General features: G+C 54.8%; 71 protein-coding genes and 5 pseudogenes. 43 read left to right on the top strand and 33 right to left on the bottom strand.

Annotated features, from left to right (window positions below):
* The first annotated feature begins 43 nt into the window (after positions 1-43).
* Together IPH10_08925 and IPH10_08920 are read left to right on the top strand one after the other, a co-directional pair.
* Entirely contained in the window at positions 44-1,300 is a 1,257-nt protein-coding gene (locus IPH10_08925) for a carboxypeptidase regulatory-like domain-containing protein (protein MBK6911031.1), read from the top strand.
* Positions 1,301-1,992: 692 nt separating this feature from the next.
* Positions 1,993-2,145, top strand: a complete 153-nt coding sequence (locus IPH10_08920) for a hypothetical protein (protein ID MBK6911030.1) — start codon at positions 1,993-1,995, stop codon at positions 2,143-2,145.
* 292 nt (positions 2,146-2,437) lie between these two features.
* Here IPH10_08920 and IPH10_08915 read toward each other — a convergent pair whose 3' ends face one another.
* From IPH10_08915 to IPH10_08880, 8 genes are read right to left on the bottom strand one after another with little or no spacing between them, the layout of a single operon-like run.
* Entirely contained in the window at positions 2,438-2,923 is a 486-nt protein-coding gene (locus tag IPH10_08915) for a response regulator (GenBank protein MBK6911029.1), read from the bottom strand.
* Positions 2,924-2,968: 45 nt separating this feature from the next.
* Positions 2,969-3,382 (bottom strand): cyclic nucleotide-binding domain-containing protein, encoded by a 414-nt coding sequence (locus IPH10_08910; GenBank protein MBK6911028.1) that lies wholly within the window; start codon positions 3,380-3,382, stop codon positions 2,969-2,971.
* Positions 3,376-6,213: a hypothetical protein gene (locus IPH10_08905; GenBank protein ID MBK6911027.1), complete on the bottom strand. Its 2,838-nt coding sequence runs from the start codon at positions 6,211-6,213 to the stop codon at positions 3,376-3,378. The genes IPH10_08910 and IPH10_08905 overlap by 7 nt, the downstream gene beginning before the upstream one ends.
* Positions 6,214-6,223: 10 nt before the next feature.
* Positions 6,224-7,534, bottom strand: a complete 1,311-nt coding sequence (locus IPH10_08900) for a hypothetical protein (protein MBK6911026.1) — start codon at positions 7,532-7,534, stop codon at positions 6,224-6,226.
* A gap of 12 nt (positions 7,535-7,546) precedes the next feature.
* Positions 7,547-9,217: a hypothetical protein gene (locus IPH10_08895; GenBank protein MBK6911025.1), complete on the bottom strand. Its 1,671-nt coding sequence runs from the start codon at positions 9,215-9,217 to the stop codon at positions 7,547-7,549.
* Positions 9,214-10,491, bottom strand: coding sequence for a BamA/TamA family outer membrane protein (locus IPH10_08890; GenBank protein MBK6911024.1), 1,278 nt, complete (start codon positions 10,489-10,491; stop codon positions 9,214-9,216). Before IPH10_08890 ends, IPH10_08895 begins: the two co-directional genes overlap by 4 nt.
* Before the next feature lies 1 nt (position 10,492).
* Positions 10,493-11,167 carry a hypothetical protein gene (locus IPH10_08885; GenBank protein MBK6911023.1) on the bottom strand — a complete coding sequence of 225 codons (675 nt, stop codon included), beginning with the start codon at positions 11,165-11,167 and terminating at the stop codon, positions 10,493-10,495.
* Complete coding sequence (locus IPH10_08880) at positions 11,119-11,355, bottom strand: hypothetical protein (protein MBK6911022.1); 237 nt, start codon at positions 11,353-11,355, stop codon at positions 11,119-11,121. Before IPH10_08880 ends, IPH10_08885 begins: the two co-directional genes overlap by 49 nt.
* A 373-nt stretch (positions 11,356-11,728) precedes the next feature.
* Between IPH10_08880 and IPH10_08875 the strand changes: the two genes are divergently transcribed.
* The 5 genes from IPH10_08875 (at position 11,729) to IPH10_08855 (ending at position 16,503) form a co-directional block, all read left to right on the top strand.
* The gene (locus IPH10_08875; GenBank protein ID MBK6911021.1) at positions 11,729-12,667 is read left to right on the top strand and encodes a phosphatase PAP2 family protein; all 939 of its coding nucleotides are present in this window, start codon (positions 11,729-11,731) and stop codon (positions 12,665-12,667) included.
* 24 nt (positions 12,668-12,691) lie between these two features.
* Positions 12,692-14,044 (top strand): hypothetical protein, encoded by a 1,353-nt coding sequence (locus IPH10_08870; GenBank protein ID MBK6911020.1) that lies wholly within the window; start codon positions 12,692-12,694, stop codon positions 14,042-14,044.
* 219 nt (positions 14,045-14,263) lie between these two features.
* Positions 14,264-14,464, top strand: coding sequence for a hypothetical protein (locus IPH10_08865; GenBank protein MBK6911019.1), 201 nt, complete (start codon positions 14,264-14,266; stop codon positions 14,462-14,464).
* A 34-nt stretch (positions 14,465-14,498) separates the two neighbouring features.
* Positions 14,499-15,212 (top strand): hypothetical protein, encoded by a 714-nt coding sequence (locus tag IPH10_08860; GenBank protein MBK6911018.1) that lies wholly within the window; start codon positions 14,499-14,501, stop codon positions 15,210-15,212.
* A 13-nt stretch (positions 15,213-15,225) separates the two neighbouring features.
* Positions 15,226-16,503, top strand: coding sequence for a PAS domain S-box protein (locus IPH10_08855; GenBank protein ID MBK6911017.1), 1,278 nt, complete (start codon positions 15,226-15,228; stop codon positions 16,501-16,503).
* Between the two features lie 112 nt (positions 16,504-16,615).
* Here the strand turns inward: IPH10_08855 and IPH10_08850 are convergent, their stop codons facing one another.
* The 8 genes from IPH10_08850 to IPH10_08815 form a co-directional block, all read right to left on the bottom strand.
* Positions 16,616-17,965: a hypothetical protein gene (locus IPH10_08850; protein ID MBK6911016.1), complete on the bottom strand. Its 1,350-nt coding sequence runs from the start codon at positions 17,963-17,965 to the stop codon at positions 16,616-16,618.
* Positions 17,966-18,137: 172 nt separating this feature from the next.
* Positions 18,138-18,359, bottom strand: coding sequence for a hypothetical protein (locus IPH10_08845; GenBank protein ID MBK6911015.1), 222 nt, complete (start codon positions 18,357-18,359; stop codon positions 18,138-18,140).
* 130 nt (positions 18,360-18,489) lie between these two features.
* Positions 18,490-18,972, bottom strand: coding sequence for a hypothetical protein (locus tag IPH10_08840; GenBank protein ID MBK6911014.1), 483 nt, complete (start codon positions 18,970-18,972; stop codon positions 18,490-18,492).
* Positions 18,935-19,465 (bottom strand): PepSY-like domain-containing protein, encoded by a 531-nt coding sequence (locus IPH10_08835; protein MBK6911013.1) that lies wholly within the window; start codon positions 19,463-19,465, stop codon positions 18,935-18,937. Before IPH10_08835 ends, IPH10_08840 begins: the two co-directional genes overlap by 38 nt.
* Before the next feature lie 151 nt (positions 19,466-19,616).
* Positions 19,617-20,771 carry a HAMP domain-containing histidine kinase gene (locus IPH10_08830; protein MBK6911012.1) on the bottom strand — a complete coding sequence of 385 codons (1,155 nt, stop codon included), beginning with the start codon at positions 20,769-20,771 and terminating at the stop codon, positions 19,617-19,619.
* Positions 20,758-21,018, bottom strand: coding sequence for a hypothetical protein (locus tag IPH10_08825; GenBank protein MBK6911011.1), 261 nt, complete (start codon positions 21,016-21,018; stop codon positions 20,758-20,760). The genes IPH10_08830 and IPH10_08825 overlap by 14 nt, the downstream gene beginning before the upstream one ends.
* A 16-nt stretch (positions 21,019-21,034) precedes the next feature.
* Positions 21,035-21,712: a response regulator transcription factor gene (locus IPH10_08820; GenBank protein MBK6911010.1), complete on the bottom strand. Its 678-nt coding sequence runs from the start codon at positions 21,710-21,712 to the stop codon at positions 21,035-21,037.
* Between the two features lie 356 nt (positions 21,713-22,068).
* On the bottom strand, positions 22,069-22,611 hold the full coding sequence (locus IPH10_08815; protein MBK6911009.1) for an ankyrin repeat domain-containing protein: 543 nt from the start codon (positions 22,609-22,611) through the stop codon (positions 22,069-22,071).
* A 995-nt stretch (positions 22,612-23,606) separates the two neighbouring features.
* On the opposite strand from IPH10_08815, the gene IPH10_08810 reads away from it, so the two are divergent.
* The 6 genes from IPH10_08810 to IPH10_08785 are packed head-to-tail and all read left to right on the top strand — an operon-like array spanning position 23,607 to position 32,639.
* Positions 23,607-27,809, top strand: coding sequence for a hypothetical protein (locus IPH10_08810; protein ID MBK6911008.1), 4,203 nt, complete (start codon positions 23,607-23,609; stop codon positions 27,807-27,809).
* Complete coding sequence (locus tag IPH10_08805; GenBank protein MBK6911007.1) at positions 27,749-28,216, top strand: hypothetical protein; 468 nt, start codon at positions 27,749-27,751, stop codon at positions 28,214-28,216. Before IPH10_08810 ends, IPH10_08805 begins: the two co-directional genes overlap by 61 nt.
* Positions 28,134-29,516 carry a hypothetical protein gene (locus IPH10_08800; GenBank protein MBK6911006.1) on the top strand — a complete coding sequence of 461 codons (1,383 nt, stop codon included), beginning with the start codon at positions 28,134-28,136 and terminating at the stop codon, positions 29,514-29,516. Before IPH10_08805 ends, IPH10_08800 begins: the two co-directional genes overlap by 83 nt.
* Positions 29,479-29,742 carry a hypothetical protein gene (locus IPH10_08795; GenBank protein MBK6911005.1) on the top strand — a complete coding sequence of 88 codons (264 nt, stop codon included), beginning with the start codon at positions 29,479-29,481 and terminating at the stop codon, positions 29,740-29,742. Before IPH10_08800 ends, IPH10_08795 begins: the two co-directional genes overlap by 38 nt.
* 31 nt (positions 29,743-29,773) lie before the next feature.
* Positions 29,774-31,045, top strand: coding sequence for a hypothetical protein (locus IPH10_08790; protein ID MBK6911004.1), 1,272 nt, complete (start codon positions 29,774-29,776; stop codon positions 31,043-31,045).
* A 1-nt stretch (position 31,046) separates the two neighbouring features.
* Positions 31,047-32,639 carry a hypothetical protein gene (locus IPH10_08785; GenBank protein ID MBK6911003.1) on the top strand — a complete coding sequence of 531 codons (1,593 nt, stop codon included), beginning with the start codon at positions 31,047-31,049 and terminating at the stop codon, positions 32,637-32,639.
* Between the two features lie 499 nt (positions 32,640-33,138).
* Here IPH10_08785 and IPH10_08780 read toward each other — a convergent pair whose 3' ends face one another.
* The 7 genes from IPH10_08780 to IPH10_08750 form a co-directional block, all read right to left on the bottom strand.
* Complete coding sequence (locus IPH10_08780; protein ID MBK6911002.1) at positions 33,139-34,797, bottom strand: PTS sugar transporter subunit IIA; 1,659 nt, start codon at positions 34,795-34,797, stop codon at positions 33,139-33,141.
* A 5-nt stretch (positions 34,798-34,802) separates the two neighbouring features.
* On the bottom strand, positions 34,803-35,387 hold the full coding sequence (kdpC, locus tag IPH10_08775) for a K(+)-transporting ATPase subunit C (GenBank protein MBK6911001.1): 585 nt from the start codon (positions 35,385-35,387) through the stop codon (positions 34,803-34,805).
* A 3-nt stretch (positions 35,388-35,390) separates the two neighbouring features.
* Positions 35,391-37,415: a potassium-transporting ATPase subunit KdpB gene (kdpB, locus tag IPH10_08770; GenBank protein MBK6911000.1), complete on the bottom strand. Its 2,025-nt coding sequence runs from the start codon at positions 37,413-37,415 to the stop codon at positions 35,391-35,393.
* A 3-nt stretch (positions 37,416-37,418) separates the two neighbouring features.
* Positions 37,419-39,158, bottom strand: a complete 1,740-nt coding sequence (gene kdpA / locus IPH10_08765; protein MBK6910999.1) for a potassium-transporting ATPase subunit KdpA — start codon at positions 39,156-39,158, stop codon at positions 37,419-37,421.
* A gap of 7 nt (positions 39,159-39,165) precedes the next feature.
* Complete coding sequence (gene kdpF, locus IPH10_08760; GenBank protein ID MBK6910998.1) at positions 39,166-39,249, bottom strand: K(+)-transporting ATPase subunit F; 84 nt, start codon at positions 39,247-39,249, stop codon at positions 39,166-39,168.
* Positions 39,250-39,352: 103 nt separating this feature from the next.
* A complete protein-coding gene (locus IPH10_08755; GenBank protein ID MBK6910997.1) occupies positions 39,353-41,167 on the bottom strand; it encodes a HAMP domain-containing protein in 1,815 nt (604 codons plus the stop codon).
* A 153-nt stretch (positions 41,168-41,320) separates the two neighbouring features.
* Positions 41,321-42,649 carry a sigma-54-dependent Fis family transcriptional regulator gene (locus IPH10_08750; GenBank protein ID MBK6910996.1) on the bottom strand — a complete coding sequence of 443 codons (1,329 nt, stop codon included), beginning with the start codon at positions 42,647-42,649 and terminating at the stop codon, positions 41,321-41,323.
* 861 nt (positions 42,650-43,510) lie between these two features.
* Here IPH10_08750 and IPH10_08745 point away from each other — a divergent pair.
* The 4 genes from IPH10_08745 to IPH10_08730 all read left to right on the top strand — a co-directional run bounded on the left by IPH10_08745 (position 43,511) and on the right by IPH10_08730 (position 56,399).
* Positions 43,511-50,527, top strand: a complete 7,017-nt coding sequence (locus tag IPH10_08745; protein ID MBK6910995.1) for a hypothetical protein — start codon at positions 43,511-43,513, stop codon at positions 50,525-50,527.
* A gap of 1,127 nt (positions 50,528-51,654) precedes the next feature.
* A complete protein-coding gene (locus tag IPH10_08740; GenBank protein MBK6910994.1) occupies positions 51,655-54,903 on the top strand; it encodes a CHAT domain-containing protein in 3,249 nt (1,082 codons plus the stop codon).
* Positions 54,904-54,909: 6 nt separating this feature from the next.
* Positions 54,910-55,524, top strand: a complete 615-nt coding sequence (locus tag IPH10_08735) for a sigma-70 family RNA polymerase sigma factor (protein ID MBK6910993.1) — start codon at positions 54,910-54,912, stop codon at positions 55,522-55,524.
* Positions 55,521-56,399, top strand: coding sequence for a zf-HC2 domain-containing protein (locus tag IPH10_08730; protein MBK6910992.1), 879 nt, complete (start codon positions 55,521-55,523; stop codon positions 56,397-56,399). The genes IPH10_08735 and IPH10_08730 overlap by 4 nt, the downstream gene beginning before the upstream one ends.
* Positions 56,400-56,617: 218 nt before the next feature.
* Here IPH10_08730 and IPH10_08725 read toward each other — a convergent pair whose 3' ends face one another.
* Positions 56,618-56,815, bottom strand: a complete 198-nt coding sequence (locus IPH10_08725) for a hypothetical protein (GenBank protein MBK6910991.1) — start codon at positions 56,813-56,815, stop codon at positions 56,618-56,620.
* Between the two features lie 29 nt (positions 56,816-56,844).
* On the opposite strand from IPH10_08725, the gene IPH10_08720 reads away from it, so the two are divergent.
* The 16 genes and pseudogenes from IPH10_08720 (at position 56,845) to IPH10_08645 (ending at position 73,026) form a co-directional block, all read left to right on the top strand.
* Positions 56,845-57,126, top strand: a complete 282-nt coding sequence (locus tag IPH10_08720) for a hypothetical protein (protein ID MBK6910990.1) — start codon at positions 56,845-56,847, stop codon at positions 57,124-57,126.
* A gap of 19 nt (positions 57,127-57,145) precedes the next feature.
* Positions 57,146-57,385, top strand: coding sequence for a hypothetical protein (locus IPH10_08715; protein MBK6910989.1), 240 nt, complete (start codon positions 57,146-57,148; stop codon positions 57,383-57,385).
* 382 nt (positions 57,386-57,767) lie between these two features.
* Complete coding sequence (locus IPH10_08710) at positions 57,768-59,009, top strand: hypothetical protein (protein ID MBK6910988.1); 1,242 nt, start codon at positions 57,768-57,770, stop codon at positions 59,007-59,009.
* 57 nt (positions 59,010-59,066) lie between these two features.
* Positions 59,067-59,714, top strand: coding sequence for a hypothetical protein (locus tag IPH10_08705; GenBank protein ID MBK6910987.1), 648 nt, complete (start codon positions 59,067-59,069; stop codon positions 59,712-59,714).
* Between the two features lie 194 nt (positions 59,715-59,908).
* Positions 59,909-63,229 (top strand): hypothetical protein, encoded by a 3,321-nt coding sequence (locus tag IPH10_08700; GenBank protein ID MBK6910986.1) that lies wholly within the window; start codon positions 59,909-59,911, stop codon positions 63,227-63,229.
* A gap of 29 nt (positions 63,230-63,258) precedes the next feature.
* The gene (locus IPH10_08695; protein MBK6910985.1) at positions 63,259-64,458 is read left to right on the top strand and encodes a hypothetical protein; all 1,200 of its coding nucleotides are present in this window, start codon (positions 63,259-63,261) and stop codon (positions 64,456-64,458) included.
* A 757-nt stretch (positions 64,459-65,215) separates the two neighbouring features.
* On the top strand, positions 65,216-65,569 hold the full coding sequence (locus tag IPH10_08690) for a transposase (protein MBK6910984.1): 354 nt from the start codon (positions 65,216-65,218) through the stop codon (positions 65,567-65,569).
* A 56-nt stretch (positions 65,570-65,625) separates the two neighbouring features.
* Complete coding sequence (locus IPH10_08685) at positions 65,626-65,949, top strand: helix-turn-helix domain-containing protein (protein MBK6910983.1); 324 nt, start codon at positions 65,626-65,628, stop codon at positions 65,947-65,949.
* Positions 65,950-65,957: 8 nt separating this feature from the next.
* Positions 65,958-66,272, top strand: coding sequence for a DDE-type integrase/transposase/recombinase (locus tag IPH10_08680; GenBank protein MBK6910982.1), 315 nt, complete (start codon positions 65,958-65,960; stop codon positions 66,270-66,272).
* Positions 66,221-66,553: pseudogene (locus IPH10_08675) on the top strand (transposase family protein). Before IPH10_08680 ends, IPH10_08675 begins: the two are co-directional and overlap by 52 nt.
* A gap of 163 nt (positions 66,554-66,716) precedes the next feature.
* The gene (locus IPH10_08670; protein MBK6910981.1) at positions 66,717-67,202 is read left to right on the top strand and encodes a hypothetical protein; all 486 of its coding nucleotides are present in this window, start codon (positions 66,717-66,719) and stop codon (positions 67,200-67,202) included.
* Positions 67,203-67,923: 721 nt separating this feature from the next.
* Entirely contained in the window at positions 67,924-68,757 is an 834-nt protein-coding gene (locus IPH10_08665) for a hypothetical protein (protein ID MBK6910980.1), read from the top strand.
* Between the two features lie 71 nt (positions 68,758-68,828).
* Positions 68,829-70,451: a M4 family metallopeptidase gene (locus IPH10_08660; GenBank protein MBK6910979.1), complete on the top strand. Its 1,623-nt coding sequence runs from the start codon at positions 68,829-68,831 to the stop codon at positions 70,449-70,451.
* A gap of 64 nt (positions 70,452-70,515) precedes the next feature.
* Positions 70,516-71,568, top strand: a complete 1,053-nt coding sequence (locus IPH10_08655; GenBank protein ID MBK6910978.1) for a hypothetical protein — start codon at positions 70,516-70,518, stop codon at positions 71,566-71,568.
* 164 nt (positions 71,569-71,732) lie between these two features.
* The gene (locus IPH10_08650) at positions 71,733-72,491 is read left to right on the top strand and encodes a transposase (GenBank protein ID MBK6910977.1); all 759 of its coding nucleotides are present in this window, start codon (positions 71,733-71,735) and stop codon (positions 72,489-72,491) included.
* Complete coding sequence (locus tag IPH10_08645; protein MBK6910976.1) at positions 72,472-73,026, top strand: transposase; 555 nt, start codon at positions 72,472-72,474, stop codon at positions 73,024-73,026. The genes IPH10_08650 and IPH10_08645 overlap by 20 nt, the downstream gene beginning before the upstream one ends.
* On the opposite strand, the gene IPH10_08640 is transcribed toward IPH10_08645, so the two are convergent.
* From IPH10_08640 to IPH10_08610, 7 genes and pseudogenes are all read right to left on the bottom strand, one after another.
* Entirely contained in the window at positions 73,023-73,430 is a 408-nt protein-coding gene (locus tag IPH10_08640; GenBank protein ID MBK6910975.1) for a hypothetical protein, read from the bottom strand. The genes IPH10_08645 and IPH10_08640 overlap by 4 nt on opposite strands.
* A 194-nt stretch (positions 73,431-73,624) precedes the next feature.
* The gene (locus IPH10_08635) at positions 73,625-73,879 is read right to left on the bottom strand and encodes a transposase (protein ID MBK6910974.1); all 255 of its coding nucleotides are present in this window, start codon (positions 73,877-73,879) and stop codon (positions 73,625-73,627) included.
* Between the two features lie 128 nt (positions 73,880-74,007).
* Positions 74,008-76,994, bottom strand: a pseudogene (locus tag IPH10_08630) (type I restriction endonuclease subunit R).
* 82 nt (positions 76,995-77,076) lie between these two features.
* The gene (locus IPH10_08625; GenBank protein ID MBK6910973.1) at positions 77,077-77,424 is read right to left on the bottom strand and encodes a hypothetical protein; all 348 of its coding nucleotides are present in this window, start codon (positions 77,422-77,424) and stop codon (positions 77,077-77,079) included.
* Between the two features lie 607 nt (positions 77,425-78,031).
* Positions 78,032-79,306, bottom strand: coding sequence for a restriction endonuclease subunit S (locus tag IPH10_08620; GenBank protein ID MBK6910972.1), 1,275 nt, complete (start codon positions 79,304-79,306; stop codon positions 78,032-78,034).
* Positions 79,303-80,398: pseudogene (locus tag IPH10_08615) on the bottom strand (virulence RhuM family protein). Before IPH10_08615 ends, IPH10_08620 begins: the two are co-directional and overlap by 4 nt.
* Positions 80,395-82,279, bottom strand: a pseudogene (locus IPH10_08610) (N-6 DNA methylase). Before IPH10_08610 ends, IPH10_08615 begins: the two co-directional pseudogenes overlap by 4 nt.
* A gap of 344 nt (positions 82,280-82,623) precedes the next feature.
* Between IPH10_08610 and IPH10_08605 the strand changes: the two are divergent.
* The 6 genes from IPH10_08605 (at position 82,624) to IPH10_08580 (ending at position 86,809) form a co-directional block, all read left to right on the top strand.
* Entirely contained in the window at positions 82,624-83,574 is a 951-nt protein-coding gene (locus IPH10_08605; protein MBK6910971.1) for a hypothetical protein, read from the top strand.
* 192 nt (positions 83,575-83,766) lie between these two features.
* Complete coding sequence (locus IPH10_08600; protein ID MBK6910970.1) at positions 83,767-84,180, top strand: hypothetical protein; 414 nt, start codon at positions 83,767-83,769, stop codon at positions 84,178-84,180.
* 427 nt (positions 84,181-84,607) lie between these two features.
* Positions 84,608-84,820: a hypothetical protein gene (locus tag IPH10_08595; GenBank protein ID MBK6910969.1), complete on the top strand. Its 213-nt coding sequence runs from the start codon at positions 84,608-84,610 to the stop codon at positions 84,818-84,820.
* A 363-nt stretch (positions 84,821-85,183) separates the two neighbouring features.
* Positions 85,184-85,750 carry a hypothetical protein gene (locus IPH10_08590; GenBank protein MBK6910968.1) on the top strand — a complete coding sequence of 189 codons (567 nt, stop codon included), beginning with the start codon at positions 85,184-85,186 and terminating at the stop codon, positions 85,748-85,750.
* Positions 85,716-86,525 carry an ATP-binding protein gene (locus tag IPH10_08585; GenBank protein MBK6910967.1) on the top strand — a complete coding sequence of 270 codons (810 nt, stop codon included), beginning with the start codon at positions 85,716-85,718 and terminating at the stop codon, positions 86,523-86,525. The genes IPH10_08590 and IPH10_08585 overlap by 35 nt, the downstream gene beginning before the upstream one ends.
* Before the next feature lie 128 nt (positions 86,526-86,653).
* Entirely contained in the window at positions 86,654-86,809 is a 156-nt protein-coding gene (locus IPH10_08580; protein ID MBK6910966.1) for a helix-turn-helix domain-containing protein, read from the top strand.
* A gap of 12 nt (positions 86,810-86,821) precedes the next feature.
* Here the strand turns inward: IPH10_08580 and IPH10_08575 are convergent.
* A pseudogene (locus IPH10_08575) lies at positions 86,822-87,046 on the bottom strand (tyrosine-type recombinase/integrase).
* Between the two features lie 1,159 nt (positions 87,047-88,205).
* Complete coding sequence (locus IPH10_08570) at positions 88,206-88,646, bottom strand: hypothetical protein (GenBank protein MBK6910965.1); 441 nt, start codon at positions 88,644-88,646, stop codon at positions 88,206-88,208.
* Between the two features lie 831 nt (positions 88,647-89,477).
* Between IPH10_08570 and IPH10_08565 the strand changes: the two genes are divergently transcribed.
* The 4 genes from IPH10_08565 (at position 89,478) to IPH10_08550 (ending at position 94,321) form a co-directional block, all read left to right on the top strand.
* The gene (locus IPH10_08565) at positions 89,478-89,774 is read left to right on the top strand and encodes a hypothetical protein (GenBank protein ID MBK6910964.1); all 297 of its coding nucleotides are present in this window, start codon (positions 89,478-89,480) and stop codon (positions 89,772-89,774) included.
* Between the two features lie 164 nt (positions 89,775-89,938).
* Positions 89,939-90,160, top strand: a complete 222-nt coding sequence (locus IPH10_08560) for a hypothetical protein (GenBank protein MBK6910963.1) — start codon at positions 89,939-89,941, stop codon at positions 90,158-90,160.
* A gap of 3,448 nt (positions 90,161-93,608) precedes the next feature.
* A complete protein-coding gene (locus IPH10_08555) occupies positions 93,609-93,776 on the top strand; it encodes a hypothetical protein (protein MBK6910962.1) in 168 nt (55 codons plus the stop codon).
* A 305-nt stretch (positions 93,777-94,081) separates the two neighbouring features.
* Entirely contained in the window at positions 94,082-94,321 is a 240-nt protein-coding gene (locus IPH10_08550; protein MBK6910961.1) for a hypothetical protein, read from the top strand.
* Positions 94,322-94,327 lie beyond the last annotated feature (6 nt).

Below are 94,327 nucleotides of genomic sequence, written 5' to 3'. Positions count from 1 at the left end.
GGTTGGGTTGTCAGGCTCGGATGTTGTCCTTCGGTGGCAGCCGGTGGCTGGCGCGACCGAGTACAACATCTACAAGGAAACCGCTGAAATCACGGACGTAACGAACCTGTTTCAGTACGCCACGGTCAATGCGCTGACCTTCACCGACAACACGTCGGGCGGACAGCAGTTCTATTACGTGGTTACAGCCGTCGTTCCTGCCGGCGATCTGACGGGTACGATCAATGACACTTCGAACACTGCGGCGCAGGGCGCCCTGGTGTATGCCTCGCTGCAGGGCAACCCGAGCGTTTTCGGTTTGGCCTACACCGATGCCAACGGTAACTATCTGGTCGAGACGCTGCCGGTTGGCACCTACGACGTTTGCGTCTACAAGGTCAATCGCCCCGTCGCCACGACCACCGCGGTGATCACCGAAGGCGGCGTGGTGAACTGGAGCTACACGTGGACCGTCTTCACACGCACGCTGCTTCCGCTGAACGTGTCCGGAACGTTGACCAACGATCAAGTCTACGAATTGACCGGTCCGACTTCCGTGGCTCCGGGCAGCGTATTGGATATTGAAGAGGGTGTCACGATCAACGGCTCGTCGTCCATCAACGCGGACACCGTGAACGTGCTGACGTTCCTCGAAGTAGAAGCCTCTGACGGTGTCAATTCCAATGGAGTGATGAACGTAAACGGCACCAAGTACAAGCCGGTCGTGTTCACGTCCGGCCGCCTGACGGGTACGCCGCGCGACGGCGATTGGGGTGGCTTGATCATCTCCGGCGATGCGCAGAATAACCGTGGCCGCGTCGCGGTCGGCGAAGGCAATACCGGCCCGTTCGGTAACGCGCTGGCGAATGCGTTGAATACTCAAAGCAGCGGTACGGCACAGTATTTCCGCCTCGAGTACGGCGGTTTCCGCTTCACGGAGCGGCACGGACTATCACCACTTCCAGGCGTTCGGCGGCCAGGACGACGGCGTCGAGTTCTTCGGCGGCACGAACAGCATTCACCACGTGGTTATTCAGAACACCGGCGACGACGGTTTCGACTGGACGGACGGCTGGGTCGGCAAGGCCTGGAATGTGGTCGTGTACTGTCGCGGCCAGTTCTCGGACAAGGCCATCGAAGCCGACAACCTCGAAGCCGACAACAACGCGCTGCCGCGTTCGAACGGTTGGCTGTCGAACTTCACGTTGGTTGGTCATCAGGGCAGCCCCGCTGCGAACACCGACCTTCTGAATCCGCGTCGTGGTACGCTGTTCAACTGGTTCAACTTCGTCGTCACGCTGGGTGGCTCGGGCGGTATTGATATGGACAACAGCGCGACGGCAGCGGCTGGCGCGGGCGGTCTGACGCGAATTGACAACTCCCTGTTCTGGGACAACGGCGCTGCGGCGACCGAAGTCATTGACGCCAACACCGGCGCCGGCATCGGCGACGGTCACTTCCGCTGCGAAGACGCGGAGTGGGACAACGTCAACGGCGTCCCTGCCGGCGGTATGACGCTTAACAGCCACATTCTTGCCGCCCCGACGGGTTGGACGCAGAATATCTCGAACTTCCGTGGCACGGGCTTCAGTGGCACAAACGCGACGACCCTGATCGCGGATCCGCTGCTCGTGAACCCGACGGCTTATGACGCCCGTCCGGCCGTGGGTTCGCCCGCGCTGGTGGCAGCCGAATGCCGCGCCTGCCTCGACGCTTGCCCGTTACGGCCTGCCCTACGCCCCTTACCTTGGCGCCTTCAGCGGCCCGAGTGACAACTGGGACGCCGGCTGGTCGCGCTAAGCGTAATTGCGATTATTTCCGATCAACGGCGGGTCCGCGTTTGCGTTGACCCGCCGTTTTGGCCAAAGCTATGACAGCCCTCATTTTTTGGACTGGTGTTACGGCTGCGGCTGCTCGAAAAGCCGGCGCTCCGCGCCGCCATTCCCTGGCATGTTCCCCTCAATGGCCGAGCTGGCCGCGGGGTTGGGGAGGTGCAGGATTGCAGTCTGGAAGGTGAAGGCCTACTGTCTGACCGAGCAGGAATACCGCGACGTTATCCTGTGGGCGAATTTGCCCGCAGCCGAGAAGTGCAAAACATGCCTGTTGAAAGGCGCATGGGGCTGGGTGAAGCGGGATGTTGACAAAGCGTCACGCCGCTATGTATGACTTTGGCAGGCGCGATCTGGCTTCCTCAGACTGGGTAGACGAGCCTGAAGAAGTCCGGACTTACCCGCAGATCAAGGTTCACCGCGGCATTTCGCATGATGGTGACCGTTGACGGCGCTGAAGAGGAAGAATGGCGTCTACTTAACATCGTGCTGGAGTACAATGGCTGGTACAAAGTAATCGCCTATAACGACTGACCGGCGTTCACAAATAGCACGCTGCCTTGCGAAAAGGGTCTACCGAATTGGTAGACCCTTTTTCCATGTGCCGTATGCGCTGCCCCGGACGCGCGCTAAACGAAGGCCTTGACGATCTCCCTGTGCAGCGAGTCGAGATCGCCGTAAGCCTTGTTGATCTCGTCAATCTTCTCCTGCAATTTGCGCATCAACTGCTGCTTCTCCAGTCCATTCCGGAAGATCAGCAGCAGGTCGCTGTTGTCCCACGGCTTCTCGATATACTGAAACAAGCCGACCTCATTGATCGCCTTGATCGCGTTTTCTTTGTCGGCGTAACCGGTCAGCAGAATCCGCGGGACGTCGGGCCGCAACTGCCGCACTTTCGACAGAAAGGTGATGCCATTCATCTCCGGCATGAGATAGTCTGATACAACCAGGCTGATGTCATTGGAAGATGCGACGAAATCCAAGGCCTGATTCGCGGACTTGAACGGCACGCAAGTATAATCGGTCTCAAGCTCGATCAGCGAACGAATGCTGATGAGTACCATTTCCTCGTCGTCCACAAGAACAATAATTTGCGGTGTAACCTTCTCGGACATATCCTCTCCGTTTATCTATGCGTGCTATTTCACGGCGCAACTCGATCAGCCGACCAAATTGCGCAACTTGGATGCCAGAACTTTCAGAACACCCTCGGTAATTCTGGAGTGGTCCGCGAGCAAATCCAGAAAATCCTCTTTGTCAATCCGCAGCAAGTTGCTCTCTTCCGCCGCGACCGCCGTGACGATTCTGGTCTCGTCGTCAAACAGCGCCCACGTTCCGAATACGTCCCGCGGTCCGGCGAGCATCACCTCAATGCCGCCGCGCTGCAGACGAATGCTGCCGTCCAACACAAGATACATCGAGTCCGATATGTCGCCTTCCGCGTAAAGAACTCGCCCCGGCTCGGCCACAACCTCATCGGCGATCATGGCAACGTAGGCCAGATCTTCCAGCGGGATCTTGGCAAAGACATCCACGTCTTGCAAGAAGATGACCTTTTCAACGGTAGTCAACATGGCGGCGTGCTCTGAAGAGCCGTTGGAGTAAGTGCCGAGCGTTTCACGCGGGCGGCGGTTTCGCGTACAACCGAATCGTCGTGAGTCTCGAACGCTGCAGGGTCGTGACTCTCCGCGTCAGGATCCCTGAACCAGCACAAATGGAGTGCGGTGGTTCGCAGCCAATCGTCGTCGCCCCGCAGCAGAATATTGAGCGCTCCGGTTTCAGAAGTCTCTTTGAGTCCAAACAAACTTGCGCCGAATTCGACAAGCTCGGCCCGCCCGGTCCGTTCGGCAATCGGGATAAGCGCTGCCCGCATGCCCGGCCGCAGGATCAATTCGAGCAGCTCAATCGCGTTCGCCCGTTGATCAGGCACATCGCTCGTCACGCCGAGGTAGGCGTGATACATGTCCTTCGGTGGATGCTCGAGCCCGAGCAGCCTGAAGATACGTTCGAGACCACTCGTCAACTTCTCATGCAGCGTACGAACAAGCAACTGGCGCGCTACCGCCTGGCCCGTCGCCGCGTCGCGCGTCGGCGCGCGCTCCACGCAATCGAGCACGAACGTGAGCTCGTAGTAACTGCGAATCTCCGCCCAAATCACGGGGTCAAGTCTTTTTGCTTTGATCTTCAGACTTGCGTCCCGACTGCGCATGCGGTTCAGGGCGCGTATCACTTCGTACCGCAGCTTGACATGCTGCATCCCGAGGCATTCCGTCAACAGCGCGAAGCAACGCTGCGTGCCAATCATGGACAGGATTCGGGGAATCTCAAAGCGTTCGCGGTAATTCGCCTTCGCGTCGCGCAAGACGTTGGCCAACCTCTCGGCGATCGGCTCACCGTATTCGGACAGCGCTTCACGCGCATTCTTCCGGAGGCGTTTGTCGCTAAGTTGACTTACCAGCACACCCACGAAGCGCTCATCACGGGTGCGCCCCGCACTCAGCGCTGCGTGCGAAGCGACCTCGGGCGAATCGGACTCGAGCAGCCGTTCAACGCAATACCCAAATTCGACCTGCGGTGCAATGCTCAAAGCCTCCGCCATGGCCAGTCCAATCTCGGGGGAATGCGAATCTTTCTCAATGGCCGTACAGAACTCGCCATAAAACTCGCGTAAATCTACGGCCCCGCGGAATGCGTTGTCCGACGCCCACTCTTTGGCCGCGGCCACAATGGTAGCGGCGGTCACCCGGTCGTCCTGGCGGCTGATGAACTGCTGGATGCTCTGCGTCTTATCATTAGAGCGCCGCAGCAGGTATCTTGTTGCAGCCACCCGCACCTCCGCCAGCTCGTGCAGTTGGTGCGCGGTCGCATGCGTGGTCAGATCCACCGCAGGAATCGTGCGCGCAATGCGATAGACCCGCCTGAGGACACCGCCGGTGCTCGTGCCGGCGAGTCTGGTGAGATGCAACGCAAGCCGCTTGTCGCCCATGTTTTCTAGATAGCCCAGTGCCATCAGAAGCTGCTTGTCGTTCTTGCTGTCGAGCAATCCAATCAGGTGATCGGCCCGCAAGGAAGAGTATATTTCGTAGGACAGGTCTTCGGGCTGGATGGCTCGCTTGCTGATCGCCTGCCGGAAAGCATTCAGGTAATCCGTTCTCGCCAGATAGACCAGGCCTATCCACACGACGGCCAGACCCAAAATCATCGCGCTGAGCTCACGCGGTCCCGCGAAATCCCAGAACATGAGCAGCAACACGATCGCACCGGCAAGCCCCGTCGCAAAATTGTCAATCGCCACATCCACAAGCACCTTCACGCGATTCTTGAGGCGCATCGGTACCGGCAGACCCAGCAGCTCAAGTCCGGCCTTATGCAGCGACTGTTTGAGCCCGCCTTCGCCTACTTTCAAAGCGGACGCGGCCCAGAGCGTCGGAAAGAGCATCACGGTTCCCGCGCCGGCAACGACCACAACCGGCAGAAACGTCAGGGCGGAGACAACTCCGAACGATTTCAGGATACGGCTCGTCGCCAGAATCTGGATCAAGAACGATGCGATGCTCAGACTTGACATCCAAAAACCAAAAAAGGCCGTCATCTCGTCTGAATTCGAAATCGACTGCGAGGCCATCACACTGAATTGGTAATCAATCAGCGTTCCCACAACCACGCCGATGCCGACAATGCCTGATAGATAGAGGACCAGCCGCGACTGTAACAGCAGACTCCACGGGCTCGGCTCTTCCCAGCGCGCCCGCTGCCGATCCTGCCGCCGCATGCGTTCGCCGTATGTAGCGTGGGCGCTCCGCTTCCAAATGAAGTATTGGAGCACCAGGCACAGAGCCAGAAACACCATACACAGGTGCAGCATACCGGTCGTGTGAAGCGTGGCCACGAGCACCGAAGTCAGGTAGCCGCCCACGATCCCGCCAGCAATCGCGCCGGAGCCGATCACGCTGAACAACCGCTTCGCCTCGCGCGCGTTGAAAACGTAATTCGCGAGCAGCCAGAATTGCGTCGTCGTGATCAGGCCGAAGATAGTAACCCATACATAAAACGCAAAAATGAACCACTCGGCTGCGTAGTCAATATACAAGAGAAACCAGATACACAACAGACACGCGATTGAGGCCAGCGTGGTGACCGCGATCAACCGGTTCAGCCTAATGCGCTTAGACGCCTTGTTGTAGAAGAGCACGAACAGCGGCGTGATCAAGGCGATGAGGAGAAATACGTACGGCAGTGTGCCCGGGCCATGCGTTGTCAACAGCAGCGACGTTCTGACCGGCTTGACGATCGTCAGTGAAGCGATCAGAAGAAAACTATAGGAGAACATCAGCGCCGAGCGAACTTCTTCGCCCGGCCGCACGTCAAACAGTTTTCTTAGAAACGAAATGACCACCGCGCTCATGTTTGCTATTCTACTTTGCCGCCAGTTCGTCGAAGCGACGGCCCGCGTAGCGTACCGACCACAACCACAACACGACGAGCACCGCGGTCAACAAAGATAAGTATCGGATGCTGTCGAAGTCAACGAAGATCGTCGTCACAGCCAAACTGACGCCCACCGCGAGCGCCTTGGCGAAGCGCTGCACGAACATATCAATGAACGCCTTTGCCTTGTATTTCTCGTCAACAGTCGTCGGAACATACAACGTTTCCTTCGAAGACTGATTGATCGAGTAGCTGAAGCCGTTGTCCAGCGTGTTCAGCGAGCTCCCGACCCACAGAACAGGGAAGAGCAGAAAACCGGTCGAACCGGCCAGCATGGCAACCGGCAAGACCATCAGTGCGGTGGTCAACCCGAAACGCGTCATGACAAAGCTCGTCAAAAAGAGCTGAACGATCATGGAAACCCAATTGGTCACAGCAAAGACCAGCGAGAACTGCCGACCGATGGCAGCGCCATCCAGAAAGTGCGATACGGTCGCCGTGAATTGGAAATCCAGCAACGTAGACACGATTTCGTAAAGCCCCACCACGCCGGCAATCGCCAGCAGATATCGGGATCTCATGACCAGCGCGGCGCCTTCGACGGCCGGGTTACCGTGTTTGCCCTGTTCGATTGAGGGCAAATCAGCCGCCGCCTCACGTCGCGAGTTGATCAATCGTCCGGCGGTCATCGCAATCAGCATGATGACAATCGCGACGGCCAGGCAAACCCACAGCCAATCGCTGCTTGCCATGCTGTCAATCCACAGTCGAACCGCGCTCGTACCGAACACGCCGCCCGCGACTCCACCTAAACCGATCAATCCATAGAGGCGTTTCGCCTCCGCCGCAGTCACGCTATCATTTAAGAACACGAAAAATGTCGCGACCATCAACGTGCTGTATAAATCACCGAACAGATAGAACGTCCAGACCGTCACAGCACCGGGTGCGGCGATTGCCCCGGCGTAAACTGCAAACCCGGCCAAAAAGAACGCGCTGAAGCAATACGTTAGCTGCTGTCTGCGAAAGTGCCGGCTTAGCCAGGTGAATATGATCACGGCAAAGATCGCCACGATCATGTTGAGCACTTTAGCCACGAGTTCCGCCTGTGATGCGGTCATGTGCCAACTCTGAAGCGTCAGGCCGGCGGCGTCATAGTATTGTATGAACAGCGCCTTCTTGATCGGCTTCAGAATCCAGAAGCTCGTAATGACTAAGAAGAAGTAGCCGAACATCAGCAGCGCGAGCGGGAGCTCGTGGCGCCGGATATCAAGCACGGCCTTAAAGGGATTGCTCAAAGTGCGTTCTGTCTATGATTCCCGTTCGATTCCAACTATCACGTGTGCTCCGCCGCGGCCCTCAATGTAGGCCACTGTCGAGTGACTCCAGCCGTGCCCGCGCGAAACCTGAATCTCGACGGCGAGTTGATCGCTGCCATCCGTAAGCGGCGGCATAAGATCGGGACCGATGACGAATCCTTCGGGCACGGGCTGCCACGAGCCGATACTCTTGCCGTTCAAATACGTCCTAAACCGATACGCCGATGCACTTTGGCTCTCAATACCACTTGCCACAGCCAAATCGTCGAACGCGAGGCCGTCTTCGGTCAACGCAATGTGATCAATTGGCGCGACTCTGCTGAACCAATAGCGGCACACGATGTCGCGCCGCTCCAGCAACACGCGAATGAGATACTCTTCGGCGGCCTTGTCACGGTAATTGGCCGACTGCACCGCCGCGCGTATCTGCGGTTCGGTGAATGACGCCACAATCTTAGCGCCCCAGTAAGCATCGCGCGGAGTGTAATACTCGAATGCGCGCGTGGGAAAGATGAACTTGAAGCTCTTTGGATGAAAATTCTCGGCGCTGAACCGACCGATCTCGGGATACTCAACCGGTTCCTGATGGTCGCGAGGCCGCCTTACCAGTCCAAGTTCGAGTGACTTGTTCAACAAGTGCACCGGGTCCATATACGGCTCCGAGCCGCGATCCGCGGGCTTCGCACCGCCCGGATGGCTGCCCAGCGCCGCGCCAAAGTCAATCAGGTAGTGCCGCACAAAGTGAATACCGTCAGCTTCTTCATACCCGTCCAGAAAATTACTCACATTGGTATCATAGTGGCCCAGCCACGCGAAGATGACGCGCATGCCGCGCAGCTCCCGCCGATGTTCATGCGGACATAGATCATTGGGATCATCATGCCGCGTCCCCTTCAGGAGAAAAGGCCCAATCGGCTTGCCGTCAATGTACTTGCTGGCCATGCCCTGGACCTTGCCGTCGTCGGTAAGCTGAACCTTGGCGAGAACGTCCGCCAAATCCTGCTCAGTCATCGTCCGTTTGACACCGTCCGCACCCGTGAACTTGACTCCCTCGCCGACTTTCAATATCGTGGGATCAAACGTCACGAGGTAATTCTCCGGCACGTTGTAGCCCGCGGCATAGAACAGCTTCGTGACAATGATGTCGGTCGTGCTGTTCAGACCGTTGTTGCCGGGTGGATCGAGTTTGATGACGTAGGAATCGCCGCGCGTGTCGCGAATTGTGAAACCGGGCGTCACACCAACGGTCTTCGCGCGAATAACCGTCCAACCGCCGGACTGATCCGGTCCGTCAACGGTATTGGGCCCGCGCAGCACGGCGGCGGGTTCCATCGGCGACGTGAAATTGCGGTTCGTGAACCAACTCGAGTTGTCCACTTCATCCAACGCATTCGCGTTGAGTGCTTCCTTCGGCGCGCCGACCGCTTTACGCATCCAACGGCTGAAATCAAACAGATCCGCGCCGGGCTGTATCATCTGTCGCTGGAAACCGTCCCACAGAATATCCGTGTCCACCTCCTCGGGGCAGACGGGAACATCCGTGCGGTCATCCGGCAGAGGAGGCGGCGGTATAAAGCGCCGTGAGCTTGCACACCCAGCAAGTCCGAGCCAGATACACAGCCCGATCAGGGAGCCGATGCGGTATGCGTATCGTCGGGTCACGGCGTATTCAGAGTGAAGTAGAAGCGATAGCTCTCTTGACTGAAAGCAATCTCCGTTTTTGCAATCAAGGTCGTCGCGTTGTAGAATCTGAAGCCGCCGCCGTAGCCAATTTGCCAGACAGCGAATCGCGCATCCTCAAACACGTCATGGGCCACCTGCCCGCCGTCCACAAACACGACGGCATCCACGAGCTTCGCCCACGGAATCCAAACGGGATACCGGTACTCCGCCGAACCGAGTACATAGTCGTTGTCTCGAAAGCGACCACGCGTCAATCCGCGCACGGTGCCGTAGCTCCCGATTTCCGCCAAATGATAAAATGGAATGTCATGTCCTTCGGCGGCCTGAGTCATTTCGCCCGCGCCGCGCAGCACGAGCACGCGGTCATGGAAGAGGTGCAAATGCTGCGTGAAATCCAAACTGGTCTTCCAGAAGCTCTGACGATCTCCGTGCAGGTCATGGAAGAACAAGCCAGCGATCTTTCCAATCCGTCCCGCGGTCGGATGTCCCGGATCGTTGGCATCGTCGAAACGAAGTGAGAGTTCTGTACCTTGAAACCGGTTCTTGTCCTTGAATCCCGGCAATGACGCCTGGGAATAGTAGTCGTTGATCGTCGGCGTGAACCCGTTGCGTCCTGCGAAGATGCTTGTATTGCTGATGCCGATATCCAGCTTCGCGCGAAAGAACCTGTTCAGCCGCTTCGCAATCGAGAATTCAAACAGCACGTCCTCTTCCGAGTAGACGACTTTGTCGTCCGTCGCAGCTTCAGGCCCGACGCCGTAAAAGGCTTCCGCAGTCAGAGAACGGTAGCGGATCGAGTACTCGGTGGTCAGTGCGGTCCCCAGAGGAACGTCAGACCATTCAACGGAGTAGAGCTGCCTTCCGTCGAGCCACGATGACGCGGTCGTAATCAGCGCCGCGCCTTTCGTAAGGCAGTCTAATCTTGTGAAGCGCAGTCCCGCGCCCGTTCGTGGAGCATAGACCGGCGTGAATCCGGCGCCGCCCACGACACTTACGATCTTGTCAACCACTCCTGTCTGAACGAGGTAGACACCGGCATAACCCAGGCCCAGCACGGTGTAGCGCACCGGCGCATAGGCAAGCTGTCCCGGAAACGAAACGACCTTTTCCAATGTGGAATTCGCCGCAAGTCGTTTTCGTCCGGCCTGCGCGGAGTCCACCGGCTGCGTCGTCGCCGCAGCGTAGGGTACGGCCAGGAGCAGCAGCGCCCACACGTGCCACCGGCACATCCACGGCGCCCAACTTAGGCTCATCTCAGAGCGCGCTGACATCAGACCTGTTTGCGTCAATCGGGAGCAGTATGGTGAATGTTGTCCCCTTGTCAACCTCGCTCTTTACGGTAATGGTCCCGCCGTGCGCCTGCACAATCGAGTTGACAATAAACAGTCCCAAACCCGTGCCGACGCCCACGCGTTTCGTAGTGAATCCCGGTTCAAATATTTTGTCAATATACTCCGGTGCGATCCCCTTGCCGGTGTCGGCGAATTCCACGCGGATCGAACCGTCCTCGACGCCGGTCGTAATTGTGATTTCTCCGCCGTCCTCCATCGCCTGCCGTGAGTTCACCAACAGGTTCAGAAAGACCTGATTCAATTGCCCGGGGTAGCACATGATCGCCGGAATCTCACCGAATTTCTTGACGATCCGAATATTATGCCTGATTTCGTGATCAATCAGCGTCAGCGTGTCCTCAATCCCCTCGTGCAAATCGGCGACGGTGCGTTCAGCTTCATCGATACGCGCGAAGCTCCGCAAGTGCCGAACGATATTCAGAACGCGCATCGTCCCGTTGCTGATCACGCGATTCGCGTCGTCAATGATCGCTAGCGTCGCGGCGACGCCGGGCTCGTCCAGGACGGAGTTCTTCGCGCCGTCGCAGGTCAAATTGCACTTGAGCTTGTCCAGCGCTTTGACCAAAGTCGCGTGCATACTCCCAACGCACCGATCGGTGAATTGATCTCATGCGCGACGCCCGCTACGAGCATGCCGATGGTGGCCAGCTTCTCAGAGTGAATCAGTTGGGCCTGCGTCTGCTGCAACTGCGCTTTCACAGTCTCCAACTCCAGCCTGAGCCTGTCAAGATCGTCGTTGGCGCTGTGTTCGTTTTGTGCTTCCATAAAATCCTGTTCAGGGGACTTGAATGAATTCTTGAAAAACTTGGTCCCAACCCATTAAAACGACATAGCAGTCGGAAATCACGTTAAGAAGTGACTCTGTCCGTGCGTCTTCGTTCAATTATAGCAAGATTACCTGAGAATAGCATGCTAAAACTGCTTGTACCGATGCTCACAAAGAGGTTATTCGAAAAGGAATTGAGATCAGAGTGCTCATTCGGTCAGCGACTTAGACATAAAATTAATATTTACAATATTATAGAACAACAAGCGCTAATTGGATGGAGTATCTGTCACTATTGAATTAGTGCAAAATCAAGCGTACATACTGATATCGTGGCGAAAGCTGTCTCTATTCACGAAACCATCGAAACCATTGAATATCTGCAGGGCTTTTGGTATTTCGGCGTTTGTACTTCTGCTCGTCGTTTCGGCCCAGGGCCAGGAGATTCGATTCAAGCGTGGTCTCAGTGTGGGTTCGAGTCCGCCGCCGGTAGCTCTCAGCTCGGCTGACAGCCAACGTATCGCCACAAAGCCGTACGGGACGCGGCTCTTCGGCAAGTCGGCCTTCTCCCGCAACATCTTGGGAGATATGAAATTTGTCGCACGGACCGGGCTGTCTGATGTGGCCTGGGTCTACTCTTCACCGGCCCGTTTTCACCCGCGCACGCTGAAGTACCTCGCTGGCATCGTTGCCGTCGGAGCCGGAATCTACTTCTTGGACGACGAGATCAGCGCCGGACTGCACCGCAACAAGGATCATTGGAGCATCGAGCCCTTCCACGAAGCCGGGGAGTTTCTGGAACCGGTCGGTCGGCAAGGAACGATGAATAAGTACATTCTCGGCACCGCCGTGGTCTCCTACCTGGTCGGGTTTGAGTGGCTGTCGCGGATGAGTTCTGAAATCCTCGAAAGCTACCTCATCGCGGGACCTCCCAAGGTGATTGTCAACAAGATCACCGGCCGCCCGCGCCCCATCGAGGGTTATCGCTCGAATCACTGGGACTTTTTCGAACCCGGCCAGTCGTTTTTTTCAGGTCACGCTTCCCACGCTTTCCAGATCGCGCGCATCGCCGACGAGCACATTCATTTTGTCCCGATGGACGTTGTCCTCTACATGGGCGCGGCATCCGTTGCAGTGCAGCGTGTGGACTCACGCTGGCACTGGGCATCCGATGTTTGGGTCGGCGGGGCCTACGGTTTCGCCGTCGCCGACGCGCTCGTTGGCCGTCACCGGATGAAGTGGATGACCGTGCGCCCCTTCAGCGGCGGACCGGACGATCCGGCCGGGCTGTGGCTCTCGATTCGCCTTTAAATCCTTCCGCAACAACAACACATCATGGTCGCAGTAAGTACATACACCTCCCGCAGCTCGATATCCCGAAACTGGACGGTCCTTGCGCTGACAGTTTGCATCCTGGCCGTGGCCCCGCATCGGTTGACGGCGCAGATGCAAAATCTCTACGTCAGCGGCTTCGCCAGTCAGGGCTTCGTAACGACTTCTGCCAACCAGCTCCTGGTTGCCCGTTCCGCCAAGGGCAGTTTCGAGTACAACGAGGTGGGCACGACTGTCCTCGCGACGCCGACGGAGCGCTTGCGCGTCGGCATTCAATTTTTGGCTCGCGATTTGGGTTTGGAGGGCAACAACCAAGTCTTCATTGATTGGGCCGGCGGCGACTACCAATGGCGTGATTACTTGGGCGTGCGCGTCGGGAAGATCAAAGTCCCGCTTGGCTTTTACAATCAGGGCCGCGACATTGACATGCTGCGCACCGCCGTCCTCTTGCCGCAGTGCGTCTACAACGAAGGCCTGCGCGACTTCGCCTTGGCCCACGAAGGGGTGAGCCTTTACGGGAATTTACCGCTGCACAAATCCGGCTATTGCGATTACGAGCTCTGGTGCGGTACGCTGAATATTCCAAATCCCAAGAATGGCTTCTGGGGCGGCAACTTCCGGGTCGGAGGGGCGAGCTCGGTATACCCGGTTGGCTTCGAGGCCGCCGCGGAGTACGGCGCCGATCCTAACTCCGTCGCCGTCGAATACCTTGGATCCTTCAACGAAAAAGTCCTCTTTCCGGTCGTCTATGGCGGCGCGTTTGTCTGGTCTCCGCCGGTGCCCGGTCTGCGTATGGGCACCACGTTTCTTGTTGGCGAATTTGAAATGTCGACCGATTGGAATTACGCCGTCACGCTTACGGACTCCAATGGGCACCCACGCGATTTCACGCGGCAGATTCACTATAGTGACGAGTTCGACATCGAGCAAATGGCCACCTTCTCCGCGGAATACGTTCACAAGTGTCTGACCGCGGCGGCCGAGTTTAATTCCAACGTCATGAACTCGGGAAGGGCAGGCACTGGCCGCGAGGAAGGCTATTACGGAATGTTAAGCTGCCGCACCAACAAGTGGCTGACTTGCGGCATGTACTACAGCGTCTACTACCCGCGTGTCAACGACCGTGACGGCGATTTCGCGGTAATGCAAGGGTGGCCGGACTACGCCGGATGGGAAAAGGACCTCGTCCTGAGCACCCGCATTGACATCAATCCCAACATGATGGTTAAGGCGGAGTATCATTATCTGGACGGTGTGGCGCTTCGCGAAGGGCAGGCTCTGTTTGACGGTGCGCGAGCCGGCACGCTGGATCGCTATTGGCATGCGCTCCTCTTGAAAACGACCGTGCACTTCTGATGCGATACGCACGAACCACCGCCGTTCTAACAATCTTGCTCGCTCTGGCCTCCGTCGGATGGTCGGCGGAAATTATTGTATTTGCGAACAAGAACGTGCCCGACTCCGAACTACAGCGCGAGTCCATCGAGCGTATCTACCTTGGCAAGAAGTCGCAGTGGTCCGACGGCTCACATTGTGCCCGTCGTGCTGCGGTCAGGGGCAACACACTCGGCGTTTGTGAAAAAGTACCTTGACCGCGACGCCTCACAGTTCTCCACGTTTTGGAAGCAAGCCGTCTTTACGGGCCGGGGCCTGCCGCCCAAATCATTTGAAACAGAAGCCGAATTGATCGAGTTTGTCAGTGAAACACCTGGCGCCATCGGTTACGCGTCGTATCTGCCAACGTCCAAACCTATCCGCCGGATCGCTGTAAAATGAGCGAATAGCCCGCGATTCACGACCGAACAACCTTATGAGATTCACGCACAAGATCATGTCCATGCCGTTGCTCGCCGCAATGGCATTTGTCGTTATATACGGCATATCCTACATTCAGGCCGAACAAAACGCGCGGCTCGCCGACCGCATTGAGCTGAAGGCCTTTCCGGCAGTCCGTTTGAGCAACGAGCTTGCTACGCTGACCCTTCAGATTCAACACGTCTTCCAAACCTCAATTGTCTTGCAGGATGCGGACATGCTGTTTGAGGCTGATGAAATGCGTCTCCGGCAGGTGTCGTTGCAGGACTCGCTGCGGGTGCTGTTGCCTGAGCATTCCGCGCTGTTGCTCGAAACCAATCGGGCCTTTGAATCTTACTATGACCTTGCGCGCGCCCTGACGCTGCAACTGATAGCAAGCGAGCTTAACGAGGCGCAGTTTCCCAAAGTGGAGGACATGAACCGGCGCTATGAGAACCTGACCGCGCTTCAGCGGGAACTTGGCCAGCGGCTCGCGGGCGGCATGAACGCCGCGTTCCACGACGCCCGCAGTTCACGCGCCAAATCCCAATCGCACATGCGCCTTGCGATTGTCTTTTGCCTTGGTATGCTGTTCATGATCACCGTCGGTCTGATCAGCTCGGTCCTGCGTCCTTTGCGCCGAATTTCCGCGGTCACCGAGTCTATCGCACACGGTAAGCTCGACGCGGTCTTTGACTACCGCTCACGGATGAACTCGGCGCCTGGCTGATAGCGTACGCAGGATGCAGCAGGCGCTCATTGTGGACATTTCCGAGCGTGAGCGCGTCGAGGCGGCATTGCGCGCCAGCGAAGAACGCTATCGCGGAATCTTCGAACACGCCACAGCCGGAATCATCCGGTCGTCGCCCGATGGCAAAGTGATCACTGCCAACCGTGCCCTCGTGAAAATGCTGGGCTACGATTCCGATGAGCATGCCCGCTCGGAAGTCACCAACATCGGCGAGCAGGTATACAGCAACCCAGCCGAACGGCAGCAGGTCATGGCGGCCTTGGCCCGCGACGGTCAGCTCACTGGCGAGTACGTCTTTCGGCGGCGTGACCGATCCGAGTTCTTTGTCGAAATGAGCTTATGGGCGGAACGCGATGGCCACGGATCCGTCAAGGCGATTGAGGGCATCGTCACCGATATCACCGACCGCAAGGCTACCGAGCTCGCCTTGAAGCACGCCATGTCTGACCTTGAGACCTCTTACGCACAACTCGAACGAACGAACGACGACTTGAGCAACGCAAACCTCGAACTCCGCCTAACGCAGGCACAACTCGTCCAATCCGAGAAGATGGCCTCGATGAGCCTGTTCGTCGCCGGTATGTCGCACGAGTTCAACAATCCGATTTCCGCCGTTCAAAGTTCAAGCATGAATATTCGTTCGTGCGTCGCCAAACTCGAGGCCAACGTGAAGGCGCTGCCCGAGTCCGACCAAACGCGTGCGATTGACAGGCTGCTGTCTTTGCTGCTCCAAAGTGAGCGCGTGGTGTCAGAGGGTTCGAACCGCGTCGCGCAGATTGTGGCCAAGATGAAGAGTTTTGTGAAGCTGGACGAAGCGGAACGGCAACTCTACGACGTGAACAGGAGCATTGAAGATACGCTGGCCGTCTTCGAGCAAGAGCGCAAACCTGACATCGAAATCGTAAAAGAACTCGCCGACCTGCCGCGTATTCTTTGCCATCCGGCCAAATTGAACCAGATGATCCTGCAATTGCTGAGCAATGCCAATCACGCGGTCTCGTCGAGCGGCCAGATCCGCATTCGCACATTTGCCGGGGCAGAAAACGTGGTCGTGGAAATCGCCGACAATGGCATCGGCATTCCGCAGGACAAATTGTCCCGGATCTTCGAGCCGGGCTACACGACTTGGGGCGTGGGTGTCGGCGTCGGCCTCGGACTCTCGATCGTCCACCAGATTGTCGAAGAGCACTCCGGCGCCATTCAAGTCGAATCCGCCGCCGGTCAGGGCACGACCTTCCGCATCTCACTCCCTCGCGCGGAAAGCAGTTAATTCGGCACTTCACGCTCATCCGACTTGATAACATCAAAAGCCCCTGCTGACCGTGAAGTCGACAGGGGCTTGTTTGTTTCAACAGAGTCAATCCGTGTGGGCGCTGCGAGCGCTACTCCATGCGTACAGCAACGAGTTCCATGCCGCTCGATTCGTCGGTTGTAGCATGCTCGCGGATCAAGCCGATTCCCGATGCATAGAACTTGAATTCGGCGGCGCCGGGATCAATATCCGTCCACTCGAGCGACTTCACGCAATTGCTGAACTGACCGAACACGACCGACTGGGAGGCCGTGACGCTGATTATGCGCGCCTGATCCTCGGCTTCCCCGTCATAGTATTCCTGATAGTAGCGGTCACCGACAAATGGCTGAGCTTTCATCTGGTAACCGGGCAGTGCGCCATCCACGCCGGCCTCCCATGAACCGTTCGTATTGATCAACTCGCCGTTAGCATAATTTTCGACCGCTTCACCGAAGTACCATACGTTTCCATCCTGATCCTGTGCAAACCAGTCGTAGGCTACCTCAACCAGTTCGCCGTCCGTCCACTCGCGAAACTCCGACACCATGCAAGTTACGCCCATCACTACACGAGTGTCATCCGTGTCACGCACCTCCACGCTGTCTCCGTCCCCCACGTACACCATCACACGGCCGGGAACTACGGAATAATATGGGTTGTTGACTCCCGTAACAAAATTCGACGGGATGACGGCGGGATTCCACGACGCGCCCGTTGCCTGTCGCACCTCGACGAGTTCAATGCTCCCTGAACCGCCTTCCACCTTGATTTCATAGACAAGCCCGATTCCCGGCGCATAATATTTATGCTCAGTGATTCCCGGTTCAAGGTCAGTCCAATCCGCAGTCTTGACGCAGTGAACGAAGTCTCCGAAGCCCATGGGAATGGCCGCATCCACGCTCAACACCTCCGATTGATCTTCGGCCTCTTCTTCGTAAAACTCGTTGTAATAGACGTCGCCGACGTGCGGAGTCGCTTTCATCTGATAGCCGGGCACGGCGCCGTCCACTCCGGCCTCCCAGGAACCGTCGGTATCCACGAGCACTCCATTCTCGTAGTTCTCAACCTCTTCGCCGAAATACCAGACCGTACCCGCTTGATCCTGCGCATACCAGTCACGCGCGATCTCGACCAGCTCACCATTCTCCCACGCGCGGAACTCTGAGACCATGCACGTAACGCCCATCACAACCCGCGTCTGATCTGAATCGCGCACTTCCACACTGTCCCGCACCGCGCCGTCATTGCCGGCGTAAACCATGATACGGCCCGGCACGACTGAGAAGAATGGATGGTCCACACCCGCCACGAAAGTTGCCGGATTCACGCCGGGATTCCACGCAGGTTCCGATTCGGGCTCACTCGATTTGTCGCAGCCTGCCGCCACGACCAGTGCGCAGAGGGCGGCATATAAGGCGTACAATAACTTCCGCTTCATTTCATTCTCCCTTTGATTGGTCACTTCGTAAGGACATCCGTGTGATCGTCCTTCTGTATGCTCCAATATAGCGGAACAAGATGAACGATTCCTGAAGATTCTCGGCCGATGAGAACGCATGAGGCGGTCCAGTGGACCGCCTCATGCGAGTTGCAATGCTGTTGCGAGAGTGTTAATGTCCGCCGAGCGCCCACTCCCAGGCGACGACGGCCTGAAGTGTGCCGTCCAAGACGTAGACAACTCCCTGTGCGAGTTTCATTCCCGCACCTATGCGTTCAGACAAACCCAGCGTCACGGATCGCTCGCTGCTGTCCTCGCGTCCCGCCAGGCCCTGGACGCTTCCCGCATGAGTATGCGACCGTCCCGCACCATCAATGGCGGACAGTTCAGCCATCAGACTTAGAACGCTGGAAGCGTACCACTCGCTCGCCAGAATGAACTCGATCGAGTTCTGAAGCTGTTCGCCCGGCGGATCGCCGACGAATGTGTAGAGTGCCTCAAAGTCCGCGTCCGCACCCTCAAACTCATGACTTGCGCTGATGCCGAGGGGTGAAATCAGTCTCGCCCGTGCCCAGTTCGCTTTGTGAAGCAGTCGGGAGCTTGATCAACGCCAGCGCTGATAGTCCCAATTCCGGTTCCTCAATCTCGTAGAAGTCGTAGTTCAGCGAAGCCTCAAACTCGCCCAAGCCGTTGATGCTCCCAGCACTGCCTCTGATATAGATGAAGTTCGGTTCGAACGCGGCCTTGAGGTCTTCCGTGAAACCGTACTCAGCCAGCAACGACAAATCGTACTCATCTTCGCCCTCGTCCGATTGAAAGTCGAGTCCGCCGCCGATCGTGAACGTCTGCTCACTCGACTGCAAAGACTTGCCGATTGACTTCAGCACTCGGGCTTCGGAGGGAGACACGGACACCACGAGACTCAGCACGAGTGCCGCAATCGCCGCGCGGCTGCGCATCGCCGACGGCTTAGTCATCATCTCCGTCATCGCCGCCGTCGTCTTCATCGTCAGTCACGTTCAGAATTGCGCCGGCGGGTGAGAAATACAACTCGTGTGATGCTCCGCCGCTTTGGACGGTAACATCGTAGCGCATCGTACCACCAATGGTCTTCCGCTCGGCTTCGGTTATCGAACCGCCGGGAAAGGCCTTGTTCGTCGCGTCCCGCACCGCCGCGGGCAAATCAGCGGCGGGAATGTGCTCGCCCACTTCCAGAAGCGTCCCGTCAAGCCCAAAGATCAGGTCGCGCTCGATCATGCCGTCGCGCGTCTCAATGTCATAGACCTGCACGTTGTTCTCATTTTCCTTGGACACTTCTGTTATCACGGCTCCGGGGAAGGCCATCTGCAGTGACTGTGTCACCGCCATCGGCAGTTCGGGTTGCGACACTTCCTTCGCCGTTCCCGTGCCTTTGGCTGCCTTTGCCAGCGCGGGGAGCGCTGATCCGACAAGCACGAGCGCGATGATCGCTGCGAGCAGGACGCTTGTGAGATTTTTCATGTCTGTTTCCTTTTCTTCAAGTGATCGTAAGCCCACCCATATAGGTGGCGCTGTCACCCTCAATATCGCCCGGCGATATGAATATCTCCTGACTTCACGAAACGCGCTACAATGTTCTGTTCCTGAACGAAACCTGAAATTGCTCCGCCAGTCACTTGGCACGTTCGCTTTCATGGCCGATACAGGGCAATTTCACCGTGAACTTAGAGCCGTGCCCCGCGGCGCTCATAACCGACAGTTCACCGCCGTGGATCTCAATGACGTTTCTGGCAATCGCCAGACCAAGCCCGCTGCCATTTGCCTCGCTGCGCTGCGCCTTCGCCCGATAGAATCGGCGAAAGACATGCTCCTGCTCTTCTTCGGGAATACCCGGCCCCGCATCGGTCACCACAATCTTCAGAAATCGTTCATCCAAGTCGTGCCGTCGGAGTTCGACCTGAATCGTGGCGTCCTCCGGCGAGTATTTTACGGCGTTCTCGATGATGTTCAGCAGCATACTTCTGAGCAAAGCGGCGTCACCGGTCGTTTCCAGGACCTCGGCAATGTGCACTTGCATGGTCACGCGCTTGACAGAGGCCCTGGGTCTGACCTGAGTTAGGCAGTCCAGCAGTAAATCGTCCACTCGCACCGCGCCGCGATCAACGGAATGCCTGCCCGAATCGAGTCTGACAAGCGTCAACAGTTGATTGGTCAGCCGCTCAAGCCGCTCGGTTTCCGCAATCGCATTGACGACACTCTCGCGCGACTTCACGCCGTCAAGCGAGCGACTTGCAAATTCGAGCTCCGTGCGAATGACCGTCAGCGGCGTGCGCAGTTCATGCGAAGCATCGGCGACGAACTGCTGTTGACTCTCGAACGCCGTTTGAATGCGGGCCAACAGTCCGTTCAGTGTCTCAGCAAGTCTCCGCACCTCATCATCGGGATAGGAACATCCACCCGCGGGTCTAAGCGCTCCGCGCTGAAGCCGCGCGCCGTCGGCCATCTGATCAATCGGCCGGAACGCCACCTTCATCAATACCCGCGCCGCCAGACCCGATAGAAGTAGCGCCATCGCGATCATTCCCAGAAACAGCCACAGCAAGCGCGAAAGTTCGGCCTCAAGCTCGTGCATGGACGCTGCCGCCTGCACGATATTGGGATACCGACCGTCAACCTCAACCGGTTGCCAGAAAACTCGAAAGCTCGCGCCATTGTGAAGGACAGTCTCGGCAAGCGTTTCATCTTCATCAAATTCGCCCGGCAATTGTGAGGTTATCAAGGACAACACTGAATCCGCGAGCGTCACCGCGCCGCTACGAGTCCACACCTGTACCCGCGCCCTCGGCCAAACCGTCCGGCGCAAAGTCGCGAACTTCGGCGAAGTCGGTCTCTTCATGGTCTTCAATATCCTGTGCGACATCTTCGGAAACCTTAGCCGCGAATATGGCAAGTTCCGCATCGAGTTTGCGTAAGCCGCTGTGCCGAATGTTTGTATAGGTCACCGCTACGAAGCCGATAAGCAATATGCCAATCATGAGGGTGTTCGCCGCCACGATTCTGGATTTGATTCCCATTCCGGAGAGCATGTGCTTACGCCGTCTCTTCTTTGAAAACATACCCGAGACCGCGCACGGTGTGAATGAGCGGTCGCGCAAAACCGCGATCCACCTTCTGTCGCAACGATTTGATGAACGCTTCCAGCACATTGCTGCGCGGCTCATAGTTCATGTCCCACAAATGGTCCGAGATCGTCTCGCGCGACAGCACTCTGCCCGGATTCAGCAAGAAGAGTTCAAGCATTCGGAACTCGCGGGTCGTCAATGAAAGTTCACGGCCGTCACGTTCTGCATAGCGCCGTTCCAAGTCAATGTGCAGGCCAAATTGTTCCAACACCGCCGAGCGCGACGACGAAGGCCGCCGTACGAGCGCGCGCATCCGCGCCTCTAATTCGGCCGTATGAAATGGCTTGGTCAAATAGTCATCTGCTCCCAAGTTGAGCCCTTTCACCCGGTCTTCAACTTCACCCAGTGCTGTAAGCATCAGCACGGGTGTAGCTACACCTTGCGCGCGAATATTGCGGCACGTCTGCCAGCCGTCCTGCCGGGGCAACATGATATCGAGCAGAATCACATCATACTGATTCACGAACGCCAGCTCTTCGCCGTCCTCGCCCGTGCGTGCGTGATCCACAATATGCGCATCCGCGCGCAGACTCTTTAGCAGCGCTTCGGCAATCTTGCGATCATCTTCAATAAGTAGAATTCTCATGGCCACGCTGTTAAATCCCGTCTAATCCCAATATCGTCAGTAAATCTGAAAATTGCCTGACCAAAATATGCCGACTAAAATGGACTCAGCGCCATGACACTGGCCAACGGGCGCAACAACACAAAAGCCCCAATAAACAATCGCTTATCGGGGCTTTCCCAGATCATCTGCGCTGCGCGATGACGCCGCAGCGTCTCAATAACTTAACGTAAGGCAATAATAATCAACAAGAACGCCACGAAATTAGCTTTAGTCACTAATCCGCCAAAGCGATGTGCTGCTATCGAACTCCGCCCCACCGCCCGCCACGAACAGGACCGTGACATCGAGAACTGTCGAGCCAGCGCGCGAACTAACTATTCGTTCGCACCCTGCGCCCGCAACCATTCGATCAGCTCCTTGTTGGATTTGTACTCAGCGACCCGCAGCGGAGTCCACAGCGTGGATGTCTTGTCGTTGACATCTGCACCATGACCCACGAGGATCTTGGCAACATCCACGTTGTTGCTCAGTCCGCACAGATGCAGGGGTGTCATTTCATTGTTGTCGCGAGCGTAGAGAATGCTGCCGCCGCCGAGCAGCGTTACGGCGGTTTCGCTGTTTCCACTCAGAGCGCAATTGTGCAGCGGGGTGAAGCCGTCTTTGTTCGCGGCGTTCACGTCCGCGCCGCGGGCAATCAGCAGCGCGGCGATCTTCGCTTGGCCGCCGCTTGCCGCGTAATGCAAAATTGTCGAGCCGTTGACATCGTAATCCAACGCGGAATGCTCGGATTCGAGTAGCTGTTCGACGCGCACAATATCCCCGGTTTTCGCGGCTTCAAAAATCTCCATCTGTGCCGATGCGGATCCAACGCCGAAACACCCAAGCGCCAGAACAGCAAGCCATAGAAAAGCCATCATTTCGCACAGTCCTCACATGTTGAATTGCTGCAACACCCAAAGATACGAAGCCACGAACCGCTTGTCAAGGCCACGAATTCCTAAGTTCAGCAAGGCGCCTGTGGGTAATTATTGTTGGATCACTGGTGTAACGCCCGAGTCGGGTAACGGGTTGCATTAAGAAACGCGCGGGAATCCTCAGCGACGTTCCTGTTCACTATGGTACGTCTGGAGGAAATCTGGATGCCCTCGGGGCCCACCTTTCTCTGGGTTGAGTTTCTTCACTCGGGCTTGATGACATCTTGCTTTATCATTCGATATGGCATATATTGACCGGAGTGAACACGCTCTGGTTTCGAGATGGGTTAAGTCGGTACATTTGTTGCCTTCACTCTGACTCACCCCGGTAACCAGTTTCCGCCATGATTAATAATTACTGACTTTTCGATGTAATAAGTGACTTTTGTGTTTTATCGCACAGAAGTCTTGGAGAAGATGATCGGCCGACTTTTGCATAGATCGGTGCTGTGTGCCGCACTTTGCCTGTGGGTGGTGGTTTCCGCGAGTGGAGAGCCCGCCAACCCGCATGGCAATTTGTTGCAAGATTGCAACATCTGTCACTCGGTTTCCGGGTGGACGCCGTTGCTATCGCCCCTGCCATTTTCCCATGATTCCACGAAGTTCCCCTTGGCCGGCCGCCATGCGGGAACTTCTTGTTTGTCGTGCCACACGAATTTGGTTTTCGCGGACGCACAAACGGCGTGTGTTTCCTGCCATGCCGATGTACACACCGGACAATTTGGCAACAGTTGCGAGAAGTGTCACGCTACCAACGGCTGGGACGAGCGTCTGACGATGCAGAGCAAGCACGCCGAGACGCGATTCCCGCTGGTCGGACAACACGCCCGGCTTGATTGTCAGTCGTGTCATGCAAACGGCCAGATGGCCGGACTTGAGACGGCTTGTGTGGCGTGCCATTTGGACGACTATGAGAAACTACCGATCCCAGCCACACCATGGCTGGGTTTTCTGCTTCCTGCGAGAGCTGTCACGACACCCGGATCACGGATTGGCGGTCGAACGAGTTCGTGCACTCGACCTCCTTCCCGCTCACCGGTGGACATGCGAACCGCCGATGTGCGGAGTGTCATGGCGAAAACTCCTTTGCGATCGCGTCGGCGGTGTGCGTAGATTGTCATCGCGACGACTTTGCCGCGACCATGGCGCCTAATCATGTATCGCTTGACTTCCCGCATGGCTGTTCGCAGTGTCACACAACGTCCAACTGGGCGTCCGACTTCAATCATCAGGTTTCGGACTTTCCGCTGACGGGTCGTCATGTAGAAACGAGTTGCACGGAATGCCACGGTGGAGGTCTGTTTGATGGACTCAATGAGTCGTGCTGGTCGTGTCACGCGGCCGACTATGAGATTACGGACACCCCGGACCATGCAGAGATTCAACTTCCGCATGATTGCCAATCGTGTCATACTGCGCAGAGTTGGGATGCGACCTTCGAGCACAATTTGGACACACCGTATGAACTGACGGGTGCGCATTTACAGGTTGGTTGCAAAGAATGTCATGTCAGCGGAATTCTCAGGGGCACGCCAAGCCAATGCGTTGATTGCCACTTGGCCGACTACAACGGAACAACGAGCCCCGACCACGAGGCCACCGGCATCGGCACGCAGTGTCTTGATTGTCACACGACCGAAGCCTGGGATCAGGCCTTCGACCATAGTAGCACGAGCTTCCCGCTTACTGGCCAGCACGTTCAGGCGTCGTGTCAGCAGTGCCACGTCGGCGGCGTCTTCGAGGGCACACCAAGCCAGTGCGTTGATTGTCACTTGGCCGATTATGATGGCACAACGAGCCCCGATCACGAGGCCACCGGCATTGGCACGCAGTGCCTTGACTGTCACGCGACCGAAGCCTGGGATCAGGCCTTCGACCACAACGCTACCGCGTTCCCGTTGACCGGGCAGCACGTTCAAGCGTCGTGTCAACAGTGCCACGTCGGTGGTATCTTCGAAGGTACGCCGAGCCAGTGCGTTGATTGCCACTTGGCCGACTACAACGGCACCACGAGTCCCGACCACGAGGCCACCGGCATCGGCACGCAGTGCCTTGATTGTCACACGACCGAGTCGTGGGATCAGGCCTTCGACCACAACAGCACGAGCTTCCCGTTGACCGGGCAGCACGTTCAAGCGACCTGTCAGCAGTGCCACGTCGGCGGTATCTTCGAGGGCACGCCGAGCCAGTGTATTGATTGCCACTTGACTGACTACAACGGCACCACGAGCCCCGATCACGAGGCCACCGGCATCGGCACGCAGTGTCTCGACTGTCACACGACCGAAGCCTGGGATCAGGCCTTCGACCACAACGCTACCGCGTTCCCGCTTACCGGGCAGCACGTTCAGGCGTCGTGCCAGCAGTGCCACGTCGGCGGCGTCTTCGAGGGCACACCGAGCCAGTGTATTGATTGCCACTTGACTGACTACAACGGCACCACGAGCCCCGACCACGAAGCCACCGGCATCGGCACGCAGTGTCTTGATTGTCACACGACCGAAGCCTGGGATCAGGCCTTCGACCATAACAGCACGAGCTTCCCGTTGACCGGGCAGCACGTTCAGGCGTCGTGTCAGCAGTGCCATGTCGGCGGCGTCTTCGAGGGCACGCCGAGCCAGTGCGTTGATTGCCACTTGGCTGACTACAACGGCACAACGAGTCCCGACCACGAGGCTACCGGCATCGGCACGCAGTGTCTCGACTGTCACACGACCGAAGCCTGGGATCAGGCCTTCGACCACAACGCTACCGCGTTCCCGTTGACCGGGCAGCACGTTCAGGCGTCGTGTCAACAGTGCCACGTCGGCGGCGTCTTCGAGGGCACACCGAGCCAGTGTATTGATTGCCACTTGACTGACTACAACGGCACCACGAGCCCCGATCACGAGGCCACCGGCATCGGCACGCAGTGTCTCGATTGTCACACGACCGAAGCCTGGGATCAGGCCTTCGACCACAACGCTACCGCGTTCCCGCTTACCGGGCAGCACGTTCAAGCGACCTGCCAGCAGTGCCACGTCGGCGGCGTCTTCGAGGGCACACCAGGCCAGTGCGTTGATTGTCACTTGGCTGACTATAACGGCACAACGAGCCCGGATCACGAGGCTACCGGCATCGGCACGCAGTGCCTTGACTGTCACACGACCGAAGCCTGGGATCAGGCCTTCGACCACAACGCTACCGCGTTCCCGTTGACCGGGCAGCACGTTCAGGCGTCGTGTCAACAGTGCCACGTCGGCGGCATCTTCGAGGGCACGCCGAGCCAGTGCGTTGATTGCCACTTGGCCGACTACAACGGCACAACGAGTCCCGATCACGAGGCTACCGGCATCGGCACGCAGTGCCTTGACTGTCACACGACCGAAGCCTGGGATCAGGCCTTCGACCACAACGCTACCGCGTTCCCGTTGACCGGGCAGCACGTTCAGGCGTCGTGTCAACAGTGCCACGTCGGTGGTATCTTCGAAGGCACGCCGAGCCAGTGCATGGATTGCCACTTGGCCGATTACAACGGCACAACGAGTCCCGACCACGAGGCTACCGGCATCGGCACGCAGTGCCTTGATTGTCACACGACCGAGTCGTGGGATCAGGCCTTTGACCACAACAGCACGAGCTTCCCGTTGACCGGGCAGCACGTTCAAGCGACCTGTCAGCAGTGCCACGTCGGTGGTATCTTCGAGGGCACGCCGAGCCAGTGTTTTGATTGCCACTTGGCTGACTATGACGGAACAACGAGTCCCGACCACGAGGCTACCGGCATCGGCACGCAGTGCCTTGATTGTCACACGACCGAGTCGTGGGATCAGGCCTTCGACCACAACAGCACGAGCTTCCCGTTGACCGGGCAGCACGTTCAAGCGACCTGTCAGCAGTGCCACGTCGGCGGTATCTTCGAGGGCACGCCGAGCCAGTGTATTGATTGCCACTTGGCTGACTACAACGGCACCACGAGCCCCGATCACGAGGCCACCGGCATCGGCTCGCAGTGTCTCGACTGTCACACGACCGAAGCCTGGGATCAGGCCTTCGACCACAACGCTACGGCGTTCCCGCTGACCGGGCAGCACGTTCAGGCGTCGTGCCAGCAGTGCCACGTCGGCGGCGTCTTCGAAGGCACACCGAGCCAGTGTATTGATTGCCACTTGACTGACTACAACGGCACCACGAGCCCCGATCACGAGGCCACCGGCATCGGCACGCAGTGCCTTGATTGTCACACGACCGAGTCGTGGGATCAGGCCTTTGACCACAACAGCACGAGCTTCCCGTTGACCGGGCAGCACGTTCAGGCGTCGTGTCAGCAGTGCCATGTCGGCGGCGTCTTCGAGGGCACACCGAGCCAGTGCGTTGATTGCCACTTGGCCGACTACAATGGCACCACGAGTCCCGACCACGAGGCTACCGGCATCGGCACGCAGTGTCTCGACTGTCACACGACCGAAGCCTGGGATCAGGCCTTCGACCACAACGCTACCGCGTTCCCGTTGACCGGGCAGCACGTTCAGGCGTCGTGTCAACAGTGCCACGTCGGCGGCGTCTTCGAGGGCACACCGAGCCAGTGTATTGATTGCCACTTGGCCGATTACAACGGCACAACGAGTCCCGACCACGAGGCGGCGCAGTTCCCGACGACCTGCCAGACTTGTCACTCTACTTCAAATTGGAACTCGACGTTTAACCACAACAGCACGCAGTTCCCGCTGACGGGACAGCATGTCACGGCGACCTGTCAACAGTGCCACTCGTCCGGTCAATACGACGGCTTACCCACCACTTGCGTCAGTTGTCACTTGGCCGATTACAACGGCACGGATGATCCCGATCACGAGGCGGCAGGCTTCCCGAACCAGTGCCAGACGTGCCATACGACCAGCAACTGGGATGCGACGTTTAACCATAGCAGCACGCAGTTCCCGCTGACCGGACAGCATGTCACGGCCACATGTCAGCAGTGCCACTCGTCCGGTCAATACGACGGCTTACCGACCACTTGCGTCAGTTGTCACTTAGCCGATTACACTGGCACGGATGATCCCGACCACGAGGCGGCGCAGTTCCCGACGACCTGCCAGACTTGTCACTCTACTTCAAATTGGACTCGACGTTTAACCACAACAGCACGCAGTTCCCGCTGACGGGACAGCATGTCACGGCGACCTGTCAGCAGTGCCACTCGTCCGGTCAATACGACGGCTTACCGACCACTTGCGTCAGTTGCCACTTGGCCGATTACAACGGCACGGATGATCCCGATCACGAGGCGGCGCAGTTCCCGACGACCTGCCAGACGTGCCATACGACCAGCAACTGGGATGCGACGTTTAACCACAACAGCACGCAGTTCCCGCTGACGGGACAGCATGTCACGGCCACCTGTCAGCAGTGCCACTCGTCCGGTCAATACGACGGCTTACCGACCACTTGCGTCAGTTGCCACTTGGCCGATTACAACGGCACGGATGATCCGGACCACGAGGCGGCCAGGCTTCCCGAACCAGTGCCAGACGTGCCATACGACCAGCAACTGGGATGCGACGTTTAACCACAACAGCACGCAGTTCCCGCTGACGGGACAGCATGTCACGGCCACCTGTCAGCAGTGCCACTCGTCCGGTCAATACGACGGCTTACCGACCACTTGCGTCAGTTGCCACTTGGCCGATTACAACGGCACGGATGATCCGGACCACGAGGCGGCAGGCTTCTCGAACCAGTGCCAGACGTGCCATACGACCAGCAACTGGGATGCGACGTTTAACCACAACAGCACGCAGTTCCCGCTGACGGGACAGCATGTCACGGCCACCTGTCAGCAGTGCCACTCGTCCGGTCAATACGACGGCTTACCGACCACTTGCGTCAGTTGCCACTTGGCCGATTACAACGGCACGGATGATCCGGACCACGAGGCGGCGCAGTTCCCGACGACCTGCCAGACTTGTCACTCTACTTCAAATTGGAACTCGACGTTTAACCACAACAGCACGCAGTTCCCGCTGACGGGACAGCATGTCACGGCCACCTGTCAGCAGTGCCACTCGTCCGGTCAATACGACGGCTTACCGACCACTTGCGTCAGTTGCCACTTGGCCGATTACAACGGCACGGCTGATCCGGACCACGAGGCGGCAGGCTTCTCGAACCAGTGCCAGACGTGCCATACGACCAGCAACTGGGATGCGACGTTTAACCACAACAGCACGCAGTTCCCGCTGACGGGACAGCATGTCACGGCGACCTGTCAGCAGTGCCACTCGTCCGGTCAATACGACGGCTTACCGACCACTTGCGTCAGTTGCCACTTGGCCGATTACAACGGCACGGATGATCCGGACCACGAGGCGGCGCAGTTCCCGACGACCTGCCAGACTTGTCACTCTACTTCAAATTGGAACTCGACGTTTAACCACAACAGCACGCAGTTCCCGCTGACGGGACAGCATGTCACGGCCACCTGTCAGCAGTGCCACTCGTCCGGTCAATACGACGGCTTACCGACCACTTGCGTCAGTTGCCACTTGGCCGATTACAACGGCACGGCTGATCCGGACCACGAGGCGGCGCAGTTCCCGACGACCTGCCAAACCTGCCATACGACCAGCAACTGGGATGCGACGTTTAACCACAACAGCACGCAGTTCCCGCTGACGGGACAGCATGTCACGGCGACCTGTCAGCAGTGCCACTCGTCCGGTCAATACGACGGCTTACCGACCACTTGCGTCAGTTGTCACTTGGCCGATTACAACGGCACGGATGATCCGGACCACGAGGCGGCGCAGTTCCCGACGACCAGTGCCAGACTTGTCACCTACGACCAGCAACTGGAACGCGACGTTTAACCACAACAGCACGCAGTTCCCGCTGACGGGACAGCATGTCACGGCCACCTGTCAGCAGTGCCACTCGTCCGGTCAATACGACGGCTTACCGACCACTTGCGTCAGTTGCCACTTGGCCGATTACAACGGCACGGCTGATCCGGACCACGAGGCCAGTTCCCGGCCAGACTTGCCACACTTCAAATGGAACTCGACGTTTAACCACAGCAGCACGCAGTTCCCCTGACGGGACAGCATGTCACGGCCACCTGTCAGCAGTGCCCTCGTCCGGTCAATACGACGGCTTACCGACCACTTGCGTCAGTTGTCACTTGGCAGATTACAACGGCACGGCTGATCCGGACCACGAGGCGGCGCAGTTCCCGACGACCTGCCAAACCTGCCATACGACCAGCAACTGGGATGCGACGTTTAACCACAACAGCACGCAGTTCCCGCTGACGGGACAGCATGTCACGGCCACCTGTCAGCAGTGCCACTCGTCCGGTCAATACGACGGCTTACCGACCACTTGCGTCAGTTGCCACTTGGCCGATTACAACGGCACGGATGATCCGGACCACGAGGCGGCGCAGTTCCCGACGACCTGCCAAACCTGCCATACGACCAGCAACTGGAACTCGACGTTTAACCACAACAGCACGCAGTTCCCGCTGACGGGACAGCATGTCACGGCGACCTGTCAGCAGTGCCACTCGTCCGGTCAATACGACGGCTTACCGACCACTTGCGTCAGTTGCCACTTGGCCGATTACAACGGCACGGATGATCCGGACCACGAGGCGGCAGGCTTCTCGAACCAGTGCCAGACGTGCCATACGACCAGCAACTGGGATGCGACGTTTAACCATAGCAGCACGCAGTTCCCGCTGACGGGACAGCATGTCACGGCGACCTGTCAGCAGTGCCACTCGTCCGGTCAATACGACGGCTTACCGACCACTTGCGTCAGTTGTCACTTGGCCGATTACAACGGCACGGATGATCCCGATCACGAGGCCGCGCAGTTCCCGACGACCTGCCAGACTTGTCACTCTACTTCAAATTGGAACTCGACGTTTAACCATAGCAGCACGCAGTTCCCGCTGACGGGACAGCATGTCACGGCCACCTGTCAGCAGTGCCACTCCGGCGGAGTGTATGACGGGCTAACCACAATCTGCTTCGATTGCCATCTTGCTGACTATAATGGCTCCGCCGACCCGGATCACCAGGCGGATCAATACCCAACGTCTTGCGAAGACTGCCATACACCCTCAGACTGGTCATCAACTTTCAATCATGCCCCGTTATTCCCGATAAACACCGGTGCGCATCGAAATGAATGGAACAGTTGCTGGGAGTGTCACAGAAGCGGTGACTTCATGGCTTTCAGCTGCACGCACTGCCATGAGCATCGTCAATCCGAAGCTGACAGTGAACACAATGACGTAAACGGCTACATTTGGCAGAGCAGCGCGTGTTACGGATGCCATCCCAACGGCCGTAGCGCACCGAATCCGCCGCGCCAGCCGGGAATGCCGAAGTAGCATGTCACGACATTTCCGCTCAATCTGCATCCTGCTGGTAATCCTGGCCACATGTCGGCCTCAGCCAATTCTCTTTGCCGCGGAGATTTCGGCTGAAGTGACATACGTTGCTTGGCGAACGCTGTATCTCAATGCAGGGTATGTTCACGGCGTTGCCGCAGGCGCAAGTGGCCTGCTCTACCACGAGTCTACACTGCTCGGCGAACTCACCGTTGCAGCCGTCGCCGAATCCACATGCGTCGCCACAATTTCGGGCGATAGCATCATCGCGCGACCGGGCGACACAGTAGTCCTGTTGCTTGATAGCCAGGCACAGGTGGGCGCACCTGCCGCACCTCTGTCCGATGAAATCAGGAAGACCGAGACGACCGCCGATCGGACGACGCGCCCACGAAACTCGCGCAGGCGATTCACCGGCCGCGCCAGCATCCAGACCGACATCTACCAGGACAAGACCAGCACCGAGATCACTCCGGGTGCTGCACTGCGATCCACAATCTCAAGAGTCATCACAAACGATTCTCAGTTCACTCTGAAGTATCGAGGCCGAAGGCGTGCAAACTCCGAGGGAAACGAGTGGCAGCATCGCCTATACGAGGCCGGCCTGTCGCTCGAATCTCCGCGGCAACAGTGGCGCGCAAGCATCGGCCGTATTCAGGCCGGTTCAGTGGCGGGTATTGGGTACCTCGACGGCGCCTATGGCGAATCGGGAATTGGGAAAGGACTTGCCGTCGGCGCATTCGGAGGAGCTCAAGCGGAAGCGGACTTGGCTCTGAATGACTTCAGCGCAACCAAGGCGGGCCTTCTCATAACCCACCGCGGGAACAAATCGTCCGAATACCGGAGCCAGGTCACCGTGGCGGCAGCAGGTGAATACGTCAACGGGAACATCAGCAGGGAGTTTATCTACCAGCAGTGCACACTCGGTCTGGGCAGCGCGTTTTCGCTCTACGAAAGTTCCGATTTCAATATTAATCGTGGCTGGCGCCGCGCGGCCGAGGGTTCACCGCTGTCACTCGCAAACATGCTGGCAAACGTAAGATACTCCCCGGTGCAATTGATCTCAATCAGCGCCGGATACGATGGCCGTGCGCGCTACCACGAATGGGAAACGCGCGAGACTCCTGATAGTTTGTTCGACGATGCCATTCGCCACGGCTTGCGTATTGGCGGCGAGCTTGTATTCTTGCACGGCAGCAGATTGTCCGCACAACAAAGTTATCGAAGCGATCCAACGACCAATTCCTTCTATCCATCCGGATCCTATGCTCTGTCAACAAATGCGCTTCTTCACGGGACCGTCGGAGCCGCGCTGCGTTTCAGCACGTTCAGCAACCAATACTCAACCGGTGAAATGAGATCCTTGTCGGCAACATGGTCGCCGCTGCGCAATGCGGAATTGCGCGCTGAGTACGGTGAGACGCAGTACGACTATCGCCTGACCGCTTATCGGTCTGAAGCGGATTGGATTCGCGCCTCTGCAGACTTCACTTTCCGCAGCGGCACGTACTTGTCCCTGCAATCGGAACGCAACTCATCCGCCACCGCCGCATCCCTCCGAACATTCATCGAATTGGGTCATCGCTTCCGCTGACGGACCTGGGCGACAGAATACAAAGTAAGGACGCGGGTTGATTCACCGCGTCCTTTTTTTCATTCGTCAATGTGAAGCGCCCGTCGAAAAACGGCGAACAAACGGCCGCTCCCATTGCGGTCTACTATTGCTCTACGTACGTGAATCAACATAACACTCTTGCCATGCGTTAACCTTGACAAGCATGGCGGTTCGGCGCGGCAGGAATCAGAAAAGCGGTCAGATCACCGGAATAGGTACTCAACTCCGCGGAGTCAAAAAAGCCCCATTTGGGGCTTTCTTTGTGAGACCATGGAAGTTCACTTTAGATATCTGACACCAACCGACAACAAGACCTACTGAAGACCGCGCTATTGAAGACGGCATGGCGTGGAATCCCACTCTTCCGTGACAAGTTCAAGCACAACCGGAGCTCTTGTCCTCTGTGTCAACGAGATATGACAAGATTGACATGTTTGCCCGTGAAGTATCTATTGGCGCGACAATGAGTACATCTGTATCAATTGCCGGAGCGAGAACATGTCTCAATATTCTTGAGCCATGTGAGAAGATCATCGGGGTTTTGCACAAGAGATAATTGCTCAATACTTCGGCGATCACGGAAGAGATCTGCTGCTCTTGCCAGATATTTCAAATAGTCAGCTGATCTTTCAGGAGGGTAAAGCGTAAACAATACTGCATGAATGTGTGTACCAGATTCTATGTCGCTAATGCCCTGCTTCGGGATCCCTATGGCCCAACAAAGTCTGTCGAGTCCGGGAACGGCGGCATGAGGAACAGCAATCCCCTCATTCAGAAACGTTGACATATCCGCTTCGCGAATCAAAGCGAGCTGCAGCGATGTCGGTGTCACACTGCGAGGATAGGTACTCTTCAGTGCTCCATGTAAATCTCGGATCGCCTGGTCTTTTGTCAGGGATTGCTGCCAGATCAGTAGCGTTGACTTCTGAAACTTCGTTGAAAAGGCCTTACCACTCTCAGAACTTGTCCTATTGAAGTCCGGCGGATCTGTGTCCATTGGTGACTCGGGAATGCGCTCGTCCAAGACTACAATCCGATAGCCTTGACCCTTTTCGATCAATCGTTCAACTTGGCTAGGTCTACTCAATATTCGGTCAACGAAAGGTCTCGGATTCGGCCGGCCGATGACGATGTGTCCGACGCGATAGTCATGCGCGAACCGCAGAATCGTCTCAACAACGTCCGTGCCCTTCAGTGTGAAAACCATCGCACCAAGTTGATTGGCAAGTGTGAGAGCATCCGCTAAGACACGTTGTTTTCCTGCGTCGATTCTTAACGGCGCCTCCTTCGGCGTCTGTACGTGAATGGCATACCAGCGGCGATTCAAACGACCGGCAAGCCTCGATCCGTAGCGCAATAAATTCGCGTTGTTTGGGCCGGAAGCGCTGAGGCATACGACGACCTGATCAGGCGGAGTGCCCGCTCCATCAACATGCTGTTCACGACGCCGAAAATCAATTTGCGAAGCCGTTTCGCGAAGTGTCAACTCCCGAAGCTGTTCGAGGTTCGGTGCTTGGAAGAAGTGTTCAGAGGCAAGCGCGATCCGGTCATTCGGATAGATCTGTCCTCTCTCCAATCGCCTGATCAAATCTTCCGGAGAGAGATCAACGTTCACGATCTCGTCCGCCTGCCGAAGAACAAGATCGGGAACGCGTTCCGCAACCTTGACTTTGACAAGACCTTCGACGGTATTGTAAAGACTCTCAAGATGCTGTACATTCATTGTCGAGATGACGTGGATGCCCGCCGCAAGGATTTCATCCACATCCATGTACCGCTTGGGATGCTTGCTGTTAGGGGGATTCGTATGCGCGAGTTCATCTACCAGCACAATTCGCGGTCTGCGGGCAAGGATCGCATCCCTGTCCATTTCGTCAAGCGTAATCCCGCGATAGGCCACCTGCATGCGCGGAACGCTCTCCAACCCTTCAAGCAGAGCCGTCGTGGCAACGCGGTCGTGCGTCTCCACTAACCCTATCACAACGTCAATCCCCTCCTGCTTCAAGCGATGGCCCTCTTGAAGCATAAGGTAGGTCTTGCCGACCCCGGGTGCATAGCCGAGATAGACCTTCAATCGGCCGCGCTCGGAACGCCGTATGAGATCAAGAAAAGTGGACGCTTTGCGGTCGAGAGACATACTTCTCAATGCTCCATGTCGAGCGCAAGATTCAGCATCAAGACGTTAACACCCTCTTCGCCCAGAATGCCTAACGCTTTTGAATCAGTGTTGGCTTCTATGAGGCCAATGACGCGACTCACTTCAATGTCCCGGGCTTGCGCAACGCGATTGGCTTGCAACTTCGCGTTGGCTAAACTAATGTGCGGATCCAACCCGCTGGCCGACGCCGTTACTGCATCCGCCGGCACTGCCACACTCGCGGGAACGCCGTTAATCTCTCGGTAGTTAGCGACCCGCTGTGATACGGCATCAATCAGCTTCAGCGAAAGTGGCCCGAGGTTTGATCCGCCGGAGGAAGCTCCATCATACCCGTTTCCCGCCGCCGAGGGGCGTGGATGAAAGTAGCGAACCGCGGTGAATGGCTGTCCGATAAGCTCTGAGCCTATCGTCTTGCCGCTCGAGTTGAACAGCAGGCTTCCATTGGCCTGACTGGGGAATAAAGTCTGCGCGATCGCCCACACGACTACCGGGTATACCACGCACAGTAGGACGGTCAGCACGGCAGTGGCAACAAGCGCAGGTCGTAATTCTCTTACAAGATTCTTCATGTGTCAGACTAGCTTCAAAGTTGTAATGATCACGTCAATGGCTTTGATGCCGACGAACGGCGCAACGACTCCGCCCAGCCCGTAGATCAAGAGATTTCTGCGCAAAATCGCGCTGGCGCTGGCAGGACGAAACCGCACACCGCGCAACGCAAGAGGCGTCAGGGCAACAATAATGAGAGCATTGAAGATGACCGCGCTCATAATGGCGCTATAAGGGCTATCCAATCGCATGACATTGAGCGGTGCAATCACGGCGAATGTTCCCATCAGCATCGCCGGAATAATGGCGAAGTACTTGGCAACGTCGTTGGCAATGCTGAATGTCGTTAAGGCCCCCCGCGTAATCAGAAGCTGCTTGCCCGTTTCTACAACTTCAATCAACTTAGTGGGATTCGAGTCAAGGTCAATCATGTTCCCCGCTTCCTTGGCGGCCTGCGTGCCGGTGTTCATAGCGACACCGACGTCTGCTTGTGCCAGCGCGGGAGCGTCGTTCGTGCCGTCTCCTGTCATGGCAACGAGATGACCTTTTGCCTGCTCCTTTCGTATCAACTCCAGTTTATCTTCCGGAGTTGCTTCGGCAAGATAGTCATCCACGCCTGACTCCCTGGCAATCGTGGCGGCAGTCAACGGATTGTCGCCTGTGATCATCACCGTCTTAATACCCATTGCACGCAGACGCGCAAATCGATCAGGCAATCCTCCCTTGACGATATCCTTCAAGTAGATCACGCCCATCACTTGCTTGTCTCTGGCAACGACAATCGGAGTTCCCCCCGCACTCGCGATGCGATGAACAGTCTCATTGACAGCGGATGGAAACTCCGCACCGATGTAGTGTTTCACGGCATCGGCGGCGCCTTTGCGAACTTCAAAATCGGTGGTGTCTAAACCGCTCATCCGCGACTTCGCCGTGAATGGCACAAACTGCGCGCCATTCAGTTCATGAATGCTGCGTGCGCGAAAACCGTGTTCCTTTGCTAAGACAATGATGCTGCGGCCTTCAGGGGTCTCATCGGCAAGCGAGGCAAGCTGAGCCGCATCCACCAAGTCGCGGATGTTCACGCTGGGCGCAGGGATGAACTCGGTAGCCTGACGGTCTCCTAATGTAATTGTGCCGGTCTTATCGAGCAATAGCACGTCCACGTCACCGGCCGCTTCGACAGATCTGCCGCTCATTGCCAAAACGTTCTTACGCGCAAGGCGATCAATACCGGCGATACCAATAGCGCTTAGCAAGCCGCCGATCGTTGTAGGAATTAGGCACACCAGAAGCGCAACGAGCACCGTAATGGAGAAGTTGACTCCCGAGTAAGTGCCGAACGGCTTCAATGTGACAATTACGAGCAAGAAGATCAGCGTCAATGCGGACAGTAATATTGTCAGCGCGATCTCGTTAGGCGTCCTCTGACGTCGTGCGCCTTCGACAAGCGCGATCATCTTGTCCATCAGGCTCTCGCCGGGATTCGCGGAGACGCGCACCAGAATAGTATCCGAAAGCACAACGGTTCCACCGGTCACTGAGCTGCGGTCGCCGCCTGACTCGCGCACGACGGGCGCGGACTCACCTGTTATAGCGGACTCATTGACCATCGCAGCGCCTTCAATGACCTCGCCGTCAGATGGGATCAGCTCGCCCGCGCTAACGCGTACAATGTCGTCCTTGCGCAAAGAGTCAGATGGTACATTCTGATAGATGCCGTTGCTCATGAGTCTGTTGGCGATGGTCTGCGCGCGGGACTTCCGTAAGGCATCGGCCTGCGCTTTGCCGCGACTTTCGGCCAGCGACTCAGCAAGATTCGCGAAGATCACAGTAATCCATAGCCACGCCGCGATCTGAAGGGTGAAGGAGAAAGGCTCATCGTGTGTCCAACCGATAACTGGCGCCAATGTTGTCACGAAAGCGCCGATCAGTGTCACGAACATGACAGGATTACGCAATTGCTCTTTCGGATTGAGCTTGCGCAAGGAGGACACGAATGCCGGGCCAAGCACGGAACGATCAAGAATGCTTATAGCTTTGGTGCTCATGGATTAAAAGAGTTGCGTGGAGCGAGTCATCAGGAATTGTTCAAGCACCGGCCCTAATGCGAGCACAGGCAAGAACGTCAGCGCGCCAATGATGAGCACAGTTCCGATTAGCAAAACAGTAAATGTCACCCCGGAGACCGGGAAGCTGCCCGCACCTTCGGCGACGAGTTTCTTAGATGCGAGCTGTCCAGCAATTGCCAATACCGGCACGATGATCATGAAACGACCGACGAGCATCGCAATGCCCATGAGCGTGTTGTACCACGGGAAGTTTGTTCCCAGACCGGCAAACGCACTGCCGTTGTTTCCCGTGGCGGAAGAAAAGGCATACAACACTTCGCTCAGCCCGTGCGGACCGCTATTGTTGAGTGAGGCCGTTCCCCACTGAGAAACAACGCCCCAGGCCGTGAAGCCGAGAATCAAGATCACCGGGACAAGAATGCCGATGGCCGCGAGCTTAACTTCCGTTGCGCCAATCTTCTTGCCGAGGTATTCCGGCGTACGTCCAACCATCAATCCGGCGATGAAGATTGCGAGGATGACATACAGAAGCATGCCGTAGAGACCCGCACCGACGCCGCCGAAAATGACTTCACCGACTTGAATATTGAAAAGCGGTACCAAACCGCCCAAGGGCGTCATTGAATCGTGCATAGTGTTCACCGCGCCGCAAGATGCATCGGTTGTAACAGTTGCGAAGAGGGCGCTGTTGAAGATTCCGAATCGCGTCTCTTTGCCTTCCATGTTACCATCGGCTCCTTCAACCCCCAGCGCAGTGATGCGCGGATTTCCCGCTGACTCAGCACTCCACACCACCATCGCGCCGCCGACAAACATCACAGCCATAGCGACCCAAACCGCCCATCCGTGTCCCTGTGACTTCACCATGCGGCCCAAGTAGTATGTTAATCCCGCCGGGATGAGAAGAATTGAGAGCGTCTGGAAGAAATTGGACAGCGGATTAGGATTCTCGTACGGATGGGCGGCATTAGCATTCACAAAACCGCCACCGTTTGTTCCGAGCATTTTGATAGCAACCTGTGAAGCCATCGGACCTTGTGCTATGGTTTGCGTCGGTGAGAGCGTGCTGTCCAAGGCTGCATCCTGGACGATGCTAATCGTCTCATAGGGTTTGAAGTTCTGGATCATACCCTGACTGACGAGGAACAGCGCGAAGATCACACCAATCGGCAACAAAACGTACAGCGTCACGCGCGTGAGATCAACCCAGAAGTTTCCTATCGTCTTAGCCGTCGCCCGCGCAATGCCGCGCACCAGCGCAGCGGCAATAGCAATACCAACGGCGGCGGACGTGAAGTTGTGCAGCGTTAGGCCCACCATCTGCGAGAAGTAAGACATCGTCCCTTCGCCGCCGTAACTCTGCCAATTCGTGTTGGTCGCAAAACTTGCCGCCGTGTTAAACGCCAGGTGATGCGACAACGGCCCCAGGCCCTGCGGATTGAGCGGCAGTACATGCTGCAATCGCAGAATCAAGTATGTAAGCAGCATACTGATCAGGCTAAAAGCCAGCATTGAGAATGCATAGGCTTTCCAGTCTTGTTCCTGCTTGGGATCAACGCGCAGTGACCTGTATATCAATCGCTCCGTTCCGCCGAAAATGGGTTCAAGTCCCACGCGCGCATCAGGGTTCAGCACGCGATAAAGATAGATACCCATCGGCTTTGTCAGCAGCGCCAGTATTCCCAAATACAGGACAAATTGAATCCAACCGCCAATGTCCATTGTTGCCTCAGAATTTCTCCGGTCGAACCATCGCGACGAGAAGATAGATCATCAAGCCAATCGCGAGAACACCAAGTACGATGTCAGCCATGTTCACGCCAATCACAAAGTGTAGTGAATTTGCCCATTAAGGCAAAGAAAGTCACGGTACCCAGTACATACAGAAAATCAATCATTCGAGTCCAACACTCATGTTAATTGAGAAACTTGCACAATGTGAAGGCGAATGTCGAACCCTTCCCAATATCGCTAACAGCTCGAATGGTTCCGCCATGAGCTTCCACTATCTCGCGAGCTATCGCCAAGCCGAGTCCAACTCCTGGGGATGAGGCCTCATTCTTTCCGCGATAGAACCGATCGAACACGCGCGGTAGCTCCTCTTTGGGAATTCCCGGCCCTTGATCGGCGATCAAAATCTCCAAATACTTGTCCGTTCCCTGCACAGACAAAGTGATGGCCGTGCCCGGAGCACTAAATTTCAGAGCGTTCGACAAAAGGTTATTGAATACATGCTCGATTCGTGATTCATTGGCCATAACATCGGGCAAGTGTTCAGGGAGTTCGAGTTTGAGTTCCACACCGGCATATTGGAATGCGGTGCGGGACGCAGCAATGGCTCTTTCAATCAGCTTATGAGCGGACACAGGCTTCAATTCCAGCGCCGCTTTGCCGGATTTGTAACGGGCAACATCCAATAGATCATTCACGATGCTGAAGAGCCGTTCCGCGTCATCGCGCGCAGTAGTCAATAGCTCCGTCTGCTTACTATTCATTAGACCTACACGTTCATCCAGCAGCATATGCAGCGCCATACGAATGGAAGTCAATGGTGTCTTGAGTTCGTGCGATACCGTGGACACAAGGTCACTCTCAAGCTCAGACACACGCCGCAGGCGGGTTACATCCAGAAAGACGATGATAATGCCGACCGGCAAACCCCCAACGTCCTTGATGGGCAACACTCGCGGCATAAAAAACCGCTCTTTGCCTTCAAGAAAAACCTGAACGACTCGTTCAGCTTCCGTGTCGTCAGGGGCATTGCTCGTGGCATCAACGTGCAGAGAGCGATGCCACTCCGGTGACGTATCATAAATGCTTCCCCCGGGCCGGACTCCGATCATTCGTCTGGCTGCGGCATTCGCAAGTTCAACGGTCGCATCCGGAGCCATTACAATGACTGCATCGGGGAGACTGTCCAAAACAAGCTGCGCGCTTTGCTGACTGCGAACGAGTTTGGCCTGATCGCCTTGTTTCAAAATGCGTAACTCGGCAGCCATATCATTAAACGCTTCCATCAATAAACCTACTTCATCTCTGAAGCGCGGCTGTAGCATGAGGTTCAGATTACCCGTCTGCACTTCGCGAATGGACAGTGTTAGGATCTTCAATGGCTGCAATATAGCGCGGCCCGTTATAACGATGAGAATGAGTGCGAGCAGCATGCCGACAAGAATAAGTATGTAAGTAATTCGCTTGGCTTCCTGTGCTCGGTGTTGTGCCTGTCCGTCCACGGCAATCATATTAGACAAGTTCATGTCTGAGATACTTTGCACGGTCTGCTTAATCTCAGTGACTGACAGCGCGAAGCCCGATCGGAATAGTTCGGCGCGAACCGAATCACTCAATGTTCCGGTAATCAGCGCTGCTGCTTCCGCTTGCGCCTGTGTCCATAGCTGGTCCAGCTTCCGGACCGAGTCAGCTTCTCCGGGGAGCGTGATGTTGCCGCGTTCACGATCCAATTCAGATAGGAATCTGCGGCGAGTGGAGTCAATTGCCAAAGTGTCAGTCGTTTGCCCGAGGAGAGCTGCATCCTGTACCTCATCACGGAATTGGTCAAGCGCGCTTTTCATTCCTTCGCAGTAGACAATACTGTCATAGTTCTCGCGCAGTATTCTCGTCAATGCTTCGCTGTAGCTGCTCACGACACCCAAACCGATTGCACCAACGATTACCGCGACTGCAAGAAGTGCGGAGAACGCAAGAATGAGTTTTGACTTCAGACTGAACATGCTTTCACCTTTTGCGAATAGTGATCCAAGCGAAACAGTAAAACGGCCGGATTGAAATTACTGGAGTTACAAAAACAAAACACCTCGCCATGGGTGGAAAGGTGTTTCAGAAAGCAATGGCCCAATGGCCGCATATTGAAATGTGAAATGTGGTCAGAGGTCGTATTCCTTGCGTCTCCTCCACAACGTTGCGGTGTCTATCCCTAAAACGCGAGCAGCATCCTCTAACGATTTGGCTTTGGCTAACACGCTGCGAATATGAGCTTCCTCAATAATACTGATAGGCACCATGGCACCGATTTCTGCGCTTCGCTTGCAGTCTTTCAGTTTGTCGGGCAAGTGTTCAATCAATATCGTCGAACCATGACAGAGAATCACCGCGCGTTCGGTGATATTCCGCAGTTCGCGCACGTTCCCCGGCCAATCGTGACCCGTGAGAGCCGCCATCGCGTCATCGGCAAAACCGCTAATCTTCCGGTGGTTTTGCGCTGCGAAAAAGCCCAGGAAGTGTTCTGCCATTCGTGGTACATCATCCCTGCGCTCGCGTAGAGGCGGCAGTGTGATTTCAAATACGTTCATGCGGTAGAACAACTCTTGTCGGAACATGCCATTTAGAACCGCTTCTTGCAAGTCTATGCTTGTGGCGGCAATGACTCGTACGTCGGCCTTGCGGGTCGTCGTTTCGCCGATTCGTTCGTACTCATGATCCTGTAGAAACCGCAAGAGCTTGGGTTGCAAAGCGAGCGGCAAGTCGCCGATTTCATCCATAAACAACGTGCCTCCTTCGGAAACGGCAATTCGGCCGGGCGAGTCTTTGATTGCGCCGGTAAATGACCCGCGTTTGTGGCCGAATAGCTCACTCTCCAATAGATGCGGTGGAATGGCGGGGCATGAGATCGTATTGAACGACTTTCCAGCACGTTCGCTCCACTTGCCGATCATCCTCGCAATCAAGCTCTTTCCCGTTCCGCTTTCGCCGCGCAAAAGAACCGTCACGTTGGATGCCGCCGCTTCACGGGCGAGATTCAGAGCCCGCTGCATTCCGGCATGAGTTGTCGCAAGTTCCACATCAGGATGCAATTGATCAAGAGTCGCTTGCAGGGACTCAACTTTCTGTTCCAGCTTTCGCACCTCTCCAACTCGCTGCAGGATAAGTTGAATTTGTGCGGGTGTGAATGGTTTTGGGACGTAATCGGCCGCACCGCGCCTCATTGCTTCGACAGCCGTATCTATGCTCGCATAGGCCGTGATGATGACAATCTTCAGCCACGGCTGAGCAGCCTGCAATTTAGCAATCAGATCCATCCCCGAGTCAACACCGAGCCGTAAGTCCACAAAAGCCAGATCAAAGGACGTGCGAACGACTTCCGCGGCCGCGTCGTGGATATTACTTACGGATATGACAGTATGTCCTTCTGTTTCCAGAAGGATTGCCAGTGTTTTGCGAATATTTTGTTCGTCGTCGACGATTAGGATTTGCATAATTGCTGCCCAGGGGTTTGCTGTCCCGAAATATAGCAAAATTCCCACAATCCAACTCTCGAACGTTTGGTGATAGCGCCGTAACATGCTCGTTCGTACCGTAAGTATTGAATCATGATATCATTGAAATAACAGTAGCTTACACAGTACGTCCGGCAGAGAGAACCGCGATTGCCCTCAAACCACCTTCTGACCGGATTGAACAGATTGGGCCTCGTTAACACAAAACGCCCTTGCTAAGTCTATACTTAACAAGGGTGTAATAGTGGAGACGGCGGGAATCGAAAGAGCGGTCGGTGCACCTGAACTGGTCCATAAGCCATGCAAGATCAAAGAGAAAGCCCCAATGGGGGCTTTCCTCATGAGACAATGCAAGTTCATTATTTAGCATCCGGCACCAACCGAAAGCAACACAAAAACAAGACGAGAATTCGAATCCCTTTGAAGCCAAGTGCAGGCTGGATGCGAATGATTCGCAGTGCTCAGGGATCAACTACACCTGGGCAACAGCGTGGCGACAAGTCGGCGTGCAATTGTACGGTTTTGGTGCGATCATGCGCACGCCCTAAGGCATCCAGTTCTACTCGAAGTCCGTCACTTCCAAGATCAGGCGCCTCGCTTTCCCGTAAGTGTCCGAAGTGGCTGTTCTTCGCTAATCTTGCCTGTTATCATAAAGCTCATAAAAACAACGGAGATTCGGAATCCGGCTTCTTCAGAACTTATCCATAATTATGAACTTGCCCCCTTCGTTAATTAATAAAGAATATGCGATTTCGTTTACAAACGTTGACTAACTTTGGTAAATTGTGAAACTGACTAAACTCGGCTACTTGCTGGAATCCACTATTCAAGGCGAGCCCCATGAACCTGTTTCGCGCCACCTGTTTCCTCACGTTGTTTGGCCTGTTGACCGCCTTTGCTCAGGCGCCGGACACGCTCTGGACCCGGACCTACGGGAATAGCTACGACAACTCGCTAAACGAGGCCTGCCTGACCACCACCGGGGATATCTGCCTGATCGGCTCAAGCGCCACACCCACCACCGGCAACGACCACTACTACTTAAAGGTCAATGCCCAAGGCGACACGATCTGGACTGCCGTCCGAACACGGTTTCCCACAACAGGCGAACCCGAACTTGGAAAAAGTGTCACCGCGTTGCCAAATGGCGATATTCTCTTCTTCGGTGCCAGCGAACGTCGTGGTCCCGGCTTCTACAACGATGTTACGCGCATTGTGCGAATGTCAAGCGCCGGAACTGTTCTGGCAGACGGTATTGTTGCCGAGAACGCGAATCCGATTGATGTTTACGCAGCCGCTGTTCGCCCACGCACCGACGGTACCTTCATGTGTTTTGGGACGTTCCAAGGAAACAACTTCGTGGATTGGGCTGTGCGCACCAATAGCGACGGCGTTGTCTTGTCATCACAGACCCCACGAATGGGGATTTACGTTTTTGACGGGATAGTCATGCCCAACAACAGCTACATCTACGTTGGTGGTCGAAATTGGGGGCCGCTGACCAATGTGAGCGCAACCTATGCAGATGCCAATCTGGCTGTTCAGTGGGACAGACAGTACGGCGGGAGTGGCTCAGAATATGGGGCAGATGTTGCTTCAACTCCCGATGGCGGCTTTGTTGTCGCAGGTCAGACGAATTCCTTTGGGAACGGTAACCAGGCTTTCTTGCTGAAGCTTGCGGCCAACGGCGATTCGCTCTGGATGCGCATGTATGGTGGCGCAGGAAGCGAAGCCTTCGGAGGAGTTGCGGTCACGCCAGAAGGATACATACTGGCATCCGGAAGCACCACCACAAACAGTTCCGGAGGCTACGACGGTTGGGTAGTCATGACCGAAAGCGATGGCGATACACTGTGGACAAAGAAGATCGGCGGCGCGGCAGACGACTACTTCGCCGACTGCGTTTTGACCCCGAGCGGAAGTGCAGTCCTGACCGGAACAACAAGGTCGTATGGTGCGGGCGGATCGGACGGCTGGGTCCTTGCTCTCTCCAGCGTGCTGCCGCGCTCACTTGCTTTGACGTCTCCGCTTGGCGGCGAAACTTGGCAAATCGCCGATACGGTGGACATCACATGGACATCGGAAAACGTCTTCGACAACATTAACATTGAAATTGATCGCAACTTCCCCAGCGGCAACTGGGAGATGATTGGGTTCAATCAACCTAATACCGGTTCGTATTCGTGGAGGGTTTCGTATCCGGCCACGCCAAACTGCTATCTCAGAATAAGAACTAACGGCGTATCCCCCATCAGTGACACCACCGCCACGGCAATCACAATCCCGCCGCCCGCACCCGAAAATCTTCCCGGGATAGCGACCAATCCTTTCCCCTCAAACGGTGAAATCAATGTCGCCAATGCTCCGCTGCTCTCATGGTTCCTCGCACCACTCGCCCTCAACTACGACATCTACGTCTGGCCCGCCGAGGAAGCGATGCCTTCCACACCAACTGCGAGTCATTTGGTGAGCAACAGCTACCCGGTTTCACCGCCGCTGACCTACGGTCATACCTACAAGTGGCGGCTGGTGGCCCGCAATTATTTCGGCGAAGTGCTGGGCGATGAGTGGTCATTCACGGTTGGAAGTTTGCCCGACCTCGTTGTCGGCAATATCACCGCGCCCCCGACAGCGTTCTCCGGTCAGAGTATCAGCGTGAGCTGGTCAGTTCAGAATACCGGAACGGGCGGCACAACCGCTCCCGCGTGGAGTGATTGGCTCTATTGGTCGGTTCTACCGACATTTGAGATTCAAGCAGCAACCCTTTTGGGCACTGCCCAAAATGCCAGCGCACTGGCACCGGGAGAGAGCTATCTTCTAAGTGCGAGCGGCACCCTCCCGCAAGGTATCAGCGGTCCGTATTATGTGTACGTCAAGACTGACAACAACTCAAGTGTCTTGGAGTCCAACGAGTCCAATAATATCGCGCGATGCGTCGCGGCCATTGACGTTGAACTCTCGCCCTATGCGGATTTGCGTGTTACAACCATCGGCGCGCCCACGTCCACTTTTTCCGGCACAACAGCAGCGGTAACCTGGACTGTCCAGAATTTGGGAACGGGTTCCACTGCACCAATTCAGAATTGGGTTGAAGAACTCTACCTGTCGCCGGACAGTGCCTTCGGTTCAGATACGTACCTTGGAACGATCAGCCACTCCGGTGCGCTCTCGGTTGACAGTACATATTCGGGAAGCGCAAATGCCACAATACCGCAGGCGATCTACGGCAACTACTATCTGATTGTCAGATCTGATGCCGGAGGCAATATATATGAGTACGTATACGAGAACAACAACACGACGATCAGCAACCACATCGAAGTAATCCTCAGCCCGCCGCCTGATCTTGTCGTCACCAACGTCACAGCCCCATCAACTGCCAACGCCGGACAGAACGTCACGCTTTCCTACACGGTGCAGAACCAAGGGATCGGGAGTCCGTTCAATCCGGCCTGGTACGACTATCTGTACATCTCGACGCTTCCGACATTTCAGCAGAACGCTTCCATTCAAATTGGCGGGAGCGCTCGCTGGACAGGTTTGGCCCCCGACAGTCAATACACCGTCACAACCAGTAACAACTTGATTCCCAACGGCACGTCCGGGGACTATTACGTCTATGCCATCACGGACGCAACCAATGCGTGCTTTGAACACAATTCCGAAGGCAACAACATCACGCGCAGCGCAGCGCCGATTACTATTTCTCAACAGCCCACGCCTGACTTAGACGTCACCAGCATACAAGCGCCGCCCACGGTAGTTTCAGGTCAACCTCTCACCGTAAACTGGACTGTGCAGAATAACGGCACGGCCACGACACCGGTAAGTTGGAGTGATCGAGTATGGCTGATGTCCGGTTACCAGTATAACCAGGACCTGAGTATTGCTTCGATGATTGTCACTCAGAACGGCCCGTTGGCCGTCGGCAACAATTACACGGTAAGCCGCACCTTGCAGCTTCCAGCAGTCCCGGCTGGACCGTACACGCTTTGGGTTGTCACCGACCAAACAAATGCCTTCTATGAATACCAAGGTGAAAATGACAACGCAGTTCAAGGCCCAACAATTACAGTCGAACCCTATCCACCGGTTGATCTGGTCGTCACAAATGTCACCGCTCCGCTGACAGGTCAATCAGGTCAGCCCGCGCAGCTCCAATGGACGACACAAAATTCGGGCGTCGCAACTACCGTCGGGGGCACTTGGACTGATGCCGTTTACCTATCGGTTGATGCGACGTACAACGAAGGTATGGATATTTTCGTGGGCGAGCTGGTCCACAACGGCACACTTGCTGCCGGGCAAAGCTACTCTCGCACTCAGACTTTCACCATTCCGAACGGCGTTGCAGGTTCCTACTACTGGATCATCCGCACGGACAAGACCAGTTTGATAACGGAAGTCAATGAAGGCAACAACTCGTCCGCCAATGCCCAAGCCTCCACAATAAGTTTGACAGTGCCGCCTGATCTGACCATCGAGTCGTTTGACGCACCCGCGCTTTCGAATGCAGGGCAACCGATCACATCCGAGTGGCTGGTGCGCAACATTGGCCTTGCAGCAGCGAACGGACCAGTGTGGTACGACGCACTATATTTGTCACCAAACGTGACGCTGGATGTCGCGGACACACGGCTCGCAACTTTCACTCGGAACGGTGCACTGACTCCGTCAGACACATACCCCGTGACCGTACAGGGCGATATTCCCTACTACGCATCCGGGAACTACTATTTGATTGCCAAGGCCGACAACAGCGACGCAGTATATGAATACACCGGCGAGTCAAACAACATCGTAACGGCGCCGATTTCGATCTACTTGCCGCCACCCGCGGACCTCGTTGTTTCCGGCATCGCAATGCCCGACTCCGCAGAGTCCGGCGACAACGTATCCGTCACCTACACGATCGAGAACAACAGCACGAATTCGGCAGTAGGATTCATGCGCGATGCTGTGTATTTTTCACTCGACACAATTTGGACAATTGACGATCCTCTGCTGGGAGTTCAGGACCGCAACATCAATATTGCTCCCGGCGCGGTGATGACCGTTTCAATGCCGTTCAATCTCGAGCGCACGTTGGAACTGCTTGACGTGCCGGTGCAGCATCGACTCGGCCGCTTGGACGAAGGCGAAAATGGCGTTATCACTCGTGAAATGCCCGGCGTTGTCCCAGCGAACTACTACGTCATCGTGCGCACCGACCTGCGCGACAACATCCGCGAAGCCGACAATCAGAACAATTCCACGGCATCGAGCTCGCAAATCAATGTTGACCTGCCTGAACTTGAATTAGCCACCCCCAATACGCGCAGTTTCGCCGAAGGACAAATGCGGTTCTACCGCATTCAAGTTGGCGTGGACTTCGACATGCGAATCACTTTGACCAGCAACCAAGGCACCGCATCCAACGAGATTTATGTTTCCTACGGCGAAGTTCCGACGCTAAGCAATTTCGACTACAGCGGCGCAGAGCCCTTCTCGGCCAACCAGCAGTTCTTTGTGCCCTCCACGCAAGCGGGTACGTACTACGTCATGGTCTTGGCACGCGATGCCAGTGCAAGCGAGAATGTCACGCTGTTGGCCGAAGCCTTGCCGTTCTCGATACTGGACATCTCACCGAACGTAGTTGGACAGGGGAGAGTGACGACGCGAATTGAGGGGGCGGGGTTCAGGGATTCAACCATGGCGTTTTTGAGAATTGCTCAGGATTCGCTATTGCCGGCACTATCAATTGACTTGGAAAACAGCACAGAGCTAAGGGCCATCTGGAATTTGGAGTCACTCCCTGTCGGCGTCTATGATGTAGTTCTGAGAAACAGCACGACTGTGGAAACTGAAGCACCACAAGCCATCACAGTTCAACCGTCAGAAGGATTGATTTACGAGTTTATTCAAGCATCTCCGAACCGCTTCAGAGCAGGAATGGCCGCCGAGATGAGTTTCGTTGTAACAAACACATCCAACGTGAACTTGCCCTATTTTGAAATGTCGGGCTATTTCCCCAAAACTGCCGACATTTGTGGCATCCAGCTGGACCAGTGGCACCACTTTCAATTGCCAGAACCTGAGACCTTGGATCAAAACTACCTTTCTTGGGATTTTCAAATTGGATGGGATGAGCTTACTGTAATCTATGCTATCAAGCGAGATGTCGCACCCGGGGAGCAACTCGAGTTTCACGTGACCGTTTGCAACGCATCACGATGGGCGTACCCCGTCTCGATTACGCATGGTGCGTCAACAGTCGATGAATATCTTGACGCTCAGGTGGAAAAAACCAATCGGTTTAGACTTCGCCTTTTGGGCGGCTATACGGAGGCTGACGCTGAAACGCAGGCTTCTGCAGCCATCGCTGGCCAATTCGTCAACGACGCTCTCGATGACTACCAGACTTTGAGCTTGATTGACGAGTACGATCCCCCACAAGACATACCGGATTACTTGCCATTCATTGAAGTGCCTGACCCATTACATCTATACATCATCCCACCGGAGCCTGACTCGCTGCCGCCTGGCTGCGGACCGAACTTCACAGCCGATGAATGTAGAGATAGGATTCGAGACCTTTGTGATAACCTGAAAAGGCCAATTTGCGGTGGCATAAACGGTGTAGCGTCGGGACTAAGCAACGCGTTGCTTGGTTCGGTTGCCGGAATTTTCTGTCAATCAGGCGAAGCGTGGACCTGCATGTCTTGGCACCGAAGTGTTGAGGAAGTGTGCCAGACTTTCGAAAAAGGCTGTGACCCGAACGATATCATCGGCCCGACCGGATTCGGCGAAGAGAAATGGATTGCAAAGACCTCGGCAATGCCGTACACAATCCGGTGCGAAAATTCCGCCGAGCTTGCAACAGCCAACGCAAGCGCCGTTCACATCACACAGCAACTCGACTCCGACTTGAACCCGAACTCGTTCCGTTTGGGCAGCTTCGGATTTGCTAACATGACTTTTGAGGTTCCGGCCAATCGGGCATATTACACAACGAGACTCGATGTTCGCGATTCGTTAGGCATCTACGTAGATGTAACCGCAGGTATCAATGTCAACACCAACGAGATTTTCTGGAACTTCACGTCCATTGATCCCGTCACAGGCCAACCTCCCACAAGTCCGTTCGTCGGCATGCTTGCCATCAACGACAGCATCACACATCGCGGCGAGGGCTTTGTAAACTACACGATCAGACCGCGAACAACATCCCAAACTGGAGACGTCATCGATGCTCAAGCGAGCATCGTTTTTGACGTGAACGAGCCTGTGGTCACACCTCCGATCTTCAACACAATAGATGCCGACTTGCCGACCAGTACTGTACTCCCTCTACCGGCCGAACCGGACAGCGTGGCATTCCCCGTCAGTTGGACTGGTCAGGATGTAGTAGGCAGCTCTGGTGTTGCAAACTATGCCCTGTACGTATCGGAAGATTTCGGACCGTTCTCAGCATATGCCTCGAATGTTGAAGATACTTCCATCATGTTCACAGGCATTCCGGGCCACATTTATGGGTTCTTCTCTCTCGCCACAGACAATGTTGGCAATGTTGAAGCCATGAAGAGCGCACCCGAGGCCGTCACGTTCCTGCAGGTCGCGTTGCACGACACTATTACAGATGTGACGATTCGCGCCAATAGTGTTGGCGACTCTGTCTATTCAACATTACGTTGGGGCAGCCCCGTCGGGAATGCGTACTATTACATCTATGTATCCGACACCGACTCCGAATGGAACGGCGGCGCAGGTTGGTCTCTTCTCGGTACGACGACAACATCCTCTTACGTCGATGCCCACATAAGACAAGAGCCCGATGCAGTTCGCTTCTACAGAGTGCTTGGCTTCTTGGTGCCGTGACAAACCCAGCATTGCAGCCCTAACAAGAGCGAGCACACGATCTGAATCACTAGATCTCATGAACAACAAAAGAGGTTTGCCGAATTGGCAAACCTCTTTTTCTATCTTATCGGTCCAAGTTGTATAGCGCTACATTCGCTTGAGCAGGATTGCAGGTAACCCGTGCCGGAGGAGCCATCACGCTGGACATTGCTGTAGCACGTTCATCATGGGACAAACAACAAGTCAACTGGAGATAACTGCCATCACCGTCTTATCAGTTCCGCTTAGGTAGCAAATCGTGCTCTTATCAAACAATCTGCTCGAGTTTCGAGCTAAGATATGGGCAATATTCCCGCCGCCTAACATTCGCCTTGCGCGCTAACCTGTTGTTAAGCAATGCTGAAATGAAACTGCCGGACCCTCTTTTGTGATATGCCTTGTACTTGTCTTGTCGCTATTTGCTGCAAGATAACAAAACGCCCTTGCTAAGTCTATACTTAACAAGGGCGAAGTGGTGGAGACGGCGGGAATCGAAATGTCGTCTTTCTGAATTCTAAGATTAAATATTACAATATCTTCCTGCCATTTCTGCCGCCAAATCAGGTCTCAATTTTACTCTCTAAGTGCTTGTTTTTTGCAACTGTCCTCATAGGGCTTTTGACAAATTTTTGACACTCATTTGACAATCACATGGAGCACAAACAACGGATCGTCACGTTTGCTCTCAGGAACACGAACCCCAAGGCGACTGCTCGGGGATAGGAATGGCGGATTACTTCTTTGATGCGAAAGCGGAGCGGCGCCAAGCCCTGGACAATCTGCTTAATCCTGAGTGTGAGTTGAGAATGATCCTCGTCTGTCAACCGACGAAGCTCCACAGGGCGAGTTGCTGATCTCCACTGAGTTATCTTCATGAATCTGTGTATTCAAGCTCGGGCAATTATAACATATTGTTGTGGTTGCGTTTACGAAAGACAATTCAATATTTGGGCACTCTAATTGGAAGCAGGCGTCAACCCGGGTAAGCAACGCCACACCGAAAGCAAACACGCAGAAACCAAAGGTCCGGCCTTGCATTGGGTGGGATTCTGGGCTACATTGAAGCCATGAAAACTGGTGCCTCCACAAGAACAGAGTGCAATAAGGTGACACATTTTGTCATCTTATGGGCGTGCTTTGTGGTTTCAATTTCGGTGTTGCCAGCGACCGTGACGGCGGGCGCGCTGCCGACAGAGTTCAGCGCACTCAGCGATCAAGAAAGAGAACAGGTTAAGAAGGGCACCCTGACGGCTGAGATGATCGAAGTTGAATTGACCACATTGGAGCTGCAAACTCTAGAATTGAGCTGCGACCGACGTACGATAATTCTAAGAATACAACTGGCCGAACTCTATTGGGAAGAACACGACTTAAAACGAGCCGAGGCCGAATATCGAATTGCGGCGAATAGTTGCTGGGAATGCCTGCCAATCGTGGATTCTTTGCGCATCAAAGCTCAGTACTCGCTCAGTCTCGTACTTGCCGCACAAGGGTTCTATCAAATTTCACATTCCGATGGCTTCTTACGCGATGCATTGGCAGGCTGCAACGGATCTGAATGGTGCAAAGGCAAGACTCGTGCGATACTCCTTAGGCAGGTTGCACGCTTGGCTGACCAGATGGGCGATGCGACGTGCCGTGACATGTATCGCGAGTCGCTACGGATTTTCGAGCAAGAGGATTCAGGCGACAGCACTGAAGTTGCGGTCTCGCTTTGGCTCTTGAGAAAGTCGCTGTTTGAAAACCTTGCACGAGAAGAATCTCATGAGATACTGACCAGGCTTCTACGACTTATCGAACTTCGACCGGGTCTAAAGAACCCTTCCCGTTCAAGTGTCCTGAGCGCCTACGGTGAGGATTTGCATGCTGATGGCGATGATGCGGCGGCCCTAAAATTCCTCCGTGATGCAGCTAGTATGCAACAACTAGACAGTGCGTCAAGTGGATGCAGAACTGCCAGGACCGCACTATTGATCGCCGAATGCCTGACAGACCTGGCAAGATTTGATGAGGCGAAGCCCTTCTTCAAGTCCGCCATCGAAACTTACGCATCTTGCGGTGAAACCAACCCTCCCTATTTCTTTGTTTCATCATCAACGCAATTCGGGAAGGAACTGACCAATCATGGCGAATTTCATGCTGCCGAGGAGGTGCTTCTGCACGCAGTTTCGGTTGCCCGTGACTCTTTGCCCTTGACAGAAGATGCACATTTGTATCTACTGCTTGAGCTTGCCCGGCTTTATGATCTTACTGGTCGGTCAGAACTCGCCGAGGAGAACTATTTTCGTGCGTTGACCATGGCGGAGCTGATTCATCCGCTTGCCGACCCACGGGTCGCCAACTTCCTCGAACCATACGCGGAGTTCTGTTTTGAGCAAGGTGACTACAAACGAGCACTGCCGATGCAGGCGCGAGCGCAAAAACTGTGGGAAGGGACCCTTGGGAGCAATCACCCTGCATCGTCGTTGAGCACCGGCCGACTTTCACTGATGCTTAGAAAGTCGTTTGGCGTAGCAGATTGGGCCGGGGGAGTTAGCGCGGCGCGTGTTCTGCAAACCCGCGCGTGGCGCGCTCGGTTCAACCAGTACATGGAAGCACTCAACTTACTAACCGAGTACCAGCTAATTCGCCTGGCGTCGGCGCTTCAATCGGATGCTTCGCATATGTACACGATGATTGCAGAGACTCCGCCGGAGGAAGACGCTGTAAATGCCTACGGCACTGACATCCTTACCCTAAAGGCGCTCGTTTGGGAAGTTCCGTACGCGAGGCGAAGATCTGCATTTACATTTGCGGATCCGTACAATCAGGCTTTGGCCGACTCGCTGTATGCGGTGCGTGCGGCGCTGGCCAAGCTTTACATTCGAACGAGTTTTGCTGACAGCGGACCGGAAAGCAAGAATCGGTTTGATGAGCTGAACCATGCAAAACGCCAGTTGTCCGAAGAACTCCTTGCGCGACATCAAGACACAATTATTAGTGAAGTCTTGGCAAATTGTAACGCAAACGGAATCGCCAGTTTGTTGCCGCTGAACTCTGTAGTAGTTGACTATGTTCGCTATGACCATGATATCACCCTTCGCCAGACAGAGCCGCGCTACCTTGCCTATGTTATTCGACCGGACAGCAGCACTTTCGTAATACAGCTTGGTGGGGCACAGGCCATAGACTCTCTAGTCTCGCGCTACGTCGAAGAACTCACGCAAGTGCAGAACCTCGACGAGGCCGAGTTTGGCCGCATTTCGTGCGAGTTGTATAGGCACATATGGAGACCGGTTCGGGCAGAAGTTGGCGAAGTACAACTGATTTTTGTTGGGCCGGATGGCCCACTAAACAGCGTCGCTTTCGAGTCACTTGTCAATAGTGACGGCGCTTATCTTGTGGAGTCATATCAGTTCCATTACATCACCTCGGGCCGGGAGCTAAACCGGATTTACACGCGTGGCAACCCGGATGTAGAACCTGGCAATGGCCTGCTGGCGATCGGCGATCTGGATTTTGACTTTGCAGCGGCGAGTAGCGTGGACAGTGGCTCACCAAGCTTGACAAACAACCAAGATACTTCTCTCGTTGCAGCCGACTTACCCGCAATCCGACAGCGAAGTATCTTGGTCCGCGAGTCCTTGCTGGGAGCAAGGTGGGATTCCTTGCCCGCGACTCGGGAGGAAGTTGAATCAGTTGCGCGGGCCTGGCACGATCGCAGTGGCGAGAATGCGCAGATCTTGACGGAGTCTGAAGCCACAGAAGAGAATTTCAAGCAGCATTGCTCTGGCAAACGAGTCTTGTACATGGCAACGCACGGTTTCACACGGGTGCAACCAGTCACTGCAGAACATCTTGCGAAGGACGCTGACGACGACTATATCGAACTCATCGCAGAACAAAGCCCACTTCTTAAGTCTGGGTTAGTGTTCTCGGGCGCAAATGCGCTTGTCCACCAAACTCTGGGGCAATACGGCGAGGACGGTATCGCCACGGGCGAAGAAATTTCCTGTCTGAATCTAGACGGTACTGATCTTGTAGTTTTGTCGGCCTGCCATTCCGGTACAGGGGACATTGTCAACGGCGAGGGAGTCTACTCGCTTCGGCGAGCGTTTGAAATCGCTGGAGCCAAGACTATTGTGAGTTCATTATGGGCCGTTGACGATAATATGACCCGCGATGTAATGATGAAAACTGTCAGTCAGAACAATCTAACGATCGGCGCAGCGCTGCGCACCGCCATGTTGTCCAGGATTGGCGAACTGCGGGAGCAGAATCTAAGCGATCACCCCTACTATTGGGCAGGCTTTGTGTGTTCGGGCGATCCGCGTACCAAGCTTTTTCCGGACGATCGCGGGGGAAATTCTAAGTAGTTTAGCATGAGTGAAACTGCGCGCAAATCGCCGCTCAAGCGGTCTTTCGAAAGGCTCGACATAGACGAGCTTTTTGGGCTTGCGTTCGCCGGAGATGAAGATGCGTTGGACGAGTTCTGCGCGCGCATTCGGCCCGGTTTGGTTCAGATCGCGTCGTTCCGGGTTGGAAACATTTCGCGTGAAGATGCAGAAGATTTGGCACATGAGTCGCTACTGATTTTTGTGCAGAAGCACGGCGAAGTCACGGCGTCGCCGACTGCATTCGTCCGGGCAATCCTCTACAACTTGATCGGTAACTATCTTCGGAAACGCCAGACGGGAAGATTCTTAAACGGCAATGGGCATGCGGATCAATCAAGTGGAGCCCAACTCACGGAGATTAAGGGCAATCATGAGCTGCAAGTTGAAAATCACGACTTGCTTGAGCGAGCGGAGCGGGCCATCTCAACAATGAGTGAGCCATGCCGCACGTTGCTGATCGGTCTGATTGAAGGACAGGATGTAAAGACACTGTGGGAGCGCTCCCTTGAACTCGACTCTAATTTGAAACGGTCGGCGTTCGATCGCAGGCTCTATCTCTGCCGCAGAAGACTCTGGGCTATTTTAGGGATTGACCTATGAGCAATCACGATTTCATCGCGTGCGTCAACCCTACAATCGGTGCCAAGCTGCTTTCCTATGGACTCGGAAACCTTCCGGAGGAAGAGAAGAACGAGTTTGAAGAGCATTTGCTGTTGTGTCCGGCATGTCAGTCAGAATTAAAGGCTGCCGGTCAAATGCTCAAGGCCATGTCCGTCGGCAAAGGTGAGTTGGCGCGAAAGCTCCAGGGCGAACCCGAGCGCAAGGAGTCACCGGGAATCACCCCGAGAGTATATCTTTGGCCCATTGTCGCGGCGGCGGCATGTCTGATTGGATTGATCTACTGGGCTGCCCAGCCCAGCCGGGATAACAGACCGATTTCGTCGGTTCAAGTGCTGGCAGATACCCACGATATCGCGACCGATAGACTTGACACAGCCACGCTTGTTCGGGTTGACAGCATGAAAGTTGATTCCGTGTCTCAAAGCAAGCGTTTCGCGGCGCTAGCAACGAAACTCCCGTTGGCTTACATTATGCTGAACCCTCGCGGTCAGGCTGCCAACAATCGCGAAAACTTCGAACTGGCGATGCGGGATTATCAAGACAAGAATTATCGTGCCGCCGCAGAACAGTTGCGCAAGCTGGCTCAGAGCGATTCAGTCGACACAGAGCAGCTACTCTATTGGGGAGTTTCGGCTTACATGACAGGAAATACGTCAGAAGCAATTCGCGTCTTCGACCGCACGGAGAAGTTGAAGCCCCGCACAACCCGACTCGCCCAAGTACGCTGGTATCGTGCTAACGCCAAACTGGTCGCGGGGGACTTAACGGGCGCAAAGCGGGATTTGCAGCTTGTCGCGGGAAGCGAGGCCGATTTGTCCCGGGACGCAAAGGAACTATTGACAAAGCTCCAGTAGTTTTCGACTGACTTCCCCAAGACTTCAACAGTCATTTAGAGAGGCATCCGCAAGGGCGCCTCTCTTGTTTTGCTACAATACGCGACAAAAGGCAGGGGTCAATTCCACTTAATTGTTATAGAACAGTGTATTACAACTTCAAGTTAGAATTGTGATTACGATTTCTTAGTCCAAAAATCCCCAGAATGTCCAGTTTGATTTGCGATCTCGCGACACTCTTAGTATGACGACTCATTCTGGAAAATATGAAGCGCATCCTGTCCGCCATCCAAGCCATCCCCGACGAGTCCTGCCGCACCATCTTGATCGGGCAGATCGAGGGACGTCACCTCGACGACATCTACGCTCAAGTGGTGCTCCTCGAACCGAACCGTGACCGCGACGAATTCAATCGCCGGGTTATCTCTTGTCGCCAACAGCTTTGGAAACATCTCAAGGAGGACCTATGACCGCCTCCGAGCAACAGCACTTCTGTATGGACCGCCGGGTCGGCTGCCTCCTGCTGCCTTATGGCCTGCACACACTGTCCGATGCGGAACTCACGCGCTTTGAAGAGCATCTGTTGCGCTGCCACGCCTGCCAGGAGGAAATCTGGGCCGCCGCTCCCTATTTGAACGTTCTCTACCTCCAGCGCCTCATGCTGGTCGAGCATTTTCATGCGGCGGGCCGGAGTTTTGAGGAGTGTATGGCGCATTTGCAGATGGCAGCGGTAGAGCATTCTCGTTGATCAACATTGTCGTTCCAACATGAAGAGCGCACGTCCAAAATCAGCCCGCACGATACATGTCAGGCACGCGAAGTATCCGCTTAATTTTCGTTTGGCGGCGGATGCCTTCCGCGCGGAATATGTCGCGCAGGCGCTGAAGGTGTTTGACGGCAACGTCAGCCGCACGGCCCGTGAGCTGGGCATAACAAGACGGGCGCTGCAACTGCTCGTCGCCAAATCGCGCACGGTGACGGACACGCAGTCAGCGCAAGATATTTAGCAAAACGGGCACCCCGTGCCGCGTCAAAAGGAGAATCCATGAAAACGCTTCGGAAACTATTGTTCATCGCGCATCATCCACAGCCTCGGACACAGTTGCGCGTTTGCAATTCTGGCCGCGGCTATTCGATTTCCGCAATTAATGGCCTCAGCAACCTGTACGCACGCGACTTGTGAATCGCCTGATTCGTTTGAACTACTAGCGCACATAGGTGTAGCGATAGCTGAGGAAATTAACCGGGAATACACCACGGTATGCAACGCTCGGAAACAAGAAGCTCATCTTCAAGTAGCTGCGTACAAATGCGACTGGAAATCTTCTACTTCCACGAATTTTAGCGGGTTAACACCCTCGAAGAGACAATCAAATCACGGGAGAAGCGATGATGATCCGATTGATAATGATAATTTGGATGTTCCTATTAGCTAACCGAATAGCGGTGGGGCAAGATAGTCTGAACGTAAATAGGCTCGGGCAACTTAACATTGCCGCATCAAATGTAACCGCGTTCGGTAACTATGCTTACGTCGCTGACGACGGTGGTGGTGTAAGGATTATTGATGTGACGATCCCTTCAACTCCCATCCTCCTTGGACAGTGTATAATACCGGGCGGGGGTTATACTTTGGGTCTTGCCACGTCGGGGAGCCACGTGTATGTTGCGAACTGGTTTTTTGGTTTACGGGTAATAGACGTGACGTCTCCCGCTTCTCCGGCTATAATTGGAGTTCTTGATACACCGGGCGTCGCAGTCGATGTTGCAGTTACTGGAAACTACACTTACGTCGCCGACGGAGGCGCTGGTGTACGGATTATTGATGTTACAAGCCCGTCTGCCCCTATCTCTGTGGGCTTCTATGATACGCCCGGCGACGCAAAGGGTATCGCAGTAATAGGGAATCTCGCGTACGTGGCAGACGATCACAAAGGGATGCGCGTAGTAGACGTCACGACACCGACGGCCCCGTTCTTAGTAGGTGTTCTCGACCCGTGGGGTGGAGGCGAAAGCTATGTTGACATTGCGGTATCTGGAAATTACGCCTATGTTGCGGACTATGTGTCCGGTCTGCGGGTGATTGACGTGACGACTCCTTCGTCCCCTGTCTTGGTTGGCTACTATGATTCTCCGGGTTATGCAAGTAGTGTAGCAGTTCTTGGCAACATCGCCTACCTTGCGGATGGAAATGGTGGTCTGCGCGTGATTGACGTAACGACGCCCTCGTCTCCGGTAGCTGTGGGGTTCTACAACAGCGGCAACTCGGCCACAGACGTTTTTGTGGCCGGGTGTGTTGCATACGTCACAGAACAGGTGGCCTTTAGCACATACGACATTTCAAATTTCAATCCATGCGCAACTCCAACTCCCGCAAGAGCACCGGATAGTCTGGTTGTTCAACTTCTGCCGTTGTCAAACTCCATTCAGCTTAATTGGTCACCCGTGACACAAGACACAAGTGGAAATCCGATTTCAATTGAGCGGTATGTAGTGTTTCGCGGAGCCGCTACAGAAGCAGAACTGGATTCGATTGGAGTACCGTTCCCATCCGATACCACCTTATTCGTAGATTCTGCGATTACCGGCGATCACGGCTTCTACCGGGTGAGGGCAGTGCGCGGGAATTAGTACACTAGTCCCAGAGAGCCAACGGCATGCCCTCGCCCTCTACACAAAGGCCAACCAGTGTTTGAGGGTATCATCAAAATAGCCGCTGTGCCCCAAGGCCTGCACACACTCGGCATCCGCTTCAAGGACGACCGCAACATCGGGGGCTCGTGCGAAGTGCGCCTGTTCTATGTAGTGAACCCGATTTATATGGCCGCTGGTCACATCATTGACGGCGCGGAGTATTTCATCAACTATGATCCCGGTCAAGGAAATGGCGTTCCGATAGACTTGCCAACCGACGGAAACTGGGATAGCGCGTTTGAGACGATCACGGACAGCATAGCCAACATTCCCGGTGGCTGGCATTGGCTGGGTGTGCAGTTCCGAGATGATCGAGGACTCTGGAGCAACGTCCTGATTGACTCGTTCGTCGTGACGCCAATTCTCACCATCTCCGTGAATGCGTCGCAAATGCCGGTACTGCGATGGGAATCAACCGACACTGCCACCGAATTCCAACTGTTTCGTTCGAGCAACCTGAGCGGCCCCTGCACACAAATCGCAACCTCGACCGACAGCATCTATACGGATACAGAGAACCCGCCCGGAGGAGGAAAAACGGTTCTATTACGTCACCGAAACCACGCCCACCGGATTATCAGGATTCAGATTGCCAAATCGGGATGCGCACGGCGCGTCAAAGCTCGTCAACCAATAGCATGAGTGGGAATGGTGAATGGCTGGTGATAACGTGTTGCAAAGGATAAGAGCAATGCGTCACACATGTCATCAGTGCCTGACAAAAATTTCCGCTGATTTCTTGACCGCAAGTGCATACCCTTTGGTGTGCCATCAAGCTGGCGCAAAATCACATAACTGTATGCGTAAAAACTATAAGTACTTTTGTAGGAGATGTCATGAAGAAGATGCTGGCCCTTTGCTTTGCTCTTGTCAGTTTGCAGTCACTGGCAATCGCCCAAAGCAGTTGGAATATGTCGCAATTGTGGTCCATGGGGCCGTGGTGGGACCGCTCATTTGACGTTGAAGTTGAAGGCAACTTCGCCTACGTTGCCGATCACTCAGCTGGCCTTTGGATAGTCAACGTGGCCACGCCATCCTCTCCGGTCGCCGTCGGGCACTTAGACACCAAAGAAACATCATGGGGTCTTGCAGTGCGCGGCAATTACGTCTATCTTGCGGATGGCTTCGCAGGCATGCGCATCATTGACGTCTCAAACCCATCCTCTCCATTCGAGTTGAGCACTGTCCCGATCTCTAGTCAGACATATGACGTAACTCTCGATCCCGTTCAGGACATCGCGTATGTCGCCGGATGGGGTTCGGGTGTTCGCATCATCAATGTTGCCAATCCGAATGTTCCAGTACAACTGGGGTTCTTTGACACGCCGAACGAATGCAATGATATCGAGCTGTCGGGCAATATCGCCTATGTCGCAGACAGTTGGGATGGGCTGCTCATCCTGCATTTCGCCAATCCTGCTGCCCCCACAGCGATCACTACTTTTGCATTTCCTGGAACCCGGACCGTGGATGTCGAATTGAATGGCTCTTTGGCCTATGTGCTCGCAGGCGGAACTGTTTACGTGTTGAACATTGCCAACCCTGCTGCGCCCGCACTGATAGACTCATGCGTAGAACCAACGGATCCGTCAGAAATTACCCTGAGAGGATCTTACGCATTCGTCTCAGACAACTGGGGTGTCATGCACGTTCTTGACATATCTGACCCCCAGCATCCGCAACACGATTTATACATTGGAACGAATGGAAGCGCGCCGGCCATAGCCGTCAACGGCGACTATGCCTATGTCGCAGCAACTGACGGTGGTCTGTGCATCGCGGACATCTCAAATCCCGTCGCGCCGTTCACGACGGCTTTTCCTGCAACGCACGTCAATGGTCAAGACGTCGCAAAGCAAGGGAATGTTGTTATTGTTGCGAATCGCCAGCTAGGCTGGCGTGTGCTCAACGTCTCAAACCCAGCAAGTCCGGTCGAGCTGGCGAATGTACCGGCAATTGAAGCAACAAACGGCTGCGATTTCGTAGGTCAAACGGCCTTCATTGCATCTGAAGGTGCGGGATTGCTTATTTATGACATGAACAATCCTGCAGCTCCGTCCTTAGTAGGCCAGTACGATTCACCAGGCATCGCACTTGACGTGACAGTAGTCGGAAGCACAGCTTATCTGTGCGACGCCTTCGCAGGTTTACAAATCCTTGATATTTCCAATTTGTCGTCGCCTATTCTGCTGGGGAGCTATGACACGCCGGATTGGGCGCAGGATGTGGAAATCCGTGGAAGCTTCGCCTATGTGTGTGACGGATATGCGGATCTTCGCATACTCGACATCACAACGCCGACTGCACCGTATGAGGTGAGTTTCGTCGATGGTGACAATGCTCAGGCGATCGCGTTCAAAGACAACTATGCTTTCGTAGCAACCGGGCACGTTGTGCAAGTTATCGACATTTCGAACCCGCTGGCACCATTTCAGGCGACAACCTTTCCAATCTCCTGGACGCGTGACCTGACGCTGGTCGGCAACTTACTATTCGTCGCGGCCTCGGAACATGTGCTACATGCTTACGACATAAGCAACCCGCTCGCGGCCACGGAAGTCGGCTATTTCAGCGGCAACGGTGTTGCACTGGCAGTGCTCGTCTCGGACAGCATAGCGTATGTTTCCGACCGGGTCTATTTACGCAATATTGACGTTAGCGATGTCCTGGCCTATACAGGGCCTCGACCATGCCTTTCGTGCACGCCTGTAGATGAGAATCTGGGCACAATACCTGAAGCAGAATGCGGTGCCTCGATCTCAGGCAACCTTCTTGACGGTGGTAAGTGGACCGCCTCGTTTACGGGATCCATGGGCGAAGTATTTCATTGGGACCTATGCTCGCAGGCTCCTTGCGGAGGGCAATCAAGCTTCCACACGGGCGACCCCGATCTATTGATTCTGGATTCAGATTGCAACATCCTCGTCTGGGAAGACGGCCCTGGCGGTTGTGGCTATGCACCAAACGACTTCCAATGGACGTGCCCCGCGACCGGGACCTATTATGTGGTTATAGAACCGTACAATGGCGTCGCAGACCTACATTGCGGTGGGGACGAAAATGATAGGTTCACAATGAACTACTACCGTGAGCCAGTATCACTTACGACGGGACAGTGCTGCTACAATTCGGGAAATTCATGCGCCAACATAACCGAGTCTGATTGCGCCAGTTTCGGGGGGATATGGGACTCTACTCAAGTATGCCTCGGTTGCGGATGCAACTCGTCGACACAGGAGTGGGCAGTAGACGAAAACACTACATTGCTTTTGCATTTCAACGGCACGCCCAACGGCGCCGCCGGTGAAGTACCTACTCAAGCGACTGGAATCACATACTCGCCTGCTCGTTTTTATGACGGTGCCTTACTAAGCACCGGCGATCAACTCCGATTCAACGCGACGGGCAATATCACGGCGACTCAGGGGACGCTTGAATGCTGGTTGAAACCTGAATGGAACGGCAATGATAACACAACACATATGATCTTGGCGTGGGGTAGCGGAGGCGGATTACTCATGTCAAAAGACGGTGCAAACAACCTCCGGATCATACTGAATCGCTTTTCAGCAGGCGGGCAGCCCGAGCAGGGTGTAAGCATAAATATTGGGTCCTGGATAGCCAATCAGTGGCATCACGTTGCATTTTCATGGAATGCATCCGCAATTAGGGTGTATGTCGACGGATCGCTCATGAGCCAAAATCCAGTCACAATTCCCTTGCCCAACATTGCGTCTTCAACTTTTCAGATCGGCGGAGAAGGCGCTGGGAGCTATCTACGAGCACAAGTGGACGAGTTTAGATTCAGCAGCTCTGTCCGCACCGAACAAGAGGTGGCTCAGTCCTATATCAACGGGCTCGCCATCCTGTCGCTGGCGGCCGACCCCACCACGATGCAATTGTACCCAACCTGGAGTGTTACGCCAACCCTTACAGCTCTGACTGACGTGGGTACACGGACACTGCCGGCGACGCTGGCTACCTGGTCGAGTTCAAATCCCTCAGTTGCAACCGTAACGGCTGCTGGTCTTGTTGGAAGCCCTAGCCGCCGGCATCTATTGTTACTGCGACCTATCAATGCCACGATGCGGACGTTACGGTGCATGTCACCGCACCGCCTCTTGCGCCTGTTTGGGAAGAACTGGATCCATTTCTGACGAATCCTGCCGCAAATGCTGAGTATGACATGCCGGTTCTCATCATTTCGTACCTGCCAACAAACGATGGATTGCTTCTTGACCCTGACATCGCCGGAACAAACAGCCCGGTCGCGACGATGCGCGAGAACATTGAGACCCTAAGCATTCGTTCGAAATTCATGCTGGAGGAGGGCTCAAAGTTTCGCGGATACGATAATCCCAATGCAAGACCGTCGCTCGGCTACCGGGTGCTTGGCCACGTCACGGTCTTCGAGCCGCTTCCCCCCGGACCAGGCATGCCTGAGAGTCACCAGCCGGACTATCGCCAAATTCTTGATCGGTTTGACGCCGGTCATTGGGTCAACGACCTCGGTGTGAAAGAATTCTGGCTCTGGGGCTATCATTACGGTAGTCTCTATCCTGTAGAATCGAACATGTCCAGCCCGACGACTGGTGACATCTCAAATAGCTATCGCATTGACGATCTTCCGATCTATGACCACACGTATGTGCTGTACAATTACAACTTCACGCGTTCACAGGCCGAAGCAGTCCACAATCACGGTCATCAGCTTGAGGCAATTCTCGGATATGTCAATTGGCGGCAGGACGGCAACGACAACCTGTTTTGGCGGCAATTCTCAGGCCGTAATGCCTCAAATCAGACGATTTTGGGCCGATGTGGCAACACGCACATACCGCCCAACACGCTGAACCACTATGACTACCTTAACCCAGCCACGGTTCAGAGCGACATTCGTGGATGGATTCCCGCCGGCGGTCCGACCACGGCTATCAACTATCACACGTGGGGCGATCATCCTTACCAGTGGCCATATGGGGAATGGAATTTCGGGCAGCGCGAAGAATCCCAATGGTATATTTTCTGGATGCAGAGTATGCCTGGGTTCGCGAACACAATTCCCTACAACACGACAACGATGACCAACTGGTGGACATTTACTGCACGGTGGGATGAAGCGATAACTGCCGGCATGGGACTTTACGGAGATCGCCTGCCGATCACACCTGATTTGGTCATTTCTTCTTCAGGAAATGATGTGCAACTTCGCTGGGTTTCGAATGGAAACCTTTCAGGCGCAACGTTGTATGAGGTGTCTCGATCTGCTTCTGTGACGGGGCCATACACCCTTGTCTCCACGACGCCTGATACTTTCTACGTGCACACCAACGGCGTGTTAAATGGTGATGTGGGATACTATCAAGTAATCGCAACGACGCCATAGAGAGTTTCAATTAGAACGCACTTCTAGCCGAAGGTCGATGAAGATGTCGGAGAGGTGCTTAGCATGCGGAAAAACGGAATAAGCTTTGGATGTCGGGTCAGTAGCAAAGGTTAACAACTCCGTCCGACTGAACTCAGCCCTTAGCTACACCTTCTCTCCATGCTCGAACTACAATTCAAACAAACCAAAGCTGCTGACTCAACTAACTAGATATTGACAAAAGCAACTCGAGTTGCGGTCTATGTTTGCCAACAGCATTTCAGACATGTCGTACCTGACATTTGATCGAAAAGGATTCCCCATGAGCTTGCAGATGAGACTTACTATATTGGCCATTACCCTTGTGGCATCGACTTCGGCGTATGGCAGCACGGGCGGGCCAGACGCATTTGGATATAGGTGGATTGACAACCAAGGCGGTGACACGGCGGTGTACGCTTGGGAAGAAATTGGAGGCGTTCCTGGTGCAGTGAATCTAACCTCGATAGGCCAAACTGACCTAGGCGGCGCGACGGTTAATTTGAGTTCCATTTCCTTTCCGTTCTACGGCACCGTGCGCTCAAGTTTCTTGGTAAGCCCCGATGGGTGGATCGCATTTAATTCCACGACAGCAACCTGTAATCCGTCAGCACATTTGGGACAGTTGGTCCAGTAGTATTAGTGGATGGTTTGTGATGTAAGTACAGTCGCGCGGCGCGACTGTACTTAACGCAAGTGACCAGGTTTGGGTTGCGTTCCCTTCGATGAGGATATCATCATGTATCATCGAAGAAGGAGGGCTGACCATGCCCAGGCGGAAGAAGCAGGCTGCGGCGGCAGCGCCGAAAGCGCAGCGCAGTTGATCAAGACGGTGCGGCGGCAGACGCGCACGAAGTACAGCGCGGAGGACAAGATCCGCATCGTGCTGGAAGGACTGCGGGGCGATCATCCGGTGGCGGCGTTATGCCGCCGGGAAGGCGTGAGCGCCAACGTGTACTACAACTGGCTGAAGGAGTTCATGGAAGCGGGCAAGGCGCGCTTGAAAGGCGAAGCGGTGCGCGGCGCGACCAAAGGGGAAGTGGAGTCCTATCGTCGTCAGAACGAAAGCTGCGTCAGACGGTGGCCGATCTGATGCTGGAGGTGCGCACGCTCAAAAAAAGTCTCTTCTAAAGCGCAAGGCAAAGCGCTATGCCCGGCACGTCTGAACAGAAGCAGGATCTTCTGCGGCTGGTAGATACCGCGGCGCTGTCGATCCGCCGCTGTTTGAAGCAATTGAAGCTTCCCAAGAGCACGTATTACCGCTGGCAAAGCCAGGGCACACTGGCGGACCGCTCTTCGGCGCCGCGGCGGGTCTGGAACCGGCTCTTGGAAGAAGAAGAGAGCACGATCATCGCCAACGCATTGCTCGATGCTGATCTGTCGCCGCGCCAACTGGCGTTCAGGATTACCGATGACGGCGGGTTCAGTGTCAGCGAGAGCACGGTCTACCGCATTCTAAGCGCAACGGGTTAGCGCGCGAGTTGCCGCAGATCATCCCGGCGGCCAAAGAGTATCACCGCAAGACGACGCGCGTGAACGAACTGTGGCAGACCGATCTGACGGAGCTGATGTTGCCCGACTGGGGCACGCATCCGTTGGGCAGTGTGGTGGATGACTTCAGCCGGTTCTCGATCGTGTTCCGCCGCTTGCGCAACTCGAAAGGCGACACGGTGCAGGAGCTGATCGCGCAGGCGATTGCCGAGACCGGCATGGAAGAAGTCCCGCGTCATGAGCGGGTGCAGCTCTCAGCGACAACGGCGCCTGCTACAAGTGGGGCGCGTTCAACAGCTACTTGAAGAGTCTGGGGATCCGGCACATCTTCTCGATGCGCAATCACCCTCAAACGAACGGCAAGGTCGAGCGTCTGAACCGCACGGCCAGGAAAACTGCAGCTGATCGTGCATGCCTCACCGGAGGCGTTCGATCGCGCGCTGGAGGCGTTCCGGCACTGGTACAACTACGAACACTACCACAAAGGCATCGGCAATCTGCACCCCGCCGACGTCTACTTCGGCCGCGCCGAAGCCATCCAGAAACAGCGGCAACTGCTCAAAGAACAAACCAAAAAGGCCCGTAAACAGGCCAATCTAAATCCTAACCAAAAACCACGAAGGAAACGTAACTTACGAACCAAATCCCTCCACTAACTTAACTGAAAAAGTGTCCCATTTCTTCTGACGACCAACATCTTTGACAGTCTGCATGCCAACCGAAAAGAACTGCTCTTCAGCTTGAGGACAATGCTGCCGCCCCCTTCTGTTGATGTCTTGTCTCTTGCCCTGGATCTCGAACCTGTGATTTCGCAACGAAGCGATTTTGATCTTTACACACGCACCGTGCAGGAGTATCGTGTGCTAGGGCTTTCTCCATCACGGCATATTTTGACCTTCTGGCGCGAGAAGCTCACAAGCAAAGGGATCCAAACGTGCCGTGAAGTCAAAATGAATCCCGACACCAAGCCCCAGTTGTCCGCTGCCGGAGTCGTCATCAGACCACACACACCACCCACGAAATCCGGCAAACGGGTGATCTTCTTCACCCTGGAAGATGAGACGGGGCTTCTGAATGTCACCGTCTTTCCGGATATCCAGGAGAAGTTTGGTCACCTTGTCCTTGGTCAATCCATGTTGGTTGTCACAGGGCATAAAGACAAGCGAGGGAGTAATAGGCTGACTGCAGTTCATCTTGGCCCTTTACAAGCTTGGAACAGCAAACACGAGATGTAATAAATATCTCAAAACTGTCACTGCTGGATCTATTACTTCTTGAAATACATGTCCCGTGCACTGATCCCCAATCTATTGACTTGCGTTTCGAGCCAAGAAGAACTCATTGCGCTAACCTGGCCAGCGCCTGTGGCGTCGTGCCTTCCCCACAGTACTGCTATCGCGTGCCTTGCTTCACCATCTTGCAGTTGCACTTCGCTCGTACTCGTTTGCCATCTCAACATAGCTGATCCTGTCTCGCCGACGAAGGGAATGGTTCCATCCAAGAAGCTTAAACCCTAATCGGGTAGCACACGCTGAATTCTGTCGGGCACCCGACAGAACGTAAATGCCACCATCGCACATTAATAATGCTGAGAGGTGAGTGCCAAACGCGCTAATTTAAAACACGGTGAGGTGGGCCTCTTCAGCTGCACGGGGAGGTACACGTCGGCAATCATTCGCATTGTCAGACAGAGCAAGAGCGTAAGCAAATTTAATACAGTTAACCGGACGGTTTAAGTCATATTATTTTAGTGCGATCTCAATCGTTGACTGTTGGTGAAAACCGAAGTAAATTGCAGAGATATGGGGTATCATGCTTCATGAGTGTTGTGAAGCACGGTGCAATCAATTGGATACTCCTCGCTGGGATAGGGTGAAAAGCACAAAAAGTCCGGAATGGCGCGTCATACTACACACACGTTGGACCGTAGATAAATATTGTTCACTGAGGGTATCCATGAAATTCGTATTTGCTTGTCTTCTCTTGTTTGCTGCATTGGGATCTGCGGAAGTACTGTATGACAACCAGACTCAACGGCCGTACTTTGTGGTCATCAAAGATGTTGAGCGCGAGCACGGATCTCCTGCGGTCTCGTCGGAGCGAGCGGTGACTGTTGCAAAGAGCTTTCTTGCTACGGGTGGCAGCGTTTGGGGATTAAAGGACGTGGAAAACGAGCTTGGAAATCCCACTGTTGAGACAGATGAACTTGGCTTCATGCATGTCACGTTTGAGCAGATGTATCAAGGGCTAGAGGTCATAACTGGAGTGTTGAAAGTACATCTGAATTCGCATGGTGAAGTCTATGCAGTGAACGGCGGATTTGTGCCGGATATTGCCGTCCCGACAACCGCTTCATTCGACGCAAAGAACGCAGAGCGAATTGCAGTGGCGGAAACGCAAGCAATCATCCAAACCATCAACTCGCCTCTTGTCGCGGAGACCAAGCTGGTTGTCTTGCCGATCGGAGTCCTTGAGAACAAGGTGGAAGACGATGTTCACCTTGCATGGCAAATTCAAATGTACGAGGACGTGGAACACAAGAGCTATGCAATCTACGTTGACGCTCAAACAGGAAGCGTGTTGAAAGCTCTGGATGGAGCGCGGCAATGCGATGATCCTCGACCGTTCGTGTATGATTGCAGTCGCGCGACAAATCCAAATAATCTGTCGAGTTGCTCGGCTTGTGGTTCTTTGGGCTACGATTCATACCTATACCCGTGTCGTCCTGACACACTTTATCCTGGCTATTACTTCGGCAGACGTTGTACACCCACTGATTCACTGGGGTGACACCTCCATGGGGCCCGTGTCCTGTGCCAGGACCGTTCTTTGGCAGGACAGATGTCGACAGTGCATTTAGTATGGTCTTCGTAATTCACAATTATTATCTCAACACATTTGATCGTCACGGCGCGAACAGAATGGGTGGATTAGGTTATTGGGGCGGTGGTGCGCAGAGTACTCGGACTAGAACCTCTATATATACTTTTGTCGACTACGTGTCGAGCATGTGCCCACAAAACGCGCAGTATTCAGATTATTATGGCGATATTTGGCTCTGTGCCACGATGGTCCAAATTGAAATAGTAGCACATGAATACGCGCACGCCGTGGCTGCTCGCGATTATCATGGGTCAGTCTACAGTGGTGAATCCGGTGCGACAGAGGAAGGATTCTGCGATGTGATGGGAACTGCGGTAGAGAAGTACGAATACGGCGTGAATGATTGGATATTTGCGACCGACACATGGTTTCCCCGCAGTATGGCCGACCCGCCGAGTATCCCACATGTAACTCGTGGGCCCTTTCCAGATCGGAAGTGCTCGCCATATTACTGGTGCGCGAGCGGGGATAACTATGGTGTGCACCATAATGCAACGCTAGTCGGCAAAGCCTCCTACTTGATGAGTGAGGGTACCGAATTCAACGGATGCTATTTTGAATCATTCGGTTTTGATACGACGCAGCAGATCTTCTACCGCGCGTATTCAACCTACATGGTCTCTACCTCGGGGTTTCAACAGCTCATGACGGCATTGCAGCAAGCCTGTACAGACCGATACGGTGTGAGCCATCCGGAATATCTGAATACAGTTACAAAGGTACTTCAAGCAGTCGAGATGGATCAACCCGGGCGATGCAGCGGGACTCCCGAAGTTGCGCCGGCGAGTGCGATTCATGCGGCGGGAGTTGTGACGTGCAATCCCGTTTGGAGCGCGGGGACAATGATCACCGTAACAGGTACTGGCGGTATGCCGGGAAGAACAGTTACCGCGAGGCTCGTTTCTCAGCCTGCGGTGGATACTCTTTGGGCGCCGATCACGACACTTCGATCAGAGACGGGCCAGATTCAAGGCGATGGAACTTTACTGATAATTTGGCTTGCCGATACGATTGGCACATTTGACGTGATTGTGGATGAGAACTCGGACGAATTCTATCAGCCGTGGGCGGATACGATTCTCTCAATCACAATCAACGGATCCGGTGTTACAGGGCGCTGCTGCTATCAGTATGGGCTGGCGTGCCTTGACAATGCTACGCTGGAACAGTGTATGAGTTTGTCTGGAGACTGGGATCCGGTATCCAACTGTGTTTCAAATCCCTGCCTGCCGTTCTGCTGGAGTCAGACTTACGGGGGTCTGGGGCACGATGTTGGGAACGCGATTGTGCAAACCGAGGACTGTGGATTCGTGATAGCTGGTTACACCGATACTCCATCGGACAGTTCAGACGGTTGGATCGTCCGCACAGATGTGACCGGGTCTGAACTGTGGAGCCGTACTATCGGAGGAATAGGGGCGGATGGATTCAACGACGTTGTTTTGATGCCGGGCGGAGACGTTGTCGCTTGTGGTTATAAACACAACCTCGGCGAAGGAGTCAAGACGGATGGGTTGTCAGATTATCGCCTAATGGCGACTCACTTTGGAGCCAGACTTTTGGAGGAGCGAGTTGGGATGAGTTCTATGATGTCGAGATGACAGCAGATTCGGGGTTCGTTTTGGCAGGGCAACGACTGAATTCTACGAAGGCCAATACCTTCATTTGGATGGACTGTTAGTAAAGCTTGATTCCGGCTTAAGCACGGTTTGGTCACGCGATTACGGGTCTCCCAGCAAGTCCGAGAGTTTTGCTAACGTTGATATCACGAGCGACGGTGGGATTGTTGCAGCAGGTTGGGAGCAGATCGCGCGATACGGCAGCGTGTATGCCTGGCTTGTACAGTTGGATGCCAACGGCGATACGCTTTGGACAAATTACTTTGGAAGTGGCCTGGGCGGCGATCAAGCCGAGTGCATTTTGCAGGCGGCTGACGGCGGTTTCTTCGTAACAGGATTCAGCCAATCGGAGTATGGCAATGTGAGCGATGGGTGGCTGTGGCGGACTGATGCATCCGGGACAACGCTTTTCACGGAAAACTACGGCGGGTCCGCGCCGGACTACCTCTATGATGCAATGCTCGATAGCGAAGGATTGACGCTCTTCGGTGGTTCCGATGGCGACTACTTTGTGGTACGCACCGATCTGGACGGCGATCTCCAATGGCAGCAATCTTTTGGAGGGAGTGGGGACGATGCACTTCGTGCAGGAACTCCGACATCGGACGGAGGTTACGCACTTGCCGGTGGAACATCTTCATATGGTGCCGGCGGATATGATATGTTGATGTTGAAATTCGGAGGGTGCCTTGACGAGACCGCTCCTCCGCTATCACCGGAAATCGTGATTTCACTGCTGGAAGATGAGATTCAACTGAGTTGGCCTGCGGTAACTCACAATGTTGATAGTTGCCGGTCGCTCGCGGACACGTATGAAATCTATGCGGTTAGTTCTCTTGATTCGAATTTCCATTATCTCGCAACGGTAACAGATACCTCTTTTGTGCACAGTGGAGTTCTTGGCACTGCGCAGATGTTCTACTATGTTGTTGCCGTTGATATTCCTCCCGCAAGGAGCATGCCCGTTGAACGACCACAGACCGAAGATGACATGCGTGAACTGCTTGACTTGCGCAGGCATCCAAGCCGAAGTGGTTCAGCGTGCGGGCAATGCAAGCAACTGATGCATGCGAGCAAACTGACTGGTCTGCCCCTGTAATCCGTCAGCACATTTGGGACAGTTGGTCCAGTAGTATTAGTGGATGGTTTGTGATGTAAGTACAGTCGCGCGGCGCGACTGTACTTAACGCAAGTGACCAGGTTTGGGGTTGCGTTCCCTTCGATGAGATATCATCATGTATCATCGAAGAAGGAGGGCTGACCATGCCCAGGCGGAAGAAGCAGGCTGCGGCGGCAGCGCCGAAAGAAAGCGCAGCGCAGTTGATCAAGACGGTGCGGCGGCAGACGCGCACGAAGTACAGCGCGGAGGACAAGATCCGCATCGTGCTGGAAGGACTGCGGGGCGATCATCCGGTGGCGGCGTTGTGCCGTCGGGAAGGCGTGAGCGCCAACGTGTACTACAATTGGCTGAAGGAGTTCATGGAAGCGGGCAAGGCGCGCTTGAAGGGCGGCGGTGAAAAAAAGTCTCTTCTGAAGCGTAAGGCCAAGCGTTATGCCCGGCACACGTCCGAGCAGAAGCAGGATCTGTTGCGGCTGGTGGATAGCACACCGCTGTCGATCCGCCGTTGCTTGAAGCGTTTGAAGCTTCCCAAGAGCACGTACTACCGCTGGCAGAACCAGGGAACGCTCGCGGACCGGTCTTCGGCGCCGCGGCGGGTCTGGAACCGGCTCTTGGAAGAAGAAGAGAGCACGATCATCGCCAACGCATTGCCCGATGCTGATCTGTCGCCGCGCCAACTGGCGTTCAGGATTACCGATGACGGCGGGTTCAGTGTCAGCGAGAGCACGGTCTACCGCATTCTGAAGCGCAACGGGTTAGCGCGCGAGTTGCCGCAGATCATCCCGGCGGCCAAAGAGTATCACCGCAAGACGACGCGCGTGAACGAACGGTGGCAGACCGATCTGACGGAGCTGATGTTGCCCGACTGGGGGCACGCATCCGTTGGGCAGTGTGGTGGATGACTTCAGCCGGTTCTCGATCGTGTTCCGCCGCTTGCGCAACTCGAAAGGCGACACGGTGCAGGAGCTGATCGCGCAGGCGATTGCCGAGACCGGCATGGAAGAAGTGCCGCGTCACGAGCGGGTGCAGCTCCTCAGCGACAACGGCGCCTGCTACAAGTGGGGCGCGTTCAACAGCTACTTGAAGAGTCTGGGGATCCGGCACATCTTCTCGATGCGCAATCATCCCCAGACCAACGGCAAGGTCGAGCGTCTGAACCGCACGGCCAAGGATAAGCTGCAGCTGATCGTGCATGCCTCACCCGAGGCGTTCGACCGCGCGCTGGAGGCGTTCCGGCACTGGTACAACTACGAACACTACCACAAAGGCATCGGCAATCTGCACCCTGCCGACGTCTACTTCGGCCGCGCCGAAGCCATCCTCAAACAGCGGCAACTGCTCAAAGAACAAACCAAAAAGGCCCGTAAACAGGCCAATCTAAATCCTAACCAAAAACCACGAAGGAAACGTAACTTACGAACCAAATCCCTCCACTAACTTAACTGAAAATGTGTCCCATTTCTTCTGACGACCAACATGCCCCTGAACAGAAACAGCTCTTCCACCTGCGCCAGCACATCATCCGCTGTGATCCGTAGTGCGACGAACAGCGCCAGACACTCCCGCATGAACTCGTCCAGCACAGACAAGACCATCAACGGTCGTCCATTCGCTGTCTGCCACGTCACGAAGTCGTAGCTCCACACGTGGTTCGGATACGCCGGACGCAGACGGATGCACGATCCGTCATTCAACCATAACCGTTTGCGCTTCGGCTGCTTGCGCGGCAGCTTCAGTCCCGCCTGACGCCAGATGCGTTCAACCGTTTGTGATTGACGCGCCAACCCGTCAAGCGGATCAACCCTGTGATGATGCGATAGCCGTACGTGCCGTACTGACACGCTAACGCAATCACCAGCGAGGTCAGTTCGTTCTCGTCGGAACGACGCGCTGGAACATAGCGCTGACTGCTCCTGCACTGATCCAACACCTGACACACCCGCCGCTCTGATACTTTGTCTTCGCCCAGCGAACGGCGAACCGCCAGAACCGTTCTGCGGCGATCCGCTGGGCTTAAGATTTTCCCCGCACCGCCTCACTCAATATCTGCTTGTCCAAGGTCAAGTCCGCGAGCACCCGCTTCAACCGGCTGTTCAACTTCTAACTCCTTCAGCCGCTTGGCCTGATCCATTTTCAACCCCCCGTACTCCCGACGCCAGTGATAGTACGTGTTCTCCTGAACCCCCAACTTCCGGAACACTTCACGCACCGTCATCCCCTTCCCAATCTCAACTTCCGCCTCCCGAAGCATCGGGATGATCTGCTCCGGACGATACTTAGCTCTAGCCATCCCAGCCTCCTTCTTCCTAATATACCACTATACTCTAACTTTCAAAGTGGTACAGTTTTCGGGGGCTAGATCAGCACGGCAGTTTTCTCAATGCCAGAGCAGCTGTTCGGTGGCCGGAAAGTCTTTTGTCACGTCGCCACCCGTGACCGAATCATTTCATAAACCTGCGGTGACAGGTGGGCAGCGACGATCTTGTTGAACTCCGGGTCGTTTAGGAATCTCGCTACAATGTCCTCGTTTTGGGACATTCGGTCTATGACCAGACCTTCAAGCGTCTTGCGGAACACGTAGTCGAAGTTCTCTTGTGTATTCGCTGCTGCAACCTGCTGGAGTTCACTGTTGGCCACGGCATCCTCTGTTACTGAATCAAAGAACAACTGATCTCCTGGTTTGAAGTCAGTTCCAAACTTCTGATTTAGGACATCAATCAACTCTGACAATCTGGCTTTTGCATCCCTGACAACTCCCGTTCCGACTTCCGTCGGTCCTGACACAGGCGCAATCTTCCCCGGCTCAAGTGTGACGCTTCCGTCGCTGATTTTCTGCAAGCGGTAATACTTGAGCGTAATTTCGTCATCCAACTCCAAGATTCCACCATCCTGTTTGCGCGGCAGTTTGCGGAGCAGGAAGCGAATGTAAGTGTAGAGCAACTCCAAATCTGAATCTTGAAACGGAATCACCTGTGACAAGAATGAATACAAGTTTCGATACCCAATCAGCGTCTTGCGAAAAACTTCCTTGTCATCCTCGTCAAGCGCGATGAAGCGCCCCACCGCCGGATCGAGACAAGCATTCATCCGCTGATGGTCCGATGGTGATTGCTGGTCTTGCGGCTTATAGAAGACTTTGGCGAACTCTGTGACCTCTTGCCAGAAATAGACCTGCTGGCCGTCGAGTTTTGCCTTCAGTTCATAGAGCTGTCCGACTTCGGCGCGTTCACCAACAATGGTCTCCTCATAGAATGGCTGAAACGCTTCCTTGATTTCATCAGCCTCATTCACGAAATCCAAGACAAACGTATCTTCCTTACCGGCTGCCGTGCGATTCAGGCGCGAAAGCGTCTGCACCGCTTGAATACCTGACAATTTCTTATCCACGTACATCGTGTGCAGAAGAGGCTGGTCAAATCCCGTTTGGTACTTTTCCGCCACCAGCAGGACTTGATATTCATCCGACGCGAACTTCTCCGGAAGTTCCTTTTCGTGCAACCCCTTGTTCATTCCGACCTCAGTATATTCCTTGTTCGGAACATCTGGATCGGAAACTGTGCCCGAAAAAGCAACAAGCGCCTTGATGGGGTAGTGGTGCTCGTTGATGTACTTGTCAAACGCTTCCTTGTAGCGAACCGCGTGCAAGCGTGAGCCTGTTACTACCATCGCTTTGGCTTTACCACCTATCCTGTGTCTGACATGCGTGCGGAAGTGTTCAATCATCACTTCCGTCTTTTGCGCGATGTTATGCGGGTGAAAACTCATGAAGCGCGCCAAGGCCCGTGCCGCCTTCCGCTTATCGAGTTCAGGATCGTCTTCGATAGACTTGATGAGTCGATAATAGGTCTTGTAGGTGGTGACGACTTGAGCACGCAAGAATGAACCCTCGTCAATCGCCTGCCGCATACTGTACAAATGGAACGGCATCGGCTTGCCATCAGGTCCCGGTACGCCAAACACTTCAAGCGTCTTGTATTTCGGCGTAGCCGTGAACGCAAAGTAACTGATGTTGGGCTGTTTGCCCCGCGCCAGCATCGTCTTCAAAACTTCTTCCTGATAGTCAAGAAGCCCTTCCTCTTCGGCTCTCTGTCGTGCTTGCTCTGCAACGGCGGGACCTGCCAGCACATTTCGTACTTCCATTGCGGACTCACCACCCTGCGAGCTGTGCGCCTCATCTACGATAACCGCATACTTCTTCGCGTCCAGTTTTCCGACCTTGTCCGTCACAAAGGGAAACTTCTGAAGCGTCGTGATGATTATGGGGACTCCCGCTCCCAGTGCCGTCGCAAGTTGCGTTGAGTCCAAATCAATCTTCTGCACAACTCCTGACCGATGCTCGAACTGGTAGATAGTGTTCTGGAGCTGCTGGTCGAGCACAATGCGATCCGTGATAACAATCACCGAATCGAAGACTTTTTCATCCTGCGCATTGTGCAAACTTGCCAAACGGTGCGCCAGCCATGCAATCGTATTACTCTTACCGCTGCCTGCCGAGTGCTCTACCAAGTAGTTCGTCCCCACGCCATGCTTCCGCGCGTGCGCTTCCATCTTGCGCACTGCATCCCACTGATGGTAGCGCGGGAAGATCATGGTCTCCTTCTTCACCTTCTTGCCGTCGAACTTCTTCTCTTCGCTCTGCAAGTGAACGAACCGCGCCAGCAAGTCAAGTAGATTGTCGCGCTGCCAGACCTGCTCCTACAAATACGCCGTCTTGTGTCCATTAGGATTATCAGGATTGCCCGCTCCGCGATGATTCCCCTTGTTGAACGGCAGAAAGTACGTGGCGGTACCCGCGAGCTTGGTGGTCATGTAGGCTTCGTCCGGGTCCACAGCAAAATGCACGAGCGCGCGTTTCTTGAATCTAAAGATTGGTTCGTGAGCTTCGCGGTCATGCTTGTACTGGTGCACCGCATGTCGCCAGTTCTGGCCGCTCATCTGATTCTTGAGTTCAGCAGTCAGCACCGGGATTCCGTTCAGGCTGAGGCACAAGTCAAGCGAGTTCTCATTCTTTGTGCTGTAATGCAGCTGCCGCGTCACAGTAAGCCGATTAGCCCGATACTTCGCCTGCGTGTCGGGGTTCATCCCGCTGGCCGGAGCGAAGTACGCCACACGAAACGTCTTCCCGAAACACTTAAACCCATGCCTGAGCACCATCAGACAGCCCTCTTGCTCGCTGTCCAGTGCGGCACAGGTCATTCAACAACGTTTCTCCGGCCTTCCTTTTGCAGGTTAACCAGATACTCCCACTCCTTGGGTTGAGTCGCCTGGACGAATGCCAGAACCTCTTCCGGGAAGATGGCGCGCGCGCGGTCAAACGTGTCGGGATTGCCTTGTGTGTAGCCGTTGCCGAGCAGGTGCTCTTCAATCACGGCTTCAAAGGAGATTTCGCGAGTGGTGGGAGGCATAAAGAGTTAGGTTATTGTTCCAATGCGGTTGCTTAGGGGTTAGAAGTGCGGGACGTCGCGTTTGGCCAAATGCCCATGCGCTTTATAATCTCTGATTTTCACCAATTAGAATAACGGCATCATTTCCAATGCTGACAGGCCGGTCTTCCCAGGTCACGCGCTCTTTTTGGAAGTCCGAATACCGTCCTAAGGTTTCGAATGCACTACTTGGATCTTCAACTATGTCAATAGGCAGTCCGATTTCAAATGCTATGTCTGCGGACTTCATTTGCGTTACAAGATATCGCCTGCGCAAAAGCTCAATGATACGACTGTTGGACGACTTCAGGATTTCTGTCCACGGCCTGTAATACTCTTTCACCATCGCCTCGCGACGGATATCCATTGCAATCGGAGTTTTGTCCTTTCTGGGCTTGGGGTCGTCAAGCAAAACCAAGATCGGTTTCTCGAAACGTATGTCATGCATCCCGAATTTGTCAACGGCGCAACTCCATTTATTGTCACTACCGCAGCAGCTTGGGCTTTGGCGTGCGTCATTTCGGAGGGAGATCTATTACCTGATCTCCCTTTGGCCTCTACGACATGCCAATTACCTGACCTGTCGGTCCCTGCAAAGTCAGGGGAAAGATTGGAATCTGGATCCATGGTCAGAATCCCCTGCCGTTTCAACCGAGATACGTACACGAGCCACGGAATATTTAATACTCGTTCCGTGACGAGCTTAGTCATTGCAATGGAAATCCAGTACGATGTCCCACCCTTATCCGTTACATCTGCATCGAGCCAGTCCTCTTGACCAGTGTCCAGGAACAGGTCACCATCAGCCTCTTGATGCGCAAAGCTTGCGTCCAAAGCCTTGCCGATACGTCTTGCATTCAAACGCCAGCCATAACTAAACATGTCACCATATCCGAGGGCCCCAGTTGTCCAGACTGCTCTGAAAATATCCCACCGTGTTATCTGGTGGTCAACAGTTCCCTGAAGATGGGAGTAACTCCCTGTGAAGTTGTGGAGACTCAACCTTACTCTCCCCATCTCTACACCTCCCCCCTCACATCAATCTTCCCCGTCACCGCCGCCGAAATCAACGCTGTCCGGTACTCGCGCAGCGTCCCGATGGAAGAGCGGATCTTCCCGGCAAATTTGTCAAAATATTCTGCCTGTTGAAACAAGAACTGTGCGATCGCTCTCTGCTCATTGATAGGAGGTACGGGTAGCATGTAGTTGGCAATAAATTCTTGCTCAAGACTTTGGACTGTTGCACCGTGCTTTCGCCATTGAGTCAGGAGTTCATCTTGCTTACCTTCGACATACCAAACAAGAAAATCGGAATCAAATTGTGATTGTCGAGCCACCAATGCTTTCAAATCTTGATTGATAGCAACATCTCGTCCTGCAATTGCGATGGGAATAGTATGAGCAAGAATCCCTGAACGCACAACCATAAGCGCAGAACCTTTCGGCACCATCGTAGTTGCCGATTCACGGACAGCATCTGTCGTTATGTGGTCTTCCGCATCAACTACAACTCTAACCTTCATGTCTTTTGGAGAGACCCACGGAATGTCACCACCCCAATACCTGTCAGTGGTTGTGGATGGAGTTCCACCACTAACGAATCGTACGAGGTACTTCACCTTTTTCACCGCCCACCCCTCCGGCACCATCCCCAGCCATTCAATCCCTGAGTCTTTCAGCTTGGCTTTGGGATCGAGACCTTTGGTGACGGCGTGGCTGATCAGCGCCTGCCGCTTCTCCTGCAAGAGTTCAATCTGCCGCTCCTTCTTCCCAATCAACTCATCAATCCGCCCCGTCTCACGATCAAGAAAGGCGGCGATGGCGCGCTGCTCGGGAAGGGAGGGGAATTGAACGCGAATTGATGCCATAACATTGTTCATCAATTTCGGGTTAATATCGTGCCTAACATGCCATGAGGTAGCTCTGTCGATTGCATATTGGAAGAATGAAAGAGAAATCTCTCGTTTTGGTAACAATGTGCCGCATACGTTGGTACAACAAAACTTCCCAGAACGCTTAAACACCGTGCCCGCATTTGCTCCGTCTGTTGTCCAAGTAAGATAGTCACCCTCAAACTCATATGAGTCTATGTAGCCGAGGACGCCGTTATCTTCAGTTTGTGAGGAGTAAACAGGATATTCTCCCGGGTGCTCTCCAATCTCTTCGTTGCTTATTACACGTCCGCGTCCAATGGAAAAGAGAAGCCAGACAGCTATGGTCTCCCACCCCTCAGGCACGCTTCCAATCCATTCAATCCCCGAGTCTTTGTATTTGGGATAGGGATTGTATTTCATTCGCCTTTCCCCTTGCGCTTCGCGGCCTGCTTCGGCTTTGCTTCAGTATTGGCCTGCTTGCTTTTTTCTTCAATCACTTTCGCCGTCTGCTTCAAGTCCTCAATGTATCGCGCCTCGGCTGCCGCATCGGCTTCGTCGCGCCGACGCTGTTCAAACTGATCGTATTGGGTGCGTGACCAATCTTCCGCCGCGTCGTGGCTAACCGAGCCGGGCGAGTCGAGCACCGGAAGTTCGTTCTGCCGCAGAAAGTCCATCAAAGCCGGTTCCCAATCGGACATGCGAATACTCTGTCGCCGCTGTGCGCGAAACTCGGCTTGATCCAAGAACATTACGGTAATCCGATTGAGCGTATCAATCTCCCGTTCATCCAAGTAGTTCTTGGCAATCGTCACGTCCTGTTTACGCACCACCTTGCCCTTAAAGGTCATGACGCCCATGTTAGGCTTGTTCGCGTCTGCACGGGAGCGAATCAACTCCGGAGCGGTCTTGTGCGTAGCGGCATAGATAGTCCGGTTCTGCATGCGGGCAAAGAATGCCTGAGTTTCCGTTTCGCCTGCTTGGTAATCCGAAGCTAATTTGAAGATGTCTCGAATCTTCTGATAGACAAGAGCTTCGCTGGCGCGAATATCACGTATTCGCTCAAGCAGTTCATCGAAGTGGTCGGCGAAACCGCGCCCACCCTTGAGCCGCTCATCGTCCATCGTGAAGCCCTTGACGATGTACTCTTTCAGACGCTCGGAAGCCCACTTCCTGAAGAGAATTCCCCGCAGAGATCTGACGCGATATCCTACGGCAAGAATCATATCCAGATTGTAGTAGAAAATCGGGCGCTGGACCTGCCGATCTCCTTCGCTTCGAACTATTAGATAATTCCTAATAGTTGCCCCTTCGAGCAGTTCTCCATCTTCGTAAATGGCTTTAATATGTGAATTTACGGTAGGAACAGAGATTTGATAGAGATCCGCAATGTCGGCTTGTGACAGCCACACCGTTTCCCCCTTCTAACATCACCCGAACCGCTGTTTTTCCATCGTCAGTCTCATACAACAGGATATCAGACTTCGGCTCCGGACGGTTGTTTTGCTCGCTCATTCCGTCACCCGCTTCAGCATATTCGCAATCTCGTTCTCAATCGCCTCCAGCTCCGCGTCAATCACTTCCCACGGTCTCGGCGGGACATACTTATAGAAATAGCGGTTGAAGTTGGCTTCGTACCCGACCTTGGTCTTGCTGTGGTCAATCCACGCATCCGGCACATGCGGCAGCACCTCGCGCGCAAAGTAGGTCTTGATATCATCCTTGAGCGGCACGTTCTCATTGTCGCGCAAATCCGCGTCCGTCTCAATATTTCCCTTGCTGTCACGGCAAATCTCCGCCGTTTCGTCACGCTCGGAGAGTGACGACATAATGGCCTTCACAATCGGCGCGGGCAACGCGAGTTTGGCCTTCTTGAGAGCCGCCGACAGCAGTTCGCTGAATTGCTCTCGACTCTTGACAACGCCTTTGGATTCAAGCGTCTTGAGAGCTTTGAGAATCTCCTCCTGCTGTCGCTTGCCCTCGGTGATTTCCTGCTGTGCAGTCTTCGTATCCTTGCGCTTCTTGCTCTCAGCCAAATTCGCAAAAGCCGATGCTTCGCGCAGTTTGGCCAGCCGCTCCTCTGTCACCGCAAAACTCAACCGCAGGGGCCGCTCAACCGTGATCCGTGAATATCCAAAATCCTGATTGTCGAAAATCTTGACAAACTCGCCCTCTTTGAAAGCCCCATGCAGCTTGGTGATTTCGGCAATGTGGTTAGGTCCGATTTCATTGCGCTTGTTCCCAAGACTCTTGCGCATCTTCTGGAAAAACCCTGTCGCGTTGATTAACTGAATTTTCCCCTTGCGCGGTTTCGCCTTGCGGTTCGTCACGATCCACAAATAGGTCGAGATTCCCGTGTTGTAGAACAACTGGTCCGGCAGCGCGACGATGGCTTCGAGCCAATCGTTTTCGATGATCCATTTGCGAATCTCAGACTCTCCCGATCCTGCCGACCCAGTGAACAGGGGAGAGCCGTTAAATACAATGCTCAGCCGTGTTCCACCGTCCTTGATAGGCTTCATCTTGCTGATCATGTGCAAATGAACAACAACGCCCCGTCACTGATGCGGCAACCCCGCCCCAAACCTCCCTCCGAACCCCTGCTCCTCGTGCTCCCGCTCAATCGCCTTCTGCTGTGGCTTCCACTCAACGCCAAACGGCGGATTAGCCAAGAGGTAGTCAAACCGATGCGTCGGAAAGTGGTCAGCCGTAAAACTATCCCCGAACCGGATATTGTCCAGACTCTGCCCCTTAATCATCATATCCGAACCGCAAACCGCGTAGGATTGCTCATTGTAGTCTTGAGCAAACAACTCCAAGCGAGCATCGGGGTTTAGCTCGCGCAAGTACTCTTCAGATACCGAGAGCATGCCGCCTGTCCCTGCCGCCGGATCAAAGAGCGTTTAGAATCAGCTCCTCGAAGATGTAGCCCATCTCCAAATTGGAGACAGCTTTGGGATGCAGATCAATTTCGCTGAACTTCTGCACCAGCAGGAATAGCCTGTCAGCCTTGTCCAGCTTGGCAATGCGTTCCTCAAAGCCGAAATGGTCAAGAATATCCCGTGCACGACTTGAGAACCCCTTGATGTAGTTCGTCAAGTTGGCCGCAACGTTGTTGGGATCCCCTTTGAGCTTCTCGAATGTGAACTTACTGGTGTTGTAGAACGGTTGCCCGGAGACTCGGTTCAGAAGCGGGTCGAGGTTCGTCACCTTCCCGCCCTTCAGCTCCTTGTATTTGTCCAAGACCTTGTCCTTGGTTGGCTCCAGAACACAGTCCAGCCGCCGCAGCACCGTCATCGGCAGCATAACGTCTTTGTACTGGTTCGGGCGGTACGGGCCGCGCAGGAGCTCTGCCACCGACCAGATAAAGGACGCTTTTTCGGAGAAGTTTGTCATCGATAGAGGGAATTCACTTGACTGATGTCTGGCGAGGTTGGGTTACCGCGCCAATCGTCAACCAAGCATGAGTGGTTTTGGCGTACTATTGTTGAATTGCACAAAAAACAAAGGATTAGAAAGTCGTGACTTGCCCATTCTTTATCAGAACTCTGCATCCTTGATTGTTTCTTTAATTTAAGTAACTTACGGAGAAACGCAATAGCGGCAGGACGCGGTACTTCAGAAAAAACTGATGGCGTTCCAAAACGGAATGGAATCCTTGTCGAGAAAGGCTTAAACGTGACTGGCAATCGCACCCCTAAGCAACGCGAGGCCGACCGAATCTTAAGTATCGCAGGCCAATGTGCTCGGAGAATAACCTTGACGAGCAGTGGCTCGTTCAACAAGCGGAACGCTTTGCAAGATATGGGATTAGTGTTGACAGACTAACAACCTTAATCGGTCAAGCGTGCCGATTTCTCAAGCCAAAATTCTTAGAAAGTGTGTTTGAATCCAGCGACCCAAAAGAACTTGACTACTGTTATCGTCTCGGCGCGCGGTTCTTGAATGATGATAATCTCGATGCCCTTGAAAATATGGATGGCACCTTGGCATCACTTAGACAGTTCCTTGACGAAAATCGAGTTGATCTGGTCGCCGAAGGGTACCCAACAACAAAGGGAATTGCTCCGGATACCTTCGAAGCGATATTTGGCAATCTATTTTTTACAAAACTCCCCGTTGCAGTTAGCCATAAGAGTCGCTCCCATGGCCGTGTATCTGTCAAATATCAATGGGATATTGCCGAGGTTGGCCCGAGTCTCCAGATTTATCCAAGTGGAGCATCCGAGCAAACAGCGAGCAAACGACTCATCGACCTCATTGCCAGACCACTCGGTTTCCCGACAGGATCACAAGTTTACTTTCGAATACCGATAGGGGGGCAGGCTATCAATGTTGGCACTTATGACACGGCATGGCCAATGCCATTCTTATCGAACGAAGACGAAAAACGGATTGCTGAATTGCGGCCCAGTCTTTTCAAACTAAAGCAAGAAGCGGTCAAAATCTGCCGGGCGGCCCTTAAGCTCGACAAACCATCAGATGTGTTTAAAGACTATGCAGCATTGACAGCGGAAATATTCACCCTTGAGCATATTGAATTCCTAATGGACCGGGAGCATGCGTTTTATAAGTGGAAAGCACAAGTCGCTTGCAGCCGGCATTGCCAAACCTTGGTTGGACGGGGCTCGAGGCTTGCGGCTGCTTTGATATCGCTTTCCCAGCCGCCAAAGCGAATCGCAAAGTCATAGGATCAGTTTCAAAGGAGGCCAAAATCCTAACTCGACTGGCGCGGACGGAATGGCCGTCAACCTCCAAAGAAGACCTAAATTACTTTGCCTTTGTAGCCATGGGCCGGGGAAAGAACTTGCAGGTGATTGCGGAAAGGAGCCTTCAGGCCCCAATTCTGTCACTTAGCGGATTGCAGGCGCCAATCGTTTTCGATGAAAACGGAGTGGGACCGTGAATTGGTAATTAGGTACAGGACGGCTGGGAAGAGTGCAAAAGTGATCGAGCAACAAATTCGAGAAACGCTCGAGGAATATGCGTCAATGCGGGGGAATGAGGCTGTGTTCGATGACTTTGCCCTCACCTATTTCGGAGAAGGTCAATTGGTGGTCATAGATGACTATCGAAAGGTCATTTGGCAGACGAATGGTGGGAATATTGAATTTACTTTTTCGGAGCAGCAGAGGAAAATCGTAAAGCTCCTCCACGTGTATTGGCGAGCTGGGCAGATATCAGTTCGCGGCAGAAAATTAATGGAAGAAGCCATTGGCGACATCGGAAGCGAAAATTCGCCGACATTTTCAAAAGCAATGGAATCAAGAACCCCGCTTACGGTAAGGGAAGCCTGATTGAAGCATTACAAAGAGGCATGATACGACTGAATATTGCAAGACCCCCAAAAGGCCGCCACTGAAAGCTCTTTTTCAATCGTTAAATGTCCGGACATTGTCGTTAGCCAGCGGCAAGCTATTGCGGACCACTAAGCGATATGCCCCTCCCGTTTTGGTGGGGCATTTTTTTTGAATGAGCGGAAGCGAATGCGTCGCATAAATATTGTAAAAAAATAAGTTATGACCTCGGTAAGGACTCCACGCGCGAAGCCATCTTCTCGGCCGGTATTTACGGAGAGTTTGCAGACGCGAATTTCTGAATACTGGCCCGACAACCCGCAGAAGACTATTCAGCAGATTGCTGATCACTTTGGCCTGAGCGTCCCGGGGTTACAGGAGCACTAATCAACTACGACAGTTACCGGACCTCTACTTTAGAGTCTTGGTGGCACGTGAACAATTACTTGACGAACTGCTTTGGGACGCAGCCTTGAATGGCGTCAATGCCCAAGACCGCGCGTTGATCGACGTGAGAATCAGGATGAAAGGGATTCTGAACCGCACCAAAGCTGGCCGGATTGGGCTCAGTACTGAACACAACAAGCTGGAGGTTATTTTTGTTTGCGCCGATAAAGACGAAGACGATGACGAACTGTAACTTGGGCCAAGCTGGCGGGATGCGAATTGGCAGGCGGCATACGAAAAGGGAGTCTTCGCTTGAAGTGGTTTAAGCACGAAACGGATGCTAATCGATCCGAGGGCCTTGCCGCAATACGCGCACTGTTCGGCTTTGAGGGTATCGGATGGTGGTTCACGATACTGGAAATGGTCGCCGAAAAAATGGACGATACCGACCGTTGCCGCCTCGAACTCCCGCTCAAAGATTGGTGCTCGGCGCTCTCTACTAAGCCTCAGAAGTTCCGAACATACCTCAATGTTCTATCTCAGAACTGCAGAACATCGTTCTCAGAAACAGAGAAGTGCGGCGTTTGTTGTGTCCCCAGTAAGCATACCTAATCTATTGAAAAAACGAGATAACCACACAAGGAACTTGCAAGTCTCTTCTAAGTCACTTGCAAGCAAGAGTAAAGAGATAAGAGATAAGAGTAAAGATAGAGATGAAGATGAAGAAAATGATAAGACTACTTCTCCTATCGGAGAAGTAGTTGTCAACCGACTAGTTGACGTGCAGGAGTCGGACGGTGAATTGTTTCAAGCTTTTGATCCAGCAGATTTAGACAACCATGTCCAAAAAGAGCAGATTGATTGGAACCTGTACAAGGCCAAGTGGAACGCCATGGCCGCAGACATCCCGGCGATCTCGATGGTCAAGGAAATGACCGAAAGGCGCAAGCGAGCCTTGAAGGCCCGCATGAATTCTAAGCTCTTTGACTTCGACTTGTTCTTAGACAAGATTCGCGCCTCGCCGTTTCTTCGTGGCGAAAAGACGGACTGGGTAGTTGATTTCGACGCGGCCATTGCGCCGAAGATGTTCACAAAGATCATGGAGGGCGGATATGACGATAAGTTCAACTCAGCTAAATACAGAGACATTGGACGTGACGACGAGTCGGGGCAATGTCACTAAGACAATCGCCGAAGTCGTCGAAGAGTTCAAGATTGACCCCAGCGACAACGAAGACGGATATTGGACAAGATACACCTGCAAGCACTGTGGCGAAAAAACACATTGCAGCGACTCGGTTTGCCCAGACTGCTTTGATTATATTTTGGCGAAGGCGGGATCAACGCAACTCAGCCAATTCCGCAGTATGCAGGAGAAGATTGGCATTCCCAATATCTACCGCGATGTCAGTCTATCCCGATTCACACCAACACCCGGACAGAAACAAGCGCTTGAGCATGCACGACAGATGGGCAGGAAAGGTTACTCAGGGCCAGGCCTTGCGCTGTACGGGCCTACCGGCACGGGCAAGACATACCTTGCAGCGCTGGCCAACCGCTTCCTTTGGAACGGTGACAGCGTAATTTGGCTGGACGGGAACGACCTACGCAGAAGGATCAACCAAAGCTGGAAAGAGAAACCAGAAGACAGGCCACTCGGCCAAAACATCGAGAACGAAATAGCGACCTACAAGCTAATCGTGCTTGAGGACTTCACGCCGGGAGAAAGTCCGCCTGAATTTATGACATCATCCACAATCGCATTGCTGAACGCTATCTGGAACCAGGGTGACTCGATATTCTGCCTGTCGTCGAACCACACGCTCGCGCAACTTGGAAAGCTCGTAATGCCTAACATCGAGAACGACGAAAAGAACGGATTCATATCACGAGTCAAGTCTCTTGCAAATGGATTCGCGATTGCGGGAAAAGACATGCGAACGAAACGCGAGACATGATGGCTCAACCAACCGTAGAGAAAGCGACTCAGAATTCGTTACGATTCAATAATAGTTCATCAATTTAGCTAAACAGAAAGGGATCCTGAATGGGAAAAGCCCAAAATCTATTGTCACATGCGCCCAATTTGACAGCTACGGAGTCGCTCTGGACGGTCGACGACGTAGCGGCATATCTTCGCGTCGCCGTCCAGTCCGTTTACCGCTGGGCGTCCCAAAACAAAATCCCCTGCCGTAAGGTCGGGGGATCGTTGAGATTCGAACCGGAAGAAGTGAAAGATTGACGGCAGCAAAGCCTAAGCGCCGTGGCCGCCCGCCAAAAGGCCTTGAAAATTGACTTTCTGCATTTCGCGCGATTTGTGCTCGGGCAAGAGGTGAAGGTACTTCTCGGTCATCTTAACGCTGGTGTGACCAAGGTATTCTGAAACGACTTTGATATCAATGCCGCTCATTAGGCAAACCGTCGCAAACGTGTGCCGGAACGTGTGCAGCGAAACCTGACCCCTAAGGTCGATTCCTTCCTTCTGTAGATTCGGTCACAAATCGCACCATGGCTGCCGGGGCGGAGCCCACGCCTTGCCGTTCGCAGTTGTAAACACGTATATGAACCCCGTCGAGGAAGCCCGTGGAGTATTTCGCGGGCTTTCGCCATGGGAACGGGCCTGGCCACGCCTTGTCTTGGGTTGCCAGCTCTTCTTGATGCGCACGAAAATCAGTCCGTTTTCAAAATCGACTTCTGACCACCCAAGTTGCGCAACTCGCCGTCGCGCAGTCCGGTCGTCAACAATAGCGAATAGAACGGCAACTGATAGGTAGTGGCATGCTTCGTAATTAGGCGATTTCGTCCTTTGTGAAGATTCGGACCGCCTGGGATCGACCTTGTAGCGTTTGACCCCGGTTGCAGCATTCTTTCGGATGTATTCGCGTTCTTCCGCCCACTTGTAGAACATCTTCAGGGTCGCCAGTTCGTCGTTCCAGGTTTTGTCAGGAAATCAAAGGCCGTCGCGATGCCACAAACTCGTCGATCTCGGCGGTCCTCAAGTCCGAGAAGTTCGCCTTGGCGACATTCTCGATCCAAGTTTGAAAGTGCATCAAATGCTGCATTTGCCGTTTACGCCATGGCGGTGACCTCCTTGTCCAGCACCTCGGTTTGAAAGAGCTGGAAGGCCCATTCATTGCTGATCGAGTGCTTGCCTAATCTGGACAATTCCGAGTTCCAAGTTCCGAAATGATTTCACCCAGCTTAACCTCGGCGAGCTTCTTTGAAGTGACTCCAAGCGAACGCTGCATCAGTTTCCCCATTTTGGCTGAACTGCGCTGCCAGAATTTTTCCTCTTTTTGTAGATAGTCGCCATGTGAACTCCGTTACAATCTATTCTTTTGACAATTCTTTGACAAAAGAAGATACCAAATGACCCCTTTGTCGCTCTATGAAATTCACAGTTTAACAGGGGGCTTTTTAGTGGAGACGGCGGGAATCGAACATCGTCATCGTCCCACCGCAGAATAAACGTCGCTGCCAGACACCTGCACGGTCAGCCCGGTCGGCACATGCACCGCAGCGATCGAGCCGATATGATAGGCCTGCACGTCGTCCACATACCATCCTTCGCGATTGACCCCGCATCTGACCCGAAGCGCCAGCGCAATTGCACGTCGCTGCCTGCAAATGCCGCCAGATCAAAATGCCCGCCCACTCCCAGATTGTGCCCGCGTAGCACGGTTGACCGGGCAACTGACCCAGAATACGGGTTGCGCTCCCGCCGACCGACGTGTTAGTCTTGGGGGTAACCTTCCGCCGGAGTGATCGTCGTGGCGCCGCCATTCACGGATATCCTCCAGCCAACCGCCGTCATAGGCCGAGTCCGGAGAGGCCGTGGAAACCTCCGAGTCAATCGTATGCCAGAATTCGAGCACAACGTCTGAGGGTAGCGCAGTAAGGATGGGCGAAATCAGGCGCGCGTCCTGTAGATTGGCATACGTGCCGGTGCCAGTATCGCCGCACTTGTAGGAATGCGTTCCGGTTCTGGCCTGCTCAACACTGACGTGCCATTGCCTGCTCCAGCCCACCGCCGCCTTCTTCTGTCCAAACCGGGAGCGCCGCTCCGAACGACCTGACATCAATACGACCACGGAGGCGATTGTAAGCCTGCGGGACCCTTGGGTCCGTGGGAATCCGGCGTGTCCACCGAGGTAACACGAATTCCGCAGGCCGCCGACGATGCAACGTTCATTACCCAAGTGAATTGACCGTCATTCCGTCGTATTGGTTCGGCCAACGAGCTCCACGGGCCGCCCGCACCATTGCGCGAAGTAGATCAATGTTCACGTTTCCGGTCACGAGGCCCGGTGCCCGTTGGGTCAACGAACGTGGAATCTGTTGCCATAATTCGCCGCCATTGGGCGATAATAAAGCGCAAACGTCGGGTCAATTGCCCCAGTGATATCCGTAGTGAACATAGCGGCCCGCCCTGTCCGCCAAGGTTGTTGGAACCCGGTGTCGGCGTTCCAGTAGCAAATTTCCAGTCCGGATGTGATTGATATCCCTGGATGCCCACCGTCGCATAATCGTTGTCAAACGAAATGGGTTTGGCGTGCGGGTTCACGTCCTGATACTGGACCATAATCTTGTTGTCGCCCGTCGGGCCCGGATAGCCCGAGATGGATCATACAGAATCACCTGGAACGTCTGCGGTGCCGTGCCACTGGCCCACAAACACCGCACCTCCCACTGATAATCACGCGACCGTTGGCGACTCGTCCGTGAGGTACACGCCGCCAGTTGGCCACGCCTCGGCATGATCAGGTCATCCCAGTAAGCCGCGATCTGTCTGGCGGACCGAGCGGCGATCCCATGTGGGATTTTCGGTAATCAATCTGCGTGGTCGCCGAACGAAACCATCCGTTGGAGCAGATCGTAATCGTGTCGTAGTCCTGAACATAGTAGGAAACGTGAAGGGCAAATATGTGCGTCGTCATGTCGTCCTGATCTTCACCCCGTCGGTGAAGCCCAACGACTGGCCCGTGCCTCCCAAGCCGGGAGCGATCCCTAATCCAATCGTAAAGCGGCGCTGCCCCGGCAGGCTGCAAGTCGCCATTCATACGCAATGTGGCCGTACGCCCGGCCCGGTAGCGCTGGTCGGCGTTGCGAGGCCAATCGTCTGCAAGAACGTCACGGAATCGCGAACACCGTTCGCGTCAGTGACCACCAGTTGCATTGGCACTTGCATGCTCCTGGTGCATGGCTGACCGCCGTTATGACGTAGGGATTGCTCTTTACTGCCGTCACGCCGAACATTGACGTTTCCGTGGTGCTTCAATGAGTCACTGACCGCAACATAGCCTCGACAGTGAACGGGTAAAACCCCTGCGGCGCTGCTCAAGCCCGCCGATCCGTCATTCGACAGGTGACCGTGAAATTACCGGAGTCACCTGGATCGAGGCGGGTTGTTACTGTCGGTGTAGGCCGCGCTGGCAGAAAAGCAGCACTGGCGGCGTCGGGCGTCAAATCAACGCGCACTGACTGCGTTCCCGCCGACGAAGCCAAATTCTGGTACAGCACAACCGGTTCGTGGTGGAATACCGCCGACCCCGATGCGGTAGGCCGCGCTCTCGCCGCTGCAGCGCCGACCTGATGTTGATAGGTCTGAACCCGGGAAACGATCGTGACGCCCGGCGACGAGCTGGTCAACGTTCCCGTAATGCCTGGTAACCGTGTTGATGTCCCGGTGTTCTGCAGACGATACTGGAGATCAACCGTCCTGCCCGGGTTCAAAATATCGTTATTGTCACCGATTTGTTCCGGGCTGACGTTGTCGCCAACATTAGTAATGTTGCTGAACGATTTTCAACGACGCGCCCACGTTTATCACATTGATGGTCGAAACGTAGGCCTTAGGTTCCTTTCCCGGACACTACGATGTTCATGGTCCCGGTCGTCGGCGTGCCCACGGCGAGATTGATCCGTCTGTTGGCATCCGTATAACCGCGAGCGAAGGTCTCCGCACCTTTCGTCAGGCCGACCAAAGGTTAGCCACGGGATTTCCGCCCGCGCTCACCGTGATGCCGATATTGTCGTGCCGCGGGTAATCGAAGCCGGATGCACTACCGCGTCAAGATGTGCGGCGTATCAAGGGTACACCGGCACACCCGGGTCGCCCTGTCAGGTTGCAACTACGCCGCGAAATCTTCGTAACGTCACCCTGTTCCGAGCCGCCGCCGACCGGACCAATAGCTGCGGTATACCTCGAGCTTCGCGCCGATCAATGCATCCTAGTTTCCCCGTGCGTCCAGCGAAAGGCTCCGCATGCCGCCGCCGTCGAGAATATTATTGTATCGCGAGTGCGCGCCTGCCCCCGACATGCCAACGCAGCGATCGAATGGCCGCCGCGCACAAAGTCCTCATTCAGCGAAGCGTCGCCGCCAAACGTACCCCCGTAGCGCAGGTGACAACCCACGTAAACGGCCAACGCTCGTTCACCGCCACACCTACCAACCGGCCCGAGTTGAACTCGCAATCCACGACATGCGGTCATTGAACACGCAAACCCGGCTTCCAATCGCGCTTCCAGCGTCGGCGTTCTCATGCCGCCTTCAAACACGTCGAAATCTACTGTCGGCCGCCTGGTGTTATGGGTTGTCGCATATACTGCTTCGTTGACGGATTGGACGGCACCTACCAGAGTATGCGCCGCGCAACATGCCCGCCTCAAAACCATCCGTCCGGCCATACGGATCCGATTCATAACTGATGATGTTCAATCATCGTCTGCAAATTCAAATTGCCGGCGGAGGGGAGGCGGCCCACCGCGATATCCGGTTACCGGATCAGGATTGATGTCCCCGATCGTTGCATACGTATTGTCCAGGGTCCCCGTTGCCAGGGCGTGTGGTGCCGCGCATCCGGGTCGCCTACCAACGTCACGTATTCCAGGCGCCTTGCCGCTGTCAAACTGATTTTGGATATAGGTGCGGATGCTGGTCGCCGATGTTCCGGTCTTGCGTCGTCGTGGCAATGTGACTGCCATAGCCCGCTTACGGCGCTAATCCACCAGCGCTTGCACGGGGCCAAGACAGTCGCGTTCGGATCGTGAGATAAAGATGGCGGCCCGGCATCACGGGCGGGGCGTCAAGCGAACTGCCCCTCAACCTCGGAACGTTCGGTACAACTCCTTGAGCTCGGTGACAGATATTCCGGACGTGAGTCAGTTCTAGTTGACGCCTGCGCCCTCCTACGTTTTGCAGCGTAACATCCACGTGAATACGTTCTAACCTCGCGTGTCACCGGATTTACCTGAACCGGATTGATAGTCACAAGCACAAACCCGTACGTCCCTTATGGTCGCCGGTTCCGAGACCTCCACGACATTGGCCGGATACCAATCGTTATGGCTCAGAATTCCGGGCGCGCAGCGCTACCGTTTCATCCAGAGCGTTGGCGCCTTCCGCCAACGGCAAGTGCGGCGCGGGCGGGTAGGGAAGGGTGGAGGTCGAAAACCAGATCGCACATTAAACCGATAATTGCCCTGGCCGTGTCAATCATGATCGCGGACAATACGCGGTACTTCCGGAGCACCCGGCAGCTCATGCACCGCCTCACCGCCGTTCATATGCACCCAGCCTGGCTGACGCTCCGGCGAAGTCCATGGTCTCCCCGTAGTAGTCTCTCCGGTACATCAATTCCGCAGTTGAATGGCGTGTAATCGTGGTTCGTGGCCGCAACAGAGGCTGTCACCACGTCTTGCCGACCCGCAAAAACGACTGGGAATCGCCGGCAAAACTGCCTGAACCGCCTGTCCTGAACCACCGACCGTGGCCCATGCCGCCGATTGACCAAAGAGAAAACCAAATAGTAATAAACAATCCTGTAGGCAGCATCGTATCTCCAGAGTTTCAATCACCTTCGCCGCTGACTGCGGGTCCGCATCATGTATAACTCGCATTATGGCCTATCTCCTGCCCCAGCGCAAGTTCCGGTCTGACCGACGCGAAGATTTTTTTCGTATGAATCGCACCGCAATAGTCAACAATTTAACGCTCATCGCCCCATATTGCTATAGCATTCCATAGTGCAAACGTCTCGGCATGTCCCCAGTTCGGGCCGATCCGCAGCCGCCCCATTCCAGAGGAACCATAGATTTGCACTCGAGGGTTCAGGTCACGGGAATCTCACTTGAAACTCCCTTGGTCAATGGATCAATCAGCCCCCATACCACGACGACGCGGCAATCTCTTCCAGCCCTGTTCCCGGCCCTACGCCCGGAAACAGGCGGGACTGCGTCCGAAGTTTGCCGCGAAGACCTTCTGTCCGAATCCCCGCCTCTTGCAGCGCATGGCCGAGCTTGAAGACCCGAAGTCCAACGCATCACGGACGAGCAGGGCGCTTCGACCCGCTCTAATGTACCTGACGAGTATGCCCAACAGCTTGAAGTCAGCCGCAGATAAACTGGCGCGACTGCTCCGCGCCGGCGTCGCCATTGAAGAGTCCCGCGACTTTCACCCATCCTGCAGACCGTTGCCGATGCCGGAGCGGCAGGCTGGGCCTCCGCCGTCGTTTACCTGTTTGACACTTTCGAAATCGTTGACGCCAGCTCTGCGGCGTTTGCGACGAAGACATCGCCGATCCCGTGCAGCAAACCGCCGCCGGCGTCCGGAACGCGCGCGGGATGTACCTGAATCAATTCCGACGAGTTCAAAAGGCCGCTCAACTTCATCAAGGCCGAGCGGCTGCAAGAAGCTATTGGAGCGCATAGCGAGTTCCGGGCCGCCGGCCATGCCCGGTGATGACTGGGATCCGATGGACCCGGTCTACGTCCCAATGTACTTCGAGCACGGGTCAGCCGCTTTCGGAAATATCAACTGTGACGATCCCGGCCAACGGTAAGCGCCTGACGGCCGATGTCTTCCAGTGCATCTCGAAATCTTTCGCCGACCTGCCGCAAGATTGAAACCGTGCGGCTGCTCAACTCGGCAAGCGCAGATCAGTCGCAAACGGTGGGAGAGCGAAGAGAAAGTAACGTACAATTCTGGCCCGCTCCGCCGACAGCTTCCTGCCTGCGGATGACCTGTTCCGGGAGTGCAACGATGCACGCTCGCGATCTTGGCTGCGAGTACGATGACATCATCGGCCACCGCCCGTCGGTGCCCGCCTGCTATCGCCGATGCCGCTGTTCGAAACTTGGCCGCCATCGCCGCTACCCGCCAGAAGACCGCAAAATTTTGAATGGGTACACCTGCGCAAAGACGCGCTGAACTGAATTGCGGAAAACTCGCTCGTACACGAGGTCAGTGGCCGCAACATGATTATGGCGGGTCGTCCGTGACTTGACCGACAAACGCCGCATGGCGAGGGATAAAGAGACTTCCGCGACCGCCTGCAGCCTTCTTGTCAGCTCGTTCCATGGACTTAATCTATTCGCAAATCCGAAAATCCTCGTCTCGCGTTTTAGCTTCGAAGTCGCGGTACCGAGCCTCTACGATTCCGCCACCGACGAACTCATCCTGGTTGGCAAAGAACACCGGGTTGGCCGCTTCGGCTTTCGCGTGCCCGCAAACATGTGTGTCAAGACCCGTACGAGCAGACAGGCGAGCCTGTCGCAGATCCGTTCGCCGCCCGGCGTCCGGATTACGCGCATGCCGAGCTGCGTCGTATTGGGTTGCAGTACCTTCTCTGCGTGCTGCTCCGCGTGCCTGCGACCAACAGATTTGGCACCATCTGGCTCGGCGACACGCGGCAGGCGCTGTCCGCGGAACGGGCTGTGACGGATCTTGAGTTTTCTTGGCCATGGTGCCATTGAATGTCG

It is taken from the genome of bacterium, assembly GCA_016702305.1.
Taxonomy (GTDB): domain Bacteria; phylum Electryoneota; class RPQS01; order RPQS01; family RPQS01; genus JABWCQ01.
This window is presented reverse-complemented; position numbering and strand designations above follow the sequence as displayed.

Coding starts and splice junctions, on each gene's coding strand:
- IPH10_08670 (MBK6910981.1), top strand. CDS start 66,717: ATGCTGCCGCCCCCTTCTGTTGATGTCTTGTCTCTTGCCCTGGATCTC.
- kdpC (MBK6911001.1), bottom strand. CDS start 35,387: ATGAAGAATCTTGTAAGAGAATTACGACCTGCGCTTGTTGCCACTGCC.
- IPH10_08910 (MBK6911028.1), bottom strand. CDS start 3,382: ATGTTGACTACCGTTGAAAAGGTCATCTTCTTGCAAGACGTGGATGTC.
- IPH10_08695 (MBK6910985.1), top strand. CDS start 63,259: ATGCCGGTTCTCATCATTTCGTACCTGCCAACAAACGATGGATTGCTT.
- kdpB (MBK6911000.1), bottom strand. CDS start 37,415: ATGAGCACCAAAGCTATAAGCATTCTTGATCGTTCCGTGCTTGGCCCG.
- IPH10_08835 (MBK6911013.1), bottom strand. CDS start 19,465: ATGAAAAATCTCACAAGCGTCCTGCTCGCAGCGATCATCGCGCTCGTG.
- IPH10_08650 (MBK6910977.1), top strand. CDS start 71,733: ATGCCCAGGCGGAAGAAGCAGGCTGCGGCGGCAGCGCCGAAAGAAAGC.
- IPH10_08750 (MBK6910996.1), bottom strand. CDS start 42,649: ATGCAAATCCTAATCGTCGACGACGAACAAAATATTCGCAAAACACTG.
- IPH10_08860 (MBK6911018.1), top strand. CDS start 14,499: ATGAGATTCACGCACAAGATCATGTCCATGCCGTTGCTCGCCGCAATG.
- IPH10_08850 (MBK6911016.1), bottom strand. CDS start 17,965: ATGAAGCGGAAGTTATTGTACGCCTTATATGCCGCCCTCTGCGCACTG.
- IPH10_08605 (MBK6910971.1), top strand. CDS start 82,624: ATGTGCTCGGAGAATAACCTTGACGAGCAGTGGCTCGTTCAACAAGCG.
- IPH10_08845 (MBK6911015.1), bottom strand. CDS start 18,359: ATGGCTGAACTGTCCGCCATTGATGGTGCGGGACGGTCGCATACTCAT.
- IPH10_08700 (MBK6910986.1), top strand. CDS start 59,909: ATGAAGAAGATGCTGGCCCTTTGCTTTGCTCTTGTCAGTTTGCAGTCA.
- IPH10_08570 (MBK6910965.1), bottom strand. CDS start 88,646: ATGTCAGGTCGTTCGGAGCGGCGCTCCCGGTTTGGACAGAAGAAGGCG.
- IPH10_08665 (MBK6910980.1), top strand. CDS start 67,924: ATGAAATTCGTATTTGCTTGTCTTCTCTTGTTTGCTGCATTGGGATCT.
- IPH10_08690 (MBK6910984.1), top strand. CDS start 65,216: ATGTATCATCGAAGAAGGAGGGCTGACCATGCCCAGGCGGAAGAAGCA.
- IPH10_08715 (MBK6910989.1), top strand. CDS start 57,146: ATGAAGAGCGCACGTCCAAAATCAGCCCGCACGATACATGTCAGGCAC.
- IPH10_08710 (MBK6910988.1), top strand. CDS start 57,768: ATGATGATCCGATTGATAATGATAATTTGGATGTTCCTATTAGCTAAC.
- IPH10_08555 (MBK6910962.1), top strand. CDS start 93,609: ATGCACGCTCGCGATCTTGGCTGCGAGTACGATGACATCATCGGCCAC.
- kdpF (MBK6910998.1), bottom strand. CDS start 39,249: ATGGCTGACATCGTACTTGGTGTTCTCGCGATTGGCTTGATGATCTAT.
- IPH10_08870 (MBK6911020.1), top strand. CDS start 12,692: ATGGTCGCAGTAAGTACATACACCTCCCGCAGCTCGATATCCCGAAAC.
- IPH10_08785 (MBK6911003.1), top strand. CDS start 31,047: ATGTCACGACATTTCCGCTCAATCTGCATCCTGCTGGTAATCCTGGCC.
- IPH10_08825 (MBK6911011.1), bottom strand. CDS start 21,018: ATGGGAATCAAATCCAGAATCGTGGCGGCGAACACCCTCATGATTGGC.
- IPH10_08780 (MBK6911002.1), bottom strand. CDS start 34,797: ATGTCTCTCGACCGCAAAGCGTCCACTTTTCTTGATCTCATACGGCGT.
- IPH10_08635 (MBK6910974.1), bottom strand. CDS start 73,879: ATGGCTAGAGCTAAGTATCGTCCGGAGCAGATCATCCCGATGCTTCGG.
- IPH10_08840 (MBK6911014.1), bottom strand. CDS start 18,972: ATGAAGACGACGGCGGCGATGACGGAGATGATGACTAAGCCGTCGGCG.
- IPH10_08880 (MBK6911022.1), bottom strand. CDS start 11,355: ATGGAAGCACAAAACGAACACAGCGCCAACGACGATCTTGACAGGCTC.
- IPH10_08600 (MBK6910970.1), top strand. CDS start 83,767: ATGAAAACGGAGTGGGACCGTGAATTGGTAATTAGGTACAGGACGGCT.
- IPH10_08820 (MBK6911010.1), bottom strand. CDS start 21,712: ATGAGAATTCTACTTATTGAAGATGATCGCAAGATTGCCGAAGCGCTG.
- IPH10_08730 (MBK6910992.1), top strand. CDS start 55,521: ATGAGCAATCACGATTTCATCGCGTGCGTCAACCCTACAATCGGTGCC.
- IPH10_08890 (MBK6911024.1), bottom strand. CDS start 10,491: ATGAGCCTAAGTTGGGCGCCGTGGATGTGCCGGTGGCACGTGTGGGCG.
- IPH10_08620 (MBK6910972.1), bottom strand. CDS start 79,306: ATGAAATACAATCCCTATCCCAAATACAAAGACTCGGGGATTGAATGG.
- IPH10_08660 (MBK6910979.1), top strand. CDS start 68,829: ATGGTCTTCGTAATTCACAATTATTATCTCAACACATTTGATCGTCAC.
- IPH10_08745 (MBK6910995.1), top strand. CDS start 43,511: ATGAACCTGTTTCGCGCCACCTGTTTCCTCACGTTGTTTGGCCTGTTG.
- IPH10_08735 (MBK6910993.1), top strand. CDS start 54,910: ATGAGTGAAACTGCGCGCAAATCGCCGCTCAAGCGGTCTTTCGAAAGG.
- IPH10_08855 (MBK6911017.1), top strand. CDS start 15,226: ATGCAGCAGGCGCTCATTGTGGACATTTCCGAGCGTGAGCGCGTCGAG.
- kdpA (MBK6910999.1), bottom strand. CDS start 39,158: ATGGACATTGGCGGTTGGATTCAATTTGTCCTGTATTTGGGAATACTG.
- IPH10_08755 (MBK6910997.1), bottom strand. CDS start 41,167: ATGTTCAGTCTGAAGTCAAAACTCATTCTTGCGTTCTCCGCACTTCTT.
- IPH10_08810 (MBK6911008.1), top strand. CDS start 23,607: ATGGCTGGGTTTTCTGCTTCCTGCGAGAGCTGTCACGACACCCGGATC.
- IPH10_08905 (MBK6911027.1), bottom strand. CDS start 6,213: ATGAGCGCGGTGGTCATTTCGTTTCTAAGAAAACTGTTTGACGTGCGG.
- IPH10_08815 (MBK6911009.1), bottom strand. CDS start 22,611: ATGATGGCTTTTCTATGGCTTGCTGTTCTGGCGCTTGGGTGTTTCGGC.
- IPH10_08800 (MBK6911006.1), top strand. CDS start 28,134: ATGATCCGGACCACGAGGCGGCCAGGCTTCCCGAACCAGTGCCAGACG.
- IPH10_08885 (MBK6911023.1), bottom strand. CDS start 11,167: ATGCACGCGACTTTGGTCAAAGCGCTGGACAAGCTCAAGTGCAATTTG.
- IPH10_08685 (MBK6910983.1), top strand. CDS start 65,626: ATGCCCGGCACGTCTGAACAGAAGCAGGATCTTCTGCGGCTGGTAGAT.
- IPH10_08915 (MBK6911029.1), bottom strand. CDS start 2,923: ATGTCCGAGAAGGTTACACCGCAAATTATTGTTCTTGTGGACGACGAG.
- IPH10_08720 (MBK6910990.1), top strand. CDS start 56,845: ATGACCGCCTCCGAGCAACAGCACTTCTGTATGGACCGCCGGGTCGGC.